The sequence below is a fragment of the uncultured Dysgonomonas sp. genome (assembly GCF_900079725.1).
Lineage (GTDB): Bacteria > Bacteroidota > Bacteroidia > Bacteroidales > Dysgonomonadaceae > Dysgonomonas.
Map to the genome: position 1 here is coordinate 461,371 of NZ_LT599032.1, position 114,432 is coordinate 575,802.

The 114,432-nt window shown below is 36.9% G+C and carries 134 protein-coding genes, 3 tRNA genes and 1 riboswitch (1 of these 138 only partly in view); of the genes, 84 read left to right on the forward strand and 53 right to left on the reverse strand.

All coding sequences use genetic code 11. From position 1 onward, the window contains the following. Positions 1-528: 528 nt before the first annotated feature. Together QZL88_RS01855 and QZL88_RS01860 are read right to left on the reverse strand one after the other, a co-directional pair. Positions 529-966, reverse strand: coding sequence for a hypothetical protein (locus tag QZL88_RS01855; RefSeq protein ID WP_296938298.1), 438 nt, complete (start codon positions 964-966; stop codon positions 529-531). Between the two features lie 229 nt (positions 967-1,195). Continuing rightward, a complete protein-coding gene (locus QZL88_RS01860; RefSeq protein ID WP_296938299.1) occupies positions 1,196-1,429 on the reverse strand; it encodes a hypothetical protein in 234 nt (77 codons plus the stop codon). A gap of 351 nt (positions 1,430-1,780) precedes the next feature. Here QZL88_RS01860 and QZL88_RS01865 point away from each other — a divergent pair, with 351 nt between their 5' ends. Beyond that, positions 1,781-2,167, forward strand: coding sequence for a group III truncated hemoglobin (locus tag QZL88_RS01865; protein WP_296938300.1), 387 nt, complete (start codon positions 1,781-1,783; stop codon positions 2,165-2,167). Between the two features lie 485 nt (positions 2,168-2,652). Here QZL88_RS01865 and QZL88_RS01870 read toward each other — a convergent pair whose 3' ends face one another. From QZL88_RS01870 to QZL88_RS01895, 6 genes are all read right to left on the reverse strand, one after another. Then, a complete protein-coding gene (locus QZL88_RS01870; RefSeq protein ID WP_296938303.1) occupies positions 2,653-3,936 on the reverse strand; it encodes a hypothetical protein in 1,284 nt (427 codons plus the stop codon). Positions 3,937-4,028: 92 nt separating this feature from the next. Beyond that, positions 4,029-4,409: a hypothetical protein gene (locus QZL88_RS01875; RefSeq protein WP_296938304.1), complete on the reverse strand. Its 381-nt coding sequence runs from the start codon at positions 4,407-4,409 to the stop codon at positions 4,029-4,031. 28 nt (positions 4,410-4,437) lie between these two features. Then, positions 4,438-5,136 carry a helix-turn-helix transcriptional regulator gene (locus QZL88_RS01880; RefSeq protein ID WP_296938305.1) on the reverse strand — a complete coding sequence of 233 codons (699 nt, stop codon included), beginning with the start codon at positions 5,134-5,136 and terminating at the stop codon, positions 4,438-4,440. A 172-nt stretch (positions 5,137-5,308) separates the two neighbouring features. Further along, positions 5,309-5,896 (reverse strand): hypothetical protein, encoded by a 588-nt coding sequence (locus QZL88_RS01885; RefSeq protein WP_296938307.1) that lies wholly within the window; start codon positions 5,894-5,896, stop codon positions 5,309-5,311. 365 nt (positions 5,897-6,261) lie between these two features. Continuing rightward, positions 6,262-6,498 carry a hypothetical protein gene (locus QZL88_RS01890; RefSeq protein WP_296938308.1) on the reverse strand — a complete coding sequence of 79 codons (237 nt, stop codon included), beginning with the start codon at positions 6,496-6,498 and terminating at the stop codon, positions 6,262-6,264. A gap of 58 nt (positions 6,499-6,556) precedes the next feature. After that, complete coding sequence (locus QZL88_RS01895; protein WP_296938309.1) at positions 6,557-6,844, reverse strand: hypothetical protein; 288 nt, start codon at positions 6,842-6,844, stop codon at positions 6,557-6,559. Between the two features lie 52 nt (positions 6,845-6,896). Here QZL88_RS01895 and QZL88_RS01900 point away from each other — a divergent pair, with 52 nt between their 5' ends. From QZL88_RS01900 to QZL88_RS02085, 38 genes are all read left to right on the forward strand, one after another. After that, a complete protein-coding gene (locus QZL88_RS01900) occupies positions 6,897-7,628 on the forward strand; it encodes a phage regulatory protein/antirepressor Ant (protein WP_296938310.1) in 732 nt (243 codons plus the stop codon). Beyond that, positions 7,625-7,849 (forward strand): hypothetical protein, encoded by a 225-nt coding sequence (locus QZL88_RS01905; protein WP_296938311.1) that lies wholly within the window; start codon positions 7,625-7,627, stop codon positions 7,847-7,849. The genes QZL88_RS01900 and QZL88_RS01905 overlap by 4 nt, the downstream gene beginning before the upstream one ends. Then, positions 7,846-8,130, forward strand: a complete 285-nt coding sequence (locus QZL88_RS01910; protein WP_296938312.1) for a helix-turn-helix domain-containing protein — start codon at positions 7,846-7,848, stop codon at positions 8,128-8,130. The genes QZL88_RS01905 and QZL88_RS01910 overlap by 4 nt, the downstream gene beginning before the upstream one ends. A gap of 1 nt (position 8,131) precedes the next feature. Next, positions 8,132-8,278, forward strand: a complete 147-nt coding sequence (locus QZL88_RS01915) for a hypothetical protein (RefSeq protein WP_296938313.1) — start codon at positions 8,132-8,134, stop codon at positions 8,276-8,278. 623 nt (positions 8,279-8,901) lie between these two features. Further along, positions 8,902-8,972, forward strand: a tRNA-Ile gene (locus QZL88_RS01920). A 36-nt stretch (positions 8,973-9,008) separates the two neighbouring features. After that, positions 9,009-9,248 carry a hypothetical protein gene (locus QZL88_RS01925; protein WP_296938315.1) on the forward strand — a complete coding sequence of 80 codons (240 nt, stop codon included), beginning with the start codon at positions 9,009-9,011 and terminating at the stop codon, positions 9,246-9,248. Between the two features lie 531 nt (positions 9,249-9,779). Beyond that, the gene (locus tag QZL88_RS01930; protein WP_296938316.1) at positions 9,780-10,604 is read left to right on the forward strand and encodes a hypothetical protein; all 825 of its coding nucleotides are present in this window, start codon (positions 9,780-9,782) and stop codon (positions 10,602-10,604) included. An 11-nt stretch (positions 10,605-10,615) separates the two neighbouring features. Beyond that, on the forward strand, positions 10,616-10,798 hold the full coding sequence (locus QZL88_RS01935) for a hypothetical protein (RefSeq protein ID WP_296938318.1): 183 nt from the start codon (positions 10,616-10,618) through the stop codon (positions 10,796-10,798). After that, a complete protein-coding gene (locus QZL88_RS01940; protein WP_296938319.1) occupies positions 10,791-11,159 on the forward strand; it encodes a hypothetical protein in 369 nt (122 codons plus the stop codon). Before QZL88_RS01935 ends, QZL88_RS01940 begins: the two co-directional genes overlap by 8 nt. Before the next feature lie 10 nt (positions 11,160-11,169). Continuing rightward, complete coding sequence (locus QZL88_RS01945) at positions 11,170-12,078, forward strand: ATP-binding protein (RefSeq protein WP_296938320.1); 909 nt, start codon at positions 11,170-11,172, stop codon at positions 12,076-12,078. After that, positions 12,050-12,748, forward strand: a complete 699-nt coding sequence (locus tag QZL88_RS01950; RefSeq protein ID WP_296938321.1) for a hypothetical protein — start codon at positions 12,050-12,052, stop codon at positions 12,746-12,748. Before QZL88_RS01945 ends, QZL88_RS01950 begins: the two co-directional genes overlap by 29 nt. Then, positions 12,741-13,034, forward strand: coding sequence for a hypothetical protein (locus QZL88_RS01955; RefSeq protein ID WP_296938322.1), 294 nt, complete (start codon positions 12,741-12,743; stop codon positions 13,032-13,034). The genes QZL88_RS01950 and QZL88_RS01955 overlap by 8 nt, the downstream gene beginning before the upstream one ends. An 11-nt stretch (positions 13,035-13,045) precedes the next feature. Then, positions 13,046-13,561 (forward strand): hypothetical protein, encoded by a 516-nt coding sequence (locus tag QZL88_RS01960; RefSeq protein WP_296938323.1) that lies wholly within the window; start codon positions 13,046-13,048, stop codon positions 13,559-13,561. A gap of 77 nt (positions 13,562-13,638) precedes the next feature. Then, positions 13,639-14,067 (forward strand): hypothetical protein, encoded by a 429-nt coding sequence (locus tag QZL88_RS01965; RefSeq protein WP_296938324.1) that lies wholly within the window; start codon positions 13,639-13,641, stop codon positions 14,065-14,067. Positions 14,068-14,071: 4 nt separating this feature from the next. Further along, the gene (locus QZL88_RS01970; RefSeq protein ID WP_296938325.1) at positions 14,072-14,821 is read left to right on the forward strand and encodes a hypothetical protein; all 750 of its coding nucleotides are present in this window, start codon (positions 14,072-14,074) and stop codon (positions 14,819-14,821) included. Between the two features lie 197 nt (positions 14,822-15,018). After that, positions 15,019-16,146 carry a DNA polymerase III subunit beta gene (gene dnaN / locus QZL88_RS01975; RefSeq protein ID WP_296938327.1) on the forward strand — a complete coding sequence of 376 codons (1,128 nt, stop codon included), beginning with the start codon at positions 15,019-15,021 and terminating at the stop codon, positions 16,144-16,146. An 11-nt stretch (positions 16,147-16,157) separates the two neighbouring features. Then, on the forward strand, positions 16,158-16,550 hold the full coding sequence (locus QZL88_RS01980) for a hypothetical protein (RefSeq protein WP_296938328.1): 393 nt from the start codon (positions 16,158-16,160) through the stop codon (positions 16,548-16,550). Continuing rightward, positions 16,550-16,735, forward strand: a complete 186-nt coding sequence (locus QZL88_RS01985) for a hypothetical protein (RefSeq protein WP_296938329.1) — start codon at positions 16,550-16,552, stop codon at positions 16,733-16,735. The genes QZL88_RS01980 and QZL88_RS01985 overlap by 1 nt, the downstream gene beginning before the upstream one ends. A gap of 1 nt (position 16,736) precedes the next feature. After that, the gene (locus QZL88_RS01990; protein ID WP_296938330.1) at positions 16,737-17,621 is read left to right on the forward strand and encodes an RNA ligase family protein; all 885 of its coding nucleotides are present in this window, start codon (positions 16,737-16,739) and stop codon (positions 17,619-17,621) included. A 33-nt stretch (positions 17,622-17,654) separates the two neighbouring features. Beyond that, complete coding sequence (locus QZL88_RS01995; RefSeq protein ID WP_296938331.1) at positions 17,655-17,972, forward strand: hypothetical protein; 318 nt, start codon at positions 17,655-17,657, stop codon at positions 17,970-17,972. A gap of 17 nt (positions 17,973-17,989) precedes the next feature. Beyond that, positions 17,990-18,277, forward strand: coding sequence for a hypothetical protein (locus QZL88_RS02000; RefSeq protein WP_296938332.1), 288 nt, complete (start codon positions 17,990-17,992; stop codon positions 18,275-18,277). A 3-nt stretch (positions 18,278-18,280) separates the two neighbouring features. After that, positions 18,281-19,015: a DUF4373 domain-containing protein gene (locus QZL88_RS02005; RefSeq protein ID WP_296938333.1), complete on the forward strand. Its 735-nt coding sequence runs from the start codon at positions 18,281-18,283 to the stop codon at positions 19,013-19,015. Then, entirely contained in the window at positions 19,012-21,072 is a 2,061-nt protein-coding gene (locus QZL88_RS02010) for a DnaB-like helicase C-terminal domain-containing protein (RefSeq protein WP_296938334.1), read from the forward strand. Before QZL88_RS02005 ends, QZL88_RS02010 begins: the two co-directional genes overlap by 4 nt. Before the next feature lie 64 nt (positions 21,073-21,136). Further along, positions 21,137-21,595 (forward strand): hypothetical protein, encoded by a 459-nt coding sequence (locus QZL88_RS02015; protein WP_296938335.1) that lies wholly within the window; start codon positions 21,137-21,139, stop codon positions 21,593-21,595. Continuing rightward, positions 21,592-21,771, forward strand: a complete 180-nt coding sequence (locus QZL88_RS02020) for a hypothetical protein (protein ID WP_296938336.1) — start codon at positions 21,592-21,594, stop codon at positions 21,769-21,771. Before QZL88_RS02015 ends, QZL88_RS02020 begins: the two co-directional genes overlap by 4 nt. 2 nt (positions 21,772-21,773) lie before the next feature. After that, on the forward strand, positions 21,774-22,052 hold the full coding sequence (locus QZL88_RS02025) for a hypothetical protein (RefSeq protein ID WP_296938337.1): 279 nt from the start codon (positions 21,774-21,776) through the stop codon (positions 22,050-22,052). 155 nt (positions 22,053-22,207) lie between these two features. After that, on the forward strand, positions 22,208-22,579 hold the full coding sequence (locus QZL88_RS02030; protein WP_296938338.1) for a hypothetical protein: 372 nt from the start codon (positions 22,208-22,210) through the stop codon (positions 22,577-22,579). A gap of 3 nt (positions 22,580-22,582) precedes the next feature. After that, positions 22,583-23,278 carry a hypothetical protein gene (locus tag QZL88_RS02035; RefSeq protein WP_296938339.1) on the forward strand — a complete coding sequence of 232 codons (696 nt, stop codon included), beginning with the start codon at positions 22,583-22,585 and terminating at the stop codon, positions 23,276-23,278. Positions 23,279-23,327: 49 nt separating this feature from the next. Further along, the gene (locus QZL88_RS02040) at positions 23,328-23,627 is read left to right on the forward strand and encodes a hypothetical protein (protein WP_296938340.1); all 300 of its coding nucleotides are present in this window, start codon (positions 23,328-23,330) and stop codon (positions 23,625-23,627) included. Continuing rightward, positions 23,624-24,034 (forward strand): YopX family protein, encoded by a 411-nt coding sequence (locus tag QZL88_RS02045; RefSeq protein WP_296938341.1) that lies wholly within the window; start codon positions 23,624-23,626, stop codon positions 24,032-24,034. The genes QZL88_RS02040 and QZL88_RS02045 overlap by 4 nt, the downstream gene beginning before the upstream one ends. 11 nt (positions 24,035-24,045) lie before the next feature. Then, on the forward strand, positions 24,046-24,300 hold the full coding sequence (locus QZL88_RS02050) for a hypothetical protein (protein WP_296938342.1): 255 nt from the start codon (positions 24,046-24,048) through the stop codon (positions 24,298-24,300). 1 nt (position 24,301) lies between these two features. Continuing rightward, positions 24,302-24,562 carry a hypothetical protein gene (locus QZL88_RS02055; RefSeq protein WP_296938343.1) on the forward strand — a complete coding sequence of 87 codons (261 nt, stop codon included), beginning with the start codon at positions 24,302-24,304 and terminating at the stop codon, positions 24,560-24,562. A 6-nt stretch (positions 24,563-24,568) separates the two neighbouring features. Next, positions 24,569-24,979, forward strand: coding sequence for a hypothetical protein (locus QZL88_RS02060; protein ID WP_296938344.1), 411 nt, complete (start codon positions 24,569-24,571; stop codon positions 24,977-24,979). 346 nt (positions 24,980-25,325) lie between these two features. Next, positions 25,326-25,787, forward strand: coding sequence for a hypothetical protein (locus QZL88_RS02065; RefSeq protein ID WP_296938346.1), 462 nt, complete (start codon positions 25,326-25,328; stop codon positions 25,785-25,787). An 11-nt stretch (positions 25,788-25,798) separates the two neighbouring features. Beyond that, positions 25,799-26,239, forward strand: coding sequence for a hypothetical protein (locus tag QZL88_RS02070; protein WP_296938347.1), 441 nt, complete (start codon positions 25,799-25,801; stop codon positions 26,237-26,239). Then, a complete protein-coding gene (locus QZL88_RS02075) occupies positions 26,236-26,514 on the forward strand; it encodes a hypothetical protein (protein ID WP_296938348.1) in 279 nt (92 codons plus the stop codon). Before QZL88_RS02070 ends, QZL88_RS02075 begins: the two co-directional genes overlap by 4 nt. 231 nt (positions 26,515-26,745) lie before the next feature. Continuing rightward, the gene (locus QZL88_RS02080) at positions 26,746-27,147 is read left to right on the forward strand and encodes a hypothetical protein (protein WP_296938349.1); all 402 of its coding nucleotides are present in this window, start codon (positions 26,746-26,748) and stop codon (positions 27,145-27,147) included. Between the two features lie 65 nt (positions 27,148-27,212). Then, on the forward strand, positions 27,213-27,362 hold the full coding sequence (locus QZL88_RS02085) for a hypothetical protein (protein WP_296938350.1): 150 nt from the start codon (positions 27,213-27,215) through the stop codon (positions 27,360-27,362). On the opposite strand, the gene QZL88_RS02090 is transcribed toward QZL88_RS02085, so the two are convergent. From QZL88_RS02090 to QZL88_RS02105, 4 genes are read right to left on the reverse strand one after another with little or no spacing between them, the layout of a single operon-like run. Further along, positions 27,359-27,769, reverse strand: coding sequence for a hypothetical protein (locus QZL88_RS02090; RefSeq protein ID WP_296938351.1), 411 nt, complete (start codon positions 27,767-27,769; stop codon positions 27,359-27,361). The two genes, QZL88_RS02085 and QZL88_RS02090, sit on opposite strands and share 4 nt — an antisense overlap. Continuing rightward, on the reverse strand, positions 27,766-28,275 hold the full coding sequence (locus QZL88_RS02095; RefSeq protein WP_296938352.1) for a glucosaminidase domain-containing protein: 510 nt from the start codon (positions 28,273-28,275) through the stop codon (positions 27,766-27,768). The genes QZL88_RS02090 and QZL88_RS02095 overlap by 4 nt, the downstream gene beginning before the upstream one ends. Then, on the reverse strand, positions 28,262-28,702 hold the full coding sequence (locus QZL88_RS02100) for a phage holin family protein (protein ID WP_296938353.1): 441 nt from the start codon (positions 28,700-28,702) through the stop codon (positions 28,262-28,264). Before QZL88_RS02100 ends, QZL88_RS02095 begins: the two co-directional genes overlap by 14 nt. A gap of 15 nt (positions 28,703-28,717) precedes the next feature. Then, the gene (locus QZL88_RS02105) at positions 28,718-28,990 is read right to left on the reverse strand and encodes a hypothetical protein (RefSeq protein ID WP_296938354.1); all 273 of its coding nucleotides are present in this window, start codon (positions 28,988-28,990) and stop codon (positions 28,718-28,720) included. A 188-nt stretch (positions 28,991-29,178) separates the two neighbouring features. On the opposite strand from QZL88_RS02105, the gene QZL88_RS02110 reads away from it, so the two are divergent. Both QZL88_RS02110 and QZL88_RS02115 read left to right on the forward strand, forming a co-directional pair. Beyond that, the gene (locus QZL88_RS02110; RefSeq protein ID WP_296938355.1) at positions 29,179-29,541 is read left to right on the forward strand and encodes a hypothetical protein; all 363 of its coding nucleotides are present in this window, start codon (positions 29,179-29,181) and stop codon (positions 29,539-29,541) included. 238 nt (positions 29,542-29,779) lie between these two features. Then, the gene (locus QZL88_RS02115; protein ID WP_296938356.1) at positions 29,780-30,130 is read left to right on the forward strand and encodes a hypothetical protein; all 351 of its coding nucleotides are present in this window, start codon (positions 29,780-29,782) and stop codon (positions 30,128-30,130) included. 20 nt (positions 30,131-30,150) lie between these two features. Here the strand turns inward: QZL88_RS02115 and QZL88_RS02120 are convergent, their stop codons facing one another. The 16 genes from QZL88_RS02120 to QZL88_RS02195 form a co-directional block, all read right to left on the reverse strand. Continuing rightward, positions 30,151-37,245 carry a hypothetical protein gene (locus QZL88_RS02120; protein WP_296938357.1) on the reverse strand — a complete coding sequence of 2,365 codons (7,095 nt, stop codon included), beginning with the start codon at positions 37,243-37,245 and terminating at the stop codon, positions 30,151-30,153. Further along, on the reverse strand, positions 37,242-37,700 hold the full coding sequence (locus QZL88_RS02125; protein WP_296938358.1) for a hypothetical protein: 459 nt from the start codon (positions 37,698-37,700) through the stop codon (positions 37,242-37,244). Before QZL88_RS02125 ends, QZL88_RS02120 begins: the two co-directional genes overlap by 4 nt. A gap of 77 nt (positions 37,701-37,777) precedes the next feature. After that, on the reverse strand, positions 37,778-38,284 hold the full coding sequence (locus QZL88_RS02130) for a hypothetical protein (protein WP_296938359.1): 507 nt from the start codon (positions 38,282-38,284) through the stop codon (positions 37,778-37,780). A 228-nt stretch (positions 38,285-38,512) separates the two neighbouring features. Further along, positions 38,513-38,764 carry a hypothetical protein gene (locus QZL88_RS02135; protein WP_296938361.1) on the reverse strand — a complete coding sequence of 84 codons (252 nt, stop codon included), beginning with the start codon at positions 38,762-38,764 and terminating at the stop codon, positions 38,513-38,515. 59 nt (positions 38,765-38,823) lie between these two features. Further along, on the reverse strand, positions 38,824-44,004 hold the full coding sequence (locus tag QZL88_RS02140) for a tape measure protein (RefSeq protein ID WP_296938362.1): 5,181 nt from the start codon (positions 44,002-44,004) through the stop codon (positions 38,824-38,826). Positions 44,005-44,008: 4 nt separating this feature from the next. Then, complete coding sequence (locus QZL88_RS02145) at positions 44,009-44,281, reverse strand: hypothetical protein (protein WP_296938363.1); 273 nt, start codon at positions 44,279-44,281, stop codon at positions 44,009-44,011. A 5-nt stretch (positions 44,282-44,286) separates the two neighbouring features. Then, positions 44,287-44,793, reverse strand: coding sequence for a hypothetical protein (locus QZL88_RS02150; protein ID WP_296938364.1), 507 nt, complete (start codon positions 44,791-44,793; stop codon positions 44,287-44,289). Between the two features lie 71 nt (positions 44,794-44,864). After that, positions 44,865-45,440 (reverse strand): hypothetical protein, encoded by a 576-nt coding sequence (locus tag QZL88_RS02155; RefSeq protein ID WP_296938365.1) that lies wholly within the window; start codon positions 45,438-45,440, stop codon positions 44,865-44,867. 4 nt (positions 45,441-45,444) lie between these two features. Further along, positions 45,445-45,840, reverse strand: a complete 396-nt coding sequence (locus QZL88_RS02160) for a hypothetical protein (protein ID WP_296938366.1) — start codon at positions 45,838-45,840, stop codon at positions 45,445-45,447. Further along, positions 45,837-46,358, reverse strand: a complete 522-nt coding sequence (locus tag QZL88_RS02165; RefSeq protein ID WP_296938367.1) for a hypothetical protein — start codon at positions 46,356-46,358, stop codon at positions 45,837-45,839. Before QZL88_RS02165 ends, QZL88_RS02160 begins: the two co-directional genes overlap by 4 nt. Next, the gene (locus QZL88_RS02170) at positions 46,351-46,701 is read right to left on the reverse strand and encodes a hypothetical protein (RefSeq protein WP_296938368.1); all 351 of its coding nucleotides are present in this window, start codon (positions 46,699-46,701) and stop codon (positions 46,351-46,353) included. The genes QZL88_RS02165 and QZL88_RS02170 overlap by 8 nt, the downstream gene beginning before the upstream one ends. Further along, the gene (locus tag QZL88_RS02175) at positions 46,685-47,239 is read right to left on the reverse strand and encodes a hypothetical protein (protein ID WP_296938370.1); all 555 of its coding nucleotides are present in this window, start codon (positions 47,237-47,239) and stop codon (positions 46,685-46,687) included. Before QZL88_RS02175 ends, QZL88_RS02170 begins: the two co-directional genes overlap by 17 nt. Positions 47,240-47,251: 12 nt before the next feature. Further along, positions 47,252-48,466: a major capsid protein gene (locus QZL88_RS02180; protein ID WP_296938372.1), complete on the reverse strand. Its 1,215-nt coding sequence runs from the start codon at positions 48,464-48,466 to the stop codon at positions 47,252-47,254. Positions 48,467-48,490: 24 nt separating this feature from the next. Further along, the gene (locus QZL88_RS02185; protein ID WP_296938373.1) at positions 48,491-49,132 is read right to left on the reverse strand and encodes a hypothetical protein; all 642 of its coding nucleotides are present in this window, start codon (positions 49,130-49,132) and stop codon (positions 48,491-48,493) included. 21 nt (positions 49,133-49,153) lie between these two features. Beyond that, positions 49,154-49,825 carry a hypothetical protein gene (locus tag QZL88_RS02190; protein WP_296938374.1) on the reverse strand — a complete coding sequence of 224 codons (672 nt, stop codon included), beginning with the start codon at positions 49,823-49,825 and terminating at the stop codon, positions 49,154-49,156. 332 nt (positions 49,826-50,157) lie between these two features. Further along, positions 50,158-50,517, reverse strand: coding sequence for a hypothetical protein (locus QZL88_RS02195; protein ID WP_296938375.1), 360 nt, complete (start codon positions 50,515-50,517; stop codon positions 50,158-50,160). Positions 50,518-50,675: 158 nt separating this feature from the next. On the opposite strand from QZL88_RS02195, the gene QZL88_RS02200 reads away from it, so the two are divergent. The 4 genes from QZL88_RS02200 to QZL88_RS02215 all read left to right on the forward strand — a co-directional run bounded on the left by QZL88_RS02200 (position 50,676) and on the right by QZL88_RS02215 (position 55,069). Further along, on the forward strand, positions 50,676-52,301 hold the full coding sequence (locus tag QZL88_RS02200) for a terminase family protein (protein WP_296938377.1): 1,626 nt from the start codon (positions 50,676-50,678) through the stop codon (positions 52,299-52,301). 22 nt (positions 52,302-52,323) lie between these two features. Next, positions 52,324-53,895, forward strand: a complete 1,572-nt coding sequence (locus QZL88_RS02205) for a phage portal protein (RefSeq protein WP_296938378.1) — start codon at positions 52,324-52,326, stop codon at positions 53,893-53,895. Positions 53,896-53,959: 64 nt separating this feature from the next. Continuing rightward, a complete protein-coding gene (locus QZL88_RS02210) occupies positions 53,960-54,793 on the forward strand; it encodes a hypothetical protein (protein WP_296938379.1) in 834 nt (277 codons plus the stop codon). 193 nt (positions 54,794-54,986) lie between these two features. Beyond that, positions 54,987-55,069 (forward strand) — tRNA-Ser (locus tag QZL88_RS02215). A 74-nt stretch (positions 55,070-55,143) separates the two neighbouring features. On the opposite strand, the gene QZL88_RS02220 is transcribed toward QZL88_RS02215, so the two are convergent. Both QZL88_RS02220 and QZL88_RS02225 read right to left on the reverse strand, forming a co-directional pair. Continuing rightward, positions 55,144-55,662, reverse strand: coding sequence for a hypothetical protein (locus QZL88_RS02220; RefSeq protein WP_296938380.1), 519 nt, complete (start codon positions 55,660-55,662; stop codon positions 55,144-55,146). Next, positions 55,659-55,841: a hypothetical protein gene (locus QZL88_RS02225; RefSeq protein WP_296938381.1), complete on the reverse strand. Its 183-nt coding sequence runs from the start codon at positions 55,839-55,841 to the stop codon at positions 55,659-55,661. The genes QZL88_RS02220 and QZL88_RS02225 overlap by 4 nt, the downstream gene beginning before the upstream one ends. Before the next feature lie 139 nt (positions 55,842-55,980). On the opposite strand from QZL88_RS02225, the gene QZL88_RS02230 reads away from it, so the two are divergent. The 10 genes from QZL88_RS02230 to QZL88_RS02275 all read left to right on the forward strand — a co-directional run bounded on the left by QZL88_RS02230 (position 55,981) and on the right by QZL88_RS02275 (position 61,990). Next, positions 55,981-56,364 (forward strand): hypothetical protein, encoded by a 384-nt coding sequence (locus QZL88_RS02230; RefSeq protein ID WP_296938382.1) that lies wholly within the window; start codon positions 55,981-55,983, stop codon positions 56,362-56,364. Next, positions 56,351-56,554 (forward strand): hypothetical protein, encoded by a 204-nt coding sequence (locus tag QZL88_RS02235; protein WP_296938383.1) that lies wholly within the window; start codon positions 56,351-56,353, stop codon positions 56,552-56,554. Before QZL88_RS02230 ends, QZL88_RS02235 begins: the two co-directional genes overlap by 14 nt. Beyond that, positions 56,551-56,826: a hypothetical protein gene (locus tag QZL88_RS02240; protein WP_296938385.1), complete on the forward strand. Its 276-nt coding sequence runs from the start codon at positions 56,551-56,553 to the stop codon at positions 56,824-56,826. Before QZL88_RS02235 ends, QZL88_RS02240 begins: the two co-directional genes overlap by 4 nt. Position 56,827: 1 nt before the next feature. Next, a complete protein-coding gene (locus QZL88_RS02245) occupies positions 56,828-57,226 on the forward strand; it encodes a nucleotide modification associated domain-containing protein (protein ID WP_296938386.1) in 399 nt (132 codons plus the stop codon). Positions 57,227-57,384: 158 nt separating this feature from the next. Continuing rightward, on the forward strand, positions 57,385-58,659 hold the full coding sequence (locus QZL88_RS02250; protein WP_296938387.1) for a hypothetical protein: 1,275 nt from the start codon (positions 57,385-57,387) through the stop codon (positions 58,657-58,659). After that, complete coding sequence (locus tag QZL88_RS02255; RefSeq protein ID WP_296938388.1) at positions 58,656-59,150, forward strand: hypothetical protein; 495 nt, start codon at positions 58,656-58,658, stop codon at positions 59,148-59,150. Before QZL88_RS02250 ends, QZL88_RS02255 begins: the two co-directional genes overlap by 4 nt. Positions 59,151-59,197: 47 nt before the next feature. Beyond that, positions 59,198-59,605, forward strand: coding sequence for a hypothetical protein (locus QZL88_RS02260; protein WP_296938389.1), 408 nt, complete (start codon positions 59,198-59,200; stop codon positions 59,603-59,605). A gap of 139 nt (positions 59,606-59,744) precedes the next feature. Further along, positions 59,745-60,314, forward strand: a complete 570-nt coding sequence (locus tag QZL88_RS02265; protein WP_296938390.1) for a hypothetical protein — start codon at positions 59,745-59,747, stop codon at positions 60,312-60,314. A 1,008-nt stretch (positions 60,315-61,322) separates the two neighbouring features. Further along, complete coding sequence (locus QZL88_RS02270) at positions 61,323-61,640, forward strand: hypothetical protein (RefSeq protein ID WP_296938391.1); 318 nt, start codon at positions 61,323-61,325, stop codon at positions 61,638-61,640. 53 nt (positions 61,641-61,693) lie between these two features. Next, on the forward strand, positions 61,694-61,990 hold the full coding sequence (locus QZL88_RS02275; RefSeq protein WP_296938392.1) for a hypothetical protein: 297 nt from the start codon (positions 61,694-61,696) through the stop codon (positions 61,988-61,990). Between the two features lie 272 nt (positions 61,991-62,262). On the opposite strand, the gene QZL88_RS02280 is transcribed toward QZL88_RS02275, so the two are convergent. After that, the gene (locus QZL88_RS02280) at positions 62,263-62,742 is read right to left on the reverse strand and encodes a replication/maintenance protein RepL (protein WP_296938394.1); all 480 of its coding nucleotides are present in this window, start codon (positions 62,740-62,742) and stop codon (positions 62,263-62,265) included. A gap of 397 nt (positions 62,743-63,139) precedes the next feature. Here QZL88_RS02280 and QZL88_RS02285 point away from each other — a divergent pair, with 397 nt between their 5' ends. From QZL88_RS02285 to QZL88_RS02315, 7 genes are all read left to right on the forward strand, one after another. After that, positions 63,140-63,358 carry a hypothetical protein gene (locus tag QZL88_RS02285; protein WP_296938395.1) on the forward strand — a complete coding sequence of 73 codons (219 nt, stop codon included), beginning with the start codon at positions 63,140-63,142 and terminating at the stop codon, positions 63,356-63,358. 267 nt (positions 63,359-63,625) lie between these two features. Continuing rightward, the gene (locus QZL88_RS02290) at positions 63,626-63,796 is read left to right on the forward strand and encodes a hypothetical protein (protein WP_296938396.1); all 171 of its coding nucleotides are present in this window, start codon (positions 63,626-63,628) and stop codon (positions 63,794-63,796) included. 154 nt (positions 63,797-63,950) lie between these two features. Continuing rightward, positions 63,951-64,145, forward strand: a complete 195-nt coding sequence (locus QZL88_RS02295) for a hypothetical protein (protein WP_296938397.1) — start codon at positions 63,951-63,953, stop codon at positions 64,143-64,145. Between the two features lie 200 nt (positions 64,146-64,345). After that, on the forward strand, positions 64,346-64,513 hold the full coding sequence (locus QZL88_RS02300; RefSeq protein ID WP_296938398.1) for a hypothetical protein: 168 nt from the start codon (positions 64,346-64,348) through the stop codon (positions 64,511-64,513). A 5-nt stretch (positions 64,514-64,518) separates the two neighbouring features. Beyond that, positions 64,519-64,752, forward strand: coding sequence for a hypothetical protein (locus QZL88_RS02305; protein ID WP_296938399.1), 234 nt, complete (start codon positions 64,519-64,521; stop codon positions 64,750-64,752). Then, entirely contained in the window at positions 64,749-65,015 is a 267-nt protein-coding gene (locus QZL88_RS02310; RefSeq protein ID WP_296938401.1) for a hypothetical protein, read from the forward strand. The genes QZL88_RS02305 and QZL88_RS02310 overlap by 4 nt, the downstream gene beginning before the upstream one ends. Beyond that, positions 65,012-65,203 carry a hypothetical protein gene (locus QZL88_RS02315; protein WP_296938402.1) on the forward strand — a complete coding sequence of 64 codons (192 nt, stop codon included), beginning with the start codon at positions 65,012-65,014 and terminating at the stop codon, positions 65,201-65,203. Before QZL88_RS02310 ends, QZL88_RS02315 begins: the two co-directional genes overlap by 4 nt. 358 nt (positions 65,204-65,561) lie before the next feature. On the opposite strand, the gene QZL88_RS02320 is transcribed toward QZL88_RS02315, so the two are convergent. Both QZL88_RS02320 and QZL88_RS02325 read right to left on the reverse strand, forming a co-directional pair. Further along, entirely contained in the window at positions 65,562-66,116 is a 555-nt protein-coding gene (locus QZL88_RS02320) for a hypothetical protein (RefSeq protein ID WP_296938403.1), read from the reverse strand. Positions 66,117-66,118: 2 nt separating this feature from the next. After that, entirely contained in the window at positions 66,119-66,391 is a 273-nt protein-coding gene (locus QZL88_RS02325; protein ID WP_296938405.1) for a hypothetical protein, read from the reverse strand. 442 nt (positions 66,392-66,833) lie between these two features. On the opposite strand from QZL88_RS02325, the gene QZL88_RS02330 reads away from it, so the two are divergent. The 6 genes from QZL88_RS02330 (at position 66,834) to QZL88_RS02355 (ending at position 70,678) form a co-directional block, all read left to right on the forward strand. Further along, entirely contained in the window at positions 66,834-67,370 is a 537-nt protein-coding gene (locus QZL88_RS02330; protein WP_296938407.1) for an antirestriction protein ArdA, read from the forward strand. Between the two features lie 85 nt (positions 67,371-67,455). Then, positions 67,456-67,884: a hypothetical protein gene (locus tag QZL88_RS02335; protein WP_296938408.1), complete on the forward strand. Its 429-nt coding sequence runs from the start codon at positions 67,456-67,458 to the stop codon at positions 67,882-67,884. Between the two features lie 532 nt (positions 67,885-68,416). Beyond that, positions 68,417-68,692, forward strand: a complete 276-nt coding sequence (locus QZL88_RS02340; protein WP_296938409.1) for a hypothetical protein — start codon at positions 68,417-68,419, stop codon at positions 68,690-68,692. Positions 68,693-68,878: 186 nt separating this feature from the next. Beyond that, a complete protein-coding gene (locus QZL88_RS02345) occupies positions 68,879-69,919 on the forward strand; it encodes a tyrosine-type recombinase/integrase (protein WP_296938410.1) in 1,041 nt (346 codons plus the stop codon). 29 nt (positions 69,920-69,948) lie between these two features. Continuing rightward, on the forward strand, positions 69,949-70,203 hold the full coding sequence (locus QZL88_RS02350; protein ID WP_296938411.1) for a hypothetical protein: 255 nt from the start codon (positions 69,949-69,951) through the stop codon (positions 70,201-70,203). 88 nt (positions 70,204-70,291) lie between these two features. Next, a complete protein-coding gene (locus tag QZL88_RS02355) occupies positions 70,292-70,678 on the forward strand; it encodes a hypothetical protein (RefSeq protein ID WP_296938412.1) in 387 nt (128 codons plus the stop codon). 665 nt (positions 70,679-71,343) lie between these two features. Here QZL88_RS02355 and QZL88_RS02360 read toward each other — a convergent pair. From QZL88_RS02360 to gldG, 6 genes are all read right to left on the reverse strand, one after another. Further along, a tRNA-Arg gene (locus tag QZL88_RS02360) sits at positions 71,344-71,417 on the reverse strand. Between the two features lie 91 nt (positions 71,418-71,508). Further along, on the reverse strand, positions 71,509-72,402 hold the full coding sequence (dapA, locus tag QZL88_RS02365) for a 4-hydroxy-tetrahydrodipicolinate synthase (protein WP_296938413.1): 894 nt from the start codon (positions 72,400-72,402) through the stop codon (positions 71,509-71,511). Positions 72,403-72,485: 83 nt separating this feature from the next. Next, positions 72,486-72,911 carry a hypothetical protein gene (locus QZL88_RS02370; protein ID WP_296938414.1) on the reverse strand — a complete coding sequence of 142 codons (426 nt, stop codon included), beginning with the start codon at positions 72,909-72,911 and terminating at the stop codon, positions 72,486-72,488. Positions 72,912-73,151: 240 nt separating this feature from the next. Then, positions 73,152-74,294: a galactokinase gene (galK, locus tag QZL88_RS02375; RefSeq protein ID WP_296938415.1), complete on the reverse strand. Its 1,143-nt coding sequence runs from the start codon at positions 74,292-74,294 to the stop codon at positions 73,152-73,154. A 40-nt stretch (positions 74,295-74,334) separates the two neighbouring features. After that, the gene (gene ligA, locus QZL88_RS02380) at positions 74,335-76,332 is read right to left on the reverse strand and encodes an NAD-dependent DNA ligase LigA (protein WP_296938416.1); all 1,998 of its coding nucleotides are present in this window, start codon (positions 76,330-76,332) and stop codon (positions 74,335-74,337) included. Between the two features lie 407 nt (positions 76,333-76,739). Then, complete coding sequence (gene gldG / locus QZL88_RS02385) at positions 76,740-79,133, reverse strand: gliding motility-associated ABC transporter substrate-binding protein GldG (protein WP_296938417.1); 2,394 nt, start codon at positions 79,131-79,133, stop codon at positions 76,740-76,742. A gap of 34 nt (positions 79,134-79,167) precedes the next feature. On the opposite strand from gldG, the gene QZL88_RS02390 reads away from it, so the two are divergent. The 3 genes from QZL88_RS02390 to QZL88_RS02400 are packed head-to-tail and all read left to right on the forward strand — an operon-like array spanning position 79,168 to position 81,322. Beyond that, on the forward strand, positions 79,168-79,983 hold the full coding sequence (locus QZL88_RS02390) for a hypothetical protein (RefSeq protein WP_296938418.1): 816 nt from the start codon (positions 79,168-79,170) through the stop codon (positions 79,981-79,983). A 56-nt stretch (positions 79,984-80,039) separates the two neighbouring features. Beyond that, positions 80,040-80,450 carry a large-conductance mechanosensitive channel protein MscL gene (gene mscL, locus QZL88_RS02395; RefSeq protein ID WP_296938419.1) on the forward strand — a complete coding sequence of 137 codons (411 nt, stop codon included), beginning with the start codon at positions 80,040-80,042 and terminating at the stop codon, positions 80,448-80,450. Between the two features lie 29 nt (positions 80,451-80,479). Beyond that, the gene (locus tag QZL88_RS02400; protein ID WP_296938421.1) at positions 80,480-81,322 is read left to right on the forward strand and encodes a M48 family metallopeptidase; all 843 of its coding nucleotides are present in this window, start codon (positions 80,480-80,482) and stop codon (positions 81,320-81,322) included. Positions 81,323-81,529: 207 nt separating this feature from the next. Here the strand turns inward: QZL88_RS02400 and QZL88_RS02405 are convergent, their stop codons facing one another. The 4 genes from QZL88_RS02405 to QZL88_RS02420 all read right to left on the reverse strand — a co-directional run bounded on the left by QZL88_RS02405 (position 81,530) and on the right by QZL88_RS02420 (position 87,680). Then, positions 81,530-82,594, reverse strand: coding sequence for a glycosyltransferase family 9 protein (locus QZL88_RS02405; protein WP_296938422.1), 1,065 nt, complete (start codon positions 82,592-82,594; stop codon positions 81,530-81,532). 310 nt (positions 82,595-82,904) lie between these two features. Further along, the gene (locus tag QZL88_RS02410) at positions 82,905-84,458 is read right to left on the reverse strand and encodes a family 43 glycosylhydrolase (RefSeq protein WP_296938423.1); all 1,554 of its coding nucleotides are present in this window, start codon (positions 84,456-84,458) and stop codon (positions 82,905-82,907) included. 72 nt (positions 84,459-84,530) lie between these two features. After that, on the reverse strand, positions 84,531-85,043 hold the full coding sequence (locus QZL88_RS02415) for a DUF2269 family protein (RefSeq protein ID WP_296938425.1): 513 nt from the start codon (positions 85,041-85,043) through the stop codon (positions 84,531-84,533). 27 nt (positions 85,044-85,070) lie between these two features. Next, on the reverse strand, positions 85,071-87,680 hold the full coding sequence (locus QZL88_RS02420; protein WP_296938426.1) for a hypothetical protein: 2,610 nt from the start codon (positions 87,678-87,680) through the stop codon (positions 85,071-85,073). Between the two features lie 454 nt (positions 87,681-88,134). On the opposite strand from QZL88_RS02420, the gene QZL88_RS02425 reads away from it, so the two are divergent. From QZL88_RS02425 to QZL88_RS02440, 4 genes are all read left to right on the forward strand, one after another. Continuing rightward, complete coding sequence (locus QZL88_RS02425) at positions 88,135-88,644, forward strand: RNA polymerase sigma factor (RefSeq protein ID WP_296938427.1); 510 nt, start codon at positions 88,135-88,137, stop codon at positions 88,642-88,644. 266 nt (positions 88,645-88,910) lie between these two features. Continuing rightward, positions 88,911-89,915, forward strand: coding sequence for a helix-turn-helix domain-containing protein (locus QZL88_RS02430; RefSeq protein WP_296938428.1), 1,005 nt, complete (start codon positions 88,911-88,913; stop codon positions 89,913-89,915). A gap of 210 nt (positions 89,916-90,125) precedes the next feature. Continuing rightward, the gene (locus QZL88_RS02435; RefSeq protein ID WP_296938429.1) at positions 90,126-90,671 is read left to right on the forward strand and encodes a hypothetical protein; all 546 of its coding nucleotides are present in this window, start codon (positions 90,126-90,128) and stop codon (positions 90,669-90,671) included. 12 nt (positions 90,672-90,683) lie between these two features. Continuing rightward, positions 90,684-91,490 carry a metal-dependent hydrolase gene (locus QZL88_RS02440; protein WP_296938430.1) on the forward strand — a complete coding sequence of 269 codons (807 nt, stop codon included), beginning with the start codon at positions 90,684-90,686 and terminating at the stop codon, positions 91,488-91,490. 252 nt (positions 91,491-91,742) lie between these two features. On the opposite strand, the gene QZL88_RS02445 is transcribed toward QZL88_RS02440, so the two are convergent. The 5 genes from QZL88_RS02445 to QZL88_RS02465 all read right to left on the reverse strand — a co-directional run bounded on the left by QZL88_RS02445 (position 91,743) and on the right by QZL88_RS02465 (position 97,331). Next, positions 91,743-92,768 carry an aminotransferase class I/II-fold pyridoxal phosphate-dependent enzyme gene (locus QZL88_RS02445; RefSeq protein WP_296938431.1) on the reverse strand — a complete coding sequence of 342 codons (1,026 nt, stop codon included), beginning with the start codon at positions 92,766-92,768 and terminating at the stop codon, positions 91,743-91,745. Between the two features lie 188 nt (positions 92,769-92,956). After that, the gene (locus QZL88_RS02450) at positions 92,957-93,910 is read right to left on the reverse strand and encodes a TIGR01777 family oxidoreductase (protein WP_296938433.1); all 954 of its coding nucleotides are present in this window, start codon (positions 93,908-93,910) and stop codon (positions 92,957-92,959) included. A gap of 119 nt (positions 93,911-94,029) precedes the next feature. Further along, positions 94,030-94,599, reverse strand: coding sequence for a hypothetical protein (locus tag QZL88_RS02455; RefSeq protein WP_296938435.1), 570 nt, complete (start codon positions 94,597-94,599; stop codon positions 94,030-94,032). Between the two features lie 213 nt (positions 94,600-94,812). Further along, positions 94,813-95,865 carry a hypothetical protein gene (locus tag QZL88_RS02460; protein ID WP_296938437.1) on the reverse strand — a complete coding sequence of 351 codons (1,053 nt, stop codon included), beginning with the start codon at positions 95,863-95,865 and terminating at the stop codon, positions 94,813-94,815. Between the two features lie 77 nt (positions 95,866-95,942). Further along, positions 95,943-97,331, reverse strand: coding sequence for a hypothetical protein (locus QZL88_RS02465; RefSeq protein ID WP_296938438.1), 1,389 nt, complete (start codon positions 97,329-97,331; stop codon positions 95,943-95,945). Between the two features lie 474 nt (positions 97,332-97,805). On the opposite strand from QZL88_RS02465, the gene QZL88_RS02470 reads away from it, so the two are divergent. Beyond that, positions 97,806-98,471, forward strand: a complete 666-nt coding sequence (locus tag QZL88_RS02470) for a DUF2461 domain-containing protein (RefSeq protein ID WP_296938439.1) — start codon at positions 97,806-97,808, stop codon at positions 98,469-98,471. 105 nt (positions 98,472-98,576) lie between these two features. Next, the gene (locus QZL88_RS02475; protein WP_296938440.1) at positions 98,577-99,839 is read left to right on the forward strand and encodes a hemolysin family protein; all 1,263 of its coding nucleotides are present in this window, start codon (positions 98,577-98,579) and stop codon (positions 99,837-99,839) included. Between the two features lie 6 nt (positions 99,840-99,845). Here the strand turns inward: QZL88_RS02475 and QZL88_RS02480 are convergent, their stop codons facing one another. The 3 genes from QZL88_RS02480 to QZL88_RS02490 form a co-directional block, all read right to left on the reverse strand. Continuing rightward, positions 99,846-101,255: a DUF3943 domain-containing protein gene (locus QZL88_RS02480; protein WP_296938441.1), complete on the reverse strand. Its 1,410-nt coding sequence runs from the start codon at positions 101,253-101,255 to the stop codon at positions 99,846-99,848. Positions 101,256-101,587: 332 nt separating this feature from the next. Next, the gene (locus QZL88_RS02485; RefSeq protein ID WP_194223425.1) at positions 101,588-101,914 is read right to left on the reverse strand and encodes a multidrug efflux SMR transporter; all 327 of its coding nucleotides are present in this window, start codon (positions 101,912-101,914) and stop codon (positions 101,588-101,590) included. Between the two features lie 75 nt (positions 101,915-101,989). Beyond that, a complete protein-coding gene (locus tag QZL88_RS02490) occupies positions 101,990-102,595 on the reverse strand; it encodes a TetR/AcrR family transcriptional regulator (RefSeq protein ID WP_296938442.1) in 606 nt (201 codons plus the stop codon). A 717-nt stretch (positions 102,596-103,312) separates the two neighbouring features. On the opposite strand from QZL88_RS02490, the gene QZL88_RS02495 reads away from it, so the two are divergent. Together QZL88_RS02495 and QZL88_RS02500 are read left to right on the forward strand one after the other, a co-directional pair. Further along, positions 103,313-105,409, forward strand: coding sequence for a S9 family peptidase (locus QZL88_RS02495; protein ID WP_296938443.1), 2,097 nt, complete (start codon positions 103,313-103,315; stop codon positions 105,407-105,409). 358 nt (positions 105,410-105,767) lie between these two features. After that, entirely contained in the window at positions 105,768-106,730 is a 963-nt protein-coding gene (locus QZL88_RS02500; RefSeq protein ID WP_296938444.1) for a helix-turn-helix domain-containing protein, read from the forward strand. 207 nt (positions 106,731-106,937) lie between these two features. Here the strand turns inward: QZL88_RS02500 and QZL88_RS02505 are convergent, their stop codons facing one another. Beyond that, complete coding sequence (locus QZL88_RS02505; RefSeq protein WP_296938445.1) at positions 106,938-108,395, reverse strand: hypothetical protein; 1,458 nt, start codon at positions 108,393-108,395, stop codon at positions 106,938-106,940. A 368-nt stretch (positions 108,396-108,763) separates the two neighbouring features. Between QZL88_RS02505 and QZL88_RS02510 the strand changes: the two genes are divergently transcribed. Then, complete coding sequence (locus QZL88_RS02510; protein WP_296938446.1) at positions 108,764-109,477, forward strand: LexA family transcriptional regulator; 714 nt, start codon at positions 108,764-108,766, stop codon at positions 109,475-109,477. Positions 109,478-109,567: 90 nt separating this feature from the next. Here the strand turns inward: QZL88_RS02510 and QZL88_RS02515 are convergent, their stop codons facing one another. After that, a complete protein-coding gene (locus QZL88_RS02515; protein ID WP_296938447.1) occupies positions 109,568-110,035 on the reverse strand; it encodes a MaoC family dehydratase in 468 nt (155 codons plus the stop codon). A 462-nt stretch (positions 110,036-110,497) separates the two neighbouring features. Beyond that, positions 110,498-110,814: riboswitch (cobalamin riboswitch) on the forward strand. A gap of 114 nt (positions 110,815-110,928) precedes the next feature. On the opposite strand from QZL88_RS02515, the gene cobI reads away from it, so the two are divergent. The 4 genes in view from cobI to QZL88_RS02535 are tightly spaced (at most 6 nt apart) and all read left to right on the forward strand, a layout consistent with a single transcriptional unit that may run on beyond the window. Then, complete coding sequence (gene cobI / locus QZL88_RS02520) at positions 110,929-111,633, forward strand: precorrin-2 C(20)-methyltransferase (protein WP_296938448.1); 705 nt, start codon at positions 110,929-110,931, stop codon at positions 111,631-111,633. A gap of 6 nt (positions 111,634-111,639) precedes the next feature. Then, positions 111,640-112,770 (forward strand): ABC transporter substrate-binding protein, encoded by a 1,131-nt coding sequence (locus QZL88_RS02525; RefSeq protein WP_296938449.1) that lies wholly within the window; start codon positions 111,640-111,642, stop codon positions 112,768-112,770. After that, on the forward strand, positions 112,770-113,804 hold the full coding sequence (locus QZL88_RS02530) for an iron ABC transporter permease (RefSeq protein WP_296938450.1): 1,035 nt from the start codon (positions 112,770-112,772) through the stop codon (positions 113,802-113,804). The genes QZL88_RS02525 and QZL88_RS02530 overlap by 1 nt, the downstream gene beginning before the upstream one ends. A gap of 4 nt (positions 113,805-113,808) precedes the next feature. Beyond that, a protein-coding gene (locus QZL88_RS02535; protein ID WP_296938451.1) for an ABC transporter ATP-binding protein crosses the window boundary here: on the forward strand, positions 113,809-114,432 show its 5' portion. 375 nt of this gene lie beyond the right edge of the window; 624 of the gene's 999 nt are visible here — the first part of the coding sequence; it begins with the start codon at positions 113,809-113,811; the stop codon falls past the right edge of the window.

Genomic DNA, 114,432 nt, shown 5'->3' on the forward strand with positions numbered 1-114,432 from the left:
AATGTATCGTACTTTTAATTTAAACGGACTCACTGATAACAATCTAATAAATAAGAATGCATAACCTCTGAGATACTTGACCTCATAATCCTTTAAATACAAAAGAGAAATTTGTATTCTAGTCACGCTTCTTTTCTTGTTTTTTATATAGATATATTTGATCATCTATTGACTTGCCTATTCTTGAATCGAAGCCTTCAGGAACATTAAATTTATCGCAGTGAATTGCACAGTAGTCGCAATTGTCTATACATTTTCTATCACAATTAGTATAATTACACCGATCTAGACCGAGCATAGATTCAAGTACTACGCACGAATTAAGTAAAATTGCAAATGTTAGTATCAAAATTATTTTCATCGGTAAATATTAAAAAACAGAAATAACAAAACATTTTAAACTGACTCTTATGCTCAAACGAAAATTAGATAAACAATTCTGCCGATAATAAGACATTTACAGCAGATGGTAAATTCATACGTTAATCCTCTTCGAATTACAAATTGGAAGAGATCAGTATGAGAGGATTATTCCCTTAACATTTCTTCCAAATAATAAGTTGAATTAGGAATACTATCTGAAAATATATTTTCTATATCATATTTTCCGATTTCGGAACCTAATTCTTTTGATTTTAATAAATAGTATAAAGCTAAACATTTAGTCTTATTATCTAAGCTATCTATTGGTGCATTTTCAGTAAGAGTTAATGTTCTAAAAACATCATAATATGCATCCGGATAATCATATTTATTAGCCATCTTTATTGCATAATAACAAAAATCCTGAAGCCTTTCTTCTGAAAAAAAATGACTCCTTACTTCACAGTATGCAAATTCATCATTTTCATTCAAAGCTTTATCTATTAAACGCTCTAATGTCTTTTTATCCTTAATCGAAGATGATGGGCTATCACAATTATAAAACAATAAACAAAGACAAAATAATATACCGATCTTTTTCATAATTATTTGTATATATCTAAAATAAAAAAAATTCCAATTAATAAGTAAGATCAGGATAATTAAACTTCTCAAATCCAATATTTCTACCTTCCTCATAGATATTAAAAACCACCATTTTTACCACCATTTGTTTGTTTTATACCCATCTCAAATCCTGACATGCTCCTCTTGTTACAGATAATCAGTTAGGAGTATAAATGATTACAAATTAAGACATTTATCGATATTTTCAGCTATAAGTCCTAATTTCCTGCATTACATAAAAAAGGTAGAAATAATAAGTCATACCTTTTATATATTCCCCATCTATCAGTATCCGCTTGAGGGTGTTGTTTTCATAAACCTTGTTGCCTGTATAATCTGTGGTCTTTACCTCTGCAGCCTGAGCGTTAAACGGGGCTGTTGCCATAACGGTAGCTGCCTGCAAACTCATATCCGTCTCGTGGATAACTTGTAGTTTCACTCCTGTGGCTGTATAGGTATATTTTGTCCTGCCCTTGACATTGGGGTTATCTATCTCTATAGACTGTGGTAAATTTAGTGAATTATATTGAGTATGGGAAAAGGTAACAAAGGTAACAGATATTATACTTTTTTCGTGTTGTTGTTTTTTGCTTCGCTGAACAAAAGGTATATAGTATGGATAAACAATCCTGCTGAAGATAAACTGATAGGATTCTTATAGCGGATTGTAAATCCTTTCAATATCAAACAAGTGATTGCAAATCCCTTGTGACGGAACTATTGATACATTGAAGTGGTACTTGGAATAAATATCTATCTTTGTTGTATCCTATTTAAAATAAAAATAACTATGATACCAACTAAAGATATAGAAAACATAGACGATATAAAGAAAATGGTTAATATGTTTTACGGTAAAGTCAGAAAAGATAACTTAATAGGCCCTATATTTAACAATGCAATCCAAGACCATTGGAACGAACATCTTGAAAAACTGTATCTTTTCTGGCAAAGTCGATTATTTGGAGATCCTGTATATGATGGCTTCCCATTTCCTCCGCATGCAAAATTACCAATAAATAAAGAACACTTTGATCGTTGGCTAACTCTTTTTACAGAAACCGTAGATAACCTTTTCATTGGATCGGTAGCAGATGAAGCGAAAAACCGAGCATATAAGATCGCTGATGTATTTCAGGATAAATTAGCATACATTCGCAACAAATCAAATAAGTAATTATTCGCTTTTTTATGAAACAATTCATACTATATTTTATACTTTCTATTACAAGCTGCTGATGCGGTTTTTTAAAGAAAAGTACGAGGTAGGTATATAAACACAAAAAAGCCAAATCTCATACTTTCGTATAAAATTCGACTCAAACATTCGATGCAAATATATTCAATAATATTTTACATACGCAAATTATTTATAGATTATTTTTTGAAATTTATTTTGAAGAGAGGCAAAAGGCTCAGTTTTGTAAGTGATTCTGTAAGTACCTGAAAGAGAAAGCGTGTAAACCATTGATTTACACGCTCATTTACTTTCTAAAAGTGACCACGGCAGGATTAGTCTTATATTATCATTAATTATCAAAAATATCCATAAGTGTTTGATTATTATTTCAATATAGATTCAACCTTGCATCTTTTTATATACTAATATGTATTGATATAAAGTAGATGTTGTGCAAATTTAGGTTTGTTGCACAACCGATTTTATTTAGACTTATATGCTTTCTTCACTTGTTCACGAAGAATATCTATGTCAATATTTCTATATCTTGAGAATGATCTTGAGTTTTCAGAGTGTCCTGTCATCTGGGCTATAAGGGCAGGGTCTTGCGTTTCCTTATAATTCGAATTTATAAATGTTCTTCTTGCGGTGTGTGTGCTTGCAACTTCGTATATTTTTTTAGTTTCAGGTTGACGTGTTATGGGGTTTATTATAACCACACTGCGGTCAATCTTTAAATATTGTAGTAAATTCTTTATTTGCTTATTATAACCATCTTTTCCATCTACATTCATAAATGGGATCAATCTATCATCAGAATCTCCATACTTATTTATAATAGATATTGCATTATCTACTAGAGGAACATATACCGTTTTAGGATTGCTATTGATTGTCTTGGAAGCAACATAAGTAAGTATATCTCCATTTACATTACTTTTCTTGAGGTGTACAAAATCATCCACTCTACAGCCTAAATAGCACTGTAAACAAAACATATCTTTTACCAAATCTAACCCTTTGTGAACTTTAGAGTTGAATATTAACTCAACTTCTTCTGGCAACAAGGGTATTGGATCACCATATACATCAGGGCTAAACTCGAAATCTTCAAACGGATGAGAGTCTAAATGTTTGTTTTTTAAAGCCCATGAATAGAATGCACTAATCATTTTCAGCTTTGAATTGAGCGTATTCTGCCCTCTTGGCTTTATGTCTTTTACATCTGTATAGTATTGAGGATATATTTTTTGTATAAGGTGTTCATTGCGAAGAAACTCCTCAAATTTTAATACAGAGGCTTTATTCGTTAACTCCATATTATTAACTAAAGTAAACCGTTCTAGCATTCTTCCAGCTACAGCCACCTGTTTTAGTCTTGATTCTGACACTTTAGACTCAGATAAATATAAATGGAATAGCTCAGATGTCGTAGGTTTTTCATCTTCTACATCTTGTTTCTTGTCTAACAAAACATTATCAATCCAATCATCTGAAAGAAGTCTGTTATCAGCTACATCTTTGTAAGCCTGTTCAATCTTCTCTTTAGCGAACTTAACCGCTGTATTTATTTCCTCCTTGTTGAATCCTTTAGGCAATATAGCTCTATTCTTTACTTCTTGTCTTGCCGCATCCCAAAACTCAGGAAGTACCTCAATATTGGTTACCCCATATCGAGTAAAATCCCGCCCATCAGACAGCCTTAGCCTGATAAATACCTTTTTAGATTTTACCGTTGTTCTTATAAATGCTTTGATTGTTGCCATTCCTTACTTTATTTTCTGCTTTTCTCCTATGAATTTATATAACAACGATCCAATAATATTCAAGAAGATCATAGTTAAAACTCAATATAATTTTATTTTTTTCTCTCTAACTTAAAGTCTGTTCCGTCTCTGGCAGTCCATTCTATATTATTGAAATTCTCGGAAAATTTAATAATAGATAAACCGCCACCATCTAATTTAAATCCGCCATATGCGTCAACAAATTCGTAGCTTCCCGCTTCAGGCATGTTATAATTAGAGGAATATGTGTTATCGCTATTAAATGTAAAATAATAAGAACTATTGTATATGCTAGTCCATCCATAATCCCTGTGATCATAATGTGTTACAATCCAAGTTCCAACTATTTTTTCTTTCAATCTGCTGAGATTTCCTTTTTCCTCCTCATTATCACTACTACACGAAGCAAATACAAACGGCAACATAAGGAAAAGTAAAAGTAATTTTTTCATATATTTAAATTTTTAATTAATATTGTTATTAGAAACTTATTTGTGATTGCGTTTTTTTGCAGACTATAAATATTTGGTAGATATCATTAAAGTATATTTTAAAATCATCATATCTAGGGTCTGGGTTAAATGATCTACATAAAACATACTCTTCTTCTGTATTTACCTCAGCTATTTGTTTCAAAACATTGCCCTCTCTGGTTGTAATAACAAACAATGCTTTTTTTATTGGCAGCTCATTTATTTTATAGTCTTGCTTTTCTTTTATTAGAACCTCATCTCCATCAGATAGTGATCGCTTAGTCCCGTCATCCATAGAGTCACCGTCTACACGAACCACAAGAAAATCTCCTTTTTCATATTCTTTTGGTACAAGCCTTGTATGTGTTTCGGGTAATTGTAAGATATCTGAACCTCCTAACCTTCCAGCACTTGCTCGCAAATCTGCGTATTCAACCATCATATAATTATCACTTGGGACTGGTGTAACATTACTTCTATCTGACTTTAGCATTGAGCCTTCACCTGTGAGTAACCAAGTCGTGTTTAAGTCGGGGTGTTTGTTAATTATTTTATTAAGAATAGCCGTCCTAATAGAGTCTCCAATTTTAGAAACATACCCTTTACTTAAACCACAATCTACTTCAAAATACCCTTCTGATATATTAATGCGATTCAAATATTGTTTCATTCTAGCCCTCACTGACGTATTTTCAGTATTGATCATATTTGTGTATATTTATCTTATTAACCAATTAAATTATATTGCATGGAATTAATATTTAATATCCTTTTTTTTATAAATCTCGAAATACTAATATTTCTTGTTCTGTATAAACCAATTTGTTGGTTTCTGAGATATTGCCTTGGGTGGAGGATATACAATGGGAACGCACTGGTTATTCATAATTTATTGATGGGGATTGCTTGTCAATTAAAGAATCCATTTGTATTTTTAACATGTCTGCTTTTTTTGATATGGATTTTATTTCCTTCTCTAAATATTCAAGTCTTTGATCGTATTCTATATCTGATTCACGGTCTTTAGGAAATAAATAGACCAACATTGAAACTATAATAGCTAACCCCGCCAATCCAATACTAATCATCTCTAATCGGTTCGCCCTAATTTCTTTAGGTGTTGGTTTGTAGCCCAAATTAAAGAAATCATCCTTGATGTGCTTCTTACCCAACTCAGATGTCACCCATGTTTTTGCTGGGTCTTTTATATATTCATCTCCTGTTTCTTCATCTTTCTCATATTCTCCTATCCAATCAAGTCCATTTTCATAAAGGTGATTTGCGACTAAATACTCCCACCCCGAATCATCTTGATAGACAGCATATAGTTCATTCCATATCTTTTCCCATCTTCTTGGTCTATCCTTCCAATATTTCAGTAAAACATAAATAGACTTTTGATTCTTATCTGTTAGACTGTTATATCTTTCTATTTCAGCATCATACAATACTCTTTTATAATACATAATCAAGGATTAACATTATTTAACTAGATAATACTGAAATTAAATCAGTAAACTTTTGTTTATGCTGAATTAAAATCAGTATCTTTGACTTATCAATTAATAAAGACAAAAGAAAAGGGTATAAAAAAGCCACCGAGTAAGAGTACTCAGTATTACATTTTCTTTCGCACAGCAAATGTACGGCTTTATACCTCTTTCTAAAAGTAATAACTGTTAATAAATTTAAATTATGAAAGAAAAAGATGACGCCACAATTGTATCAAAAGAAAGAACAACAGTTCTAGGACTCATTCCTATCATCAAGGAAACAAGAACAACCTATCTATATCAAGATAAAACAATAATTTACCGCCTATTCGGAATCACTATTTACAAGAAATTACCGACCGATCGGAGCTTAGTAAAGTCTTCAACGACTCGTAATCTACTTTAATCGGAACAAAAGAAACATCTCTAACGAGTGGTACTATTATATTCCTTTTAAAAGATATAGTTGTGGGGAAATCTTTGTTAGCCTCAGAAGAATCGGAAAAACTGGAAATATCATCAACATTGACAACAACAAACCCGAAAGATGTTTCAAGCTCAATAAACTTACTCATAACATTCAAATTTTAAATTAAACAATCAAAATAATGAATAAAGCAATAGAAAACATAACTAACCGTGATGCTCGTCTTTTGGTAGATTACCTGATTTTGCTAAGACCTCTGTCTCTAAGAGGAGAAGTTCGTTTACTACTTTATTTATTGCGGACGAAACGGACGGATTTAATACTTCCGCATCTCTCTTCTTTGTTAGATCGTTTCGGATTTTTCTTATTTCGGAAATTCTGTCCTGCACGTTTACACCATTTGAGATATCGGCAATAGCAGCCTCCATCTGATTTACTAACTCCTTTAACTCATCTGGCAACTGATCATAAATTTCTTTCTTATTAATACTCATAGCATTCAAATTTTAAAATTTCAATAAAAGTAACAAATAAATTAACAATAGTATGAACAATTTAGTATTTAATCAAAACGGAGCAGCCCTAACAAATAGTTTATTGGTTGCTGAGAAGTTCGGAAAAAGACATGACCATGTATTACGTGACATTAAAAATCTTATTGACTCAACCCAAAATTGGGGGCAGCTCTTTGTTTCAACTACTTACACCGATAATAGCGGAAAATCGAACCCTATGTACATTATGAATCGTGACGGCTTTACCCTCCTTGCAATGGGATTCACCGGAAAGAAGGCATTAGAGTTCAAATTGCAATATATAGAGGCTTTCAATAAGATGGAATCGGCGTTAATAAACAAATTCACACTACCACAATCTTTTTCAGAGGCGTTGCGCTTAGCGGCAGAACAAGCAGAGACAATCGAGAAGCAACAATTACAAATAGAAACACAAAAACCAAAGGTATTATTTGCCGATGCAGTTGAAATGTCAGACAATTCTTGTCTCATCGGTGAATTAGCTAAAATATTGAAGCAGAACGGAGTTGAAATAGGTCAAAATAGGCTGTTCGAATGGATGCGCTACAATGGGTATCTGTGTACTCGTGGCGAACTTTACAACCAACCATCACAATCAGCTATGGAATTGGGCTTATTTGAATTAATCAAACGGACTATCAACAATCCTGATGGTAGCGTCCGAACTACCTGCACGACCAAAGTGACGGGTAAAGGACAAATCTATTTTGTTGAAAAATTCCTTAGAAAGAAATCAGCATGACAAAACTAGAGCCACGCAAGGTAGATACGGTTACTGTGGATGACTTGAGGAATATTGGAATAGGACAGACAGCAGCATTCACCCTACCCAATTTCAGAAAAGTCCGATCAGCGCAAAGTGTAGCATCCTACTATGGAAAGATAAAAGAACTTGGAAAGAAGTTTAAAACACAAAGTCGAGTAGAAGATAATTTATTAATTATTAAAGCGGTAGAGTTATGAATTTTGATATACTACTAACAAATCCAGAGCTGGCAAAAAACATCAAGTTTGAGATAACAGGTGAGAATTTATTAGAATTGTCTGCAACACTAATTAATGCTAGTAAACGAAATGGCGAACAAGAGAAGAAAGAATCATATTATTCTATTTCGGAGACGTGCAGAAAACTTAATAGGACTCGTGTGACGCTTAATAAATGGCATAATGCAGGTGTATTAAAGCACAACCAAATTGGTCTATATAAGAAAAGCGATATAGATAAATTCTTAGAAAAGAAGTGACATGCCCTACCCTACCGACCCTTACGAATCTATCTGGAATGAACTATTTGAGCCCAAAGAAGAAAAGGACACTTATTTTGAAGAAGAACGAACAAAAGAAAAACATTATGAAGAAAAATATGAAAATAGGAATATATCTGATAATTAGCTTAATGCTTTTCATTATAGAATTTACTGAACTGAACCTGATTGCTTTAACCTACTACGGATTTGCTTTATTTAATTTGTATAATGCTGTTCGGTTGGCAAATAAATACAACAAATTGGTATGATACTGATTGCTTCTGTGCTATTTATAGCATATATAACCGCCTTAGTTATCTCCTGAAAAAGTGCAGCCGAATTTGATAAACACGATCCTACTTTTTAAACCATAACATTCTATATATAAGAGTATTAATCAAGCAAAATGTTGCTTGTCATGCGATAGCTATGCTCTAAAGGCTACAGATAAGATCAGCCCTGTTCGATCAGGGGTAGCCACAAACGCAAGATCTTTGACATGTTGGACGCTATATAAAACATTAGAACTGCCTAGCGTAGCAGATCTGCTATATCCTGATGAGATAAACCGGATAGGCGAAAGTTGAGGACTGACCTCTGACGGCAGACGTATAAGCGTTAACGAGACAAACGTAATGAAAAAGAATATTTAGCACCATCGAGGCACATATGAGGCTATTGGGTGTGAACAAATATAAAACAAATCATGCATATACTTGGGGTGTCAGTGATGTATATCAAACCCTGCATGATTGAAAATATAAAGGTGCTTCGTAGTTCAGCGGAAGAACATCACGGTGATAACGAGAAGGTCGGTAGTTCGAATCTACCCGAAGCCACAATGCAATAAAGCAGATAACTAAAAACAAATAATTATGTCACGTAAACATTATTCAGAGGACGAAGTGATTAGAGTATTGTCAAAGAAAAACGACATTCGGATATTAAAGGTTAACAAAGAAATACGTATTCTTTCGGATAAAATAGTCACTTCAAATGGTATCTCAACTAGAAACCCGAACAAACGATTTGATCTTGGAAACGGAAGTTGGGGGAAAATAGACTATCTGACCAAATTTCATGGATATGATATATGGAAGGTATCTAAATTCTAAATAAATAATTCTCCGAACAGTACGATTCTGTGTAATAAACTTGGGTGTTTGTCGGAGAGCAACCCCAACATAGATTGAAGATGACCGTAATTATTACTTATGTGTAGCATTTTTGGTAGGGTTATTTATACCGATGACATATTGGAAAGAATAGAGATACGACAATACGGACGGGTTTAATACACTAAACGGTAATTATTACAATGATGACTACGCTTACGCTTCTTGCGATACGAAAGATGACTGCTCGGAAAGACGGGCAGATATGATAGGATGCAGAAATGGTATCTGCTGAATAAGAGAAATCGAGGCTGGAGTAGTTTAAACCAGTCGATGGCGGCTAAGCGCACCCACAAAACCAATAAGAGGTGCCGATATGGGGGCGCAATTATGAGTTCAAATCTCATACCTATCACACGTATCTGCACTAGCAGATTTGTTTCATGATTAAAAGAGTTTCAGCGCTCTGAGTCGGGATGATTCGGGGTGCTTTTGTTTTGAACGAATTATTAAACTTTAAATAAATTGAGTATGAATTTTCAAGAATTAAAAAAAGTAGTATTAGCGGTAGCCGAAAAGAAAGCTCCCGACTGTTCCCAGACAAAAAGATTAAGTGAGTGTAACACTATCGAAGAGTTATGCGAAGTAGCAAAAGACAATCTCGATTGGGTAAGAAATAACCTTTCTATTCAAGAACTTATCCAAAAGTATGACAATCCAGAAGTATTCAATATCGGGAAGGATAATACGGGCTTGTTTAACTCTGGCGACCGTAACTCTGGCTACCGTAACTCTGGCTACCGTAACTCTGGCGACCGTAACTCTGGCGACCTTAACTCTGGCTACCGTAACTCTGGCGACCGTAACTCTGGCGACCTTAACTCTGGCGACCTTAACTCTGGCGACCTTAACTCTGGCTACCGTAACTCTGGCGACCGTAACTCTGGCGACCTTAACTCTGGCGACCTTAACTCTGGCGACCGTAACTCTGGCTACCGTAACTCTGGCGACCGTAACTCTGGCGTTTTCTGCACACGCAAACGTGAAGATACAGTTCCCATTTTCAACAAAGATAGCGGTATGACTTGGGACGAATGGTATAACCATCCTGCATATAACGCTGCTTATGGATTAATGATTACAAAGTGGGTATCATGGAATAACATGACGGACGAAGAAAAGAAAGACAATCCTAAAGCATTTGTTCCAGAAGGATATGTAAAAGTTTATACATACCATGAAGCGTGGGCGAATCTTTGGAAAACACTTTCAGACAGCACGAAAAACTCATTTAAAGAATTACCGAACTACGATCCAGACATTTTCGAGGAAGTTACAGGAATCCGATTTAATTAATACAAGAAAATATGAAAAATGAGACATCACCCACTTGCCCGATCTGCTCTGCCACAATGGAAGAGAATCGGTACAAAAAGATTACTGTTTGTTATCATTGTTTGGCTTGCGAATATGCGACAAAGAATGATTTTGACAGAATAATGAGAGAAGAAGCGATTATTAACGGAGAATTAGATAATATGTATGAATAATGAACTATTTGAAATAATAGATCCCGAAGCGGATGCGCTGAAAAATACGCCCGAAGAAGAGGCGTTAAGGTTGGCTGATTATATCTACCCGATCAAGGCCAATACATTCAGAAAGCCACCAGAGATAGTACAAGTGAAGCGGATAGCATTTAAAATAGATGCCTTGTGTGATATTGCACATTTCATAAATGAAGATTTGAAAGATGCGGACATTGTCGAGTCTGCATTGAGCTTTGGAAACGATTTTGAGACAGAAACATTCGAGTCTGACAAAATTGTAAAAGTACACTTTGATGCGGATGAATTTACACTATTCCTAAAATGGTGCGAACCGAGAGAAAAAGATTTGTTTAATCAATAAAAAAGAAAAGATGCCAATTATTAGAAAAGAAGAACAGTTACCACTAAGATCAATTGTAATGGTCATTTACGGTCAGGCAGGAGTAGGGAAAACGAGTTTAGCTAATACAGCTAAGAATCCTATACTTATTGACTGTGATAAGGGATCGGACAGAGCCGTAAATAGAACAGATACCCTTGTTGCTTCTACGTGGGATGATATTTTGAAAGATGAGTCGGAATTAGCCAATTACAAAACGGTGGTTATCGATACAGCAAAAGCAGTATTGGATGATTTCCTGAGCATCTGGGCTGTTAAACAAGATTACAGGCTGAAAACCAACAAATTAAGAATGTTCGGCGAGATTGGAGAGCAGTTCAAATCATTTGTTAACCGTTGCCGTTCACTAGATATTGATATTATTATCATATCCCATGTGAAAGAAGAAAAGGATGGCGATATTATAAAGCTATCACCCGATGTTACAGGACAATCGAAAGACCTTATTATCCGTATTGCAGACCAAATTGGGTATATCTCAATGGTAAATAACCAACGAGTAATATCTTTTGATCCTACCGATAATCGTGTTGGAAAGAATACGGCTAAAATAGAGGATGTGGTTATCCCAGATAGTACTTCGCCTGAGTTTGACAATTTTATGGATAGCTTTTCACAACGAGTTAAAGATGCTATTCAGCGATTAACGAAAGATCAGCAAGAAGCTATAGCAGTTGCTCGTGACATACAAGCTAAAATTGAGGCTGTGAAAAACGCAAAAGAGATGAACTCTCTGCTTGGAGAGGTAAATAAATTACCTATAAGCCAACAAAAAGCTATCAAGAACAACATGATAGAAAAAGGTAAGACTATCGGGGTTACTATTAACAAATTAACGAAAGTATTCGAAGATGCAACTGATAAGGGTAACCCAGCTTGAACAGTTTAGAAAGTGGATGACAGGCTGTTTCTATGTAAATGAGCAGTCTGTTATTGACTCACTTTCAGGGGACTTTAAAGGTAATAACAAGACCCGAATAGGCACAGCAGGGCATTTATTTATAGAAAAAGGTGGTGATTGCTTGTTTACTGATTATAATGATATAAACCCAATTATCCCCATAGATGATGAATATTATTCTCGTTACAGTTGGGAGCAGTTGAAAATATTGGATACTCATAGGCGAGAAACAATACCAAGTGCTTTCCACGAACAGAAGTATGGTAAAGAGTTTCAAACAAAGCACTATCCTGTATATGTCGGTGGTACTATAGATATTATACACGGAATAACGCTTAGAGATAATAAGTTCGTATTCAGTACTCCAGACTATTCGAACTATACCGAAAGTCAACAATGGAAGCTATACCTCGAGTTCATGGAGTTAGACATTTTCTACTTCGACCTATTCGAGTTTAAAGGCTACAAAGATGAAATGAAACTGAATGTATCGTCATTAGAAATGGTTCAGCACGAACCTTTAGAGTGCATCCGATACAAGAATATGGAGAAAGACAATCAACGACTCGTAGAGCAGTTTATTGATTGGATTGAGTTTAGGCAATTAAAGCATTTATTAATGGATAAAAAAGATTATTTCAATGAGTGATTTTTTAACGGGTTCTATCTGCCTTACAGATATACCAAAAGAGTTTATAACAGAAGGAAAGAATGGTAAAAAGTATGTCAACTTTGCAGTAAGTAAGCGAAAAGAGGTTAGCCAGTTTGGTGAAACTCACACTATCACCGTTTCAAAACCTAAAGACCAGCGTAAAGAAGGCGAAGGTTTAACTTTCATCGGTGGATTGAAAGAATGGAAAGGGAACGGACAACAGCAATCATCTAATACGCAACAATCAAGTTCGGGTAACGAAGATGATCAAATGCCATTCTAATTTATCTGTCTATGGAATATAAAAAGTGTTTCAAGTGTTCCGAAGTATTGCCTATGACATCATTTTATAAACATCCACAAATGCCTGATGGTCATTTAAATAAATGTAAAGATTGCGCAAAGAATGATGTTCGATTAAACTACTTAAAGAATATAGAGAACCCTGATTACGTAGACAAGGAAAGATTAAGGGGGCGCGTAAAATATGCTAAGTATAGATACAAATCAAAAAGAAGGGAGTCTGGTAGATGTGTGGCTCGTCTTTTAAAACGTAGAGGTATTGATATGAATGAAAAAGAAGCACATCATTGGAATTATAATTTTCCAAACAGTGTCTTTATTGTATCAAAGAGGATTCATTCGCTAATTCACAAAGAACTAACATATGATCCTGATAGAAAAATATTTCACGCCAATGGAATATATCTTGATACAAAAGAAAAGCATTATCAGTATATAATATCTGTTCTAACCGAAAATAATATAAAGTGTAGGATAGATTATTTCGAAACGCTTCAAACAGCGTAACACCGTTCCAACCAAACAGAATTAAATTAAGTCAAACTGAGCCTCTGCATTTTGTAGGGGCTTTTTAAATTAGAAAAATGGAAGAAAATAAAAAGATTATAGAGGTTAATGGTATAAAAATGGAAATTGACCTCAGAGAAGCCAAGGTGATAAACAACTACAAGGTTGGTGACAGCGTAAAGCTCCTTAAAAAAGATTATAGCACATATAGATCTCACCTTGCTATTATCGTAGGATTTGATGAGTTCGATAAACATCCGACCATTATTGTTGCATATCTGGATATCGAATATTCAGGCGCATCTATCAAGTTCGAGTATATAAATAGCGAAACGAAGGATTCTGAAATATGTCCAGTAAACGAATGGGATATACCATTTAGTAAGCAAGATATTTTGGATAGGATCAACACGGAGATTGAAAAGAAAAAAGAGGAAACTAGGAGCCTTGAAAGTAAACGCAAGTGCTTTATAGAAATGTTTGGTAAATACTTCGAAAACAAATAAACCTATGCAAGAAATAAAGATACCAGAACGATGCAAAGCGTCTATAGATTTTGATAAGCGAGTCGTGGTGATTGAGAGTGAAAAGTTTACACCAAAAAAAGGTGATATATGCGTAAAGCGGAATAAATGGATTTTTATTTTTAGTCATACAATTCAATTATTTTCGCCTGATGCAATTTGTTATTATGTTCTTATCTCGAAGATGGATGACTTAATCCGTTTTGATAAACATGGAATAGGTTCGCTTTCAGATAGAGAAGAAATTCGCCTTGCCACCAAATCCGAACAGCAACTATTACTCGATGCCTTAGCGAAAGAGGGTAAGAAATGGAATGCTAATACTCTACAAATCGAGAATATTGAAAACGACATTCTAGTTCCTGAGAGTATAGGGATATATAGATATAATGCTCCACATGAATATGGTGGTGGGGATAATTTATTTATCGGGTTTAATGACAATACTCAATTATTAGGTTACTGTGCTGACAGATGGGTTGCATATCCGAACATCTATAACGATAATAAAAAAGTCCAATGCAAACTAACCCCATGCAAGCGTGAAGATTTGAAAAATGGAGATACAGCTTTTATTAGCGATACATTCCGATTGGATGACAGTATGTTATCAGATAGAGGTAGATATGTTAAGATAATAGGTGACAAAGCTATTAAAATTAACAAGAAAGGCGAACCGATATATGATAATGCTTTTCATAATTATTGGTATAAGGTTGAACCTGTAAATAAATAACAATATGGTTAAAAGAATATGCTTATTTATTATACTGCTTTTTGTAATCATAATTACGCTTAATACAATTAATTACTTCCATTATAACGAAAATCCAACAATCCTTCAAATATTATCATGGCTATTTATGTGCTTCTTTTTCGGGGCTGGATTAGGTCGTTTATTTGGTGAATCCACTAATAATAAAAAAGATTAATATGCAATTTACAGTTAACTCAAAAAAACTCTTTACCAAACTGCAAGCAGCAGCACAGGTAATAAATAAAAAGAACACGCTACCTATTTTAGATTGTTTTCTATTGGGACTGCGTGGAAATATACTTAACATAGCCTCGACAGATGGTGAGGTTCGGTTAGTAACGAAAGTAGAGGTTCAGGATGCAAAAGGTGATATAAAAATTGCCGTCAATGCTCAGACCTTAGTTAGTGCATTAAAAGAGCTACCCGATCAGCCTATTACATTCGAGGTTAATAAGGATAACTTCGAGATATTCATTCACTACCATAACGGGAAGTTCAATTTTATCGGGCAAAGTGCAGATGATTATCCTATTCCAAGGCTATTAGATGAAAAGGTTAAGCAAGAACTAACTATTGATGCCGATGTTTTGCTGAACGGAATAGCAGGAACGTTGTTTGCGGTATCTGACGATGAACTAAGACCTGTAATGTGTTCAGTTTATTTCGATATTACTAAGGATGATGTAACGTTTGTAACGTCTGACGGACACCGCCTAGTTAAACTTGTAAGCAAGGTGGCGCGAGGTGTGGATAAGGCTTCGTTTGCCTTACCGACAAAGGGTGCAAATGTCATTCAAAGCTTACTCGCCAAACAAAGCGACCCCGTAAAGATTCGATTCGACTATAACAACGCTGTATTTGATCTGTCCGACTATTCCGTTACGGTTCGGTTTATTGAAGGGCGTTATCCTAATTATAACAGCGTGATTCCACATGATAATCCGAATAAGTTTACTATAAGTAAAAGTAGTCTGTCCGCTATTATCAAACGTGTATCTGTATTTGCAAGCGAGGCAAGTAGCTTAGTTAAGCTCGACATAGACAACAATGCTCTGACTATCTCAGCGCAAGATATTGACTATTCTACTGCCGCTGAAGAAAATATCGCTATTGAATATGATGGTATACCAATGCAAATAGGATTCAAATACACGTTCCTACTCGATCTGCTAAAGAATATCCATTCCGATGAAGTAGAAGTGCAGCTATCCGAACCGAGTCGAGCAGCCTTACTTATGCCGATTGGTAGCGGTTCGGGTTGGGATAGTACGTATTTATTAATGCCGATGATGTTGAATGATTAAATAGAATAGTTATGGGACAGATGAAAAAGTTTATTTACATAGGAGCTTATATTGAGTTAGGAAACTTGGCTGATGGCGATTTTGAACCATATAAAAAGTTTCAAGATTACATGAATGACAACGATAGATTTGACCACTTCTTTGAGAAATTCATATTTCCTTATCAAGGGCTTGAAGGGTACAATATCCTCGTTCCTCATTCGGGGGATTGGGGTGAGCATCAAGATGAAGACGAAGAACATATTTGGAATTTTGGAGATTTTGATGAATACAAAGAAACCGAGCTAATAATTTCATTCAAAGATGAATATACTGCAATCATAGGCGAAATAACTAATGTTGTCGGCTCTGAAAATATCCATATCCGATGTGGAATTATAGATTATTTTGACGAAAGAGCTTAATGGCAAAACGGACTAAACCGCCTCAATCCGACATGACCGATTGCTGCCGGAGATGTGCGTTTAATGAAGGTGAAGGAGTGATGGGCAATATGTTTCATTGCTCCTTTCTTAATTACTGCCACAACTCATACAAAGGTTGCGAAGCGGAACGACTCGGTAAAGGAAAATTTAAAGAGAAAAAATAAGATGGAATTTAAAAAATATCAACACATAGAGCGATTCGGAACAACAGAAGTTGAAGGAATCCAAAACGGTAAATGCTATATATTTCCAAAAATAGATGGAACTAATGCGTCCCTGTGGTGGAGCAATGGACTAAAAGCAGGGAGCCGAAATAGGGAGCTATCAATTGATAATGATAACGCCGGGTTTTATAAATGGGCTTTAGGACAAGAACATATAATACAATTTTTGAAATCTCATCAAAATGTTAGGCTGTATGGGGAATGGCTCGTGCCACATACGTTGAAAACATATAACGATAATGCTTGGATGAATTTTTATGTATTTGATGTAATGGTTGGTGATGAATATGTTGATTTTGGTAGTTATTCATCGGAACTACAGCAATACAATATAGAATACATACCCGCTATTTGCATTATTAATAACCCATCGTATGAAAGGCTTATAGGGCTACTAGAACAGAATGACTATTTGGTGAAAGATGGCAATGGTATAGGCGAAGGAATAGTTATAAAAAATTATGATTACAAGAACAAATACGGTCGTGTTGTTTGGGCTAAAATAGTCTCTAATGAATTTAAAGGTAAGCATAAAAAAGCTATGCCTAATGAGATTAAAGAGAAGAATTTAGTTGAGAAGGATATTGTAGACAAATACATAACGAGGTCATTATTAGACAAAGAACAATCCAAAATCGAAAACGAAATGAACGGTTGGAGTTCTAAGTATATACCACGTCTCATCAATGTTGTTTTTTACAATCTTATTAGAGAAGAGAGTTGGAATTTCGTAAAGGAATTTAAAAACCCTACTATTGATTTTAAGCGGCTATCATTCTTTACTACCACAAAAATAAAAGAACTAAAGCCAGATGTATTCAATTAGCTATCAACAACTCATCAAAAACAAATCACCAACATGGAACAATTAGAATTATTCAATATAGAACCGATACAGCCAGCACCGAAACGAATGAGAGAAATAGTCGTCGGAAGAAAGCGAATTAAACGCCGTGTAAGCAACGGGAATACTTTAATCGAGCAATTGCAGCCTGAGATAAGAAAAGTGCCGCTAATCGTCTGCAAACAACCTAAAACGATTAAGATGATTCCTTACAACTGGACTAAAAAGCAGAAAGAGGCATATATCAAGTCTCACTATGACGAAAATGGCAGATTCATATTCGAACCTGCTGGAGACTTTACAGTTTTTGGAGGTGCAGCAAGTAGGCAGTAAAATTTAATTTAAGTATTATGGAAGAAATAGTTTGCAAGAAATGTGGAGTTGTCAATGAATACAAAACAGAATACAGAGGAAAACATTTGACGGCGTTCTGTACTGCTTGTGGAACATATATAAAACATATTCCACATGTTGAACCTGCCATGTTCTTTAGTAAGAAATACCCCGACATGAAGATTTCGGAGTGTGAAGATCTACAATACCTCCAATGGGTACATGAGAAAATAAAACTCAGTAACCGATATAAAGAAGCGGTTGAAAGACGTATTGATGAACTTGAAGGTTATAAATATATTTAGAATATGGAAACTATGGCTAGAAAGAATAAAGTAGGACTAGATTACTTTCCTTTTGAAGTAAGTTTTTTTTCTGATTTAAAGGTTCGGCGGCTCATTAGAAAGGATGGCGGACAAGCCGTTTCCATCTATGCTTATCTTTTGTGCTTAATCTACGAAAACGGATATTACGTAAAGTGGGATGAAGATATGCCATTTATTATTCATGAATCAGTTGGAGTAGATGAATCTTATGTATCAAAGGTAGTTACAAGCTGCATAGAAGTTGATTTATTTGATGCAGAAGTTTTTGAAGTAAGCGGAATATTGACCTCGAAAGGCATTCAGGAACGATATTCTTATGTAAATAAGCAGTGTAAGAGAAAAGCGGTTGTTTCCGAATTTAAGTTAATAGATACGGAAGGAATGCAACAAAAGAAAGAAAAGGAAATAAAAGGAAAAGAAATAAACCTAGAGTTTATTGAGTCTGAGTTTGCTGAATCTTTTAATAGGTGGTTGGAGTATAAAAAAAGCATTGGTAAATACTATAAGGTTCAATGGTCTATTGAGGCAGCATATAGAAATATGAAAGATTTGGCAGAGAACTCACCTATAATCTCAACAGCAATAGTAGATCAATCTATCAAGAGAGAATGGGATGGATTATTTGAGTTAAAAGATGCGTCCTTATTGAATAGACTAAGAGCGCAATCCATTTCAAATAAACACACCAAGCCTAATCCTAACGAATCACGACAATGAATGAAGTTGAGATAAGAAAAGCCTTAGACATTCTCAAAAAAGAAAATGAGATAATAGAGGTTCGAATTATTGGCGATTATACTTATTCGGGGTATTTCAAGAATATCGACAATCTGATACAAGCTATCAAGCCTTACCAAAATGATAACATTTATTTCACTCTTAACGAGATAAAAGAAGATTGTTATAGCAGAAGCCAATCCGAAAAGATTGTAAGGTCAAATAAGCAGACAAAGACAACATCAGATACTGACATCTCAGGGCGTGACTATATTCTCATTGACATTGACCCAAAACGGGCAACAGGCGTTTCGGCAAGTGATGAAGAAGTTACTAAGGCTCGAATAGTTGGGAATAAGGTTTATGCTTTTCTCCGAGATCAAGGATTCACTAAGCCGATATGTGCGTTTTCTGGTAACGGTATTCACTTATTGTATAAGGTTAATCTTCTTAACAACGAAGAGAACCGAACGCTACTAGAACGCTTTCTGCACACCCTTGATATGTTATTCTCTGATGAGTTTGCCGATGTAGATACCACAGTGTTTAACGCGGCACGTATTACTAAGCTATACGGAACATTTAGCCGTAAGGGAGCAAATACAGAAGATAGACCACACCGAATCAGTCGTCTTATCTCTGTGCCAGATAGCCTTGAACCATTAGATCGTGCGTATATTCAGAAAGTTGTTGACCTATATCCAAAAGAGGAAGTCAAGACATGGCAGAATAATTATCAGGGTAATAATGCATTCAACTTAGATGAGTTTATTTCGAAACATGGTATCAATGTAATTCGTAAGCAACCGTTCAAAAACGGAGAGAAGCTAATCATTGATTGCTGCTTTGATTCGAATCACAAAGGCGATGGAGCTATCTTCAGGCTTAACAATGGTGCTATAGGCTTTAAATGTTTTCATAATAGCTGTTCGCATCATAATTGGGAGTCATTCCGCAATCACTTTGAACCGAACCGATTTAAAAATAACCAAATATCCTACAACAGACGACTTGATAATAAGCCTAATGTAGAGTATAAGCCGCAAATTGAGAGTGAAGATAAAGGCAAGAAGTTCCTCACGTTTCCCGAGATAAAGGATAAGGATAGAAGTCAAATAGTATCTATCCCGACAGGATTCACTCTGCTTGATGACAAGATAATCGGATTGAATAAAGGAGAACTGACTCTAGTGTCTGGCTCAAACGCATCGGGTAAGTCCTCAATGATAAAGCAGCTGTGCTTAAATGCAGCTGATAAAGGTTTTCGGATCATTGAGTACTCAGGGGAGTTAGATCCTACTCGCTCTAAGTCATGGACAGTTCAGCAAGCGGCAGGTAGGCAGTTTGTAGAAGCTACCAAGTATGCCAACTATTTCAGAGTACCACAGAATATATCTGATAAAATATCAGAGTGGCTATCTGATAAATGGAAGGTATATAACAATCTATACGGTTCAAACTTTGAGCAACTAGTCGCTGATGTCGAAGATACACTGTCTACAGAAACATGCGATATATTCATTGTAGATAACATTATGGCTCTCGACCTATCCGATATATCAAACGATAAGTACGAACGTCAGAAATTGGCTGTATTGCGCTTAAAAGAACTAGCTATTAAGTATAATATTCATATCATATTGGTAGCCCATCCGAGGAAGTCTGTTTCGTTTCTACGGAAAGATGATGTGTCAGGGAGTGCCGATCTAACTAATGCCGTAGAGAATGTTTTACTTGTTCATCGCAAGAATAACGACTTTGTAAGACGGGCTGGAGAGTTCTTTGGAGAAGATGTAGCTAGTCAATATTACAAGTATGGAAATATAATTGAAGTAGCTAAGAATAGAGATTTGGGTATATGCGATGTTCTTGTCGGGTTGTACTACGAAATTGAATCTAAACGCTTCTTAAATGACTTTACCGATAATTATTGCTACGGTTGGCAAGACTCGATTACGGAAGAAGAACCTCAATTCGGTTTTCCACAATTTGATTATGTAATGACAGAACAAGAGTTTTTTTCCGAACCAACACCATCAGATCAATTACCCTTCTAGCAGCTTTCGAGTTGCTTTTTAAATTAATACATATGAAGAACTTAAAATTTAAATTAATACAGAAATGGAACTTGAATTAAAGCATTTGGCTCCGTATTTTCCGTACGGGCTGAAAGGAATAGCCTATGTATCAAAAGATATAGCACTAGACAATGTAGATATTATAGGATGCAATCGTAGCGAACTTTATTGTAAGTATACCTCGGAAAGGTATAAGAATATGAGTGGTGCAAGAAAATGGTTTGATCTTTATGAGATCAAGCCCCTCCTTCTCCCTATGTCCTCACTCTACACAGAAATAACACATAATGGGAAGACATTTATTCCTTGGAAAGAACTTGACTGGGGAAGTTGGAATGACGAAATAGGATATATCGTTAGTGCTGAATATGGAGAGAATCCTAGAGTAGCAATTAATGTCTTAGACTTCATAGATGACTATTATAAACTTCTTGAATGGCACTTCGATGTATTCGGCTTAATCGACAAAGGACTGGCACTAGACAAAACAAAAATAAAATGAAACGATTTAAGGAAAAAATAAAAGCTATCTGGCACATCATAACCGATAGCGAGTATATCGTTTTTACTGTGACGATGAAAAATGGAAAGTACAAAAGAGGTAGTGCTGTAATTTCTGATAATATAAGTCAGACATCTATGGATTGTGCAATTGAAACATTAATAAGAAATTTATAGCTATGGAATTTAAAGAATTAAAGACAATAGAAGATTTTAGATTAGTTCAAAAAAATGATTGGGTTGCATGTGAATTTAATGAAGCCATGAGATATGATTATCCTGAAGGCCCATATAGATTGAAAGTATTCAGGGTGTATCAAAATCTTATAAATAGCAATGAACTGGTTCTACAAAAGAAAAATAATATGTATGTCAATTATGGAATGTTTGTAGAAGGCAAAAGTTATCTTAAAAAAGCAGTTTTGATTTCACTCGGAAAGGAGGCATCCAATGTGTAACGAAGATATCATTATGAGCCATGTTAGGAATAACCTAAAATCGATACAGAGCCTTGTCGAAATAGAAAATTTAGAAGTGTTCACTACACAGGAAGTTCATTTTATGATATCAGAATATTGTAAGATGAATGATGATCTATTAAAAAGCATCAGCCATGAGTAACCTAGTAACGTTCGAGCAAGCGAAGAAGCTTAAAGAGTTGGGGTTTAATGTACCAATAAGAGAGTATTACGAATCAAGCGGGTATTTAATAACTCAGAATGAAAGCAGATTTGCTTTACAAATAAAACGAAATTCCGAATTACCAACTGAATATTCCGCCCCTACCGTATCCTATGCTCTTGATTGGATAAGAGAGAAGAAAGAAATCTATTGCGGAGTATATCCATTCATGTGTGGCTACAATGGCATGGCTATCGTTCAAGATAAATACAATCCATGTACTATCGAAGTTGAGCCTCTAAGCTCTCACACTCTCGCATCCTCCGCATTGCTTACAGAAATTCTAAACCACCTAACAAAATAAAGTATGACCCAAATATTTGATGTACCCATAGGCAGAATAAGAAGAAAAAAGGGGTATCTGAAAAACAAAACATTAGTAGGTGTTCGTTTCGGACGACTTGTTGTATTATCGAAATATAAGGATAGTAAGTATTCAGGAAGCATAAGATGGACGTGTCAATGTGATTGTGGAAAAGAAATACAAATAAATACCGGCAACCTTATTTATAATAAAACAAAATCATGCGGATGCTTAGTTCTTGATTTCGCTGAAAACCTTAATAAATCGCATGGTAAATCAAAAACATCAATATTCAATATATGGGTGTCAATGAGGGCTCGCTGCTACAATACAAATGGCAGATATTATTCGGATTACGGTGGTAGAGGTATAAATGTTTGTGATAGGTGGCTTGAATCTTTTGAAAACTTCTATGAGGATATGGGAGATAGGCCAAGCTCAAAACACTCTCTTGACAGGATAGATGTTAACGGAAATTACGAACCGGCAAACTGTCGGTGGGCTACAAAATTAGAGCAGGCGAATAATACCCGAAATACTGTATTCTTAACCCACAATGGAATTACTAAACCTATCTCGGATTGGGCTAGAAGTCTAGGGTTAAACAAACAAACCATAAGAAGCCGAATAAAGCAAGGAGAAACAGATATGGATAAAATATTATCCACTAGATTAAGAAAAAATCAATTCGATTTCTAACCGCCGTACTTAACTATTTAATAGAGAAAGAAACTAAAATCTAACCCTTATGTCAAAAGAAGAAAAAGCAAAAGAATATGCAGAGGATATCAATCTTGGGCTAACAGGAATTAAGAAAGATATTGCCGTCACTAAATCGTTTGAAGATTATTTAGCAGGCTACACCGCAGCCGAGCAATACCTTTCCTCTCAATTAACAGCATACAAAGAGGCGTTGAGAGAGTTGGTAGAGGAATGTGAGTTTATGGTTATTCCTGATATAAGATCAATGAATCATTTATATAAAGAAGAAATAGATATAGATAAATTACAAGATTTATTAACCAAAGCCAAAACCTTAATAGAATGAGAAAGATAATATTTAGAGGAAAAATAAGATACGGCTCAGAATGGATTGAGGGGGTGCTGCTTACAGATAATAAAACTGTATACGATATACTTTACCCCGAAGTCCAAATTGATGGGAAGTTGAAATTCCGACATTTCGAAGTCATTCCCGAAACAGTAGGACAGTTCACAGGCTTAACCGATAAGAACGGGAAGGAGATATTCGAGGGGGATATAATACAAGATAATAACGGAATTGGCGTGATAATGTGGTTTCAAACAGCATGGGGTATTGCTTCATACGCTTATGGGTACAATGGATTGAAAAGCTATACAGCAGTAGATTCATTTTATAGTAAAGAGACTAAAGAATGGACTGTCATCGGCAATATCCACGACAACCACTCATTACTAACTAATAAAGAATAGAAGATATGAAAATGACACTACTAAACCCAGAACAATATACAGGATATGCAAAACATCCAACTCAGGATAAAACACTAAGAAAAGTGGTAAATTCAAGTATCAGGAAATGCGAACACATGTCACAGTGGTACGAGATAAGAATTGAATTTGAAGGAGGTAAGATATTTTATAGTTCATCGGGATCTATTAAAGGGTGCAAACAGATCTTTGCATTTCAATGTAAAGCTGGTTCAAAATGGAGTATCAACGAACTAAACAAGGAATAAGATGAAAGAATTAAGTATTAAAGAAATAGTAATAAAACTTGTAGGTAGTATAGATCCTATTGGAGAAACTATCACGGATACTGCCAGACTTGAAGCTCTTAAAGACTTATGCGATCTAGTCAATGATTTAGTCGCTGAGATTAACAGCGTAGTAATATGCAACAGACACTCTTATGAATCATCAAGAAAGATAGCTGCTGATTATGCTTATAAATTCTTAACTGATAATTTGCATGACATTGTTAATGACCTTAAAAGATAAATAGTTATGAGTTTCCAATATTCAGCGATAGGCGACAATACAATTGAAAACAGAGAGCATCTGGAGAAGTTGGGGTATACCATATCAATGGTTACAATGGATAAGGCTATTTATCTCAAGACTCAAGCAAACCGTAAATATTATGAGACAAACAATGACGATTGGAGCAAAGTAATTACCAATTGCATCGGAAATACCCTCTTATTCCAAGCGGTAACAGCTATTAGAGACGATAGCGATATGTATCAGTGGTTCGTGAGCGATGAAGATATATTCACTAAAGATGGAGATGATATTGTTGTATCTAAAGGAGACTTCATATTATCAAAAGAAGTTTATTTTATAGACAAGTATCATGACTATCCACGTGAGGCGCATAAAGCCACCCTGGCCGAACTTCAAGAACATTTTAAATAATTAAAGCAAAAGAGATATGAAATTTACTCGTGAAAGATGGCCGTCTTTTAACTCTTATTCTTTTCGGATATTGAGTTATGAATTTAAGCTTTTTGCAAATAAGCCTGATGGAGCCAGCTTGTGTACATTTGATAATGTCATTAAACGTAAATATGAGTTTTACATATTAAAGTGGAAAAGAAATTCCCCACACCAATAACAGATAAACGTCTATAATAGGCGAGATGGGTGATTGCGCTACCAAACCCCTCTCTACAATATATGATATATGTCTCACAGTTGCACAAATATAACATCATAGAAACATATATTGTTGATTTAATTACACTTAATTAACAGGAAACAGATGAAAGAAAAAAAAATCAAAACATACGTCATTACCCTTTCCAAAACATTTATGAAAGGTCACCCGAAAGAAGGGCAGCCCACAAACTTTAGAGAGAAGTTTTTAAACGGAGAGAAGATACATACCATTCGTGGAAATTATGAGCTTTGGGCAAAACGGATTAAAGAAGTTCAAGAGGGTAAAGCAATCCTCTCTGTACGTGATTGGAGTGAAAAAGCATACAGAAGCCCACAGGTGATAATAAAAGACCTTACAGCCAATGATAAGATAGGTTGTCAAAAACTAACCTTTGAAAATGGGAAGTTCGAGGCTCAATTTGTAGATGGTAATTATTCCTATACGGTACTTGAAACTCCCGCCAAAAATGACGGGTTGTCTTTCGATGATTTTAAAGCGTGGTTCAAAGCATATCCGTTAACTAAGCCAATGGCTATAATTCAATTTACAGGATTTAGATATTAAACTCAAATAACATGGAAGAAATAAAAGCAGGGGATATAATGCTCAACAATTGGGTACTCCACAATGGAGAGTTAAGACAAATTAGCGGTTGGCATGGTGAGTTCGTTTCATTATTTTGTAAAGGATGCGATAAGGCTCAATTTGAAACGCTCACAAAGAATATAAAGCCCATCCCCCTAACAGAAGATATACTGTTGAAGGCAGGAGGATATAAATTACCTCACATGACAGTTACCGACTCAGTATTGTTTGATATAGGTAGAGATAGAATTTTAAGCATCGGGTGTATAGAAGATTGTAATCAGATGGCATGGTTGCAACACATTGAGGGCAAGAAAGTCACTGATCTAGTATGCATACACAACTACGATTATGATGGATGGTTATACCTACATACTCTCCAGAACCTATTCAAATCACTAACAGGAAACGATTTAAAGATAGAGGTATGAAAGATAGCGAAACAAAGAAATTGCTAAATAATGCAATTAAGGCAAGAACCAAATACGAATCCTGTGTTGGTAAAATTTCAGCCTATGCGAAAATATATATCGAATTTCCGTATGACGATACTGTATCTTGTGAATATCAACCCTCAGATGGTTATGTAATAGTATTAGATGCCGGAAGTCTCAATCCCTATAATATGCCTCTTGAAAGCTTTTTTAGTATAGCCAAAGAAAATGGCATTGTTACAATTGATGATTTTGATAAATATAGCATTTAAATAGATTAACCAATGAAATATATATTATATCCTTTTGCCATGATTGGCATGTTAATGTTCGTTGTGCTTATTTATGCACCGGTAAGGTTTATCTGGAATTTAATATGGCATTTCAAAGTATTATCATTTAGGCAAGTATTTACATTAAATGATGGGATACAAGAAGAATACCTATTCGATTGTAGTTTCAAAGAATTTGTGAAACAAGTATTTATTTATAAAAGCTAGCCCATGACAGACATTAATAAACTTATAGAGAAAGAAGCGGAACGACACATAAGCCAGTTTAATACTTTCGAGTACAAAGAATATGACGATTTAATATCGTGGGGTTATGAAGGCACAAGAGTCTCTAACGATGCAAATCAATTAAGAGATAGAGCTTTTAGGAATGGATGTAAGGAAGGCGCATCCTTCATCCTCTCCCTATTCAAGTGGAGAAAGGTAGAAGAGGAACTGCCTCCTAGTTATGAAAATGTTATATTTAAAGTAAATGTATTTGCAAAAACATATCAATCCGAAATGGCATCAATAGGATCTATATCCGTTACTGGAGATTATAATCTACAAATTGATCTACAAAAACCAGATATTATTGAATATGAAGTCACCGAATGGAAGCCGATAGAGTAACCTTGAGGTAAATAAAAAAACAACAAAAAACGGTTGATATTTAAAAATAGTAAAACAAACAAATAATGAGATTATTTACAACACCAAAAGAGGTTGCATCCTTCATGCAGAACGCGGAGGGAGAGGTAACTATAAAAGGAAATGATGTCTATTTTAATAAGGAGAAGATTGGCGAGTTTCATTTTCCTAAAGTAAACAAAAAAGGAGGCTCTTAAATGAACCTCCTTATAATGTATATAGCTAATATTATCAACAAACACGAAGCTACACCAATTGAAACTCCGCCAAAATCCATTTTTACTTTTTCCCACTTTGACAGTTGTTTCTCAACAGGATAAGGCACTGAAATGGAGTCAGTACTAAAAACGGAGTCTCGGACTATTTTAATCTTATCCAAGTGTTTATATTTCTCTTTTATCATGAATACCGTGTCGCCTTTCATATATCTATTATAGAAAATAGAATCATACTTAATAACCGAATCTATTTTTAGCCTATCCATATATTCTATCTTAACAGTTTCTACGGGAACATACTGAATAGACCGACATCCGAACATAAACCATGCAGCGATGCAAAGTAATACGATTAGTATTACATGTCTTGTTATTGACTTTTTCATTTTGGTTCGTACTTAAGCACGGTATTTATTATCTGTTTTAATATGGTAGAATAGTTCGAGGCAGTAGCATACCCAGCTTTATGAATTTCTTCAACAAACTTAAATGGATCACGCTTCACTTCTAAGGCTTTTTTGTATCTGGAATTTCTATAGAAGAAGTCGGCGTAATCCGCGAATGCCTTTTCAGGTGATTCGTATTTCATAAACCAATCATCTACATCGTACAAGTAGTTACCGTTAGGTAGCAAATTAACACTATATACTTTCGTAAAAAGATACTTCAAATTGGGACTTCCTAGTTCCTCTTTAGTCCGTAACAATTGTTTTTTTTCTTTTGGTGTATCTTTTGTTGCCTTAATGCCAGCAAAATTATTGCCTTTTATCGACCTTCCCCAGCCTGTTTCAAGAGCATACTGAGCGATTATTGCAGCCCAATGTATTCCTTTTGAGTCCTCTACCTTTTTTGCATAAGGATAGTTTATTGCTACAAATTCACTTGGTTTCATTATCTTTTTCTTTTCGTGTTAAGTATTCATGTACTGCTTTCGCTATATCATCCTTACTTGCAAGTATTGCAGTTACGTCTTTTGCTCCATTCATTAATCGTCTGCGTTCTTTATCTGAAGCTCTCTCGAAAACAGATTTTCCTTCTATGGCAAGAACGAAAATACAGAACAGAATAGATACGTATGGAACGGATACAAATTCTAATCCGAAGGCTGCAATATCCATCATAGAACCGAAAGCCATTAAGGAATAATATAATATAATCTTATTAGCACTTCTTTTGAGCCCATCTGATGTTATAAGATAGTTCAATGACTTAGCTTTGTATAATCCCATGATAAGGTCTATGAATACCGCGATCAGTTCAAAAATCCATAACGCCAATACAAGGTCTGCTTTGGGAAGATTTGTTAATATAAAGTCCATTATTGAGTATGTATTTTATTCAACTCCCTTTTCCACCTCCTTTACGATTTCGGCGAACTGTGAAATGTGTGTCAGGTAGTCCTCAGTATCACGGATAAAAGCATTTACCTGACCATTTTCTTTCCGGATATTCCCGACCTCGTTAACAACTCCATCTATTTCCTTCCTTATAGAGCAAGATATAAGAGTTGAACTATCATTAATTATATTGTTTATAACATAATACTCGTAATCCCCATCTTTTAAGGTTGATTCGTTTGTCACAGTAGTACTTTTAAGTTGTAGCATTGTTTATTGGTGTTTGTTGTAAATAAAAAAATCCGATACGAAGTGAATCATATCGGACTGGCATGTGTCTCTTTATACTATTATAAATATAGTGAATTTATGCGTGTTGTGCAATTGGATATATCTACATTGTAGTACTGTTTTTCTATTTAGTTTTATTAGTTTTGTGAAAAGTTAAAATAATAAATATGAATAATATTTCTACTCAGGAAAAGGATGCAGTTTTATTTGAGATAGTTCGGGTTCATCCCAATAATTGTTTTATTGATGATGACAATAAAAACTATATAGCTAAAAAATTTTTATTACCTGATAGACATATAACTGTTGAATGTGAGTATGATCAGGACAACTTAATTGCATATAAAGCAACAGTTCAGGGTATTAATTTCATTTCAAAAGGCGGGTATGTAAAGGTAGAAAAAGACAGTAAGCCTTTATCTTTTTTTGAAAAAATAAAAAAGAATGCGAATAAAATAGCAATCGAGGTAATTATTGCTGTTGTTGTTGGCTTGATACTGTATTATATCTTCGGAATCAAAAGCTCCTAGTTTTTTTAATTCCTGTATTAATTTATAAATCTGGAATGTGTGGTACACAACTCGAATAATTGCTATTATAAGAACAGCATAAAGAAGTATTATTATAAATGAGTACATATCTTATATGTTTTATACATTCAATATACCACATTACACCAATTCAGGCAAGTGGCAAAATATAAAAAAACACTTCCTATATATATTATCATAAATATTACTAAATTTGCTAAATATAAAAAATACAATTATGAAAAAACTATTATTAATAATGCTATGTATGCCTCTGTTTTTGGCATGTGATAATGATGATGTTACTATCCCTATACTTAATAATACCAGATGGGAAAATATGGAAAATGGCGTCCATTTTTCACTTGAATTTCATGAGTCAGAAAGTATATTAATTGTATTTGATGTTGATAATGCAAAATATACTTCAACCCAATATAGCTATACATATGAATACCCAAATATCACGATGAATACCCAAATTCCCAATGGAGATATAATTATATCTGTTTTGAGTTCCGATAACAAGACAATGACCTTGAAAAGCCTATCTACATCCAAAATAATAGCTATATTGGCCCAAAGATAAGTAAAGTGAAGCATCAATATTCAAGACGGCCATGCGACACTATCAGCTATAGTTCCATTTCGGTTGTATATTATACGTCTTACACCGCTTGGCGTCAAAGCTAATTCAGTTGATAACCACTTGACATTCCCTTCCCTCTCATACATTCTTAAAGACATATTGGATTGCCACATAGTCCAAGAGTCCGAAGGTCTTGAATCCGTATTATAGGAAATAACACCCATCACATCATTTTCGCTGGTGTAAAGACGAATCGACCGATTGGCTGCATTTATAACAATTTTATTACCATTAGCATCTATACTCGTCACAACTCCTTCTATTGATGCTCCTTTTGCTGACATCTTGCCATCTGTGCCAACCAAAAAGTTACCGCTCCCCACATTCAACGCCTGTGTTTGTATGGCATTGGCTATCAACAAACTGTCTACCTTAAACTGATCGCCAAAAGCAGTAATACCATCCGCATTAATGGTTATTCCAGATTTTACTTCATCAAGTGTTGTTTTGCTGTCGGCTATTGCTTTGGCTTTAGCCGAAATAGCATTAAGCAATGTTTGTCTTGCATTATAATAATTGTTCCAGTTTGCTCGATATGTAGTACCAACGATAGTAGTATCAGTTCCAATGTTGGCATCAGACAGCCAAGACGGTATTCCGCTACTCCATGTAGTGCCATTATTTAAATACGTAGCCAGATTTTGAAAAGCTGAATTATAGGCGGTATTCTCTGTTGTGATACTATATGTTGTAGCCTGATCGTTCAAACCTGCCTTTTCTGCCGAAATATCATTCCAACGGGAACGCTCTCCTGATTTCTCAGAGGCAGATAATATATTATCGGATGCTATATTGGCTATAGCTGTATTGGCGGCAGATGCAGATGTGGCCGCATTATCTGCTGCGGTCTGTGCTGCGGCTGCATCGTTTATAGCCGTATTTGCTGTACCCTGAGCTGTATCCGCAATAGTTTTAGCTTTTGTGGATATTGCATTTAATAAATCAGTACGTGAATCATAATAGGCTTTAAATGTGCTTCTAAAGGTAGTACCTACTATATCCGATGTAGTATTCAGGTTGCTAAGCAGTGGCGTAATATAACTGCTCAATGCATTATATGCCGTGGTATAAGCCGTGGTTGATACAGAGAAACTGTTTGCCTGAGTTATATTCTTTGAATACTCGCTTACAATAGCATCCCATTCTTTCTTTGTATTTTGTTTTTCGGCAGGATCGAATTTGTTATCATTAGCTATATCAGCCAACAAACTATTAGCGGTATTTGCGGCGGTCTGGGCGTTTGTAGCGGCAGTGGCGGCGTTAGTGGCGGCGTTTTGTGCCGCTAAAATACCACTCTGAGTATCATCTGAAGCTGGTGAATACTTTGTAGGGCTACTACTGTTCTCAATTTTTATATTCTTAAATGTTGTAGAAGATGTTGTCCCATTACTTCTTAATCCAAGTCTGAAATATCCATTATTAAGCATTATATGAGTGCCTGAGAGTCGCTTAAATACTCCAGAACCTGTAGGTTCTGTATTCTCATTACTCCACTCTGTATATACACGCACATTGCTCAAATTCATCTCTTGAATTAATAGAACCTGATTTATTGTATCCGAATCTTCAAAACTAACATCACAACCAAAAGACACAACATCCCCCGCATTAAATGGAATATCTGCTATATTGTTATTGTTATTACTAATAGGTACTACTCGTGAAGCCGCCGAATTTAAGACTAGATTACTATTATCATATCTTACAGCAGAAACCGCCAGTTGTATTTGTGTCGGAGTCTGATCTATTAATGACCTGAGCGTTTCTCCCGTACCGAGGCTATCAATACCTGTTTTAGTTACAAGTGATGTTATGGAGTCATTAGTTTGTGTTACATATGATCCCGATATGTTCACATTAATCTGAACCCAAGTTGTGCCATTCCATCTATATTCTAACCGACATACATTTTTTGTAGAATCGGCATTTACGTTACCATTTATATCGGTAAGAGTTGTTTTCTGCCATATATCCCCTATCGTAAATCCTCCGCTTGGAGCTGTAGGTTGCGCATCTTGATAGTGTGTTCGGTTCTTGCTGTTAGCAGATATCTGGGCGTTGCCTGCTGCTGTGTTAGCAGCATCGATATTAGCTTGTACATCTTCGGGTGCGGGTGACCAGTCTGTTGGTATATTTCCATTCTCAAGTTTAAATTCCCAGAAATTATGATTTACACTTCCTTTGTTGGAATCAATGCGAATCCAGTAATTGCCATCTACCGGGACGGTGAACGTGATAAAGTTTTTATCTGATGTTCCCCAGTATTGACCCGCAACTACCTGTTTGTCCTTCATTATCCACATTTGAACAGTATCCGTCCCTTGAACGCTACCCCATATACCGTCAGATTTTGCGCTAAGGGTGTATGTTTCACCTGCGCTTAGTATTGCACTCAAAGTTGTCCAAGCGGTTACCTCACTTGTTTCAGAACCAGAACCACCTACAGATTGTATCGCTTTGGAATTAAATAGAATGTTTCTTCCACCTATATTAATATTATCGACTTTAGTGACGACAGATGATATCTGCCCTGCCTGCTGTGTAATGCTGCTTTCTGTATCGCTTACTCTTTGCCCCAATACATTGAAATCAGTCTGGCTTACCTTTGCCGAAATCTGTGTATTCAACACTTGCATCTGAGCGTTATACTCTGAATAGGCTACTTTATTCAATAGTCCTGCATTGGCAGTGTCTGCACTAGATTGTGCTGCATCCGCAAGTTGCTTCGCTTTTTTAGCTATGGCATTTAACAATGCCGTCCTTGCATCATAGTAGGCTTTCCAATTCGCACGGAATGTACTTCCGTTTATAGTTGTAGTAACTGATAAATTGGCGTCTGCAATCCAAGACGGTACTCCGGTACTCCATGCCGTTCCATTATTCAGGTAATTTGCTAATGCTTGGAATGCACTGTTATACGCTGTTTTTTCGGTAGTTATTCCAAATGTGTCTGCTTGTGTATTATTTACTGATAATTCGGTAGCAATAACATTCCATTCCTGTCGGGCTTGGCTTTTTTCATTCGGAGTAAATTTATTATCGCTAGAGATATCCGATATTAGTGAGTTTGCTGTGGATGCACTGGCAGATGCTAAGTCGGCAGTGGTTTGTGCATTATTAGCGGCAGTTTGTGCCGCATTAGCATTGCTTATTGCTGTATTAGCATCAATTTGGGCTTGATCTGCTAGTGATTTAGCTTTTCCAGAAATAGCATTAAGTAAATCGGTACGCGCATCGTAATATGACTTAAATGTATTTCTGAAAGTTGTACCCATAATATCAGATGTTGTGTTCAGGTCTGATAATAATGGGGTAATATATGTGTTAAGTGCGTTATAAGCAGATTGGTATACCGAAAAAGACACTCCGAATGATGTAGCCTGAGAAACGTTCTTTGTATATTCTGATTTTATCGCATCCCACTCCTTTTGAGTATCCTGTTTTTCGGAGGCGACCAACTTATTATCACTTGCTATATCTGATAGCAAGCTATTGGCAGCTACAGCTTTGTCATCAGCGGTTTTCGCATCCAATTTAGCCTGATCTGCCACTGTTTTTGCAGCATCTGCCGCCTGTTGAGCTAACTGTGCATTATTATTCGCATTATTAGCATCTGTCTGAGCCTGATCAGCAATAGTCTTGGCTTTATCTGTTACCAGTTTTAACAAGACTATCTTAGAGTCATAGTAGTCCTTAAATGTACTCCTGAATGTGGTAGCTACAATTGTGCTGTTAGTAGTCATACTGGACAACAACGGAGTTATATAACTACTTAGAGCGTTGTACTTAGCTGTGTAATCAGACGATGAAACGCTATATGTTGTAGCTTGAGCTACAACGGTAGGATACTCACCCTGTATTATCTGCCATTCCTTTAATACATCCTGCTTCTCAGATGGTATTAATAGATTATCATTAGCAATATCAGCTAACAGGCTATTCGCTGTATTGGCGGAAGTCTGAGCATTACTTGCAGCGGTAGAGGCATTGGTTGCGGCTGTCTGTGCAGCATCGATATTAGCTTGTACATCTTCGGGTGCGGGTGACCAATCTGTAGCTTTATTTCCCTCTTCATATTTAACATTCGCTATATAAAAGTATGAGTCAGTATAAGACCTAATATAAAATGAGTTATAAACTCCGGATCTCCGCACTCCTGAAATTGCATATTTTTGCCACTCTGTAGTAACGTCAAAATCTGTTCCTATTTGAGATAAGCCCTCCTGTGCTACTCTAATACGTGATGCTGTATCTGCCTTTATCCAAACTGTGGCAATAAAATTATTACCAGATGTACGGGCATTTACAGGATATGTATGTATTCCGCCTATTGATGTCCCCGGTGTTTTTAGGACTTTAGCCACATTCCCGAACGTAGTATCTATGTCTAAACTTGATGAAGCTTGATATAGTCCCCAGCTAGATGCGACTCCTGACTTAAAGTTTGAATTTAGTATCAGATTCCGACCTCCTATCTGAATTGAATTTACTTTATTCGTTGCATCAGTTGCAGCGGTGGAGATAGCCGTATTTTTAGCATTATCTATTGCTGTAGTTACATTTGTGCCGGATGACTGAATAACAAAGTCACCTGTAAACTTATTACCAGATGGAGATATAACTGTTACTTCTTTCCCGGTAAGGTTATATGAGTTTATTCCGGCATATTGTTTTATACTCGGTGCATCAGAACCATAAGCAGATAACATGATAGCTGATTGTCTGGATGTATTTGTCCTGTTTCCGAATTGAATAATCTCGTCATTAATGGCAGGGATACCGGAACCGTCTTTGTCTGTCTTGGATATATTAATATAATCTGTTCCTACACTAGTAACCCGTGCCCAGTAATACTTAATATTCGCTCCATTGAACTTCCGGCAAATAACCTGATCATCGACTGCAAATTGATTTGATATTGTTCCGTCAGCTGTATCGAATGTACATTTCCAATACGCACCTCCGTCTGTTACCCCATTGCAATACATACTTGCCAGTGATAAAAGAATCTGACCGCCCACACTTTTTATCTCGGCAATGGTAAGCGTATTGACGATCATTTCACGCCTTACCATCAGGTTGTCAAATTCAGCGTATGATTGACCGTTGGCTGCTAGCCATGCTCTAAATCCTGAACCGAACTGACCCGATGTAAATGTTTCATTGCCGAACTGATCAGAGAACACATTGCCTTTAGAAATAATATCCTCGTTAACTAGTAAATCCTTTACGATGGATACATTTTGCATGAAATTCATATTTCCATTGGCTGTATCATCATATAGCTTACTTAAATAATACCGTGTGCCTATGGATGCAATCAAAGATTTAACTTGATCTATACTTACACCAGTTACATTCTGTTGCAGAGAACTGATAGCGTTCTGCATCTTTTGAATAGTGGTCGATATCCTCTCATTGCTCAGTGATATCTCATACGTAGGTACGGGCTTAGAACTTAGGTCATAGGTTATCTTTAGATTCTGGATTATAACTGATGCATCTATGTCTAAATCGGTGTCTGTAAAATTAAAGATATCACCTTCTTTTATAGCATCTCCTATCTCAGGATGACGAGCCATAAATATTTCATCGATCTTTGGGGTATAGGTGTATTTTGTTTCATCGTTTTGTGACAGGTACTCCCATGCTGCCGACAATAATCGTTGTGATGCTGCTTTTATATACACATCGGGCATAGAAATACCAAGTAGTACAAATTTATCACCTGAGTCTATATGATATTGTGAGTTAGGATATGCCATATCTACGGAGTCATCTGTAAATCTGTTACAAATAACTTTGAACCGGGTATATCCTAGTGATGTATCTTTGGTTATACCATCTTCCAGTACATCAAATGTACGACCGACACACATCCCAGATCTCATGTTTATTTGCATGGTATCGGTTGTCGCATAAACATAATTACCGGAACTGTCTTTCTCAGACAAATCGAACCCTAAATCTTTCAGATATATTGTAAACTGTCCGTCTATTGATTCTGGATTTTCGGGAATTTCCCCATTGTCCGTTGGGTTATTAGCACCTAATACTTCATCTATATTTCCATTGTCGCCGCTAGGTAATGATACGATTATTCCGGCATCAGCAAGCTGCTCTGATGTCATCCCTTCCAGTGATGGATATATTTCCGTATTATCGTCTGACCCGTCAAAATATACATGGCCATATCTTACACCATATTCAGCAATATTGTCGGATTCTAAATACACCCGTTTGGGATCGTTCTGAACTACAGGAAAGTCAGGTAGCATTAGATTGGGAATATAAGCACTCTCACTTATATATGGCTGGTCGCTTTCGTCTTTCAGCTTGTTATAGTACCTGTTTGGCAAGTTACGTGTACTACCGTATGCCCTTAATCGGGTTATAATCTTTGCATCCTGATTGGTGTTTTGCTGTATATCGTACAATCCGTTTCCTTTTCCGTAACCAAATACAGCACCTACAGCATAACCAGATGTGCCAATTGTAATAGTCCTGTTTCGAATTATAAAATTTGCAGCGAACTCTGAGCTTACCAATGCCAATGCTTCCCATACCGATAATCCTGACACTGTTATATTTCTGTCTGGTGTAACCAATTCAGGTAATACAACTACATTCCAAGCCTTATCACCCGTAAACTCCGCATTCAGGTTAGCTTGTATTCTGTCTGCTAAATCTTTTACCGATCCGGCATAAAAAGAAAAGTCAGGTTTGCTTGTGTAATGTATGTTGTTATCAGGAAGAACGATATCAATAAAGTCAACTCTGGTCAGCTCATCAGCGAGTGAGTTAAATTTTATATTATCATATACAAATGCATCCCCATAACTATTGGCACTGGCTTGTTTTTCTTTTGCCGGGATGTAGTTCAGTTCAAACCGTTCACCCCTGAAAATACAATAATCACCTATCTCAAAATTGATTGGAGAAGGAGATGTTATTGTGGCAGAGACAAAACATTCGCCAAGAAACTGACCATTATAAGTAAACTTTTTAATTTCTGCTTTGGTGGTTAAGTCGTCTTTTGAGTATAGTGTTATCATGTAGTTTTAGTTAATATTATATCGGTTACAGGATCATTAACCTTTAGTGTTACCTTGAATAGTATTAGGTCTTTACTTCCTTCTTTTCTGTAAAACATATCAGTATCCATGTCGACATACCTGACATTCGTCCTGCCTATCTTTGTGAATGTGTCGTATAGCTTAAATACGCCTCCGTTTACCAGATAATCTTTGAATGATTTTATCTGTACGTTTGCTGTTTCATATGCACCGATATAGACAAACTCGCAATCTATCTCATATGCCTTGTATGTGGGTGTATCAGGATAAAATTCATCGTCACCCTGAGAGTCTACCCAAGTACGAGATGTAACATTCTGTAGCTCAGATGACAGTTTAAACGGCACACTCTTAACCCATATATTCCATTCTTTAGAATCTCTAACTGGGGCGTTATCGGTAAGTTTTTGAATAAGAAACGGTTTGTATATCATAGCTGTATTTATATAAAAAGCCCGACTCGGATTTCTCCAAATCGGGCTGATTGCCTCTGTGTAGTTTTATTTCAATGTTATAGGTCTTTAAATGTTTTCTCTCGTATTAAAACATCCCCACCAGTGTATATTTTTCCATTAAATCCGTCTGTATATTTATAAACGAATACCCGTCCGTCACTCTGATTATCGACTGTTACTTTTGCGTTATTAAACACACGAATAAAAGACTTTGCGCTATCTTTTATCGTAATATGAACCTCACTGTCATGCCTCACATAAATGTCCCTAGAAACATATCCAGACAGCGTTATGTCACCTGTTGTTTTACCCAACAATATAGCAACATCAGGATTCTCTATAGATATCTTAGAATCCGTAAATATTCCGTGATTTTTGGCTACATCACCAAAGTTTGCCTTAATATATTCGGTTGAAGGATAGTCGTTTTTTATGCAAAAATCTTGACCTGTAACAAACATCTCACACATACTATCCAAGTCTGGATCTTGCCATCCGTCAGTCCACTCCTTACACAGATTAAGTTTAATGGCTTTTTGTTTTAAATCTTCGGATATGTTCATTGTGTTTTAGATTGTTTTGTGTAGTTTTGTTAAAATTTAAAACTTCAAGTATTATGAGTTTAATTGATTTATCTAGTAATTCCCATACATCTTTATTGATTGACCCAATTTTTATTAGAAAAGTGGAGAGAAAAGGGAACAAAACAATAGTCACTGTAGATGATGTTATCAATAAAGGTGAATACATTGAGTATCACATTGACCTACCCATTGAAACAGTAAAGTCTCTTATTCACAAAGCTGAGTAAAAGTTTCAACCGAAATTTGTGGCATAATGCCTGTAATTATCCAGTGATACTGTTCTTGAAATGTGCCAGATTGAAAATTACGGCTGCAAAGCATATATACCTTTTTTTTTAATTCAAGTTCCTCTATTGATTTTGAATTAATCAGCCATTTATATGTTTCGTACATTTCATGGTGGTTATGTGTCATACACCAAAGTCTTAACTCTTGTTTTTCGTTTTCTGATAAAGTCATTTTATCTTGTTTTATTTTAAATATACAAAAAACATAGGGGCTGAACAAGCCCCTACTATTTATGTATTAATTGAAGTACCGCTACCCGGAGTTGTGGCATTCCTTAGTATGGAATTTGTTTCCCGTACTGTATCTGCAATCTCCCTTGTATTATTAGCTGTAGCCAATGTATTTACCTGTATCTTAATCAACTCGGCTAACTGCAAAGCGAAAGTATTTGAATTTACCTGTGCCAATTGAACTAGCTGTAATAGAAAGACACGTTGTGCTGCAACATCTGCCCGTATAGCATTCAAATAGGATGCGACAAGGTTTCCGGTATCTTCCGTTAAGGACTGGATACCTTTAGATAACGTATCTTTTTCTGAAACATCCCCTAAATCTATTCCGACATCCTTGGCTGCCTGATTAAGAATATCCCATATATTTTTAGCATCACCTATAGAACCTTTTAAGGCTGCAAGTTGGGCTGTAAGTCCTGCTGCATCAGAGGTTGAAAACTCACCATCAGTAAATATGCCGTTTGTGCCAAACAGATACTCTCTGAGACTATTCATTGATTGTTGCAAAACATTCATGGAAATCATCTCTTTTATTACATTTCGCATCACATCAGCAACGGTATCGTCAAATGCTTTGGCTGCATCTTCCCCGGCAGAAAAAGCATCAACTAAGGCAGATGCTAATTGATCTGATACATCCTTAAGGTTAAAATCGTATAGTTCCTCAAATAAATCCTCGTAGAAAAACTTTATTTTATCCTGAGCCTCTTTAATTTGTCCTTCTAGGTCTAATACTACATTCCAGTCCGTTTTCTTCTTGTCGATTTCAGCCTGTCGTTGCTTTTCCAGTTCGGATAACTGCTTCTGCTGATTATCCAATTGCTCTTTAGCCTGATTAGCGGTAAGGCTACCAAGTTGCCTTGTAATGGTACGCCCTAAATCTTCATAAGCCTGTTGCAGTTGTTTAACCCTGAATATCGATTCTTCAATGGTCTTATTAAGTTTCTTGTCATGCCACGCATTCAAGGCTGTTAATCCGCTTGTAACTATCCCTACGGCATTAGATAATGCCCCAGCAGCATCGCCACTTTTGGCTGAGTCCCACGATGCTTTAGCTTTTGCATTCACCTCGCTCATAACACTCATTAGACCTTTTATATCACCCCAAGTACCCTTGTCCGTATCAATGCCTCTGGACTCCGCTAGTTCGGCAAACTGGTCTACTAATTGCTGGGTAGCTCGTACCGATTGGTCTATGGCAACAACAATTTTATCCACGGCTCCAATAGCCCCCTGAGCCACCCCTGCAAAGTTTTGCATATTTTGAGCTGACTTCATTACACCATCAGCACCCTGCATGTTACTTGTAGCCAAAGCCTGCGATCTCTGATCACCTACTTTTAGAGCCTCATTGTAATCTTCTTGATACCGTTTTCTATCTATTAGTGCTGACTGATAATCCGAACTTGCCTTTTCATCCATAGCACCGAATAAGCCCTCAATGCCACCAGACTGTAGTTTACCTAAGTAATCAATTCCTTTTTGAGACTTTTTGAGTTCATCGTTAATCTTTTTTATTCCCTCATAGTAATCCTGAGTGCTGATAACTCCTTTATCGAGTTGTTCCTTTAGGTTTGTTTTAATTAGATTACCTATCTGGATTGCTTTGTCTTGTGTCAGGCTGTATATAGATGTGAAGAATTTCTGATAATCAGGTGTCAGTTTTAGAAGTTCGCTACTTAGACTCGACCTGAGTCTGTCGGCTAATCCCTTATTTCCATTTTCTTCGGCTATCTTAATCTTCTCATCGTATTCGTATTGCAATGCTAATCTTTTGTCCTGATAGCTTGCAAATTCCTTTAACGATTCAGCGTATATACCTTGTCGTCTCGATACCTCGTCTTTCTCTGCTGCTTCAATTTGATTAAATATGCTTGATGTTTGTTTATTAACCAACAACTTTAGCTTATTACTATCATCTAATTTTATAAAGTCAGAAAACGAAACACCACTGGACTTCTTAAATGCGTCCTTTAGTACATCTATATACTCTTTAACCGGATTGTTTGCTCCAAAAGCAAGTTTAGCTGCCTGTCCTTTGTCCCCAGTAATTCCAAGTATCCTTTTGTAAAAGTCAAAATCAGTCTTGTAATTGGAAAGGTACTTTTCTATTCTGTCTATTTCATATTGTGCCTTTTCTGTTATTTGCTCTATCTGTATCTGACCTAATTCCTTGTTCCATGTAACACGGACATTCTTGGCGGCTGTAGTATTTCTATTCTCTACCTTTTTAAGCTGCTCACTTAAATAGTCAATATAACCCTGATCAGATAGGTCTATGTTACCAATAGATGAATATTCAGAGATACCACGAATTTTATTTATGGCTTCATCCCTAGACATCACCTTTATCAGCTTTTCGTATTCAGATTTTGCTGCTTTTACAATTTCAACTTGGCGTTTTAAGTCCTCGGTAAACTTATCTTTCTTCTCTCCTTTATCCTTTGGTTCATACAGGTCTTTTAATGTTTTACCTAATGATTTAGCGGCTGCATCTAAGTTTGTTACATCTTTTTGATCGGCAATATAGCTATCGGCTAATTGCTTAATAACTGGGGATATTTCTGCTGGAGAAGGAAATGCATTTTTATCAAAGTCGAAGCCAAACTTTATCAATATAGGCTTTGTTTTATCTATTCTTGTCTTTAGCTCTTTATACTTTTTTTCCATCTCTTCTGTGACAGAATTTATATTAGTATCTGTCTGTATGGTAATCGTATTACCTAGCTTTGACTGCAATAAATTCTGCCATTCCGATAACTGAGACTCATCATTTTCTTTCCCATCCCACTCTATACCCAACTTGAGTAATATTTGTTTCTGACTGGCTAAACCAAGATCGTCCCAAGATTTGATAATAGATCTTATAGTGTTTTCATTTTCCTTTATATCGAGATTGTTAACCTTTAGGTATCCTTTCAGGTTCTGAACAAAAGTATTTATATCCGCATCAGCTTCTGATGTTGCTTTATTTAGATTTTGATAACTATTTATCCAAGAATTAAAAGAACCTTCGTCTATCATATTGGATAAATCGAATAGGGCTATTCTCTCGTTTCCGGATGAATTAAATGCCAACTTTCTTATTTGAATTATTTTGTCAGTTACGTTTGATGAACTAGATACAATGGCATTTAGTGAGTCTAACGTACTGCTCTGTAGATCAGACATAGTTCCCGTAACATCTTTGCCTTCACTATTCCATCTGGATAAAGCTTCCTCTATCTTAGAATACCCTAAAACTAGTTTACTTGAATACAAATCAGCTTTATTTTGTGCTTCATTCAGCTCTTTAAGGGTTTCCAGTAAATTACTTGTAAATAAACCACTACCTTCGTTTGCTGCATATGTTGCAAACTTTCTTATGTTTATAGAATTATTATATTTTTCTTGTGCTATAGTTAATAAATCAAGGTTATCGGCTTGGTTCTTTATTTCTCTGGCTACCGTTGGTTCAATTTCAGAAAGCTTGTTAAGTATCTTAACTCTCTCTTTAGAAGCATTACTATTACTATCTGTGCTTTTAGCTAGCTCCTTTAAACGGTCTAAGTGAGTATTTACACTTTTACTCTCTTCATTAATTGCATGTATTGTCTTAAATAGCTGCTCTTCGAGTTCCTGTTGATGTGAAACATATGAAGCTATTAAACCTATAGCAACAGTTATTCCGGTAAGTGCCAATGCTGCTGGATTAAATGACAAAGCTGACTTTAGACCATTTAACTTCCTAGTCAATAATTCAGTCTGAGCGGCTGTTACAGCTTGTGTTTTTGATAGACTTATATTTTGTGCTGCATATGAACGCATTAGAATTATAGCCTCTCGCTTTACAGCCAAGTTTGTCTTTTCTATAACACTTACAGCTATCAACGTAGCCCTATAAACACCATAAGCTGCAACAATGGTTTTTATGATATTAAGATAATCTCTCCAATTATCCATTATGCCTACAAGAGCATCAACGGCACCCTTAAGGGTTTCACTATTTGCCGATCCGATGCTATCCAACATAATATCATAAGCATCTCTTAGATTGGATATCTTACCTGCCAATGAGGTTGCTTGTATCTCCTGCATCTGATAAAACTTGCCGCCTTCCGATGTAAGGTCAGTAAATATGTCTTTTATCATAGCAAATGGAACTTCCCTGTTAGATATCTTATCAAACACGTCTCCGGCAGAAACTACACGCCCCTCTAGCTCCCCAAATTTCTTAGCTAATTCATCTACCAATGGGATACCAGCCTCTGTAAATTGCCGCAGCTCCTGACCTCTAAGCACTGACGCAGACCTAACCTGACCATATGCAAGTATTATTCGATTCATGTCAACACCAAGACCAGCAGAAATATCAGCCAAGCGAGTCATTGTATCGAATATCTCATTTGTAGGTATCGAGAAAGCAGACAGCTGTTTTGCGTAATCAGTCAACTCCTTAAAGTTGAATGGAGAATATACAGCAAGGTCTTTTATCTGATTAAATATCTTATTGGCAGATGCACTATCTTGCATTATGGCTCGTAATGATAATCTCTGCTTTTCAAACTCACCACTTACCATCGCAAGTTCTTTTACAAACGCCCCTGCTTGATATATGGAAAAGTAGATACCCATAGCACTAGACAGTTGTTGCAATATATTTTTTTGGCTGAACATGGTCTTATTGGTCAGTCCATATGCAACTGCCAAGTCTTTTTGTCCCTGAACTCCAATGAGGGCGTTCCTTTTTTGCAATCCAGCAAGCCTTTCTTCATCATATATGGCTTTTCTCCTTGCCTCTTCTTGCTTTACTAGTGTATTAGCTTTTATATTCTCCGATTTAGCTACCGCAATTGCTGTATTAGCCAACTCTGTATTCCTTTTCTGGTCTATAAGTAACCCTGACTTTTTTGCATTTGTAGCTTTCTCTATTGCCTCTGTTGCTTTGTTTTCGGCGGCAACTGTATTATGAACGGATTGTGTTACTTTATTCTGAGACACAGCTAACTTATCGGCGGCTATCTGGGCTTTTTGTATGTCGGTAGATAACGGACTTCCTCCTACATTCAGTTTTATATTTTTAAATATCTGTTCTATTGAAACTGCCTCTTTTTTAGCCTGTTCCAACTTCTTCATTAGTTCTTTATTATCCCCGTCTATGCCAAAATTTAAGAATCCTATTGTAGTCCCTTTTGCCATCGTATTATGTGTTAGGTATGTTTGTGGTTAGGTCAGAAAGATTTATTTTCTTCCATTCTCTGTTTTTACGCCTTTCAAGTGACTCCTTCAAAGCCTCTTCGTTTTTCTTTATAGCTTCGTAGTCAACCTGATTACTATTTGCCTTAGCCTTTTTTTTATCTTTTTCTATGTATTCTACACGTGGAAGGTCTAGCGACATTATTTCTATTTTCGCAATAGATAGTTTGAAGCGATATACATATTCAGGAATGGTTATTAAGCCAAACAGTAAGATCAAAGGTTTTAAAGCCCATCCATGTTTTTCTCCAAAGGCAGATTTAACGCCGAGGAAAGTTCTGCTTGGAATTGGTCGGCTTCCTCCTTCGTCAGTGTCGGATTGGTTATCTTCATGTGAGACACCAATGTTAAACCGAGATATAACTTTACTTGCGGAACTTTTTTTTTTGCTTTTTCAATGATTGGTAATAGTTGATCAAAGGAATATCCTTTTATATAGTAGAAATATCTCCACACTAACCAATGAAAGAAGAATATACTAACCCCATTTAGAATAATGTAAGATGCCGCCTTCGACAATATTTTGGCTCGTCCTTTCACATTTTTATCTGTTTCGGTATTTGTAGCCTCAATTCCAGAGTTTAATTCCAATAGAGACAACTTCTCTGTGGTGAATGGACGTATCCATCCAACCTTATATCTATCTTTTGTTCGGGGTATCTCTATTACATCCTTACCATTAGAATTTATTGATAGTAATTCTTTTTGAGCTTGTGTATCAGGTTTGTTCATATAAATAAAAATTAAAGGGGATAGGGTAATTCGACCCGATCCCCTTTGTGGTTTTGTAAAGTGTGTTTGTGTTAAGCTTTTTTCAGAACTACAAATGAACCGACACCATCTGTACGAGGTTTAAGAACAGTTCCTGTAAAGTTCAGTGTAAACAGGTTAGTTTGAACGCTGTCATGATTCATAGCCACTGTCATACGAACGTGAGTGAATACCAATGCGGTTTTCTTAGATTGGGATTCTACTAGCATTGTCACATTTACTTCTTTCGGTTCGTGGTAATATGCTTTTGCTTCCGTGTATTTAGTCACACCATCATCACTAGTTATTCCAGTAGTTAATGTTGGCTGAACGGATGCTGCCGGATAGAAGTAATCAAATAACTCAATTGCAGAAGATGGTATTGAACCTGAGATGTTAAATTCACCCGTCTCTATGGCTGTATCAATCGTTTCGTCATATTGATCTATTTTTATATCCGTTCTTGTTGGTTCTGCCTGAGCAATAGCAAAGGTATCTTTTGAAGTAAACAGTTTATCTGCATCAGCAAATGTAGTATCAGAAAGGGTGTCTGTTTGAGTTACAACCTTAATACACGCTTGACCTTTTTCTAGGTCGTTTAATATTGCACGGGTTAATGTTGCCGCCATAGTATTAAATAGTTTTGATTATTGTGTTTATGTTTATTGCTTGTACATGAAAACCCTCATTATCATTACCTAGTGGTATGATTGTCGGGTATATGTCAAATAAGTATGTATCGTTTTGTATCGGAAAGATGTTGCATAGCTTAGTATACATCAGCGAGAATTTGGTCGAGTTTTTTAACCCATTTGCATCGTTCTTTACAAACATTTCAATTCGGGAAGTACATCTGCCATAAGCAGCTAGATCGGTAAGTGATGTTGGTACTGATACCACAACAAAGTCGGTCATGCCCTTTGCAATACTTGGTCTTTGACCTTTATATACCTTTGTTGATACCCCACCAGCAAGAACCACATCAGCTAATGTTTCTTCAATTTTCTGTATGTCGTAGTTTAGATTCATTTGATAGGTTTAAAACTGCTTATAAATACACTTTTCGAGTATTCAAATCCTTCAGTTAGCACATTAAGGTCACGGACATTTTCTAGGTAAGCTGAGTATTCTGTTCCTGTGGTGAATATGATAGAATATCTACCTTTCGGCTTGTATGTTTGTAGAAACAATGATGCGCTGTTTACGCCATAGTCGCCATCTGTATCTATATTCGCCTGAAAGTATGCTCTATTATTACCATCATAATCCACAAAGTCACGGACTATCTCATCTTTCTTTAGCTTTCTTCTGATTGCAGGTTTACCATCAAAATAATTCAGCAATTGAAGGATACCATTCAGATATATACCATAAGAATAAGAGGTCAGCGTATTCCCTGTTAGGTTTCTAAATTCAGCTTGTTCAGGTAAAACTCTATTCACCATCGCATCGCCAAACTGTTCCAGATTAGTTAACACAACTCGGTTAACCTCTTTCTCAATATTAGACATACAAGCCTCGAATTGTTGTGAGATATTTTTAGCCATTGCCGCCTGATTCGAACCAAATGTTAGTACCGAAGTTGAATGTTTTATGATCCTCTATAAGTCCTACAATGACTTCCCCCGTGTAACTATGAGTAAATCGCACAGTATCACGCTTTTCTAAACGGAAAGAGGTTCTAGGTAGGGCTAGTTTATAGTCAGAGTTAAGTACTTTAGCATTTACATCAACTCCTCTTACCATGTCTCTAAGTCCACATTCAGATTCGAATACTTTGTTTAGTATCTCATCCCCATTCTCGTCTTTGATTGATTCTCCATATTGGTCATATTCTACTCTGAGAATTTCGACTTTATGCGGAAAACGTGGGTTATCTATAGAATCCATTCCAACTAAATACTCTTATATTAGCACTAGATTTTCTGCTGTCATTGTACTTGATGTAAATATCATTGGCCATCTGCTCGTAACGTTTTTTATCGGTAGCGGTCAGTGTTTTACTAGCTTCTGTTTGAGACCAACCTCCATCAGACTGTTTTGCCCCTGTATAACTTGAGGGGTTTGTTGAAGCCCACATCAACAGGTCAGCATAAAGCAGGTCTAGTTGTTTTTGAGTTAGGTCATTTATATCAGAGTTAAAGTCCACATTACGATAAATAAGCATTGAAGTTAGAGCCGCATTTGTTACATCAAATCCGACAAGTCCCTTTAAGTAGTTTTCAATCGGAATATAAAAGACGGAATACACAACTAAATCACTACCATCATATTCGAATGTATATGGGTTGTCTGAATATTCATTATCTCCTATCTCGAAGTATTTAAATAGCCATGATTCTTCGGGTGTGGCTGTTAAGGTAGCGGAGTTTACCTCCACTACCTTTTCAACCGTACCTTTACCTTTTATATTGATTGTTAGTGCCATTTATGTTTATTATTATGGTTGTATTGTTGCTACATCCATGTACAAGAAGAAATCTATATTTCGAGGTACAGGGATGCCAGTAGACTCAGCTACAAAGTGCATTGCCTTACGCATAGAATAAGTCTCTTGTTGTACTCCGATACGACCTCCATCAGCCAAATACATAGGATTGACATTTGTGGCAAAAATAGTTGTAGGTGATTGCCATTGAAGTTCTCCGACTGTACCTATAGGACGCAACAATACAGTCCCGTCATTGAAACCTTGACGTAAAGACTTTGTCCTCTTTTGTGTCTTTGTATCAAGGGTCTGAACCACTCCATTCCAATCTTCAATAGAAATTCTAGGCAAACGAAGTTCTGTTTCCAGGTAGGAGTTTATTTGACTTTCAGTTACATTTATCTTCAAAAGATTGTCAGTAGCCGCTAAGTAGCCGCTTCGCCAAAGAGCTACAGCCTCTATAACTTTCGGATGAGAAACAAAGGTGTTAAAGGTATCTTCACTCATGCGGAAGACAGGGATAGCAGGATTTCCAAGTTCATTCTTGTAAGTCCAATACATATCTTGCAAGTCTCCAATTGGATTCGCATCTGGATCAGACCAAGATTTCTTTACTCCTTTTGGACTTTTCGGATTGCCAAAATACCCTGAAAGGCGTCTATTTTTATCAGATTGTCCTTCTAAGAAGTTAAATTGTAAACCTATAACACCACCATTGTTATTATCTTTCGAGGTAATATACTTACCTGTACTTTCGATCTGTAAAGCGGTGTAGCTCCGTTGCATATGAATACCAGCGATAAGATCTGTGGAATCCTTAAGGAAAGATGAATACATCTTAGCCCATTCAGGAATACCTTGTTGACGAATTATCTTTTGCCCGTCTCGAAAACTCTTTTCATTGAAGTTCACTCCCAGACGCATACGTGGCATATCTTTTGACTGAACTTTAAAGCCGTCATTGGCAATCAATTGTCCTTCGGAATCAAAAGAAACATAGTTAGCCATTACTGGACGAGTACTTATTCCTGTGAACTGCACATACTCGCCACTTTCATTTTCTTCTCCGGCAGGGAACAGCTCAGACCATTTTGCATTTGGAAAAGTATTCTCATTAAACTCATCTCTGAAAAAAGCAGATACATCGGCATAGCCAGCCTGCATTACTGCACCTGTCAGAAATTGGTAAAACTGAGATTCATTTGTTAATTGTGGTAAAAAAGCCATTATTAGTTTGTGTTTAGGTTAAACTTATTCTTCTGGAAACCAAGCAAATTCAACTCTTGCTTTTTCCACTATGTAATCTTTTATAGCGTCAGGCAAAGCAGGTATTGTATTCTCATACAAATATTTCTCACCACGAGGAATGCCGACAGTATTTTGATCACCGCCTACCGTATCATCTTTAGTGAAGTTATTTGGTATGGCATACATACCCACGGCTGCACCAGCACCAGCAGCTTCAACTAAATAATCAGTATCAGAAACAGTATCAATATCAGCAGTTACGACAGTTATTTTATACTCACTATCCGTACTTTCATCGACAGATGTAATCGTTACTCCTAAACCTGTACCATTGATATCAGAAGGTGCTACCATCAAATTCATTCCGGCATAGAGCTGTGGAGTACGTGCTGTTCTTAACAGTGTGATAATGGAGTTTGTACCACTCGCCGTTACATCTGTTACTTTAAAACATTTTAGAATCTTCGCCTCAAACGTTCTATGGTTATACTCAACTGGCGATCCACTTGCTAATACTTCATCCTTGCGGAGATTATTCAGCAACATTCCACCACTAACCACATCTTTAGGTATTTCAACCCATACAGGAATACCACCGCCTACCTGATCAGAGGCAGATATGTATCCGTTCCATAATTGTGCCATTTGTGTTTTTGTGTATTAAGTTTATACTCTCATTCTTTTTCTTTCTTCCGCCATAAGTTCTTTTCTTCGCTTTACATCAGGGCTTACAGATATAGGAGCAGAAGAATTATGCGCACCGAAAGCAGGATTATACCCTTCGCCATACACATCCGATAATGTCTCATTGTATAACTCTTTGGCTTTTTTAACCACACTATCAAGTGGCTCATCAGCATCGACTTTCAGCAAGCCGAATGTGATTTTGAGAATCTTTTCATTATCAGCACCATCTTTTTGAATTGCTGATTTTGCATCAGAAAGCGTTTTGTCAAGTTTTGCCGTTTTAGCCTCATTGGATTTTTCCTGTTCGATCTTATCAACCTTACCCAGCAAAGACTTAGCCCATTCTGGCATATCGTCTGGTTGTGGTTCGGCTTTAGTTTCAACTGGCTTCGGCGGCTGTGGATTGACTGGTGTTTCAGGTTTATAAGTCTTTTTGAACTCATTGACCCTACCTGCAACATCGTAATTCAATTGACCGTTCAAAGATTTTAGTGAAGTGGCGTGTTTAGCCAGATAATCTGAAATCTTATCTTCCTCAATTGGGAGGAACGGAACTACTGAATTGTCGATGTAATCATTCCACGTTCTTTCGGATAGGCTGTTTTCTCCAACTAATCCTTTTAATTCATCAGAAAGTTTTTCTTTCTCCATTTTAGTTTTATAAAAGTTTGTGTTAATAAAAAAAAAGCCCGACATGCGGACTGTTTTATCAGTTACGCAAATCGGACTTTATAGTCTCTAAATAATAAATATTACTATTCTATATTTCTACCTTCTCAATACTACCACAACGCCTACATTTTATTTCTGCAATAGAACCTTTAGATTCGATAACCTCTAAGAGTTTTTGTCCGCAATGGGGGCACTTTATCCAGTTCTTTTCAGTGTAGGAGTAAACTATCTCAGCTTTCCCCGTTGATGTAGTATTAAATCTGTTTCTCATTCGTTATTTTCACTTATCATAAATATAAGCAAATATATTTTCACTCGCAAGTGGCATTTTTTATTATACCCAATTCCATTAATTCAGAATAATCGGTCGTTATATTTTCTTTTAATAATTCCCATCCAAATAACTTTATGCCATAGTAAGCGTCAGAATAATCATACTCATCATCAAACATCTCACCTTTGATTGAGATAATTTTGTTTTTGAAATCAACACCGTAATCGGTTTCATAATCTCCCCATCCATTAAATAAGTGATCACTTTGTGTGATTTTTGGTTCGCTCTTTATCCATTCATATACTTGCTCATCGTTTTCTGCCAATAAAAGACATTTAATACCAACCTCAGTATCTTTTGGGGCTGTGTGTGAAAATAAAATCTTGTATAGATTCATATCTTAATAGTTTGATTTACAATAAATATAAGTATTAATTATTAGTAATACAAGCCATTGTGAATTACGCTAATTTTAGCTATATTTATAGATAACACAAACTTAATTAGAGGCACAATAGCCCAATGTATCGAAAGGTATGTTGGGCTTTTTTGTTTATGGCAGATAAAGCAGAAATAAAAGATACTTCATGTTTCGATCCTGTATTCCTTGATTTAGGCATAGAGGTTTATACGTATGAGTATATCGAAAAGCTAAGAAAAGAAGAAAACTCAAATAACATCATTGCTCAGAAAGGTAGTCAAGAGGTTTTTTTATCATGTGACGCAGATATTTGCATATTTGGAGGAAAACGGGGAGGGTCAAAAACGTACTCACTTCTCTTAGAAGCTCTCAATGATGTGAAAAATCCATATTTCTATGCCTCGCTTCTTCGTAAGGAAAAAGAGGATTCAAGAAAGACTGGTGGTATCATAGATGTGTCCGATCAGGTATATGGTCAATTTGGAACATATAACCGAGCGCAACAAGATATGACTTGGAACTTCCACACAGGAGGTAAGTTAAAATTTGACTACTATTCAGACTCATTTGAGGATTTCAAAAAGCGTTTTCAGGGACTTGCTATGTCAATGATTGGTGTAGACGAGATAACTCACATGGCTTATGAGTACTTCAAATATCTGCTGACATCTAACCGTAACGCACACAATATAAAGAACCGTTTTCGTGGAACATGTAACCCTGACCCAGATTCGTGGGTAGCTACATTCATTGATTGGTGGATTGGAGAAGATGGTACACCGATCCCTGAGCGTAATGGAGTGGTGCGGTATTGCTTTATGTATGGCGAAACGGTTGCGGAAATATATTGGGGTGATTCTAAACAAGAAGTTTACGAGCAAGCTAAGGACAGAATAGACCGATTGTGGCGCAAAGAGTATGAGCAATTCGGCACAAAAGAAGATATGTTTATCAAGTCGGTCACATTTATTGAGGGTAAACTTGAGGAGAACATAAAGTTGATGAAGTCCGACCCAAACTACCTTGCCAATCTTGCAAACCAAAGCGAGGAACAGGTTGCTCGTGACCTAGATGGAAACTGGAAATTCAAGACTGCTGGAGTAGGTTTAATCACGTATGAAGATATGGATAGGATGTTTCACAATGCCTATCAGAATCAGGGATTACGGTGCATTACCTGTGACGTAGCCTTTGATGGTGGCGATAAGTGTGTCATGTGGTATTGGGAGGGGTTTCATGCTAAAGACATTCGAGTTATAGGTGTGGATTCAAAAAAGACTGTCGATTACGCTAAAGAGTTTATGCAGCTTCACAATGTACTTGAAGAAAATTTCTGTTATGACCTGAATGGGTTAGGGCAAATATTTAAAGGATTCTTCCCGAAAGCCAGACCATTCAATAATAAAGAAATGCCGACAAATGGTGATAGGACGATGTTTGAGAATCTTAAGGCTGAGTGTGCCTATTTATGTGTTCAGAGGATTAAGGCAGCAGGATATAGCATAGAGGCTTTTCTGCAAGGACGAAAATTCTCAGGTAAAAATTATAAAAGCGTAACCCTTCAAAATATACTTCTTACTGAGCGTAAAGCTATGGCTCAGGATGACAAAGACACAGATAAAAACTGGAAACTTATTTCTAAACCTGAAATGAAAAAACTGATCGGGAGGTCGCCAGACTTTTTCGAATCTTTTTTTATGCGTGAATATTTCGAAATAGCTAAAAAGAAAGTTGCTCGCACAGGGCTTTGGATGCTTTAACACAAACTAATACTACAAATATATGCCAATTACAGTAGATCAAATAGCAGGAACACGGGAGAGATTCTTTCGGATGTTGCCTAACAGGGGATTTGCAAATATAAATTCATTTAGAATAGAAGTATTCCAATCTGAGTTCATATCTGAATTAGATCCCAACGGACATAAGATAAATGACCCGTCATATTATGAAAATCCTATAAAGAAAAAGCCATTAGTAGATGAGCAAGGTAATGCAACAGGGAAATTTCAATACATAGAGACACAATTACAACGTGTAGCTATTCCAATGCAAAAAGTCATTCTTGAGAAGCACCTGACTCACCTTTGCGGAGAAGAACTTAAATTCACACTGAATAAACTAAATCCTACCGAAGCTGAATCGAATGAATTTATCGAGTTAAAGCAAGGGTGGAAAAACAAGAATATGGAGACAGGAAAGTACGAGTTCTGTCACTCCGTAAAATCTACTGGCGATGGGGCTTTTTGTGCCGTCCTAAACAATAGAGAACTGTCGTATAGGGTGTTTTCAGTTGCCAAAGGAGACACATTGAATCCTATTCGGGATTTTAGTGGTAATCTCAGAATATTTGGGCGACAATTTGCGGCTTATGACTACGATCGTAACGAGTATGTTCCATATATGGAGGTATGGGATGATAAAAACTATACGCTTCTGTCTTATGATACGGATGTTAATGGAAATTACCTTGTTTGGGACTCTGAGACGTTTTTACCAAGAGCTGCACGAGAAAATGAAGTAGATGGGTGGAAAGTTGTAAAGAATCCTACGCCTCATGGTTTTAAGAAGATACCGATTGTCTATCTAAAAGATGACAATGGTGCTTGTTGGTCAACTGTTCAAGACTTGATTGACAAACTAGAAATGGCTTTATCTCAGCTATACGAGAATAATAAACACTATGCTTTTCGTATCATGGTTGTCAAGGGGGGACTTGAAATACAAGGCGATTTAAACGGAAATGCCAATGTAATAGCATTTGAGGACACAAATGGCGATGCAAGTGTTATAGAAGGTGCAGATGCTTCAAGTTCATTCAAACTGCAATTAGAGCAGACATTGAAATATATTCTTATGGGTAGCTTTACAGTATTACCTCCCGAAAATCCGAGTGGAGATTTACCCGGTGTTACAATCAAGATTATGTACTCTCCTGCAATAGAACAAGGACTTAATGATATAAACTTTTACAATAAATCAATAGACCGCATATTTGAATTATTCAAAGAGGGATATGGTATTGAAAGAAGAAAAACAATTCAATATAATGGTTTAGATGTACGTGCAGACATGAGAGTGTATATTCATCAAAACGAAAGTGAAAATACAAATAACATGGTACTCTTAGGTCAGGCTGGAATTGTTTCCAAAGAAACACTTCGTGAACAAACGCCTTATGCTGCTCCAGACGAAAACGTGCGAATGGAACGTCAGGAAGATCACGAATTAGACTTACAGCGTAAAGAATTGATGAATGATGTCAGTACTACTCAAACTACAACTTCTGAATCTGAAAATGACGGCATGAACGAAACAAATTTGGAACGAGAATTAGTAGCACAAGGTAGCTAACAAACAGATATAGAATAGCCGCTTATCACTTGCTTGGTAGGCGGCTTTTGCTTATATTTAATCAATGACCGAATCACAAAAAATATCCGAAGCTAAGAAATATATATCGCAAGTAGTCGATCAGATGATACTCGCCGATTCCGATTTGAGACGCATAATCAAACGTGATATTGGCGAACTTATTGACGAGTGTTTAGCCTATTCAAACTTAGGTAAAGCGTTTCAGTTCAGTGCCAATCCACAACTAGAAAAAGCAGTCAACGACATATTGGATAAGCTCAGAACAGACCTATTCAATATAATATATATCCGTGCAGAGAATGTAGATAAAATAGCACATAAGAAAGAGGACAAGAATAGAGATAATAATTCTTTACTACTTGCTTTTCTAACAGCCGAAATAGCTAATAAAACGCTCGAAATGCGTATAGCTGATTATGTAAGTCAAATGCGTAGTGAAGTAGAAGCGTTTGTAGCGGCTGGAATATTTAAAGGACTTAATAAAGATCAGATACTTAATGCTTATTTAGCCAATATTCAAAAACCATATTTATCACCAATATTATTAGAAGCATTCCGGGAAGGTGGATTTAAAGCGGAACGTATAGTTTCAAAGGGTATCACTTTCGGAACGGGTAAATATGTAGCAGCCTTTAACAATCTGAAACGCTTAGAACAAGATACGATATTTAGAGCATATTCTCATATTGAGCATTCTATTTGGTCTCTTGACAATAGCTATATTGGCTGGATGACCTACAGAAATAGTGGGTATGATTGCCCTAATTATTGCCAACCTCAGGTCGGAGTGTTTCATCCTAAAACTGAGTTCTTCTGGGGGTGGCATAGTGGATGTGTTTGCTTATGTATTCCTATCTACAAAAACGACATTGTGTAAGTCAAATCAGAGTGGTATATTTATATATGGAAAGTGAAACATCAAGGTTTTGTAGCTCCCTGCTAAGGATGCTGTTCTGGTAAAACGGGATGGGTTTCGAATACTCCGCTTTCCGCACTGTAGTAAAACAAACTGATACGTACAGTTGCTCCACAACGTTTACTCTGAGAGAGGTTTTATTTGTGGTTTGCTTGGAATAATGGCAGAACGGTTATTGCAGCAGTCTTGAAAACTGTCGTCTTTCGGGGCATGTGGGTTCGAATCCTACTTATTCCGCTTTCATATCTTTGTTATAAGATTTTCAAGTTTGACTAATTCAGTCTGAGTCGTGAGATTCGGACTGTTTTGTTTTATATCTTGTGGCATGCATAATGAGCCATCAACAGTGAATCGACCAATCCTTCATCAAAATTCTTAGCTCTATCTGATTTCCTCAAATCTTCATTCGGATATAAGTAGACTGCTGCTTTTAGCGATGTAGCCTTTGTATCTGTTATGCTTCGGTCTTTTTCTGACTTCTTTTCCTTTAATACTTTTTCCACTCCACTCCAAGAAAATGCTTGCCATTCCTTTGGAGTAACCAATGTGAACGGTATTTTGTTTGCTATCAATAAGCCTATCCACACACCTTTATTCTCCATTAGACTAGCATTAGCAGCAGCAGATACCCCACCCAAAGAATGAACGTCCTCTAATAATACCATAACATCGTCTTTGCCAACATAGGCAGAAATCAGTTCGTTCATGCTCGGTATATCATACTCATTGCCGATAAGAGGTGTTGGTACTTTCTTCGTAACTACGCCATCTGTAATTTCGACTAATGCACCTTTCTTACCGGGATCTATTCCTACTCGTATTTTGCTCATTTATTAATGCTTATATCCACATAAACAGACCACATTTTCATAGGATCTTTCTTTGGAAATTTATCTTCATATCTAACAAAACGAATGTCCTCAACTTTTACGCCAGTTTCCTTTTGGAAACATTCCACCGACTCAACAATAGTTCTTATTAGAGCTTCTTTTCTTTGTTCTACAGTCATAATAATATTTGTTTATACACCTCAATTTACTCACAAAAACTCACTTTCGCAACCCACTATTTTTACTTATATTTATTTGAAAGATAATTATATAGATATAATAATTTCAAGTAATAATTAACCAATCAAATTATACAAAATGGGTAATAAACCGAGTAAATTAAAAAAGTCCGATAAGAGGATAGGTAACTTCATTGTATCTAGGTACGGAAATGAGTTACAGTACATCAAAATAAGTGCATCCGCAGGACATTGGAGCGAGACGTTTCGTAGCGACAATCAATTTTATAAACTATTAGATGATCTATTAAAGGTTACCGATGAGCATTCAGACAAATACCTACATTCTCTAATAATTACGCACATGATTGTCTGCAACGGTTTAAAGGACTGGAAATTTATGGAGGATGTATTTGAAGCACATAAGAGCATGATGGAACGCCTTAAACCGATTGACGAAGTTTCGGAAGAAGAAAATAAAAAGATTATTAACGAAGAAAAAGAAAAACATGAAAGCAAGTGAGGCAAAGAATATAATGTTAAATGAAGGATTTGATTATTTAATTGATGAAATAAAGGATGCGGCAAAAAGAGGAAAAGTTCAAATAAGCATGTATGACATGCCTATTGAATACAATAATAAATTAACAGAATTAGGTTATAAAATTATTCAGCAACCTACACATATAACAATTAGTTGGAATAAAATATGAAACTAGAAACTAAATACAACATAGGTGACTTCGTTTGGGTAATAAATGGAAGAACAGGTCAGATAGTTCAACGTGAAGTAATGGGTATAAGGTTACAATTTATTAATAGTGAGCAGAAAAATAGCTATTCATTCGTTAAAGATAGATTTAATCCAAACAGCGGATATCACGACTTTTTAGGTTATGATCCAGTAACCGAGCAAGAAAAATACTTCTGGTTATACGAAGATATTTGCTACGGATCAAAACAAGAATTAATTAACAGTTTGTAATATGGAGAATAAATTTGAATCAATTTGTAACGAATTAGTCGCTTTGCAGAAAGCTAAAAATGCAGATTACGGAGATTCTTTCAGTCAGTCTGTAAAAGAATTTGGACTAACAGCAGCACTTATACCTATAACAAACAAAGTAAACCGATTAAAACAACTTATTAATTCTGATTCAGCACAAGTAAAAGATGAATCAATTGATGACACATTGAAAGATCTCGCTTGCTATGCCATAATGACGCTGTCGGAGATGGAAAATAATCATATAACCGTAGGTAATATATTGTCCGACGACACATCTTTTGAAGCAAAATATAAAGATGTAAACATAACAGAACAAAAGGTAAAATATTTTAAGATCAATAATAACATAGAAAAAGTATACTATAGTGGTGATTAGGATGACTCAAAATTAGATTATTATATAGAGCGTGCAAAGATAAAAGCTAAATATGATCATCTAAGGCGGAAAGCACGACTTCAAGGGGCTTCACCCATATATATTACAGCACTCAATATTAAAGAATCTGGTGAAATACTTAATATCATTAAATAAACATGCCATATCAAAATTTAGACGAACTTAAATCAGAAATAGTAACGCTATGGGAGAGTGGAAAGTATTCGAGTATAGCAGACCTGACTAGACATATCATAGCTGAACATGGTGACTTCGGACGGGAACAGGATAGTTTAAGACGGAGCGTGAGTAAGATAATTCAAGACTCAGAGCCTGACAAAGAGCTGCTTGTTGAGAATGTAAGACTCGCTAAAGATAAACAACGCTTACAAGATGTTCAGAGGATTGAAAGAAAGGCATTTCGGGAAGATGTGAGGGTGGAGAATGCTGTGGCTCAATTTGGAAAAGAGTTAGCCAATCAAAACAAACTTCACGCAAAAAAACTGATTGAAAATATCAATATTAAGCCTTTAGAATACAGTGCCGATAAACATGGTGTAGGCGTAATACAAATAACAGACGTTCATGCAAATGAGCTTATAGATTTGCCACACAATCAGTATAATTGGACTGTACTGTCTAAGCGGATGAAAAAACTGATTAATGAATCATTGAGATATTTTGCTTTCCGTAATGTTGAGAAGGTCATAATGGTCTATACTGGCGACCTCTGTAATTCCGACCGCCGATTGGATGAATTGCTAAATCAAAGCACGAACAGAGCAAAAGCAGCTAACCTATTGGCTCATATCATAACCCAATCTATACTTGAGGTACGTAATGCCGGATATGAGGTTGGCATTGTCTCGGTACTAGGCAACGAGAGTAGAGTAAAACAGGAAATGACATTCTCAAACGAGGCTTTTTCGGATAACTATGATTATACGATCATGGCGCAAGTCAAACAAGTATTAGAATTTGCCAATATTCAAGGAATAATGTTTCATTCTATTGATAAGATGGAGAACGTTATAGACTTCGGAGAGCAAAAATGGCTCGTAATGCACGATATGCCACAGTCTACATCGAAACAAGAAAAAACTCAATCTATTATCGGTAAATACGCACTAAGCGGTAAGCCTGTGGACTTTGTTATATCAGGTCACATTCATGCACATAGAGGAACGGATATATCATGTCGGTCAGGGTCTATGAGTGGATCGAACACGTTTAACGAGCATGCTTTAGGTCTTATTGGTCGTGCATCTGGAGTATGTTATGTTGTAGATGGTAAAGAGCGATACTATCAGTATATAGACCTTCAATATGCAGATAACGAAGGGTACGGAATAGTAAAAGAATTAGAAGCGTACAACATAAAATCTGAGTTGAAAACTAGACAACAAACAGCTATATTTCAGGTAGTAATATGAGAACCGAAACAGTAAGGGATATAATAGAGTTGTTTGACAGTGCCGACATAATGATGGCTTATCACGATATTCTTTGCGGTGATCTGATTGCAGAAGGTTGTTCGAGAGTTGTCTATGAATGTGATTATGATAAATCATGTGTTGTAAAAATACATAAGAATGTATACCGTTTGCCATCAGATAACATTCTCGAATGGGAGTTATGGGAAATGGTAAAGGGCATGACTAACGATGTTCCTAAGTGGTTTGCTCCCTGTGTCAGAATATCCGAGAACGGACGTATCCTTATTCAAAAGAAAACAACACCTCTGACTGATAAGCAGTGGAACTCATTAGATCAAATACCCACATACCTTTCAGATGTAAAAAAATCGAACTTTGGAACATATAAAGGTCATATTTGCATGCACGATTACGCTTTCACTCTGTATCGGTTAGGAATTAGTAACAAGATGCGTAAAATATCAAAAGAAAATAGAACAAGATTATAAACTACGAACACGAACTATCAGATACAATTCAATTTAAAAAGTAAAAAATGGAAATAGAATTAGAAGAATACGAATTACCTAAAGGTAAAATGATGCATGATGTGACCGCTTATACCAAAGTCGGCTTATTCCGTGTAAATGATGGTGTGGCTACATTTATTGTCTCGGTAGTGAAAGTCGGTGATCCTCCATTTAGTATGCCGATGCCTTTGGAATTAGTAACAAGCCATATTAGACATAAATCTGCAAAAGAAACTGAAAGCGATATAGCGGCTAAAATAGTGAAACGACTAGAGGATATAAGCGCAAAATTTGACACTATCACCGAAACGAAAGAAATAGAATCAATTCCTCAAATTTACCATGAAGAAAAGATAGATGGATCAACTTTATTAAAAGCTATCGCATTAGCTCAAAACCCTGATTTGGCAGCAAAACTATTAAATAACGAATAACAACTTCCCAACCTTAACACACAGGAAGCGAAGAGGAAAGGAATGTAGGGGTATCCCGACCCTCTTTTCCATTCTCGCATACCAGCGTTTGGTCTAAAATAAACATTTTGGGTACAAATCACTTTTAACTAAAACAAATATGCAAGAAATAGAAAGATTTAAAAAAGAAGCATTAAACAGGAATCTTTGTGGTGAATTTCATCGCTTATGGGATAAGATGGAAACTAGGGAAGATTTTTTACAGTTTTCTTTAAATCCGAAAAGTATATCATATGTCGCTCTATCAACGTGGGAAGGCTGGGGATTATCTACAGAATATATTAAAAAGGAATTTTCCAAACATATTAATAGAGCTAACAAATTCACCAACAAAGCTTTTTTGTATTGCAGGGCGGAAGGGCAACACATTATAGATTGCACTGAAAATAATATCATGGATACAACTGGTGTCTTTATTATTCAAAAAACTAAGTGTCCTATAATTCACGTAAATAACAATAGCGATATTGATGTTGAGTGCAAAGGTATGAATATTGTTAAAATATACATATACGATACATCTAAAGTGAATATAAAGATTGATAATTCGTGTAAAGTATTTGTCATGTCCTTATCAGAAGAATCGTTTATTGAGTGTAATGTGCCCGAACTGATGAAGATAAGACACGGAGATGTAAGGCATTATGCTTATGGAGAAGGAAACTATTAAAAACATATAACACATTTGGAAGATAAACAGACACTTATACCACAAACTAACCGAGCCAGTCAGAAATGATTGGCTTTGTTGTTTTTTAGAAGCAAAATAGAAGCAAGCAGTAAGCAAAAGACAAGCTAAAAACAACCTAATGTAAATGATAATGTATAATGGTAATGTAAATGAAGAATGAATAATCTAAAGATTATATATTTTGTCGATGTTATTTATTCGGAAGAAATGGACTTAAATACGGAAGAAATAGGCATTGTTTCCGAATTTAGTACACAAAGAAAAGTAAAGTAAATAAAAGAAAAGTAAATAACCTTAAAGGTTAGTCGTTACACTCACATGAAAGAAATAACCTAACTAAGCTGATATACTCTAATACTCCGTAAGGCTGTCCGGTTAACTAATAAAAAAAACAATTTATGGCGTTTTGCGTCGATTTTAACCGCATCGACCTTATCCGATGTACACCGAACAGGACAAAGTGCCTCAAATCGGCTAAAAAGTGCCAAATACGATATGTTTTTAGAATCCCCATGTTAAACAAAACTTAAAACACCTCTAATTTACTATCTATGGATTGATTTAAGGAACTTTTACACTAAATGTGAATACTTATTCACCCGATAAAAGATAATCGAAATTAGATAGGTTAAAATCGTTATTTTATTTCATGCTATTCTGAGGGAGTAAATGAGGGTACAAGTGATGGTACTACTGAGGGAACAAATTATCGGCAGTAAATCAGTCATCCTACCGTAATTTTGAACCAATTCACAAAGAAAGGTCTTTCTCTCTCATACTCTCTCTATCTAAAGAAATAACCTATACTAATACTATTACTATTACCTAGAGGGGATACAAGGAGGATATATCCCCCATTGATCCCCCTTAGAAAGTATTTGTGGATGCGATGTTTGAAAATTGGAATAAAACAACTCTACATGAACCGTCACTTGCACATCAGGCGAAAGTTGGGTATATTTAGGTAAATGATTAAATGAAAAGATTATGATTAAGCCTTATCGATTAAAACATATACCAACAGGCGTATATTATCAACCTCATAAACATAGAGGAAGCAATGTTTCACTAAAAGGCAAGGTGTATCTAAATGGAACACATGGATTAAGTTCGGCATGGACTTACGCAAAACGATATCCAGATAGTGCCAATAATCAAACATTCAGTATTTTCGTGGAGAAAGACAGTCGGATATACAAAATGCTTGAGGATAAGTTCACATGGCATGAATGTAAGTATTTACGAGCTCAGTTAAAAGCTGAGACAAATGTTTGGGATTGGCAAATAGAAGAGCTAAGTGTCTAAATACACCCACTTAGTTGAATAAAAGCAGAATAATTGTGTAAAAATAGATAGTTATGACATTGAAAGAAAAATACGACTCAGCTTGTAATAAATATGCAAAGCAATTTGCTAAAAAACAAGGATTATATTTTGATTATTGGATAGGACATGACGATCAGATAGGATCACTTGCGTCATTTAGTGATACATATTACTTCACTATGGAAAATATAAAGTTGGATATGGATCAAGATATACCGAAAGGCGAGGCTTTAAAGTGGCATGAGGATAGTGTAAATCTTCACTATACATGTCAAGGAGATATGAACTATTTTAGCTACCTTATGGGGAGAGGGCTATTGAAGAAATGAGCAGATCGTATCGGAAAGCAATATTTAAAGATAAACGCAAGAATTATAAAATATCTCAGTTTGCAAATCGGATAATCAGGAGAGTACAGAAATATTTTGTCCGAAATATTGCGAATTTATCCGACATAGAAGATTACAATATTCCTAATCACCACGAGATATTCAATGACTATGATTATTGCGATTATCGCTTTACACCCGAGTATGACTATAAAGGAAAAAATAAAACAAGAGATGTCTTAATTAGTCAAAAAAAATGGAGAAGAAAGTAGTTAAGGTCGTATCAGTTCGTTATAAAGCTCTATTCTATTTCCGTTGAATATTAGTAATGGGTTTATCATATAAACTTTAGGTTGAGAGGATTCTGCTATGAAGCCTTTTCCTTTTAGTTCACGTATAGCTCGATAGATATTGTTATTGTCCTTATACCCTGTAAAGTCCATGCACTTCCTCATAGTGAAGTCAATCGTATCGGTACTATCCATCTCGGATATGATATAAAACATAACTTTTAATGCCGGAGTACTCAACTCTAACATCTTATGCCATCCTTCTCGATATACTTTTGTAAACCTTTTCTTATCATACAGTTTCGGCGGCGTAACAAAACCAATAACTCCAGTATGGACTTCTCCATCCAAATTATATACCTCGTTGCTGCCTTTGTTTGGAATGATTTTCTGTCTTGAACTAGGTTTAAATGTATCTTCTGTAAAGAATGGGTTTTTATCTTTTACCTTTCTAGGCTTCATATAGATAAATATAAGGCTAATTTAACCACAAAACAAGGCTACTTTAGCATTATTATGAAAAGTTAGTAGTAAGTATATCAATGAAATATGAGTAATTGCTATTTCTTAATATAATAAGAGGACGAAGTCGGATGACTTCGGACATAGTAAAATAAAAATAACCGCACAGATTGTACTTCTCCATGCGGTTCTTATTTCCCATAATAATAGCTAGTACTAATAAGGGCGACTTTTTTAGTCCTATTATTATCGCAAGGCTCAAAACTTAATCGAGTAACCCGAGCCTCGAAACGGAATGTAAAATACATCCGAGAGATACTGCAATATACAACCAATTTACCTCTTTCACAAGCCACTCATTTTTAGTATATTTAGATATAAACAAATTATATTAATTATGACAATCAAAGAATTACAACAAGCAAAAGTTGAATTGGATAAGGATTTGACGAAATCAGTCAACGACATTATTAACAACTTCTATAAAACGAATGGAATTATACCTAGTGGAATAACTGCTTCGATAGAATTAATTGAAGTGAAGATAGATACTGAGGCTAAACCTATTTCATCACACATTGACATTACAGTTAAAAGTAAATTTAATTTAGCATAACCATGAACATCACGCTAGATCAACTCAAAGAAATAGCTAAGGCTGGGTATGCCACAAGTTGTGTATATAACAAATTAATAGATGAATGCTCAATAAAATGGGATGACACTATAAGTATACTTCTATACCCAAAAGATATGATTGAAATATTACATGTTGAAATGAATAAGTCATCATATGTATGCTTGAATGCTGATGGAGATAATTTCAACCACTTAGCCGCCATACTCAAAATGGAAGAACTCGGACTAATAGAAAAACAGAGATATGAAGAAACTGAAAATAACAAACTGTTCTGATAAGCTAATGTGGTATCGAGATAAAGTAGGGCAAACAGTACCGTTCCTGTTCAAAATAAGCGAAGGGTATATGTCTCGTGAAGATGCAGGGTTTACAAATATAGTATTAGAAAAGGATGCTGAAATAATTGAAGAATGAAAGCATTCCTAAATAGATTGTTCCATATGCATCAGTATGTATGGATTGAATCAAAATATATTGATACTGAATACGAAGGACAGCCGATGAAATACCACTTATTAATACAAGTATGCTCTATCTGTGGTAAAGTTAAAATAAATAAAACGAGATTATGAAAAACAAATGGACTGATAACGAGAAAAGCATTCTATTAGGATATACTCAATCTTCTGATGAAGAAACTGTCGAAGATACGTTAGAATATATTAGACATATGATGTATTTCGAAGGTAATCATCCTGAACTAAAAGAAAGGAGCATCGGAGCGATTAAGAATATGTATTACAAAGTTACAAATGGGATATAAAAATACTATTGGTACTGTGGAGACATTCTTGATTATAACGAATTATGTAAGGCAACGTTAGCTGATACAGGAGAAAGACCATACCTCCCATATATAGATAAATATTGGAAAGCCTCAATGAAAGACGTATTTATATACAACACTAAACTTTATCTGTATAATTTGAAATACAGAATTAAACAAATATTTACTTTAAGCCGATGAAAGTATACAGAATTAAACACAAGCCGAGTGGGTTGTATATATATAACTCACAAAATGAATACTATAACAAAAACGGTCAGGTATATTTCCGTAAATGCTTCAACTTTGATAAATACGCATCAGACCCCGACTACGAAATACTTTACGATGAAATAAAAGATTAGAAAAGATGGAAGTAACTATAACAAATGGTGCAATTGTATTCGTTATATGCTGCTCGCTTGTAGGAGGTATATTGTTAGAACGATATACATCAAAGAGAACCAAGTATATAGAAATACTCGAAAGCCATATACAGAGGCAAGATAGTCTCATAAATCAGCTTAGAACTGACAAAGACAGACTGCGGATAACACGTGCTGAATTTGACGAAGCAGTGAAACTACTAAACGAGAAGAAATGAAAAAGAAACTAACCCTAAAGATAAACGCAACCATCCTGAAAGATAGAACCGAAATGGCTTCAATTATCAATACAAATGATATGGGTTCGGAAGGTAAAATAGTGCAAATCCGAATGACCGAGGATGGAACAGGATTAAACCTATCATACGGAAATAGGTGGCTAATACTTAGAGATGGTGAGATAACTGAATGTAAAGTCTATATGAAAGAGATAGATGGTAAGAAACAAGAATGTATTAACCCACCAATAAGGCAGATATGAGCCAAACAGACATAAGTAGCGAAATCGGAGAACTAAAGGACACAGTAGATAATCTTCGTGGTGCATTAGAGATACCTATGCCACCTCAGTTTCATGTAACACAAATGAAGAGTCAATTAGAGGAAATATCTGAGAAGCTAAAAGGAATTTACATCGAAATGACAGACGAAAACCCGTGGAGCGAATAGAGCCGATTCAAGACAGTCTACTGATAAAACCTAGCAATCCCTTATAGACAAACAGAAAATAGCACAGAAGTTATGCGAATGAGTATAGAAAGGTATAGTAATGACTCAAGGAGAGTATAATTTTAAGTATAGAAAATTGAGGGGTATTTAGCCCCTCTTTTTAGTTAAAATAGATCCAAAAAATCCAAAAAAAAATTCTGAAAACCCAAAACTTGGAGGTGGATACATACGCCAACTCCGAAAAATCGACTTACCCCGTGCGCCCTACCTACCTTTTGTTATTCAGACCATTACACACGCTTCGAAGTCCACCAAACTATATGTATAAGTTGTAACGTATTGATAAACAGTAAACTAATTATTTAGTAGAGCTATTTGTCATTTTGGCAGACTTATAAAGCTGACATTGAGAGCATTTAAGAGGTAAATAGTATTTAATTTGCGTTTCTTCGTCTTTATCCTCTGTTTTATTCCATTGCCGGAAAGTCATTTGTGTTTGTGCTAAATCTCGCACCGTTTTAGAATCACCTGCTTTGTCAGCAGCAATTAGATGTTTATTGATAATTTTTTCATATTCTTCTTTCGTGATGTTTACATTCTTAATCCCCTCGTCATCCTTTCCACTTATTATAACATTCCGTTTTGTAGCGGTTAAAAAGGCTTGAACCGGATCGGATGTAAACCAGCGCCTTGCTTGAACGTAAATAGATGTTTCCTTTGCATCTGATTGGTTCGGTCTTGATAGTTTGTAGGCGGTTTGTAATTTATCTTTTTCGTTAAGATCGGATAATATGTAAGCAGACAGACAAAACTTTTCAAGCCCTGATAATTTTGATATTAAGATTATTTCCTGCTCTCTGGTCTTATCTAATGGTATAGCGTTGTTTGCTTGGTTTGGTGCTTTCTTTGCCATGCTTATTTGGTTTGCATCATCATATTAAATTTACACTCTAATTTTTGTCTTTGAGTTGCAATGTATATGTTGTAATCTTTAATAACTCGTGATATTACTAGGGCTGTTTTTATTTCATTTATATCGAAGTTATTGTTGTTAAATGTATCTAGTATTATTAATATACTTTCGATTGGGTTATCTGAATTGTCTACATAATCATATATGTAGTTAAGCCTATCAAGTATATCGTTATTAAATGGATAGTTTTTTGTGAATGTGTTCTTGTTTTTCATATTCAGATGTTAAATATTTCGCTCCTTATTTCGGTGTGTCTCGTATTAGCTTACTGTATCCGATTTAAGCTAACTACTATCATTTACATACCGGTTCGTATTTATGAATATACATCTTTAAATTGAGTGTTACAATGTGGTTGTTTTGTGTGTAGTTGATTGGGTTGAATTGGTATATTTTATTACGCTTAAATATTGCATTAATTATCTGATTTACTGTAAATTAATTACTATTTTTCTTGCATATTATATATAAATGTAGTATCTTTAAGTATTGAAATAAGAGATAAACGGAGGTTTATGATCTTAGAAAAGTAAAGTAATTAACAAAAAAGAAACGGTGGTCGTCTTGCCAAAGCCTCCACCGTTCCAACCAGTTCAAATTAAAAAATTCAAACAAATACGGGAAAATTAAATCCCTGCCGTATTCAGGGTAAAGATAATGACTACAAATAATATTACCAATTTATCAGACGCAAAAGTTTACGTAGGTACATATAGAAAATATAACGAAGGTTCAATTTTCGGCAAATGGCTTGATCTTTCCGACTATTCAGATAAAGACGAATTTTTGCAAGCTTGTGCAGAACTACACGCAGACGAAACAGACCCCGAGTTTATGTTTCAAGACTTTGAAAATATTCCCGATTGTTTTATATCAGAATCATATATAAGTGAAAACTTATTCGAATTAATTAGCCGAATAGACGAAATAGATAATATTGAAGCGTTCGAAACTTACCTAAATTGGAAAGGTTGCGATATAGAAAACGACGATTTTGATGCTCTTAAATCTGACTTCGAAGATGCTTTTTGCGGAGAGTATGATAGTGAGGAAGCATATGCCGAACAGTTAGTGGATGACTGCTATAATTTAGAGGGTATTGCAGCAACTTATTTCGATTATGACCGATTTGCTCGTGATTTATTTATGACCGACAATTATTACGATAATGGTTTCGTGTTCTATAATCGTTAATGTTCATTGACACTGAACGATATAAATAACTGAACAGGGGCGAAACTTACTGCCCAATCAATTTTAACCCCACAACAATAAAGATATGAAAGCGAACGAATTAACAATAGGACAAAAATACATTTGGAGAAGAAACAGCGAAGTAAGTCACGAAGTTATTTATTTAGGCACTTACGAAATGAGTAGTTGTGTAGTATATGACTTTGAATATAAGGCTAATGGTGAAACCAAAGTGACTGTATTATGTGAGGCTCACGTCGAAAGATGTATTCAAGTATTACCGACTAACACAAACAATTTAACTCAATACATAGCGGAGTTTAAAAACAACCCATGTATTGCAACCTATTCTAATTTATATAATTGTGGCATTTACATGTATATGTTAGTTTCAAATGCTTGGCAACGTGTGACTACTTATAAATCTGATTTTTCGGATATTGAAGTAGGTGGAGGATTATACAATAGTCCCAATATAGCGGATATTTCAGGTGTTTGGGTATTAAGAAAATAGCCTACAGCCGTCCAAAGTCGGTACTAAAATTGTGATGGGTGCGAGTCGGTCGGCTCGTATTAAACAAACTGATAAAGGTTATGATAAAGCTTAAATATTTCAGTCAGCTAACACCAAAGCAAAAAGATAAAGCTAGTAGGCTATATTTATATGCTAGACTTAATTTGTTAGGAATTGATTCGGGACTAAGAAATTCTATTTTGTCGGGTATTGATTTTAATAAGATAATTAAGATAAAGGAAGAGATACACGATCAAAAGATGTTTTATCTTGAAAAAACAGACTGTTATATTCCTTTACGGTTTAATGAATTAATAAATAACTAACTAAAAATAATCGTTATGATAAAAGTACTTATTTCAAAGAATAGAGTCGTTTCTCACTATGTGTCATACAAAATAGGTCGGAAACCATTTTTTTTATTACCAACGATAACAGTATTGAATGGATGGAGTAATGAAGTAAAATATATTAATATCTGTCTATTCTTGTTTACAAAAGAATTAAGGACAATTATATATCTATCGAAGCAATGAACAACATAACATACACCGAAGCAATAACCCATGTCAAGAAATATAAAGACTTCTATTGTCTTAAGGCTATAGCCGAACGAATAAATATGAACCCTTGCTATTTTAGGAATATTATAAACGAACGATACAGGCAAAAGGATTTACCAGTAAAGTATAGATCTGATTTTATTCTGGTTGTTTCGGAGTTATGCAGCGTTAGGCAGATCGAACAGAAGCAACAAGTATTAATTAATGGTTATGATTATACCGATGACTATGACGAACCATTTTAGTCGGATAGCTTATCGAATGGTCAAGCGAACAACTCAACCGTTAAATAGGTCGAACGGGTCTAGCGATATTGCAGCCGAACGATTTATCCTTTGAACGATTATCAATTTATAACTTGAACGATTTTTAACATGGAAAATATAGCATATCAATTACCAAGCCGAACGAATGTTGATGTTGCTCTATTGATGCAGCAGAATCAAATGCTACAGGCTGAAATAAAGCGACTGAAGGAAGAATTGCGTGTAAGTGGAGCAACTATATACCAGCAACGTAGAACAATCTCAGAACAAGCTAAAAACATCCGAGAGCTTAATAAAAAGACTATAAGACTGCTTGAAAAGGATAAGATTGTATTGAATAAGGATAAGGTTACTTTTATGCAAGCGTTTGGTATGAAATGCACCGAGAAATCTATTCTGACCTATTTAGAGCAGTTCTTAGCCACTCAACCTACATGGGATAACCTCAATACGGATAACCTGCAACGGTTCAGTATGTGGCTCCGAAAGAGTGCTAAAAATAAACGTGGTGAGTTGTTTAATGACAGCACGGTCTGTACCTATATTGCACGGTTAAAAGTCGTTATTAAGTACGGTTATCAGAATAGTAACGATGCTTCAACCGCTATCAAATCGGCTCGCCCAGCTAAGAAGAAAAAGATTTGGCTACGTCCTTCTGATTTGCGTAAGTTGGTCGAGTATGTACCTTTGAGTGATGAAGAAGCAAAAGTTAAACAAACCGCTTTAATATGTGCCATCACAGGTTGCCGTGTGTCTGATACATTAGAAATCAAACAAGGCAATATTGACGGAAACACGCTACATTATACGCCAATTAAGACAAAGAATCAGCAATGTTACGTAAAGTTGTCTGATGAAGCCGTAGGGTTTCTTAAATCGCTTATATCGGATAGTCCAGAACAAGACTATTCGGATAGTAATGTTGTGCTAAAAACTATTTTCCGAAATTTGGGTATGACAAATAAAGTGGAGATAGGCACACCCAATAAACCTGAGTTGGTTGAGTTCTGTGATGCTATACATTTCCATTCATTTCGGCACAGTTTCGCAACAATTCGTTATCGTTATTCTGATTGGACTGAGCGTGAGATAGCAGATGCAATGGGGCATAGTAGCTTCAATCAGACATTCGAGTCTTACATCTGTGATAAATCAACCGTGACTACTAGTGAAAAAGAGGCAAATCAAGACAGTTTATTCGTTTAATTTTTGTATATTTAAAGAAAGAAAAGATTATGAAACTAATATTAAATCCCAAGGACTTTGAACGCATACCTGAAATTTCTTGTTATAATAACAACTATTACAAACATAAAGAAACCGAAATTATAATATATGAACATTGCGATGAGTTATATCAAGTGAACACATATACCGATGTTACCGATTCTAAAAATGAGTATTTTTTAGGGTGTGCCGGATGCCATGATGGAAGTTCTTTAGATGGTGATAGACCTGTAGAAGTTGAATTTAAAATACAATATACATGAACAGCCTCATCAAATCGTTTCTCTCAGGAGGATGGAAAGCCCTAGTGGTAATAGTTATTTTAATAATGATAATTAAGGGTTGTGTGGTATGAAATGGTATGATCAGCGAATGAGAACTCTTGAGAACATGATGGATTACCAAGCCCGAATTTATTACGGAGCAGAACTAACACCAGAACAGAAAAAACAGCGGGTTGAAGCTCAAAAGAGGGCTGAAAATTTAAGAGAGCTATTGTTCGGTTCTGTCCAAGAGGAAATGACAAAACATTTTGAGTTAATAAATGATAGAATACAAAAGAGTATTAAAGTCGGCGGTAGTGCGGTTTTTATTTATCCATATACAAATCATGTAATAAACACGGCTCATACTATGGAAGAATATTTCAGATTGGCTTCTGATAATGGCAATGCAATAATTGTTTATAATAGACCAGACGGAACATTTATACCAAATAATGAACCCATAAGAGAGTAAGTACTTTCCAGAATAAAAATATTTAACTATATTTATATAAACCATTCAACTCGAAGATAAGCAAGAGGAAAGTAAATTTAGTTTAGCTAACGTCATTCCTGATTGAAATAGCATCGTGGACGGACGACTCTAAAGCTGATTCAGCAGTTTGATGCTTATTGTAGAGATATCTCTCGTCTCTAAGACGTATGTTTAGGCTTGGTAGAACACTTACCATTAAAAAAATAGTATAAACAAGCGGTATTCCCCTGAAAATAGGATTGAATGGTTTCTTTTAAAACAAAGAAGGGTACGAGCGACATCGCACCCTATAACCATTAGCCTCTACGAACTCGTACAGTTGTACGAACAGTAGTTCTAATACGGATTGTAATTCTACGTGCCATATAATTATGAATTATAGTCGCAGACAACACTGACCCTGTCTGCATGAGCCTCTTTCAATCTCTCATGCTTTCAGTGGTTGGTAAAATTATAAATGCAAAAGTATAAAAATGGAAATATATAGTATGATATTATAAATATGTTATTCAACACAAAAGGAAGCCTAATCAGCCTCCTTTTTTTGTGGTTGTGCAAAATAGGTGTTGTGCAAATGTTGTGCAAGTAAAAAATAAAAAGAGCCGTAAATTGTTGTTTTACAGCTCTTTATTAAATCAAATAAGTGACCACGGCAGGATTCAAACCTGCAACCTTCTGATCCGTAGTCAGATGCTCTATTCAGTTGAGCTACGTAGCCATTGGTTAATTGCGATGCAAAGGTAAAATAGTTTTATATATTCTCCAAATCTGCAACAGTATTTTTTACAAAAAAATTATCGAAACCTTGATCAGCACTTGATATTCAGCTCTATAAGAACATTTCTTATTTGCTCATATGTGGTAATACGAGTAGGCACAAGAGGCAAGCGCAGTTTATTTTCAATATATCCCATCATATTCAGCATACATTTCACTCCTGCCGGATTACCATCCACAAAAAGCAGATTGAATAATTCGTTGAAGCTATGATGTATTGTAAGGGCACTATTATAATCACCCTCAAGAGCAAGGCGCGTCATCCGGCTAAACTCTTTAGGAAATGCATTTCCTATAACAGAAATAACTCCTATAGCACCTAAGGTTATCAAAGGAAAGGTAACCCCGTCATCTCCCGATATAACGTCGAAGTTCTCGGGTTTACGCTTGATGATTTCGTCCATCTGGCTCATATTACCCGAAGCCTCTTTCACGGCAACTATATTCGGAAAATCATTGGCTATACGCAATGTCGTATCGGCAGTCATATTCACCCCCGTTCGACCCGGTACATTATATGATATAACAGGTAGGGGCGAAGCTTCTGCTATTGCCTTATAATGCTGATAAATACCTTCCTGAGAAGGCTTATTATAGTATGGCACAACGGAAAGAATACCATCGAGACCTGTATAGTTGTTCTTCTTTAGTTTCTCAACAATAGCACGCGTATTATTACCACCTTCACCCAGAATAACAGGAATATGGCCATTCACACGGCTCACTACCAGTTCTACAATCTGTTTCTTTTCATCTTCGGTCAGTGTAGGGGTTTCGGCTGTAGTTCCCAGCACCACAAGATAATCAGTACCATTTTGCAGTTGGTAATCGACAAGGCGAAGCAGTGCATCGTAATCCACACTTTCATCGTCTTTAAAAGGAGTTATCAATGCAACTCCCATTCCTCTGAGATTTATTCTAGGCATAAAAATAGTTCAAGACATTTGTCTTTTCTTCCAAAAAGACTTTCTGCATTTTGTTTGTGCAAAATTAAGAATTAATTTACACCTCAGCATACATTGTTCAGGTAAAATTTAACCTGTTCATATGTTTCAAGTAAATTTGTATCTTCCTCTTTAAGGATAATAAGGTCATAAACTTTAAAATCCTGCTCCCTGATACCAATGCAAAATTCTGCTGAATTATTTGCCAGCAAAAATAGCAATGTCTTATCATTCTTTGTTGTTAAATCAAACAATGTATCATACGACAGTTTCTCAAATTCATCAATCACAATAGAAGACAACCCCATCCATTTGGAAATATCTTTTTGAGCAATAAGCCTCACTTCAGATGGATATGCCTGATTTCCTCCATCTTTACCCGATTGGACCGTCCACAAAATAACCTCTTTACCCTTCTCTCTTAAATCCTGACTGATTTGAACGACTTCATTCCAATCTTCACGGGTAAATAATATGAGTATCTTTTTCATATCGTCCAGTTTATGAAAGATATGTGTACGTTTGTTGCTCTCAAGGGCAGCATGTATCTTCTTTTTAACCTTAAAACCAAACATATGATTAAATATATGGTGAAATATTATCTTAGTTATTGGTATAGTGTTTGTGTATGTGTGCTGTGTATCAAATTCCCCCGTTTAATATAAACGAGGGAACTATTAATATTAGTATCAATGGGCTTATATTTAGTTTCCTAAAATCCGGCCTGATTATTAAAGTTTTCTTGCGCCGTCTTTGATTACGACATCATATACTTTAGGCTTGATTTTGAACTTTTGCTCATAAGCTTCGCTCGCACGCTTGATAAAGCTATCGTGCAACTCATTCTTCACAAGGTTGATAGTACAGCCTCCAAAACCACCTCCCATCACACGTGAGCCTGTTACACCACATTGGCGTGCTACATCGTTCAGGAAGTCTAGTTCTTCGCAACTTACTTCGTATTTACGGCTCAATCCGATATGAGTTTCATACATCTTCTTACCTACAGTTTCGTAATCGCCTTTTTTCAGTGCTTCACAAGCATCCTGCAAACGTTGTATTTCTTCAATTACGAATTCAGCACGCATATAATCCTCTGCGCTGACTTCATTTGCCACTTCTTTCAGCATATCCAGTGTCGCATCGCGAAGCAATTCTACTTCGGGATGATATTTACGGATGTAAGAAGCTGCATTTTCGCACGATTCACGACGCTTGTTATAAGCCGAAGATGCCAATTCGTGAGCCACACAAGTATTAAGCAATACAAGACGGTATCCTACCGGATTGAATGGAACATATTCGTATTCCAGGGAACGACAATCGAGACGGATAAGCGACCCTTCTTTACCAAAACATGAAGCAAACTGATCCATAATTCCGCATTTCACACCTACATAGTTATGCTCAGTAGCCTGACCTATCAATGCAAGTTCGAAACGGTCGAAACCAAGGTTATACATATCGTTGATTGCAAAACCAAAGCAGCTTTCCAAAGCAGCAGAAGAAGACATACCTGCACCCAGAGGTACATCGCCTGCGAACACACAGTCGAAACCTTCAACTTTCTTTCCACGCTTGATCATTTCATTACATACTCCGAATATGTATTTACCCCACTGTTTGATTGGAATATCATCCAGTCCGAATTCGTCCATTTCGGACAAGTCCATAGCGTATGCCCTGATGCGATCCGGTGTACCATTCGGTTTAATCACGCAATACATAGCTTTATCTATTGCTCCGGGTAATACGAAACCACCATTGTAGTCTGTATGTTCTCCGATAAGATTGATACGTCCGGGCGATGTATATGTTACACCATCAGTCCCGTAAAGAGATTTAAATTTTTCTTGGATTGGTTTCAATTCCATGGTTGTTTTTTTTATTTAGGTTTATAAAAAATAAGTTTCTTTATTTTATCATTTCCAGAAATACTTCTTCGCTTATAACAGGTACTCCCAGGCTTTCAGCTTTTTCCAGTTTAGCCGGGCCCATATTATCACCGCCGAGTATGTAATTTGTTTTTGAAGAAATAGAACCACTGTTCTTTCCTCCGTTTTGTTCTATCATGGCTTTGTATTCATCCCGTGAATGTTTTTCGAAGGTGCCGCTGATAACAATCGACAAGCCTTTCAACTTCTCTGTTCGCTGAGAAACGATATCCTCACTAAGTTCAAATTGTATGCCAAACTCTCTCAGTTTATTTACCACTTCCACATTGCTTATTTCGCCGAAATACCTGACAATGCTTTGCGCTATCCTGTCACCTATTTCGTCCACTTGCACCAGTTCTTCTGCCGAGGCTGCCATAAGCGCATCTATATTAGGAAATGCAAGTGCCAGCTTTTTAGCCACAGTTTCTCCTACATAACGGATACCCAAAGCATAAAGAACACGGGCATAAGGTACCGAAACGGATGCATGAATACTATCTACAAGGTTTCTTGCACTTTTTTCGGCCCAGCGTTCAAGACGGGATACATCCTGCCATTTCAACGTGTACAGGTCTGCAATATTATGTATAAGACGTGCATTGTACAAATGCTCTACAGTTTCCGATCCTCCGGCTATATTCATCGCCTTGCGGGTAAGGAAATGCTCTATACGGCCTTTTATCTGAGGCGGGCATGATATGTCATTGGGGCAGTAATAAATTGCCTCTCCATCATCTTTCACTAAAGGAGTACCACATTCAGGACAGTTTTTAGTAAACTCTACCTTTTCATCGAAGATTCCTCTTTTGGTAGTATCTACCCCGGTTATTTTAGGTATGATTTCACCGCCTTTTTCAACATACACCTGATCGTTGATATGTAAATCGAGCAGATTTATATAGTCTTCATTGTAGAGAGAAGCACGCTTGACTGTGGTTCCGGACAGTTTCACAGGCTTCAGATTGGCTACAGGAGTTACAGCCCCCGTCCTACCCACCTGATAAGAGACAGATTCCAAGGTGGTCACCGCCTTTTCGGCCTGAAACTTGAATGCTATTGCCCAACGCGGAAATTTTGAGGTATAGCCTAAATTTCGTTGCTGCGCCAGCGAATTCACTTTCAATACGATCCCGTCGGTAGCTACAGGCAGATTTTTGCGCTCTATATCCCAGTAATGTATATAAGCAAATATCTCGTCCAGCGTCTTACATTTTTTTGTTGCATCTGATATTTTAAAACCCCATTCTTTTGCTTTCATCAGGTTTTCGTAATGTCCATCAGTCGGCAAATTCTCTCCCAGCATATAATAAAGGTAAGAATCGAGCTTCCGCGCAGCTACAATTTTGGGATCTTGTTGCTTGAGCGTACCCGAGCCTGCGTTACGCGGATTGGCAAAAAGCGCCTCTTCCTGCTCTGCCCTTTCTTTATTCAAGTCTTCGAATACAGACCATGGCATCAGTATCTCGCCGCGTATTTCAAATTCGACAGGGTAATCATTACCATGCAAACGCAATGGAATACTGCGAATCGTACGCACATTAGCCGTTACGTCATCTCCCTGTACGCCGTCGCCACGGGTTATCGCCTGTGTCAGTTCGCCGTTTACATATGTCAGGGATATGGATGTTCCGTCATATTTGAGCTCGCAAACTATTTCAAACTCATCATTCAGCCCTTTTTGCACACGGTTGTAAAAATCTGTCACTTCGGCTTCGGTATAAGTATTCCCAAGTGAAAGCATAGGATATCTGTGTATCACCTGTCTGAATGATTTATTGATATCGCTACCTACACGCTGAGTCGGGGAATTAGCATCGAAATACTCCGGATGCAGGGTTTCCAACTCAGATAATTCCTTTAATTTTTTATCAAATTCGAAATCAGATATTGTAGGTGAAGACAGTACGTAATAGTCGTAATTATGTTTATTCAGCTCTTCCCTGAGAGCATCTATCTGCTGTTTTATATGGTCCATTATTAATGCTAAAAGTGTATATACAAATATAGAAAGAAATAGGTTTACCAAACAAATAATTAGTTATTTTTCAGATTTGGCAGATATATGTTAGCAATAAACGGTTGTCAGTTAGCAATAAACAGTGGATGCGCATTTTCACTCCGGAAATTTTCAGCCCTTAACTTGGAACTATTTTCTAAAAACCTGACAAACTTGACACATTTCGCACTTTTTTTCATCTGTCAGTTTTTCTCCGTTTTACGATATCTCTATAACTTCTCCGCTAATATAAAAACTTGACAAACCTGACACTTTTTGTTATTTTTTAGTTTATCGCTTTCCATTCAATATTTCAATAAATTAGCGGCCTACCACCATACTATATATAGATAAATTTATTCTATTTTAATCAACTATAAAATAGCTTATTTTTCATACTTCCTTTTCCTGTAGATACAAATACCTCCCATAAGAAAAACCATAAACAAGACAGGAAACCCCATATTCAGCACCATATAGTTATCCCTGCTCTCAAAGGCTTCTTTCTTATTTAACAGATAAAGCCGCTGCTGCTTTGTCCGTAATGCCATCAATCCGTCCTCATCTGTCAGCCAGTTAACGGCATTTACGATAAAATCACGGTTACCGTATTGCTGTTGCGACACACGGTCATATCCCATTGGCAATACCCGGGAGTTTTGTCCCTGACCCTGTACTTCGTTACTGATAATATCGGAAGATGAAACAATTATCATTTTTGTATGTGTACTTTGGCCTGTACTTTTATTTACACCATGTACACTATCGGGTACCAAACGGTTCGTAAATGCCGAAGGAAACACACCTTCGAGACTTATCGCCACAGGCACAAACGGCTGATTGAAATAATTCGGCTTATCCTGTATACGCTCCACATCAAAATCAATTATTTCAGGAACCTCTAGTAAATGAGCATTTGCCGAACTTGTCAACAATATATCCTTCTTTATGGCAGGCGAATTATTCACCACATCTATGGAACTGGCGAAGCCTGCTTTTACATCTCTTATATTTTTAGTTACAGGATGGTTTGGAGAAGGAATCAGCAGGGGTTGAAAAAAACTGGGCAAGAGCGTCCCGGCCTGTGTCTTTTCATCGGCAATCAGATATGTGGATACGCACTGCCTGTCCTGTACCAGATCGGGGTTTATACGCACCCCGTAGGTAAATAACAGGTCATCAAGATTTACATCATTTTTCATTGTAGCCGATTGTCCTGTCAGGGCCAAATCCTTATGCGAATAGTACACGCCGTCTATCAGCCACAATACCTTCCCTCCATTCATTATATACTGGTCCATAATATACTTTTCGGCCTCGGTATATTTTGATAGCGGGCCGGCAATAATAATCGCGGCAAAGTCGTCCAATATTCCTATATTATCACCTATTTCGCCGCGATTGACAGAATAATATTTGGACAATAATTCTTCGGCATCGTATATGTATGTCCTGGGTAGTTCATTATGACCCTCTATAAAAGCTATGTTCTTAACATTCTCCTGATTCAACAGACGCATGGCATCAATAAATTCAAATTCCAGACTTTCAATAGATGCATTCAGGTTTTCTTCAGCCGTATTACCGGCTACATTTTTGAGAAGGGAAACCACCAATGTATCTCTCCCGTTTGTAAGTTGCGCATAGGGATAAATCATCTTTCGGCTAGCCTTCCCCTCACGGTCTACTTCGTTCAGCATGATACCGGTCATTCCGTTTGAAGCAAAGGATTCAAATGTTTCATCCAATGATCTGCCGCTTTCATACGGATTTATATATCTGATATCTATATTACCATCCGCATGGCGGTTAAAATCAGAAAGCAAATCTGTTGTAGCATCTTTCAATCGCTGAAAGCCATAATTTAAGTCGCCTGTCAGGTAAACATTCACCTTTAAAGGATTCTTTCCCCCCACCCGCTCCAGTATATCTTTGGTATAATCGTTCAATGTGTAACGTTTATCAAGCGTAAAGTCAACCCTGAAATTTGGGATAAAAAGAAACGCTATATTTAGAATCAGCATCGTCGATATCAAAGAAATCAGTATTCGCTGCTTATTCTGTTTCAGATACAAGATAGACAATAGTATAAATATAATCAGATAGTTTGCCACTATCAGCAGATCCCTTGTTTCTATTACTCCACGCTGCATCAGTTTATAATGTTCCGATAATCCTAAAGAAGCAACCAAAGCCAGTATTTTCCCTGAAAGGAAGAAGCCCGATAGCAGATCGAATCCATAAAAAGAAAATAAACAGAGAGAAACGGATACAATAAGCGCAACTACCTGATTCTTTGTGGTCACAGATCCCAATAATCCGATGGCAATAAATACCAAAGCTATTAATATCAGAGAAATATATGATGCCGCGATACTGGCTAAATCGATATTTCCTACCGGGTTCGACAATCGATACAATGAATAGACATAAATCAGAGTAGGCAGAAGGGTAACCAGCACAAAGACAAAAGTAGCCAGGAACTTACTAAAGTAAATTGTAGAAGCCTTTACCGGCCTGGCTTTCAGTATATCAAGAGTTTTAGTTTTCCTTTCTTCTGAAAACAAACGCATTGTCAGAGCAGGAATCAATATAGCAAATAAGACAGGTGCCAAGCCGAAGAAGTGGCTCATGTCCGCATATCCGCCATCGATAAAATTGTAGCTACCAGGAAATGCCCAATGCATTGCCCCTGTTATTAAGAGAAAAGCCAAAGCAAAAAAAGCGCCCGCAGGGGAGCAAAAAACAGACTTAAGTTCTCTTAATACTAAAGCTTTCATATATCTTTGTAAGAATACATTCTTTTACTTATCTATGACTAAACGGGGGATAAAGATAGTTATTTTATTTGTTCTGATAATCACTATTCTCATTGGCGGATGGCAGATGTACCAGAGATTGAAGTATAATAAGCAATCTTTCGATACAGACCTGTACAGTTATGTGTCACCTCAGGCTACGGAAGTAATAAATATAAACAGAGGATATAATTTCGAAAAGTTGTTTCTGTACGAACCGTGTCTGCCCCGGTTAATACAAACCCTAGGCGATAATATCCATTACCCGGTCATAATATCAAAGTATGCCAATGGAAAAATCCTGTTGGCGATGAAGACCAGCCATGAGCAGGAATACACAATAAGGGAACATATCGATAAACAGATATCACTGCCCTTCCCTCCTAAAATAGTAAAATATAAAGATGCTGAAATATATATACATGCACTAGCAAATAGTCAATTCCTTGTATATTCTTTTTATAAAGGGCTATTCTTTGTAAGCCATCATTACAGGCCTGTTGAAAACATTCTGGACTCTGATCCCGAAAACACATTCTTCTCCGGAGAAAAGTATAAAGAGATCATAGAAAAAGTAAGGCTTAGTGCACCTGTCAGCATGTATATTAAAGTGCATAACGATATGCTGGCTATAGAATACAATATACATAACGACACCATACAGATGGAAGGATACATCCTCAATCAGAATGAAAGTGATACCATTGGCCCTAACCGGGAGGTGATTCCTTTTATGATGGATCTGCCCGATAGTATATGTATAGAAGACTATACAATATCGAATGAAAATAAACCGGCGGCCGTTAAAATTAAATTAAACAAAATATATTAAGTTTGTGTTTTAATTTTAATTGTAGTATTTAACAAACTAAAACATATAAAAAGAATATGGCGGTTTTAAAAGAATTGAAGAATTTCATGATGCGCGGCAACGTGGTGGATATGGCTGTCGGTGTTATTGTCGGTGGAGCATTTGGTAAAATAGTATCATCTCTGGTGAGTGACATCATAATGCCTCCTATAGGAATTATCTTAGGAGGAGTCAATTTTACGGATTTGAAATTCGTGCTTAAAGATGCCGTTGGCGATGTTCCGGCTGTAAGCATCAACTATGGTACTTTTGCCCAGACTATCTTAGACTTTGTGATTATTGCAACAGCTATTTTCTTTGCCATCAAAGGTATAAATGCTTTACAGACCAAAAAAGCGGAAGAACCGGCAGCACCTCCTGCTCCGACAAAAGAAGAAACCCTGTTGACTGAAATAAGGGATTTATTGAAAGAGCAGAATAATAAATGATTATAACCTATCAAACTAAACAAACTATTATGGTAAAGAAATGTCTTATATTAGTTCTTGGCTATACGTTGCTCTTTACGGGATGCGGAAGTGTTCCTGTAACAGGACGTAAACAGCTGAATCTGGTTTCGAACAGCGAAGTGCTGACTCTTAGCCTGCAACAATACGGAGAATTTATAAAATCGGCTCCTATATCTACGGATAAAACGAATACTGCCATGGTGCAAAAAGTAGGCCGGAATATAGCTAATGCCGTAGAGACTTATCTCAAAAACAATGGTTATGCCGATCAGGTAAAAGATTACTCATGGGAGTTTAATCTGGTAAAAAGCACTGATGTAAATGCATTCTGTATGCCCGGCGGAAAAATCGTAGTATACGAGGGTATATTACCTTACACTCAGAATGAAACCGGATTGGCCGTCGTATTAGGACATGAGGTTGCACATGCCGTTGCAAAGCATGCTAACGAACGTATGAGCAACCAGATGGCTACGCAATATGGCACTGCGGCTGTCGGAGCTGCCCTTGGCGGAACATCTGCCGTTACGCAACAAGTAGCAGCTGCAGCCTTAGGATTAGGGGCGCAGTATGGAATCCTGTTACCATACTCGCGTAAGCAAGAACTTGAAGCTGACCAACTGGGGCTTATATTCATGGCTATGGCCGGATACGACCCTAGCGCCGCATCTGCATTCTGGCAACGTATGGCCCAGAACGGAAGCAGTACGCCGGAATTTATGAGTACCCACCCTTCCGATGATACCCGTATCAAACAGATACAAAAAGACCTTCCTGAAGCTTTGAAATATTATAAAGGAGGTACAAGCAAAACAGGCTCGGCTAAAACATCGAACAAATGGAGTTTTTGATAATATACTTCTGATAAAAACAAAAGGAGGCTATCCCAAAAGTATTTTTTCAGATCATTTTGTCATGTTGAACGGAGTGAAACATCTCGTATCCGGAGGGTCGAGATTCTTCGTTACACTCAGAATGACAAAGAGGGTAACACTTTAATAGTGTAATATTACTTTTGGGACAGCCTCTTTCGTTTTTAATCCGATAAGGAAAGTAACCTATTTCTTCATTCCAAGTATTTTATCTGTGGCAGCAACTATGTCATCAATATCCATAATATTTGTATCTATAGCCACACTTCCATCATTATAGGGCTTATACTTCTCTATATTTGTAACAGAAAACAATCCAACAACAGGAGTTTGCGCTGCGCTTGCCAAATGCATAATACCACTATCTGCACCGATAAATACTGCTGTATTATTAATAAGAGCGGTCATCTCACGAATATCCCGACTATAGTATGATGGAGCGTGAAAGTCTATTTGTGAAACATTCTCGATAGGTAAAACTTCCAGAATATTGTATTTTTCTCCATATTCAGCTTTAAGTCTATCATAAGCATTGAGCCACCAATCTTTTGAATAACATTTATCACCTGTAGCGAAAGTGTAAATAGCTATTGTCTCTCTGGCTTTATCTACCAAACTATCTAATATTTCTTTGCCTGTAGTAATTTCGGCGGAACTCAATCTTATGTCTAAGACCGGCATGGGTTTTTCTATATCCACATCTTTAAATCCTAACTGTATAAGATTGCGCCGAAAATTATATACCGGAAACTTCGCCATATGTTCGTAATCTTCATACTTTGCCCGAAGATCTTCTTCTACATCATTGAAGAATTTAAACCTGGCATTTGAAAACTGTGTAGACAACCTCCCCGACGAGGAATTCTTATCTACATTAATTACGATGTCATAGCTATACCTTTCTAAAGAAAACCAGACTTTAATGTATTTAAATAATTCCTTGAAAGGCTTTTTGGGCAATCTGATTATCCGCTCGATACATTCATAGTTCTCGAACAAAATAAAAGAAATGTTTCCCCTTACAAACAGATCAATCTTACAATTTGGAAATGTATTGGAGATTTCCTGTACCAAAGGAGTTATCAACAATTGATTTCCTAACCGGCTGTTTGGTCTTGAGATTAAAACTCTTCTAATATCTGAACTAGATATACCATGGGCATCCCTATTAAGCGCAGAACGACCTATATTTTTGGTCAATCCACGCATGATGGCCCGTCTTTTGCCATTTACAACGCTTTTAAAGCTCATATGTTATTTTACTCAAACTCTCTGGCAGCAAATATATGAATAAACACTGCAATGTAAATCACATTTTATCAGAAAAAAAATCGATGTAAATAATATTTTATACTGAGTATTTTACAGAGAAGATACACTGCCGATTTAAAAAGATATACCCTCGAATATTGCTATGCAATTACCATCATCAGATATTTATAAAAATTGGGGCTAAACCTTTTAAGCTCGCCCCAACCTGTTGATAAAATGATCAATAAAATTAATTGTATATCTCTATGCCTACAAACTATAATGTGTCTAATAAAATTTAAATAATTACTTAATATTTATTTTCCACATTAAAGTATCCGAATACAGCCTTATTATCCGTCCCATTATTTTCGGTAAGCAGGCCGATACGCAATCCGCGACCCCATTGTGGGAGCCCTGTTATATCTACCCGTTGATCACCGGATGGAAAGATATGCCACTCAGTTTCGTCCACCGACCAATAGAAACGGTATAGTCTGGCATTTATGGCTTCAGCTTTTAACATTACAGATTGATAATCGCCGAATGGGGCTGAATACAATTCTGTTTTTTGCCCTTTCTCCAGTTTGAACAGCTTTACGTCTTTACCTTCAACGCCCCATGCATAGAGATTTTCAAATCCACCATATATAGTCAGTCCTTTAAAGTTGGAACCTGCAGCATTTACCATCGTAGTCATAGTATAATTACCTGTCTGGACATTTATTCCCCGAAAGACAAGGCCTACCTTGTTATTTGCTAAGATCAGTGAGCCGTCAGCCTTCTCTGTCAACGGTTTGGATAAATACATATCCCATTGCCAATATTTATCTTTTCCATCATCTGCAACAGTAAAGTCGTCATAAAAATCTATATTCCTCTCTTGCACAGTCCCTTTGAATGGAACCGGAGCCTGGGCTGTCGGAGTATCGCCATATCTGAAATAAGGCCATCCTGTTGCATCATTCCACACAAGCTCGTCTAAAAGGGCCTGGCGGCCTACATATTCGAAATCGTAAGCATTGTATGCGTGATAGAGGTAAAAATATCTGTTATCGGGAGTCTGCACAAGTGTACCATGCCCCGAGCACCGCCAGTCTTTACCGCCCTGCAGTATCGCGTTAGGCTCATATTGCTCCCATTCCCCCCTGAGGCTTTTTGCACGGGCAACATGTACCCGGTAATCGCAACGATTGTCACAGCATCCACCGATGGAATAGAAATGGTAATAGTAACCGTTACGTTTCACAATACATTGCCCTTCATCGCCACGCCCGATCCAGCCTTTAGTATGATCGGTGAGTGTAAAATGTTCTCCTTTAAGAGACAAACCATCAGCCGACAACTCCGATGCCAGTATTTCTATCGGACGATCTTCGAGCCCGTAAGCCTTCCATGTGATATAAAGCTTACCGTCATCATCTTTGAATATATAGGCATCTATCGCTTCCTTCCCCCATTCTATAAGCGGGCCATGGTCGGTAAATCCTTTTGTAATATCTTTAGTGGTAGCTACACCTATGCACGATATGTTGTCACTCTTCTTACGGGCAGTGTAATAGACAAAATATGTACCATTATTGTAATACAGTTCCGGAGCCCAGCAGTCACCTTTAATCCATGCCGGATGCTCATTAAACACAGCGCCTATACGCTCCCAATTTACAAGATCTTTGGAATGAAATGAGGGATAACCGGGTGCAAACTCGGAAGTTGTCCCTGCCGCATAGTAATTGTCACCTACACGGATTACCGTAGGATCCGGCAAGTCACCTGCAATCACCGGGTTACGGTATGTCTGCTCTATATTTTGGGCAAAAAGAGAGACCGAAATAAAGAATAATAAAAAGGTCAATTTGTACATAAATCGTTATATTAGATAAGTGTTCATTCAAATAAGGATGTTTATTTCTAGTTGTCCGGACGCACAAGAAACCTATTTCTTACCTGTTCGGTCAACCATCTTCTTCCAAGGTTTCAATACAGATATTATAATAAAACTAAGCAATATCGTTGTTTGTACTGTTCCCCAGATACGCGTCATTTGCAGATTATGGAAATAGTCGACGCTGGAGAGTATATCCTGCCCTAAAGTCTGTGCCAACTCCACATTTCCGTTTATCCAAGGGCCTAATACAAATGTACCGAATAACACCTGAACAATCGTCAATACCCACTTCACTGTCAGCCAGCGGTGTTTGAAGAATCCCCATTTCGTCCATATACCATAAACGACACCTATCAGTATATTTCCCATCGCACCGGGAATAATCAGGTAATCGTCTATTATTTGCAGCATACGCGAAAACGTATACAGTTCATCACCCGTTTCGGGCTTACTTGTCAAAGCCAGTATCGACATAGCCAATGCTCCGCCAATCCACATAATAGCAAGAAAAAGATGCAGTATTTTCAGGTACTTTACACCTTTGGGCCCTAGTGTTTTCATGGTTACTGTTTTATTTACCCAAAGATATCAAAATCCCATTCCTAAACCAAACATAAAACGGAAATCATCTCCCGAACCAAACCATGAATATTTAGTGGTTATTTTATTGATTATGGTTACCCACGCACCCCCACCATAAGAGGCATGCCATTTTTTTGAAGATTCGTGCGGATACCACACCCGGCCAAAATCGAATCCTGCAAATAAACCATATTTAAGGGGAGTAAACGGATTCTTTATTTTTCCCATATCTATGCGTAAATCTGAATACTGATAGTAAGATTGTCTGCCGATAAACCGACTATCACGATACCCACGCAATTCGGTAGAAGCCGATTGATAAAACTCATACTTATCATTAAAAATGACTTTACCTTTCAGATTCGTAGCCCAGGTAATCCTGTCGGTAAGCTTAACATTGAGTGCCAGATCGAGTTCTGTATAAGGGAAATTGCGTTCCGGATGAAGAATATTCATCTTCCATCCGGCAGTAAATGACCCGGTAAAAGTAGGAACAATATTGGAAATCTTCTTATCTAATTCATACGACACACTCAAATCTGCAAAGTAACGGGTATCGAATATGGAATAATCATTATTGTAGTATTCATTGATATACCTGCCGTCGACTTCTTTTACTTTAAATATTTCGAATGCGGTTGATAATATGAGCTGATGATCTTTCGCCAGCGTATAATGAAAGGATGGAGACAACGAATATTGCCCCACCTTCACTCGATTATATACTTTCTTTTCATCTTTAAATCCATCTGTATTGTTCCCAAATCCAAAGAAGTTGGAGAAGTTTGTCGGAGAACCGACAAAGGCGTCTAAATAAATACTTTTGCGATCGTCGTACATCGGGAAAATACCTTTATACATAAATCCTTTCAGATAGTTATAACCTATACGGTGCTGATACGAAAAAGGGGAGCGTTTCAGTCCGTAACGGGTATATGTTACAAAACTACCTAAGCTCAGCCCCCAGTCAGAGTCATATACTCCCCACGGACTGAACGAAACACTATTGTAGCGCGTCTTTTCATAATCATAATCATGTATCTTATCATTGTCCGTGATGATCACCTTCGCATCCTTAACAGAGTCTAATCCCTGTTTTTGAGAATTATATCCAAGTATTTTTATTTTACTCTCAGATTGCATACTATACCTGTTATCTCCTTTTCCTCCCAAGACATACAATGGTATCTTATTTCTTTTATTCCCCTTCACTTCGAAGCTGTCATCTCCATTCAAGCCGTACAACCATATTTCCCTTGAGTTTCTTTTCGTGTATCTGTGCCTGAACACAAGTTTATCAGTATTTCTGTTATATATGTCGACCTGTATACTGTCTCGATGAAATTTATCTATTATAAACTTATCATTATTATTCGTACCGGTTATTACAGGATTGAACTGCAATTCTTTATAATATTCCATTGCAATCTCATCGAGTTTATCCCTTCGTTTCTTTAATTTCTGCTTGATCTTATTTATTTCCTCGCATTGTATTTCTTTAGGTAATCGGGCAAAAGCATAATCTACTACACTGTCAGTCAATAAGTTTTTCAGATATTGCGACTGCCGGAGCCAGTCTTTCTGTTCACTTTGGGCAGTCAGAGCCACATCAAGCGTAAAACCCAATTTATTGAACTTTTTCAGATTGCTGATATGATCTTTATAGTCAGATATAAAACCGAGAGAAAGTACACTCAACATTTGACCTGTCAGCAAGCCATCCACTTTCATAAAAGCATGGCTACGATCTATAACAATAGGTTTATACACAATCTTATCATCCGCTACACTTCTCTGCCAGTTCCAGTTCTCAGGTGTCTTGTTCCAGTCTCCGATCAGCATATCAAATAAACGTTCACGGATATAAAGATCCTGATCAACAACATGAGACTTATCATCTTGCAATTTTTTCAGCAGATCACCTGTGCTAATGATATCTTTTCTTGTGGCAAGATCAGGGACATTCATTATACTTACAAGCTTATCCTGAATTTCCGTACCATCTACAATAGTATCAGACGTAGCATTACGGGCAATATAATAAAGGCGTGGATTATTTGAATTCAAATCCAAAACTTTAGCCATATAGTCGGAAGCTATAAATGTATATGGATTTACAATAGTATATGCATCTCCTATAAAACTATCGAGATACGTATCCTTAAAATCATCTTTATTATACATTTCCTGGAAGAACTCGGATTGAAGAAAGCTGGACGATCCGCTCAAAGGCTTCACCAGATAGTTTCGACCATTTTTATCAACCATATAAAGCCCATGAAATTCCGGGGCCTGACCCGTCACTTCGAGGGTTCCGAAGAGGGAATTCAGGGTAGAAGAACCCACCGAAACAGGAATCGTATATAACTCTCTGTAATGTTTTCCCCATACAAAGTCATAAACGCAGTTCCGGTTTTTCTTCTGCTGTGAATAAATGGATTTCCGTATTGTATCGCCCGAATATAAGGGAATTGTATCATTATTAGCCCCTCCCGTCTGTGCCGACAAGATTGCAGGCAAAAATAACTGAGATATCGAAAAGATAAATAATAATATAGCTATATATTCTTTGTTGTGTTTCGACAAATTATTCACGATTAAGTATTTCTTATACATATTAAATAACCAAAGTTACTATTAATAGAGACTAACACCCTAGATGCTACGGCAAAAAAAATTGAAACAACGATTCTAATTAAAATTAAACTTTCTAATAAAGCTGGATCAACTTATCTTTAAGCTACTATTAAATAAAACGCATTAAAAGAACAAAAATTATCAATCACTTGTTCTGCCATTTTAAGTTAATACATTATATCTTCACGAAAAATGATTAAAAACAAGAAAACTGTATGTTAATTAACATAATTGATATACTTATATATAAATCAAATGTTAATATAGTTATCCATTGATTTATTTATTGATTACTAGCAATTTATTTATATCAATATTTAACATTTGATCGATATTTTTTAGTTGTCTATGCAATCAGTTACAAAAAAACATATATCTTTGCAGTGTCAAAAACGAAAAAAAATTATAAAACATTTACAAAAACAGAAGAGTAATGGAAACTAGCAAACAGACACTGGAACACAACTTGGTACAGATGCAAAGCAACATGTTAAACTACGCATTAACCCTGACAACCAACCGTGATGACGCTAAAGATCTTACTCAAGAAACTACACTGAAAGCCTTGAGTAATATAGACAAGTATTACGATAATGTCAATTTCAAAGGATGGGTTTTTACTATAATGCACAATCTGTTCATAAACAATTACCGCCGCGTAGTACGCACACAAACGGTTTTAGACAACTCTGACAGCCTGTACCAATTAAATATGCCGCAGGAATCAGGCTTCGATTCCCCTGAAGGCTCTTTCACATACCATGAAATAATGAATGTCCTGGACACTTTCAATGACGATTACAAAACGCCGTTTTCTATGTATTTTACAGGATTCAAGTATGATGAAATAGCCAAATCATTAAACTTGCCGCTAGGTACAGTAAAAAGCCGGATATTTTTTGCACGAAAAAGGCTGCAGGAGATTCTGAAAGATTATAAATAATTTAGTAAGTAAGCAAATAAGTAAGTATTAGTTAAGTCTTGAAGCCTTCCGGATACCCCCGGAAGGTTTTTTTCATATTTACGAAGCAACAACATATACCTTTTTATGCAAACAGTACACAACAGATAGAATCACTTTTTGAAACACCTTCTCCGTCAAGGACTTTTTCTGACAGTTTTAAACCCTAATACAAATAATTTTCGTAAATTTATAGCCAGTTAAAGATACTAAGTATTAATCGGTCTGGGCAAAAGACAATTGATTATATGAAAAATGATTTTAACAAAAAAATCGTATCTGTATTTAACTCATACTTCCCTCAAGCAAAAGAACTTGCGCACTATTTAATGGACATCCTCGATTTGAGCCGCGAATCAGTTTACCGCCGGCTCAGAAGCGAAGTACCTTTCTCGTTTGAGGAAATTTGTATAGTTGCGCAGGATTTGGACTTATCGATAGATAAGCTTATCGGATTAAAAAATACAGATACGGCGCACTTTGATCTGAAGATGCACCAATGGGTAAAACCGGAAGACGTTTTTTTGGAAATTCTACAAGATAATATAGAAATCATGTGGAAGCTTCAAAAGGTCGACACATTCAGAATGTATTTTGTATTGAACAGACTTCCATTTTGTTTTACGCTAACACAGAAAATCCTATCAAAATTCTACTATTATAAGTGGTGTGTAAATGTACTGAAAGGTGATGTAGATTGTAATTTCAGTAACTTTACCGTTCCGGACATAGTATATGAAAAGCACCAGCAATATATAATGAATGACAACTTACTGACCGGTGAGATGATCATGATATTAGATGAGAATATATTTCTTTATATGATAAAGGAAATCGACTATTTCCGGAGGCGCGGTTTACTCAACAACAACGATCTGATGGATTTACAACAAGGATTATCACAGGTTGTAGACAGGATGGAACTTATGGTACGGACAGGCACCGGCAGCAGTGGTGCAAAAATACGTATCTACTTATCTGCTATAGACATAGAACCTAGTTATTTATATGCTGAATACGGAGACAAGGTTTCCGTCAGTTTTTGGTCTCCACAAGCAGAACTGGCAACTACCCACAATCCGGTGTTTTGTGCACAAAAAAAGGAGTGGATCGAATCCCTTACCAGATACACAACCCTCATCTCTCAGTGTAATGAAATGGAACAAACGTCTTTTTTTAGCACGCAGCGTTCTCTTATCAATGCCATGGGGGCAGGAATACCTACAATAAAACAAGAGGTATTGTATAGATAATTTTATATATAAGTCAGATGATGCCACTTTACTTTCATTTAAGAATGTGGACTCAGGCTCCCGCTTCGTGATTACGGAAGAGAAAGTTTAAAGTAAATTATGGAATCGGGTCATATCGTACTCTATATATAAGCTTATATTCAAATTACAATGTACACTGATAGAACATTTATCGTATATTTGAAATATTATCATACAAACTCATTGCCAATGCAAAAAAGAGAAACCGACATAGTATACTATTCGAACAAAAGACAGGACTATATTTTCGGTACTATCTTTTTATTCATTACATGTGCCTTTATTATCTTTTCATTTCTTTTCATTTCTGACGGAATCAAAGCAGTCCGCATCGAGTCGGCAAAAGACAGTACAATTGGTTCTATAGCAGGATTTGTGCTTATTTCCTTATTATTTGTAACAATAACAATGTTGTTTGGGATAAGAGCTTATGCCAACCTTTTCAAGAAAATAGAAATAGCCCGTCTTGCGGACGATGGCCTGTTTTTCTCCGAAATGAAGGGACAGATGCAAATTCACAAAAACTATGTCGCATATGCTAATATAGGCAGGGCATACATAAAAAAAAATAAATTAACAGGCTCGACGGTTATCATAGAGAGTAACGATGAAATACCCGTACCACTGGGCTATATAAACACTTTCTTATCGCTGGCAAACAAAGAAGCTCTTATAGAAAGTATAAATGAGCGCGTAAATACAACATCAGCATCAGCGCTAACTCAACCCGAATAACGCCCCCACCCTATGGACATACTTACCCACGCCCTGTCAGGAACAGCCGTAGCAACCTGTGCTTCAACCTTCGTTAAGACGACACCCTTAAGAAAAGCAAAAATAATACTGGCCGGTACTCTTGGCGGAATGCTTCCCGATATAGATGCCATCAGCATGTGGTCGCGTTTCGATACTACATTGGGTGAATTCTTCGGGCTCTCTGACACTGGCAAAGTTGTCTATAGCAGTAAATTCTGGTATTCGCATCATGCATTCTTTCACTCGTTGCCGGCCAGTATCGTTCTAGGGATACTACTTATCGTTAGCATTTATCTTATACAGAAATCATTAAAGAATAAAGATCTACATTTTACCGGTTTTATGAAAGACCATTCGATCTACTTCATAACCTTCGTTCTGGGTTTCTGGGCGCATCTGGCAGGAGATCTGCCTACTCCCGCTTCGGCTTGGGGAGGAATAGCGCTCTGCTGGCCGGGAGAAAACTATACCGGGGGATATGGGAAGATATGGTGGTGGAATAATTATGATATATTTCTGCTAATTACATGCTGTATTATCATTAATCTTATTATCTCCGTATTCAAAATCCTGAAGAATAAATCAAAGATAATTACCTCTACAGTCATATCTCTTACTTTCATCTTTATACTTATACAGATAAATAGCCGGCAATATGATTATGCCTATACAAAAAGTACAACAGCAATTTATGCCGAAATGGAACAAAACTCAAAAAAAGAGCAGGAACGTATATTGGGGAAACACCTGTATAAATTGATGGATAAATTTGATCGCAGATTGAAAATTCACTTTTAAATTCTCCTATTTAAAAGGTCGGATAATGTTAACAGAAATTAAAAACAAGAACAGCCCCACCAAACGGACATCTGATTTACAGCACAATAATAGCACCTCAATATTTTAACACTGTTAATTCGAAATATACAGCGAACATTTTACCCTTATAATGGTTTTATGTTTGTGTAGTTTTGTAAAGTTTGTGTTAAAGTTGGGAAAGTCAGCGATGTGATGTTGCGGACTTTTTCGTTTTATATAAGTAAGGATGATCTAATCCTTTTTTTTCAGTTTTTCTACAAATTCATCTACTATAGTCTCCGGGGTAGCCCATGAGGTAATAAATCTTACAGCTGTTTGCTTTTCGTCCACAATACTCCATACCAGGCACCCATAATTATCCTGCATATACTTTAGTAATTCGTTTGGTAATATCGGAAAAATCTGGTTCGTATCCGAATCAATAAGTAGAGAAAATCCTTTTGCTTTGAATGCAGCGGCCATTTTTGCCGCCATACGATTGGCATGGTCTGCCAGATTAAAGATCAAGTTATCCCGCAACAGCTGATCGAACTGTATTCCCATTGCCCGGCCTTTTGCAGTAAGTGCCCCCCGCTGCTTAAGATGGAATTTGAAATCTTTCTTCAATTCAGGATTTGTTATCACAACAGCCTCGCCAAGTAATGCTCCGCATTTAGTACCTCCAATATAAAACACATCGGTCAGTGCTGCTATATCTGCCAAAGCCATATCGTTAGAGGGGGCGGTCAAAGCCATCGGCAATCTGGCCCCGTCCATAAACAAGATAAGATCGTTAGCCTTACAAAACACATATAAATCAGTTAGTTCTTGTTTTGTATATACTGTCCCCAGCTCTGTAGAATTTGATATATATACGACCCTCGTACGCACCACATGATGCCCTCTTATTTTATTCAGAAACGGCTCTATATCTGCAGGGCATAATTTCCCGTTACTTGTGTGAGCTGCTTCAACCTTGTGTCCGGTAGCTTCTATAGCTCCGGCTTCATTTACATAAATATGCCCTGTGCTGGCAGCTACTACCGATTCGAAAGGGCGAAGGATAGAGCCTAATACGGTAAGGTTAGCTAAAGTCCCTCCCGAAATCATATGCACATCAGCATTACTATCGGTTAATTCCCTGATCATTCTTTCAGCATTGCGGCTATATTCATCGTCGCCATATCCAGGTTGCTGAGAATAATTACTTTTTGTCAAAGCCTCTAATATAGAGGGATGGCATCCTTCTGCATAATCGTTTGCAAAACTGTATATCATCTTTATTTGTAGTTATTAAGGTCACAGACCAATTCATTGATTCATTAAGTTAAATCCAATGACTAGTCAGAGATTCTAAGACTATCATTAAATATTTACTTTTACTTAATTGCCTACAAATGTAATATCTTAACAGGAAAAAAAGGAATGTAAGGTATGAAATAAATTATATATCCAATAAATGGCAATTAACCATTTGTGCTCTTTTGAGAACCGGACCCGACAAGTTGCTTTTTATACTTTCTTCCTTTCAGCAATGCGCTCAATGCCTCATCCAAATGTTCGAAAATAAAACGATAATGCAGATCGGTAAGATGCTGGGGAATTGCCCGCTGACCATCTACAACCATCGTGGCAGCCTCACTCATTACAAGTTTCATCATAAATGCAGGCATGCGAAATATACGAGGTCTATAGAGGGTAGCTGATAATATATTAGAAAAACGCTTATTTGTCACCGGATTGGGAGCTGTAAGGTTGAATATACCCTGAGCTTCGGGCATATCCATCAGGTAGATAATGGCATTCACCATATCCTGTATATGTATCCATGATATATACTGACTACCTTTGCCAAGTGTACATCCCAAGCCCAAGCGAAAAGGCAAGGTAAGAATAGCCAACATCCCACCCTCCTTTGATAGAACGACCCCCGTACGCGATATGCAGACCCTCGTCTTGTTGCTTTGAGCTGCCAATGCCAATTCTTCCCATTTTTTGCACAATTGATGAGTAAATTCATCGTTAAACCCTGACTTCTCAGTCAAAATATTATTATCCTGCGCACCATAATACCCGATAGCCGAACCGGATATAAATACTTTAGGAGGTATGTCACTGGCTTTTATCAACTCTGTGAGCCGACGGGTTATATTCCAGCGGCTATTGCACAAACGCTCTTTCTGCTTTTTAGTCCAGCGTTTCCCGATAATAGGCTCTCCCGCCAGATTTATGACAGCATCGTACCCATCAAGAGACTTCATAGCTTGCAATGAAGTACAGAATTTTGCCTGTTTTTCGAGCTTCTTCTCAGCCTTAAGCGGATTACGGCTCAGAACCATAACATCATGGCCTTGCCTAATGAGTGTCTTAACCAAAGCTGTACCAATCAGCCCTGTGCCTCCGGTAATAAAAATATGCATAGCTGTCTTTTTTTGAGCAATGAGTTACTTATCTACTATAAAACAGCAATATACATCTTAATGTTTACCTGAGTCCGTTAATGTTTTCTTTTTTATTACGGCTTTTGATTATGAACTTTCTATTTTCCATAAATGTAGTCTTTCAGCTCATTCAGTTCATAGGCAATCTGATCTTCCCATTCTTTTTGCTTAACCGGATCGCTTGCCGAATTGGTTTCCTGAGTATATTTACTTCTGCGATCGAGAAATTCCGACATCACTTTCCAGTTCAGCTCATCAGCAACCTTAGTTCCCGAGATCAACAATTTTCGATTTTCTTTTAGCGCTTTTCGGAGTTCACGAGCATACACTTCACTCAAATCGAAAAGCGTTTGCTGGTAAAGTAAATATTGTTGTACATTACCGGTAGTATCGATCTGCGAAGTCGATTTAACCATATAATTACGAACATTTTTATTGAAATTCTTACTGACAAAGTTAAAACGGCTCACATCATAGTCGATGGCGAAATCTGCCGAAGTGGCTCCGCTTTCCAGATTCTTTGTTTTGATACCAAAATCATCAACAATCAGCTTTTGTCTGTCATTCCAATATATTCTGTCGTCATCCTTTTTTTGAGAATAAGCAGCTGCAAAAACGAGAAGAAAAAAAGTCAGGATAAGTAGTCTTTTAGATTTTAAAAGTTCCATAGCGGTATCATTTTATCGTTTAACAGATAAATGTATGGAAAATGCCAATATAGCAAGGCTAAAGGTCCATTATAATTATATTGAATAACAAAATAAAACTTATTTTTGCATACATTAAACTTGAGAAATTCTCTCTTGCACCGCAAAATCCTTTTTATATTAATTATATGCCTTTATTTACTTATCGGAAAAAGCATTGCTGTATACACCCTTTTATTCTGCAGGCATAGGCGGCATCAATTTACAGCATCGGGCAAGTATCTGCAACCCATTCATCTGAAAAAGTGTCTGATTTTTCACCCTCATAGAAAAATCCCTGCATAAAATAAAAGAAAGTGTAAGCAGAGGAAACAATCCTGTATTATTCATTGACGAACCATTAGATAGCCAACCCGGACTTTGTCCCGGTATTGTCCAACCCCTCATACTGAAAAGATAATCTACAATCCAGGGTCTTTCTATATCAGCCCGCGTAAATTTCAGACTTATATCTACCTGTTCATTATCCTCACTCATGCAAGTAAAGGATGTATCAGCCCAATTGGATGCAACATCGGCGGGTGAGGCAAAATGAAGTGGCAATATATTTGATGGGCAATAGGTAAGCATCGGATTATCTACACTGCTCTTTTCCAGTCTGGCCACCAAAGAGTTTGCATATAACAAGACCCGTTCTACAGGCAAGGCAGTACCACCGCCCGATGTATATAACTTCAATTTTCCTCTTTTTACCAAGTCTTCATTCTCAGTTTCTATCTGTTCTATTTGTTTTGTGCCTACGATACCGGATATGGTCAGCGATTTAATCTTTTCCTTAGCCCTTTCCACCGATTTAATACGCTCCGAATCGTCCGGTTTCATTTCCGGCAACTGTTTTTTTATTTCTTCAAACTCTTCATCAGATAATATCCCATCTGCACTTCCATTACTTACCGCCGTTTTTGTACTACGCACAGGCTGAGCAGGCAAGATCAAATTACGATAAACGCTTTCTACCGTGTTGTTGGATGGAAAATAATTATCACTCCACATCGGAATAGGATCTACCAGTGACGAAATATTTTCTATAGCCATTTGGCTTCCATCCGGATTATTTACCGACCAGGGATTAGCATACTGCGATTCTTCCAGAGCATCGGGAGGCCATGAGAATAAATATTTGAGCTGATCGCCTGCCGTACCCATAAATGACTGGGTTATAAATCCGTCGATGAGCAGAGCCCTCAGGGCCCGCTGTACGTTAGAGTCTTTTATGATTGGATTCATTTATGTATTTATATCGTTAAGGTAAAAAGAGGTCGCAGAGGATGTAATCCGATCCCCTGCCCCCCTTATTCAGTCATTTATTGTGGTGGACATTCCGGCACAATAGTACTTAGCCATCCTATAATTTGCAAACCCTCATTTTTGAGCGTTTTTCCGTCAAAAGAGGATGCAAATTTCTTATCGCTACTACCATGCTCGTATCCTCCGCTGATAGCGAATGGGCCCCATCCAAAAGAAGCCTGCGTCTTCAGTTTACTTGTTATCAGTTCTGAATCCTCTTTCGAGAAATCAGCTTTTATCGACAAGTCCCTTACAGCAATAAAACTGGTTGGTAGCATAGGGAAAGGTGTGTTGAGTGGTTGATTTCTTGTTCCACTGGATAGTTCTCCTTTTTTATACGCATTCCCAAGCGACCATCCTTTGATAGAATACAACAAGTGATTGTACCACGGACGATTGATCTGTACACGGGTAAACTTAAATGACACTGTCAGATTTGTTGTCTGTTTACTCATCGATACATGTGAGTCTTCTTTATCGAAACTACCGCCTACATGCCACAATCCCCAACTAGCATTACCACCTGCACTGATCTTAGAAAAATCGGAATGTTCACTGGTCTTCAGAGTTTTAGAATCCAGAGTTACTGATGTCCATGTACTGGCGGCACTCGGAGCAAACCAGTTAGCAGGTATCGCATAAGCCGGATAGTATACACTATTCGGGTCAGATATATTTCCTCTCTGATATTTATCATATTGCAATTGCGCATTATTAAATACCTGACCGACCTGATTGTTTATATACTGAGCTTCAACTGCCAGCATATCTTCTACCCTGGCTTTTTGGGCATTAGTCCAGTCCTGATAAGCAGAGTCCGCCTTCGATATATACCTTGGACCTAATAAGCTCCATTGTTTTTGATCTGCCGGTTTACTCATATCAAGGGCAAAATAAGCAGCGATCAAACTGGTTAATGCATCATTATATGCATCCATCTTACGCTTATAGTTAGTATAAACCGGAGAGTCTACCTTTACGGTGATAGGTTTTCCCTCACCGTCAAAGTCCGTACCGTCTGCATGCAAAAAGTTATAAGCTTCTTCATATCTCTTTTTTGCATACTCGTCAATAGGTGGTGGTGTTACGTTTGCCTTAACAGTCAACGGATAGATACCCTTCGACAGAGTGTGCCCGTTTTCTGCAGTAATAGGATTAATACTAAACAAGCGGTCTACCAATTGCGAAAAATTTTGTACAGATTTTTCACTTCCATTAGGATTTGCCGGCGATTGAGGATTGGCAAAAGATTCGAGGTCAATAGCCTGTCCAGGCCAGTTTAGCGACAAGTATATGTTCTGATTCTGGCTAGTTCCCTGTAGCTTGAGGTCTGCAGGTGGATCAGCATAGGCACTAAATAACGTGTCATAAATAGACTGTAGCATCATTTTATCGATGTCTGCCATAGTAGTAATGTTTTTAGATTAGTACTCTAGTAACTATATGGAATGCATTCATATATTTCATATTTGAAATGGGATTTTCCTTCCCCCAATATTATTAAATATAATAATTCAATATTATCTTCCGAAAACTCTCAATATGATTTGTTAAAGCTATTTCTAAATACTGTCTAAATCTCAATAGATTTAATAAGAAGGCAAATTGGGCATTGTTTGTTAATATTATAACATCACCTTTTAATAAAAGTTCATTATTTAAATAATTATTTTAAGTTAATTTTTAAAATATTGCATAAATAGCCCGTAAATAGCTGTTAAAATCACAAAAAAAATCTGATGAATTATATGTTAACAAGGATTTCTGTTTTTCTAAAATTTTCTATCGTTCATAATATCTGCTGTAGAAAAAATAAGTATCTTCACATTGTGAAAAAATGACAACAATTCGACAAACTAAAAAACGAAAACAATATAAACATGCTAAAAAAGGATACACTGGATTTCCTCGCCGCACTAAAGGAAAACAACTATCGCGAATGGTTTACCGAAAACAAGAAATGGTATGACCGGGCACGTGCCGACTATGAAAAACTGGTAGGACAGACAATACAGGCAATAGCCACATTCGACCCTGAAATAGGATTGCTGGAGCCGAAAAAATGTATCTTCCGCATCTATAGGGATGTACGTTTTTCTACCGATAAGTCTCCTTACAAAACCCATTTCGGGGCAGTATTCCGTCCTCGCACACTGGATAAATCGTCAGGCTATTACTTGCATATCGACCCGGAGGAAAGTTTTATTTCGTGCGGGCATTATATGCTGATGCCGGACCAATTGAAGAAAGTAAGACGGGGTATATATGACGACTTCGAACTGTTTCAGGAAATACTCAACGAAAAGCGCTTCAAAAAGGAGATCGGAGATCTTTACCGCGATGAAGACGCTTTGCAACGTGTACCCAATGGATTTGATAAGAACCACCCAGCAACAGAATATCTGAAATTGAAGCATTTTTATGCATATAAGCCAATCCCTACAGATAAACTGCTGAGCGATGAACTTGTACCATACATCAAAGATATGTATAAGCTGATGCAGCCATTAAGCGAGTTTCTGAATGATCTGATAATGGAGGATTAACCAATAATCCTCCCTCCCCTCCCTTCAATTAACAAATATTCCTTTTTCTTAATTTGGAAAAAATAGCGATAGCCAATATCTTTACGGTATCAATAAAGAATATATATGGAAATCGCAATAATCGTTGCATTAATACTATTGAATGGTATTTTCTCAATGTCGGAAATAGCAGTTGTGTCTGCCCGTAAGTCCAGTTTGAACAATGAAGCCAAACGAGGTAACAAATCTGCCCAGTCTGCTGTAAATCTGGCTAATAATCCTGACCGATTCTTATCTACTGTACAGGTTGGGATTACATTAATCGGAATTCTGACCGGTCTTTATTCGGGAGATGTACTAGCTGATGATTTTGCCAAAGTGCTAAATAATACAGGCATCCCTCAACAGTATGTACTGACTGTTTCAAAGGTGAGCATTGTTATTGTGGTTACCTATTTTACGATTGTTTTCGGTGAGTTGGTACCGAAGAGGATCGGCTTAAGTGCCGCCGAAAAGATAGCCAAATTTATAGCCCTCCCCATGCACTATCTCTCCATTATCGCATCTCCTTTTGTATGGATTCTCTCCAAAAGTACCTCTCTGATTTTTAACCTTTTGGGAATTAAAAACACTGACACAAAGGTGACAGAAGAAGAGATAAAGTCAATGATACAGGAAGGAACCGAAGGGGGCGAAGTTCAGGAGGTAGAACAGGATATAGTGGAACGTGTCTTCACATTGGGCGACAGGGATCTGGAATCTATTATGACCTACCGGGGCGAAATAGTATGGATAGATACCGATATGACCAATCAGGAAATAATCGGGATTATACAGAATAATCCATTCGACAAATATCCTGTAGGCAATAAGGATCTGGATCATGTGGAAGGCATTGTGCACCTGAAAGATATGTTTGGAAAAATAGAAGATCCGGATTTTGATATTATGCAGGTAGTACGTCCCGTCCATTATTTTTACGAAAACATGGAAGTCTACAGCGCTTTGGAAGAAATGAAGATGAAGCATGTACAATACGCCCTTGTTTGTGACGAATTCGGTATTGTACGCGGTATCGTTACTCTCAAAGATATTCTGGAAGCATTGGTAGGAACAATCCTCGACCCGCATGAAGAACCCGACATAGTGCAGCGACAGGATGGCAGCTGCCTTGTAGACGGACAATGCTCATTCTATGATTTCCTTACTTATTTCAAAAAAGGCGATTTATATTCTAAATATGAATACAATACACTTAGCGGACTGATACTAGACTTATTGGAGCATATACCTAGAACAGGCGAATTATTGACATGGAAAGGATTCTCTTTCGAGATAGTAGATATGGATGGTGCACGTATCGACAAAGTGTTGGTGAAAAGACCATAGCATCTGCTAAAATTTATATGTGAGCATCAAACGACCCTCTGCTGTGGAAGAAAATACATTATCGAAATATTTATAATTCGTATCACGCGCGTAACTATAGCCAATACCTGTCAGATAAAAACGGTCTTTCAGCTTCAAATCCATCCGCAGACAGACCACATTCAACACTGCTTGCGAATGGTCACCTTGGGCATTCAGTGTTTTTTCGTTCACTGTTTCCCAATTTATATCCCGTGGATAGCCTTTCCACGTGAACATGCGGTATCCGTCGTCGGTGAGCGAAACACTGAATATATCCTTGTACGCAATACTGGCTCCCAATTTCCAACTAAAGCCACTAGCCAGATTATAATTACGGTCGTCAAGTATATAATGGTCGCTAAGAGTACCACCCAATATAATGGCATTGAAATGAGCAAAGGAGTCGAACACCCAGTTTGAAAACCGTTTGCTCTTATGTATCAGCCCTACCCCGAACGAAGCCGGTGCAGATATCTTGTAAGGTATACGCGACGATACATCGGATATCGTATCGGAATCATAATAGTCGAAATGCTGATATACTCCAATACTGAGAAAATCCTTCGAATTATCGATAAGTTCCGCAGAATACAATCTTCCGGTAATATTCAGCTGGCTTAGCATAGGCTGTGAGCCTTGTCCGTTAATATTGGCTTTGAAAGTAAAATAATCGTATGGTTTATTTGTTTCAGCTTCGAACCTGTCGCCATATTCCACGTTAATATTTGTAGCAAAACCAAGCCCTTTATCTATCACGGGGTCTTCAAATTCCAAGGCCCTCACCCCCATGGATACTTCGACGCTTACATCAGGTACTCCAAACTGTTTGCCCGAAGTAGATCTTTTCCGCCAGGCATCTCCCGACATGATACGTGTAAGGCCACGCATAGGTGATATGAGAAATGCTGCAGCTTCGAGTCCGAAACGGGAAGAACCTGTACGCCTGTCGTCGAGAATAAGATCGGAAGTACGGTAAAATACTTCGCCTATAGCCATACCACCTATAGGTGTAGCTATTATATCATTGGTAGAGGGAAATTCATTTTCCATAAACATTTCCCACATAGCACTCCCGGCTAAAGCCAAGCCTCCCGATTCCCAATAAGTAAGGCCGTTGGCCCGTCCTGCATTGAAGTGAAGATTGCCATGATAAGGGTGTGCAAACATATTTGTTTCCAGATTATCATTGTCCCAGATGAAGCCTTTCTTAAAATTTCGCCTTACAGACTTCATACTGATATAAGCATAATCACCTTTCTTCACATATCTGTCAAATGCCCATAATCCAACATTGAAACCCACAGTGATTCCCCCGGCACGATACCAGTTCTTTTTCGAATAATATGCAATATCGAGCGAATCGGCAAGTTTCGGTTTAGCAGTCTGGTGCCGCATAGTGATCTGCGAATACCCGCTCAAAGAAATAAAGAAAAATAATATGAGGAAAAAACGGCAATTCTGCATTATTATATATCAAGTTAATCTTTAGTGTGTAAGATATGATTTCTACAAAAATAAAAGAAAACAGAAATAAAGAGGTATTATATAAAAAAAGACAGGGTTCTCCACTGTCTTTTTAATATAATTTCACACAATACAGATATTTAAAGGTGCAAAATAAATAATTGAAAACGCCATATACCAGAACATTCCCTACTCTATATTCAGAGTAAAAATCTGCATATACATCTTAGCATCGTTCCGAGATTCATTGCATATCTATATTATCAATGTGATACTGCTTTTAAACCAACTACCGATGCTATCAAAGTAACAATAAAAAATATCCGCATCAGATTGGCTGGCTCTTTAAACACAATTATTCCCAAAAGTACAGTCCCGGCAGCGCCTATACCTGTAAATATGGCATATGCAGTACCCATCGGTATCGTTTGAGTAGCCTTTACCAACAACCCCATTCCTAATACCAAACACACTCCGAATGCGATATACCAATATGTAGATTGCGGAGCAGCTACGATTTTTGCTTTTGATATACAAAAAGTAAAACCTACTTCGAAAACACTTGCCAATAATAAATAAACCCAGCTCATACAAAATCTATTTTAAAAAATATTTGAAAAACATTGAACACTCGTTCAATATAATTATAAAAAAATATATACTCTTTATTTTAACAATGCAATATAATGGCTTAAAGCATTCTCCAGATTACGGATCACACTTTGTCCGTCTGATGAAAAAATACTTTGAAACCATATACCATCCGTAAGTGTAAACAACTGGTTTGCTGAAACATTTACGTCTATATCTACACGTATTTCATCTCTGTTGATGCTATTCTTCAATGCATATTCCCAACCCGTACGCTCTTTTTCGGTTGTTGCCCTGTAATTATTTCTGAAAATGGCATCCCGCTGCATTACCTGATAAAACAAAAAGTGATAATTTAGCATTGAAACTTCTTTTACACTTCCGGTTTCCTCTACTATTCCGGATATAATATTACTGATATGGCGGAAGCGATCGCACATAAAATCAACAAATTCAGCCACTCCGTAATCCTTAGCCTTACGGATATCAAAATCAAATATCTGAATAAAAAATTTCTCCGTCACCTGTATAAACAGCTCTTCCTTATTCTTGAAATAATGATAGAGAAGCCCTCTCGACAAACCGGTAGCCACCTGAATATCGGTTATGGAAGTAGCATCAAAACCCTTTAACAACAAGAGTCCAAACGTTTTTTTCAATATAAGTTCCTCTGTATTCATATATTTTTATTGAACAATCGTTCAATAAAAATATAACATTTAAAATGAATGGCCAAACTTTAATTATAATATTTATCATCGAAGGAAAATTTTATCTATGTATATAGCTTTTAGCCGTTGGCTGATAGCTGATAGTTCTTTGAATTGAAAATCAGCAGAGCCAAATTTTAATTAGCAGATTTGCAAATTAGCATATTAGCAAATGTGTGATAAATGTTACATGTGCTTAAGTATTAAGTTGAAAGTTATATGAGAGCAGACAAGATACAAGTTGTTAACTGTTTACTGTAAATAGTGTTCTTTGTGTAAATCTTTGTGCCCCTTGTGGTAAAGAGATTTAACCATTAAGCACACGAAGGGAATCATAAAGGGCACAAGGGATAAAAAACTGTAACCTTTGTTACCTTTTAACAGTTACAAGTTACTTCGCCCTGCGGGCAGTTACGAGTTACAAGTTGGTTTACTGATGACTGTTTACTGATCTGTTACCTTTGTTATTTTTAACTATACACAGTTAATGAATAAAAATAAACAAGATAAGAATAATGAAAAATGTGTCAGAAGTGTCAGGTTTTAACACTATATAGTTAATTAATGCAAAAACACAACAGATAACTACAGTTATCAATTTTCGGGGGTTACCCTAGGTCTGTAATCTTATAAGTTGTGTGTATTACAAAAAACAAATATCTTTACATATAAAATTAATTAAACTATATGAATAAATCAATTATGGCATTATTACTCGGCGCATCTGCTGTTTCGTGTGGCGGTAACTTTTCCGCAAAAATAGAGAACACGGAAAAAGATGCCCCGCTCATCGGCAAAGCCACCGTAAAAGTTGAAAATGGTATTATGACCCCCGAAGTCCTCTACAGCTTCGGACGTGTATCCGATGTACAAGTTTCACCTGATAAATCAAAAGTACTTTACGGAGTCACTTATGTAAGTATCGAGCAAAACAAGACTAACCGGGAGTTATTTACGATGAATATCGATGGCTCGGACAAAAAGCAAATAACCCAAACTGCCAAAAGCGAGAACAATGCCGTATGGATAAAAGGAGGCTCTAAAATAGCATTCCTTAGCAGCGAGAGTGGTTCTTCACAGATATGGGAAATGAATCCGGATGGAACCGAACGCATGCAGATCAGCGAAATAGAAGGGGGCATAAATGGTTTTTCTTATTCTCCGGATGAAAAGAAGATACTATATATTAAGAACATAAAGTTCGGGGAGCGCACAGCCGATAAATACCCAGATCTGCCTAAGGCGTCAGGACGTATTATAGATGACCTGATGTATAAACACTGGTCGGAATGGGTGGAAGAAATCCCTCATAGCTTTGTTGCCGATTATGATGGCACAAAAATAACAGAAGGCATAGATATCCTAGGTGATGAACCTTACGAATGCCCAATGCTTCCATTCGGAGGTACGGAGCAATTGGCATGGAGTCCCGATAGTAAATCGATAGCATATACATGCCGCAAGAAAAAAGGGATGGAATATGCTTTGTCTACGAATTCCGATATATACCTATATAATATAGATACAAAAGAGACTAAAAATCTTACAGAAGGTATGATGGGATACGACATCAATCCTGTTTTCTCTCCTGACGGCAAATATATTGCCTGGCAAAGCATGGAGCGCGACGGGTACGAGTCTGACAAGAACCGGATGTTTGTACTGAATCTGGCTACTAATGAGAAAATCTATGTAACCGAAAAGTTTGATTACAATACTGATTATCTGGCATGGAACGATAACGAAAGTATCTATTTTGTATCATGCGTGGAAGCCAAGACTCACATATTCAAAGCATTTGTGCACACTAAAGAAATAAACCGGGTAACAAAAGGTGACTACGATTATGAATCTTTTGGTATAGCCGGAGATAAACTGATTGCGACACGTCATTCATTATCAGCACCCAATGAAATATATTCTGTTAATACAACTAACGGTGAAGCTACCGAATTGAGTTTCGAAAATAAAGAAATACTGGGACAGCTAAAAATGGGTAAAGTAGAAGAGCGTTGGATAGCCACTACTGATGGAAAGAAAATGCTGACATGGATCGTATATCCGCCAAACTTCGACCCTAATAAGAAATATCCTGCCCTTCTATATTGTCAGGGTGGCCCTCAGAGTACAGTAAGTCAGTTTTGGTCGTACCGTTGGAATTTACAGATGATGGCTGCAAACGGATACATTATTGTAGCACCCAACCGCAGAGGACTTCCGGGCTTTGGACAGGAATGGCTGGAGCAAATCAGCAAAGATTATGGCGGACAGAACATGAAGGATTACCTTTCGGCTATAGATGCAATGGCTAAAGAGCCTTTTGTGAATGCCGACAAACTTGGATGTACAGGAGCAAGCTATGGCGGATTCTCCGTATACTGGCTGGCAGGTAACCACAATAAACGATTCAAAGCATTCCTTGCACATGCCGGTATCTTCAATGTGGAAGCACAATATCTTGAGACAGAAGAGATGTGGTTTGCTAACTGGGATCTGGGTGGTTCTTTCTGGGACAGAAGCAATTCTATCGCACAACGTTCATATGCCAACTCTCCGCACAAATTTGTAGAGAAATGGGATACTCCGATAATGATCACGCATGGGGAACTGGATTACCGCATACTGGCATCTCAGGGCATGATGGCATTCAATGCAGCCAAACTGAGAGGCATTCCTGCTCGCATGCTTATTTATCCGAACGAAAACCATTGGATAGCACAGCCTCAAAACGGGATATTGTTCCAAAGAGAGTTCTTCCGTTGGTTCGACACTTATCTGAAATAGAAGATCAAGATTCCTTATATGCAAAAGCTTATCTGATAGATTATCTGATAAGCTTTTGTATTTTAGATGGACGCAGATTTAGACTACAATATAAAGGATATAGATATAAAAGCGCCCTTCATTCATTTTCTGTATTAAATAAAATCTATATTATTTTCAAAATATATCTTATTATTTATATATTATTCTCTTGTTTTTACTAAATTTGTAGCCGAGACTTACACTAAGAATAGAGATGGAAAAATAGATATATTTATAGTGCGGTTGGCCGATTTCGAGTCAATAAGGGTATTTTTTGTGAAGAATTCAGACAAAAAGGATACCATACTTCCTAAATGTTATACCATATTTCCACAAGATGAAAATTGTAAAGAATGATGTTATATATTTGCACCCGATATTGAGGAGAGACAAGACTGAGATGGAAGACAAGACAAAAATGTACGGAGAAAAAAAAGCTCTGTCAAAGGACAAGAAAAACTCTGTATATTCTTTTGGGTATGACTTTAATATTTGTATGGGAGAGAGCGCTCTTCCCGTTACATATACCCAGACATATCTTCCCATAGGAATCTTAGGACTCTGTACTGAAGGATCCGCTATAATAGATGTATATATGCACGAACATCATTTGTCGAAAGGAGAATTAATGGTAATTCTTCCGGGGCAGATAGTTTCGTTGAAAAGTAAAAGTCCTGATTTTTCAATCAATTATTTTACAGTATCACATTTGTTAATAAACGATGTTCTTAGTGGAGTCGCACGCCTTTCTCCTTTATTCTTTATACATATGAGAAGGAAGTATCACTATAAGCTATCTAAAGATGAAGTATATCGGTTTTCGCAATACTACAATCTTATATATAGTTGGGTGAAACCAGCCGACAATTTATTCCAGAGGGAATACATTGTCAATCTGCTGAGGCTTTTCTATCTTGATCTTTATAATAATTATAGGAACAATCTACTATCTAAAAATGCCATTCGGGATATTGATAGCCGGAAAGAAAAAATTACATATGATTTCTTCCTTCTGATAATGCAATATTTCAGAGAAAATAGAGAGATTGCTTTCTATGCAGAGAAACTCCATATAACGCCTAAATATCTGACCACGGTGGTAAAAGATGTGAGTGGCAGGCCGGCAAAGGACTGGATTGTAGAATATAGCATTATGGAGATAAAGTCACTATTAAAAAATCCGGCATTGAATATACAGGAGATAACCGTGAAGACCAACTTTTCTAATCAGACTTCTTTGAGTCGATTTTTCAAGAAGCATACAGGTCTGTCTCCTACACAATACAGGATGGATAAATAAGAATAAACGATATAATAAATATATATGTAGTTTTGTAAAGTTTGTGTTAAGGTTGGGTCCTGTGAGTCGAGAGATTCGCGGGACTCATTATTTTTAGCCCAGAACTCTATCTAAAAACAGAAAGGCACATGCTCACGCATATGCCATCCCAACCTTAAGACAAATTAAAAAAACTACACAGAGTAGATAAATCTTATTTATATTGAACTATTCTTTTATACAACGCACCGAACTACCCTTGGCCCTATTATCCGTTGCATCTACCTGAATGTAATAGGATTTGAAAAACAACCTATACACAGTACTATAGAAAGCTGTAGCAGACCAGTTATACCCTTCCAGCCCAACCATTGTCAGATTACCTGTCGCCGGATCACGATACCCTGCTGCAGGATAATAACCTGCCACAGTCCATTCTTCTCCTTTACCTTTATCAAAAGCAGGCCCACCGCCACCTAAACCATTCCATGGACAAGCACTTCCCGACCCACTGCGTGGCACACGCCATCCTTTTGGGCAAGGATCGTAGGTACCCTTTGTATTATCTGTATTACTCCACAAATAGTTATTGGTTGTACCCGAATTACTATACCAATCCTGATTGCCCTCTGTACTATAATAAAATGTGTACGGATTAATAATAGAAGTCGGCATATTAAGGCTATTATTCACCTTGTTCTTCCCTATAGCCACATTGCCACCAGACACAGTATAGAGTACAATTTCTAAATTATCATCTACAGCCGAAGAGCCAGGAAAAGGATCTTTTCTTCCCCATTGATAAAGCATGCCTAATGAACCTATATTACCTGGTGTCGTATTTATCGCGCCTAGATTACGATCCATAAAGATTGTATTGTTATAGACTTTCTCCCCTGCCAATACTTCCGGATCATAATTTGTCACCCATATATGCCAACTCCAACGTATCACATTATTTATTTTCACTGCAACAACAGCATTCCCTTGCAGATTATTACTATTGGTTGTAACCCTCAGCATTGAAGCCGTACCTTTATCTCCTGATGCAAGAGTAACTTCCTTTATCAGATCTTTTTTATCTTCCCATAATAATTCCACACTAACGGCTCCCTGCAACCCTACCTCATTCAGATTCAACAATTGATTCCAAACAGCATAAGCCTTTATAACGGGGATATCAATTGTTTTATTGAAGCCAACAATAAATGAATTCGACAACTTCAAACCAGCAGGGTCTGTCATACTGGATGGAGCATTCGGTTCAACGGGAATACTCCCCGAGTTATCTCTGGTAGGCACACTATCCGAAGTTGCTCTCAACACCCCCCACTGCTCTCCGTCCCATAGATACAAGCCTGGAACAAAGGGCGTTGTTTTAGTCATATTATAGACCAGCAACCCCACATTCTTCGCTTTTTCACTTGCATATCCAGCTTCTGCGGGGTTAACAAAAGGCTCCAAAGTTTTCAGATTTACCAATGCCACCCGAGGCAAGATAAAACCGCCGGTTTTACAGGTTATATTATTAGCATCAGGCTCCTGTTCTTTCAGCTGTAATAGTCCGGCTTTAGCAGGCGCCTCCCCCAATCCTATTGTAACCTGTGCCTGAATGTCTATTGTATGAAGTGCTAATGTAACAAACCCTAACAAAGTAAATCTGATTGTTCTCGTGCAAGTTTTCATATGTGAGTAAAATTATTTTCGTTTGCATCATTATGTATGTAGTTCTTCCATATAGAAATATTCCTAGTCATGGGGTAACCCCGTAAAATACAAGCTATTATTTTGCATAGTAACCAAGAAGCGCATTTGTATATTTTGTGATTTCCTATTAAAATTTCCGCAAAATTAAAGAAATATTTCTCAATTAAAAACAAATAATATGAAATAATTCTACATTAACCATTTTTTGCTATATCTTTATTTTAGTGGCAAAAAATTAACTTTTTTGGTATTTCAAGAATTAAAGTTATTTTTGTTAGAAATCTTACAAACTATATTGCAATTATACCTCAATAGGTATAGTTATAATTCATTATCGATTACACACAATGAACAAAAACTTAACTCAAAAGGACAGGATTATACAGTTTATAGACAAACAGGGGATTAGCAAAAATAAATTTTATAATCAGACTGGTGTCTCTAACGGTACTCTGGACAAGAAAAGCGGTATAACAGGCGATACAATAGCAAAAATATATGCTGCATATCCTGAAATAAATCTAGAATGGCTTATTTCGGGTGAAGGTGAAATGATAAAATCATCCATATTCTGGCTATACGACAACTTACAGTCGGTACGGGAACAGTATGCTGCTGTAATGAATATAGACCCGTCGACTGTCTCTGACAAAAATCTGCTCAAAGCAGAATCCCCTTTGGAGTTTATACCAATATTCTCCTATAAGGGTTCGCACAAATGCCATGGGTATCTATCCATACCCAACTTAAGCTCATGTGACGGTGCCGGATTTGTGAAGACAGACAGCATGTATCCATTGATCAAACCCGGGGATATCGTATGCTACAAAACTGCGAATCACACCAACGATATATATTGGGGTGAAATGTATATCGTATATCTTACCATCGATGGAGAAGAGTTTCTCACAATTAAAAACCTGGATAAATCAGATATGGGTGATGACTATATAAGGCTTAGCGGATACAACCAGAAGTATCACCCAAAAGATGTACCCACAAAAAGTATACAGTGGAAAGCGATAGTAAAAGCCTGTATCAATTACAATTCGATGATATAATACAGAAAAGCGGCCTATCGCGCTATCGAATAAAAAGGGATACCTTAATAATTAAAGTATCCCTCCATTATATTATCCGTAATATTTCTCTTAACTATTGAAGTGATATAGAAATATGACTGTTTCTTCCAATGCATTCTTCGGGCAGTCTTTTATTTCCAGAATAACCTTCAATTCGGCTTTGGCTATTCCTCTCAGGTTAACAAGCGAGGCCAAAGTAACCCGTAAACGTACTTCACTGTCGACAATTACCGCCTGATTAAACTTCAACTTTTCGATACCGTAATTTATCAGCATCTTTATATTGTTTACCTCTATTATCTGATCCCAAAGATAGGGCAAGATAGATACCATGAGGTAACCATGTGCAATTGTACTTTTGAAAGGACTCTCTACCTTAGCTCTTTCTTCATTTACATGGATCCATTGATAGTCAAGTGTAGCTTCTGCAAATTTGTTGATGCGGTCTTGAGATATTTTCAGCCAATCAGAAGTCCCCAGTTCCTTTCCTACATACTGCTCAAAATCGGCATAGGAATTAATAATAAGTTTTGCCATAATAGTTAATTAACAAATACAGTATAAAAATATTGATATTAAACGATATTACCAAATAAACATAATAAGGAATATAAATTTAACTATATTTTTTCGCGATTTAATAATTTCCTCTACTATAACACACTTTCGATGCAGCATGTAATCTAAAATTTAACAAGAAACGCATTAATTCCTTTATCAAAAAACTTGACAAACTTGACAACTTTTACACATTTTTTATCTGTCAGCTTTTTCGTTCATTTCAACTTTGTATCCAACTTAAAACTTGACAAAGTTGACATATTTTCATATTTTCCACCTGTCAGTTTTTACTCTTATTGTAAGACTCTCCTGAGGAATAACGTCGGCTTCTAATATTTCAAAGAACGCTTGTTTCATTTTATTGAATACATCAATCATTTACTTATAGATAAAGTTATTTGACTTACATTATATAAATCTTTATAAATTTAATTCCATATCTTTGCACTAAATTTTGGTGTTACAAATCCGCATTACCGGATGAGTAATTAAAAGGGAATCAGGTGTAAATCCTGAACAGACCCGCTGCTGTAAGCTCTTTTCAGTGAGCAGTTAACAGTCATCAGTTAACAATTTTGCTGAAAAAAGTCTTTGAACAATACCAAACACCACTGTTTCACAGTAATCAGTGATACAGTAATCAGTTAACAGTTTTTTTGACTGTTTACTGATAACTGCTAACTGTTTACTGAAAATGGGAAGGCCGTTCAAGGATGGAGCAAGTCAGAAAACCTGCCAAAGCGTTATTAGTTGAAAGCTCGAGGTTTAGGCTTAAAATACTGCTTACAGACAACATTTGTACCTGTTCGTCTATTTTTCCTATACTAAAAGCATCTTATTTTTTAACTCCAATAAAATGGATTGTATAGATGTTTGATTCTGTTATGTTCGTATCTCTCGGTCCCGGAGACCCGGAACTGATAACCTTGAAAGGTTTGAAAACACTGCAAGAAGCAGATTTAATATTTTGTCCGTCAACCGCCCTTCCCGGAGGAAAAAGGTCCTCAAGGGCAAAGGATGTCTTATTGCAATTGGGCGTCGATGAATCAAAGCTGAACACATTCAATGTACCGATGAACAAAGACCGTTCACTGGCCATTGAAAGCTACAAGGCTGTGGCGAAAGAAATATCGGATAAGTATAAATCCGGACATAAAATAGCTGTTACAGCCGAAGGAGATGCCGGATTCTACTCTACCATTTACTACATAAGCGAATATCTTACACAGGAGAATATACCGGTCAGCCGTATCGCGGGCGTGCCTGCATTTATAGCCTGTGGCACTCTGGCCAATATTCACATTGTGAAACAAGAGGAAGAACTCGAAGTTATTCCGGGTACCATAACATTAGACAGCCTGAAAGAAAAGATCAAAAGAGAGAAAACCGTTGTACTAATGAAAACTTCGCAGTGCGAACAGGTAATAAAGGAAGCATTAGAAAATATTCAGGACGTCACTTTCCACTATTTTGAGAATGTTGGGATTTTAGGCAAGGAGTTCTATACTCCTAATAGAGAAGAAATACTCAATCGTAAATTTCCTTACTTTTCACTAATTATAATCCGCAAATAGACCAATATGAAAATCCTTGTCCATTCAATAATCCTGCTTGCTTTTGGCTGCTTCATTGCATGCAACCCGAATAAGAAAGACAGCAACAATATCTTCGGCTCGCACGATACTTTAAATATCAAATATGCAAAAGGCTTTACCGTGTCCGAACATGGAAATTACAAGCTGGTGGATATACACGATCCTTCCGGGGAAAGCGATACCAAATATCAATATGCTTTATTGAAAAGAGGGGAAAATAAAACCGGCATACCTGCCGGATACCAGATTATAGAAGTCCCCGTAAGAAGCGTGGTATGTATGACCACCCTGCAAATTTCCAATTTTATCAAATTAGACGCTGTGGACAAAATAGCAGGGATAACCAGCACCCGTTTCCTGTTCAATCCTCAGCTAAACGAACAATTAAAAACCGGAAAAACAAGCAAAATCGGTATCGAAGGCGAGTTTGACAACGAAGTGGTTATGGCTCTCGATCCCGATATTATCCTTGTTTCGCCCTTCAAGCGTGGAGGTTATGATGCTATCCGCAATCTGGATATTCCTCTGATCAGCTTTTTAGGCTATAAAGAATCGTCTCCTCTGGGGCAAGCCGAATGGATAAAATTTACGGGTCTATTATTGGGCATGGAAGAGCAGGCCGGTAAACAATTCGATGAAATAGAAGAAAAATATAACCAGTTGAAATCACTTGCCGCCTCGGTGGCGCATAAGCCATCAGTACTCAGTGGGGAACTGCATTCGGGCAATTGGTATGTCGTAGGAGGAAACAGTTATCTGGCGCAACTCTTCCGCGATGCGGGAGCATCCTATTTTATGAAAAACGATGATGAATCGGGAGGATTTTATGTAGATTTCGAAACTGTATATTCTCAGGGCGCAAATGCCGAATACTGGCGTATGGTAAACAGCCACAACGGAATGTTCAGCTATGAAGCACTGAAACAAAGCGACGCACGTTACGCCGACTTCAAAGCATACAAAGATAAAAAGCTTATCTATTGCAATCTCAGGGAAAAGCCCTTCTATGAAAATACGCCTGTAGAACCGGAAGTTGTACTGGCCGACCTGATAAAGATATTCCACCCCGAGTTGTTACCCGAACACACACCTGTATATTATGAACTATTGAAATAATGAAACGTCATATACTTTTACTCGCACTTATTTTTGCATCTATCCTGTTGTTTTTCACACTCAATCTTGTATTGGGAACTATCTCCATACCCGTAGGTTCTATCTGGAATATATTATCCGGAACAGGAGATGAACCGCTGATATGGCAGAATATAATCTGGAAATCCCGTTTTCCCCAGACACTCACAGCCTTGGTTGCGGGAGCAGGTTTATCTATAAGCGGGTTACAGATGCAGACCGTATTCCGTAATCCCTTGGCGGGTCCCTCCGAATTGGGTATCAGTTCGGGAGCAAGCCTCGGTGTAGCTTTCATTATCCTTCTGTCGGGAAGCATTGCCGGAACGGCGTTGAGTACTTTAGGCTTTTTCGGGGAAGTGGCTGTATCTGTGGCGGCTATTGCCGGGGCAATGACTGTAATGGCAATCATAATAGCCATTTCGCAACGGGTAAGGGGAAATGTCATACTCCTTATCATCGGAGTCATGATAGGCTATATAGCGACCGCCATTATCGGCGTCCTTAAATTTTTCAGCAACGATGAAGATGTCAGGGCATATGTAATATGGGGACTGGGCAGTTTCGCGAAAGTATCGGGTAATCAGGTCTATACTTTCGTCTTTATAATGGCCGTACTTATTCCGCTTTCATTCCTGCTTATCAAGACTCTGAACCTTATGCTGCTCGGCGATGGCTATGCCCGTAATTTAGGGCTGAATATAAAACGTGCCCGCCTGTATGTAATCTGCTGTTCATGTGTCATCACGGCTATCATCACGGCTTATTGTGGGCCTATTGTCTTTTTGGGGCTGGCCGTACCCCATCTGTGCCGTACTATATTTGTCTCGTCCGACCACCGGATACTGATGCCTGCCGTCACACTCACCGGGGCATCCCTTGCCCTACTATGCAACCTGATAGCACGCATGCCGGGTTTTGAAGGGGCATTACCCATCAACTCGGTGACGGCACTCATAGGTGCGCCGATAGTTATATCGGTATTATTCGGAAAACGTAAGAATGAGATAACGGAATAGGAAAATGAAACAAAAGACAATCGACATACAGCATCTTTCGATAGGATATTCTTCAAAAGAGAATAGCATCACTGTCGCCGAAAATATAACATCATCCATCTTCAGTGGGGAACTTACCTGCTTGCTCGGAGCCAACGGGATAGGCAAGTCTACCTTGCTGCGGACACTTTCGGCTTTCCAGCCCAAATTGTCGGGCAGTATCTATATACGCGGAAAGGAAATAAAAGAATATAGCGAAAAGGAATTTGCTACCCTCGCCAGTGTAGTCCTGACCGAAAAGTTCGATATAAAAAACATGAGCGCCCGCGAACTTATCGGCTTGGGACGCAGCCCATATACAGGATTCTGGGGACAACTGAATAAAGAAGATAAAGAGATCGTAGATAAGGCCATCGCGATGGTGAAAATAGAAAATCTGGCGCACAGGATGGTACATACACTAAGTGACGGGGAACGGCAGAAAGTGATGATCGCAAAAGCGCTGGCGCAGGAAACACCGATAATCCTTCTGGATGAGCCTACTGCTTTTCTCGATTTTCCGAGTAAAGTAGAGATCATGCAATTGCTGCACCAACTATCCCGCAAGACGAATAAGACTATTTTCCTTTCCACTCACGATCTGGAACTG

Coding starts and splice junctions, on each gene's coding strand:
- QZL88_RS02250 (WP_296938387.1), top strand. CDS start 57,385: ATGCCATATCAAAATTTAGACGAACTTAAATCAGAAATAGTAACGCTA.
- QZL88_RS02460 (WP_296938437.1), bottom strand. CDS start 95,865: ATGAATCCAATCATAAAAGACTCTAACGTACAGCGGGCCCTGAGGGCT.
- QZL88_RS02150 (WP_296938364.1), bottom strand. CDS start 44,793: ATGAACAAACCTGATACACAAGCTCAAAAAGAATTACTATCAATAAAT.
- QZL88_RS02490 (WP_296938442.1), bottom strand. CDS start 102,595: ATGAATACAGAGGAACTTATATTGAAAAAAACGTTTGGACTCTTGTTG.
- QZL88_RS01935 (WP_296938318.1), top strand. CDS start 10,616: ATGAAAAATGAGACATCACCCACTTGCCCGATCTGCTCTGCCACAATG.
- ligA (WP_296938416.1), bottom strand. CDS start 76,332: ATGGACCATATAAAACAGCAGATAGATGCTCTCAGGGAAGAGCTGAAT.
- QZL88_RS02345 (WP_296938410.1), top strand. CDS start 68,879: ATGCAGCAGAATCAAATGCTACAGGCTGAAATAAAGCGACTGAAGGAA.
- QZL88_RS02055 (WP_296938343.1), top strand. CDS start 24,302: ATGAAAGAATTAAGTATTAAAGAAATAGTAATAAAACTTGTAGGTAGT.
- QZL88_RS02315 (WP_296938402.1), top strand. CDS start 65,012: ATGAGCCAAACAGACATAAGTAGCGAAATCGGAGAACTAAAGGACACA.
- QZL88_RS02515 (WP_296938447.1), bottom strand. CDS start 110,035: ATGGCAAAACTTATTATTAATTCCTATGCCGATTTTGAGCAGTATGTA.
- QZL88_RS02130 (WP_296938359.1), bottom strand. CDS start 38,284: ATGAACATATCCGAAGATTTAAAACAAAAAGCCATTAAACTTAATCTG.
- QZL88_RS01895 (WP_296938309.1), bottom strand. CDS start 6,844: ATGAGTATTAATAAGAAAGAAATTTATGATCAGTTGCCAGATGAGTTA.
- QZL88_RS02445 (WP_296938431.1), bottom strand. CDS start 92,768: ATGATATACAGTTTTGCAAACGATTATGCAGAAGGATGCCATCCCTCT.
- QZL88_RS02135 (WP_296938361.1), bottom strand. CDS start 38,764: ATGACTTTATCAGAAAACGAAAAACAAGAGTTAAGACTTTGGTGTATG.
- QZL88_RS02020 (WP_296938336.1), top strand. CDS start 21,592: ATGAAACGATTTAAGGAAAAAATAAAAGCTATCTGGCACATCATAACC.
- QZL88_RS02175 (WP_296938370.1), bottom strand. CDS start 47,239: ATGGCACTAACAATCAATATAAAAGGTAAAGGTACGGTTGAAAAGGTA.
- QZL88_RS02390 (WP_296938418.1), top strand. CDS start 79,168: ATGACTAAACGGGGGATAAAGATAGTTATTTTATTTGTTCTGATAATC.
- QZL88_RS02080 (WP_296938349.1), top strand. CDS start 26,746: ATGACAGACATTAATAAACTTATAGAGAAAGAAGCGGAACGACACATA.
- QZL88_RS02320 (WP_296938403.1), bottom strand. CDS start 66,116: ATGGCAAAGAAAGCACCAAACCAAGCAAACAACGCTATACCATTAGAT.
- mscL (WP_296938419.1), top strand. CDS start 80,040: ATGGCGGTTTTAAAAGAATTGAAGAATTTCATGATGCGCGGCAACGTG.
- QZL88_RS02455 (WP_296938435.1), bottom strand. CDS start 94,599: ATGGAACTTTTAAAATCTAAAAGACTACTTATCCTGACTTTTTTTCTT.
- gldG (WP_296938417.1), bottom strand. CDS start 79,133: ATGAAAGCTTTAGTATTAAGAGAACTTAAGTCTGTTTTTTGCTCCCCT.
- QZL88_RS02155 (WP_296938365.1), bottom strand. CDS start 45,440: ATGGCGGCAACATTAACCCGTGCAATATTAAACGACCTAGAAAAAGGT.
- QZL88_RS02035 (WP_296938339.1), top strand. CDS start 22,583: ATGACCCAAATATTTGATGTACCCATAGGCAGAATAAGAAGAAAAAAG.
- QZL88_RS02245 (WP_296938386.1), top strand. CDS start 56,828: ATGGAGAATAAATTTGAATCAATTTGTAACGAATTAGTCGCTTTGCAG.
- QZL88_RS02185 (WP_296938373.1), bottom strand. CDS start 49,132: ATGGCACAATTATGGAACGGATACATATCTGCCTCTGATCAGGTAGGC.
- QZL88_RS01990 (WP_296938330.1), top strand. CDS start 16,737: ATGGAATTTAAAAAATATCAACACATAGAGCGATTCGGAACAACAGAA.
- QZL88_RS01875 (WP_296938304.1), bottom strand. CDS start 4,409: ATGAAAAAATTACTTTTACTTTTCCTTATGTTGCCGTTTGTATTTGCT.
- QZL88_RS02335 (WP_296938408.1), top strand. CDS start 67,456: ATGAAAGCGAACGAATTAACAATAGGACAAAAATACATTTGGAGAAGA.
- QZL88_RS02260 (WP_296938389.1), top strand. CDS start 59,198: ATGGAAATAGAATTAGAAGAATACGAATTACCTAAAGGTAAAATGATG.
- QZL88_RS02205 (WP_296938378.1), top strand. CDS start 52,324: ATGCCAATTACAGTAGATCAAATAGCAGGAACACGGGAGAGATTCTTT.
- QZL88_RS01945 (WP_296938320.1), top strand. CDS start 11,170: ATGCCAATTATTAGAAAAGAAGAACAGTTACCACTAAGATCAATTGTA.
- QZL88_RS02295 (WP_296938397.1), top strand. CDS start 63,951: ATGAAAAACAAATGGACTGATAACGAGAAAAGCATTCTATTAGGATAT.
- QZL88_RS02485 (WP_194223425.1), bottom strand. CDS start 101,914: ATGAGCTGGGTTTATTTATTATTGGCAAGTGTTTTCGAAGTAGGTTTT.
- QZL88_RS02235 (WP_296938383.1), top strand. CDS start 56,351: ATGAAAGCAAGTGAGGCAAAGAATATAATGTTAAATGAAGGATTTGAT.
- QZL88_RS02255 (WP_296938388.1), top strand. CDS start 58,656: ATGAGAACCGAAACAGTAAGGGATATAATAGAGTTGTTTGACAGTGCC.
- QZL88_RS01910 (WP_296938312.1), top strand. CDS start 7,846: ATGAATTTTGATATACTACTAACAAATCCAGAGCTGGCAAAAAACATC.
- QZL88_RS02525 (WP_296938449.1), top strand. CDS start 111,640: ATGAAAATCCTTGTCCATTCAATAATCCTGCTTGCTTTTGGCTGCTTC.
- QZL88_RS02170 (WP_296938368.1), bottom strand. CDS start 46,701: ATGGATTCTATAGATAACCCACGTTTTCCGCATAAAGTCGAAATTCTC.
- QZL88_RS01995 (WP_296938331.1), top strand. CDS start 17,655: ATGGAACAATTAGAATTATTCAATATAGAACCGATACAGCCAGCACCG.
- QZL88_RS02435 (WP_296938429.1), top strand. CDS start 90,126: ATGCAAAAAAGAGAAACCGACATAGTATACTATTCGAACAAAAGACAG.
- QZL88_RS01970 (WP_296938325.1), top strand. CDS start 14,072: ATGCAAGAAATAAAGATACCAGAACGATGCAAAGCGTCTATAGATTTT.
- QZL88_RS02050 (WP_296938342.1), top strand. CDS start 24,046: ATGACACTACTAAACCCAGAACAATATACAGGATATGCAAAACATCCA.
- QZL88_RS02230 (WP_296938382.1), top strand. CDS start 55,981: ATGGGTAATAAACCGAGTAAATTAAAAAAGTCCGATAAGAGGATAGGT.
- QZL88_RS01955 (WP_296938322.1), top strand. CDS start 12,741: ATGAGTGATTTTTTAACGGGTTCTATCTGCCTTACAGATATACCAAAA.
- QZL88_RS02305 (WP_296938399.1), top strand. CDS start 64,519: ATGGAAGTAACTATAACAAATGGTGCAATTGTATTCGTTATATGCTGC.
- QZL88_RS01980 (WP_296938328.1), top strand. CDS start 16,158: ATGGGACAGATGAAAAAGTTTATTTACATAGGAGCTTATATTGAGTTA.
- QZL88_RS02495 (WP_296938443.1), top strand. CDS start 103,313: ATGAATAAATCAATTATGGCATTATTACTCGGCGCATCTGCTGTTTCG.
- QZL88_RS01965 (WP_296938324.1), top strand. CDS start 13,639: ATGGAAGAAAATAAAAAGATTATAGAGGTTAATGGTATAAAAATGGAA.
- QZL88_RS02510 (WP_296938446.1), top strand. CDS start 108,764: ATGAACAAAAACTTAACTCAAAAGGACAGGATTATACAGTTTATAGAC.
- QZL88_RS02430 (WP_296938428.1), top strand. CDS start 88,911: ATGAAAAATGATTTTAACAAAAAAATCGTATCTGTATTTAACTCATAC.
- QZL88_RS02330 (WP_296938407.1), top strand. CDS start 66,834: ATGACTACAAATAATATTACCAATTTATCAGACGCAAAAGTTTACGTA.
- QZL88_RS02225 (WP_296938381.1), bottom strand. CDS start 55,841: ATGACTGTAGAACAAAGAAAAGAAGCTCTAATAAGAACTATTGTTGAG.
- QZL88_RS01950 (WP_296938321.1), top strand. CDS start 12,050: ATGCAACTGATAAGGGTAACCCAGCTTGAACAGTTTAGAAAGTGGATG.
- QZL88_RS02085 (WP_296938350.1), top strand. CDS start 27,213: ATGAGATTATTTACAACACCAAAAGAGGTTGCATCCTTCATGCAGAAC.
- QZL88_RS02530 (WP_296938450.1), top strand. CDS start 112,770: ATGAAACGTCATATACTTTTACTCGCACTTATTTTTGCATCTATCCTG.
- QZL88_RS01930 (WP_296938316.1), top strand. CDS start 9,780: ATGAATTTTCAAGAATTAAAAAAAGTAGTATTAGCGGTAGCCGAAAAG.
- QZL88_RS02480 (WP_296938441.1), bottom strand. CDS start 101,255: ATGCGGCACCAGACTGCTAAACCGAAACTTGCCGATTCGCTCGATATT.
- dapA (WP_296938413.1), bottom strand. CDS start 72,402: ATGCCTAGAATAAATCTCAGAGGAATGGGAGTTGCATTGATAACTCCT.
- QZL88_RS02500 (WP_296938444.1), top strand. CDS start 105,768: ATGAAAATTGTAAAGAATGATGTTATATATTTGCACCCGATATTGAGG.
- QZL88_RS02400 (WP_296938421.1), top strand. CDS start 80,480: ATGGTAAAGAAATGTCTTATATTAGTTCTTGGCTATACGTTGCTCTTT.
- QZL88_RS02105 (WP_296938354.1), bottom strand. CDS start 28,990: ATGCTACAACTTAAAAGTACTACTGTGACAAACGAATCAACCTTAAAA.
- QZL88_RS01905 (WP_296938311.1), top strand. CDS start 7,625: ATGACAAAACTAGAGCCACGCAAGGTAGATACGGTTACTGTGGATGAC.
- QZL88_RS01960 (WP_296938323.1), top strand. CDS start 13,046: ATGGAATATAAAAAGTGTTTCAAGTGTTCCGAAGTATTGCCTATGACA.
- QZL88_RS02045 (WP_296938341.1), top strand. CDS start 23,624: ATGAGAAAGATAATATTTAGAGGAAAAATAAGATACGGCTCAGAATGG.
- QZL88_RS01870 (WP_296938303.1), bottom strand. CDS start 3,936: ATGGCAACAATCAAAGCATTTATAAGAACAACGGTAAAATCTAAAAAG.
- QZL88_RS02090 (WP_296938351.1), bottom strand. CDS start 27,769: ATGAAAAAGTCAATAACAAGACATGTAATACTAATCGTATTACTTTGC.
- galK (WP_296938415.1), bottom strand. CDS start 74,294: ATGGAATTGAAACCAATCCAAGAAAAATTTAAATCTCTTTACGGGACT.
- QZL88_RS02285 (WP_296938395.1), top strand. CDS start 63,140: ATGACAATCAAAGAATTACAACAAGCAAAAGTTGAATTGGATAAGGAT.
- QZL88_RS02120 (WP_296938357.1), bottom strand. CDS start 37,245: ATGATAACACTATACTCAAAAGACGACTTAACCACCAAAGCAGAAATT.
- QZL88_RS02405 (WP_296938422.1), bottom strand. CDS start 82,594: ATGAGCTTTAAAAGCGTTGTAAATGGCAAAAGACGGGCCATCATGCGT.
- QZL88_RS02220 (WP_296938380.1), bottom strand. CDS start 55,662: ATGAGCAAAATACGAGTAGGAATAGATCCCGGTAAGAAAGGTGCATTA.
- QZL88_RS02290 (WP_296938396.1), top strand. CDS start 63,626: ATGAAGAAACTGAAAATAACAAACTGTTCTGATAAGCTAATGTGGTAT.
- QZL88_RS01880 (WP_296938305.1), bottom strand. CDS start 5,136: ATGATCAATACTGAAAATACGTCAGTGAGGGCTAGAATGAAACAATAT.
- QZL88_RS02030 (WP_296938338.1), top strand. CDS start 22,208: ATGAGTAACCTAGTAACGTTCGAGCAAGCGAAGAAGCTTAAAGAGTTG.
- QZL88_RS02160 (WP_296938366.1), bottom strand. CDS start 45,840: ATGAATCTAAACTACGACATACAGAAAATTGAAGAAACATTAGCTGAT.
- QZL88_RS02300 (WP_296938398.1), top strand. CDS start 64,346: ATGAAAGTATACAGAATTAAACACAAGCCGAGTGGGTTGTATATATAT.
- QZL88_RS01865 (WP_296938300.1), top strand. CDS start 1,781: ATGATACCAACTAAAGATATAGAAAACATAGACGATATAAAGAAAATG.
- QZL88_RS02140 (WP_296938362.1), bottom strand. CDS start 44,004: ATGGCAAAAGGGACTACAATAGGATTCTTAAATTTTGGCATAGACGGG.
- QZL88_RS02425 (WP_296938427.1), top strand. CDS start 88,135: ATGGAAACTAGCAAACAGACACTGGAACACAACTTGGTACAGATGCAA.
- QZL88_RS02265 (WP_296938390.1), top strand. CDS start 59,745: ATGCAAGAAATAGAAAGATTTAAAAAAGAAGCATTAAACAGGAATCTT.
- QZL88_RS02370 (WP_296938414.1), bottom strand. CDS start 72,911: ATGAAAAAGATACTCATATTATTTACCCGTGAAGATTGGAATGAAGTC.
- QZL88_RS02025 (WP_296938337.1), top strand. CDS start 21,774: ATGGAATTTAAAGAATTAAAGACAATAGAAGATTTTAGATTAGTTCAA.
- QZL88_RS02065 (WP_296938346.1), top strand. CDS start 25,326: ATGAAAGAAAAAAAAATCAAAACATACGTCATTACCCTTTCCAAAACA.
- QZL88_RS02415 (WP_296938425.1), bottom strand. CDS start 85,043: ATGAAAACACTAGGGCCCAAAGGTGTAAAGTACCTGAAAATACTGCAT.
- QZL88_RS01915 (WP_296938313.1), top strand. CDS start 8,132: ATGCCCTACCCTACCGACCCTTACGAATCTATCTGGAATGAACTATTT.
- QZL88_RS02200 (WP_296938377.1), top strand. CDS start 50,676: ATGGCAGATAAAGCAGAAATAAAAGATACTTCATGTTTCGATCCTGTA.
- QZL88_RS01925 (WP_296938315.1), top strand. CDS start 9,009: ATGTCACGTAAACATTATTCAGAGGACGAAGTGATTAGAGTATTGTCA.
- QZL88_RS02110 (WP_296938355.1), top strand. CDS start 29,179: ATGAATAATATTTCTACTCAGGAAAAGGATGCAGTTTTATTTGAGATA.
- QZL88_RS02280 (WP_296938394.1), bottom strand. CDS start 62,742: ATGAAGCCTAGAAAGGTAAAAGATAAAAACCCATTCTTTACAGAAGAT.
- QZL88_RS02040 (WP_296938340.1), top strand. CDS start 23,328: ATGTCAAAAGAAGAAAAAGCAAAAGAATATGCAGAGGATATCAATCTT.
- QZL88_RS02340 (WP_296938409.1), top strand. CDS start 68,417: ATGAACAACATAACATACACCGAAGCAATAACCCATGTCAAGAAATAT.
- QZL88_RS02075 (WP_296938348.1), top strand. CDS start 26,236: ATGAAAGATAGCGAAACAAAGAAATTGCTAAATAATGCAATTAAGGCA.
- QZL88_RS02325 (WP_296938405.1), bottom strand. CDS start 66,391: ATGAAAAACAAGAACACATTCACAAAAAACTATCCATTTAATAACGAT.
- QZL88_RS02350 (WP_296938411.1), top strand. CDS start 69,949: ATGAAACTAATATTAAATCCCAAGGACTTTGAACGCATACCTGAAATT.
- QZL88_RS02270 (WP_296938391.1), top strand. CDS start 61,323: ATGATTAAGCCTTATCGATTAAAACATATACCAACAGGCGTATATTAT.
- QZL88_RS01940 (WP_296938319.1), top strand. CDS start 10,791: ATGAATAATGAACTATTTGAAATAATAGATCCCGAAGCGGATGCGCTG.
- QZL88_RS02475 (WP_296938440.1), top strand. CDS start 98,577: ATGGAAATCGCAATAATCGTTGCATTAATACTATTGAATGGTATTTTC.
- QZL88_RS02005 (WP_296938333.1), top strand. CDS start 18,281: ATGGAAACTATGGCTAGAAAGAATAAAGTAGGACTAGATTACTTTCCT.
- QZL88_RS02505 (WP_296938445.1), bottom strand. CDS start 108,395: ATGAAAACTTGCACGAGAACAATCAGATTTACTTTGTTAGGGTTTGTT.
- QZL88_RS02010 (WP_296938334.1), top strand. CDS start 19,012: ATGAATGAAGTTGAGATAAGAAAAGCCTTAGACATTCTCAAAAAAGAA.
- QZL88_RS02100 (WP_296938353.1), bottom strand. CDS start 28,702: ATGGACTTTATATTAACAAATCTTCCCAAAGCAGACCTTGTATTGGCG.
- QZL88_RS02070 (WP_296938347.1), top strand. CDS start 25,799: ATGGAAGAAATAAAAGCAGGGGATATAATGCTCAACAATTGGGTACTC.
- QZL88_RS01900 (WP_296938310.1), top strand. CDS start 6,897: ATGAACAATTTAGTATTTAATCAAAACGGAGCAGCCCTAACAAATAGT.
- QZL88_RS02420 (WP_296938426.1), bottom strand. CDS start 87,680: ATGTATAAGAAATACTTAATCGTGAATAATTTGTCGAAACACAACAAA.
- QZL88_RS02310 (WP_296938401.1), top strand. CDS start 64,749: ATGAAAAAGAAACTAACCCTAAAGATAAACGCAACCATCCTGAAAGAT.
- QZL88_RS02015 (WP_296938335.1), top strand. CDS start 21,137: ATGGAACTTGAATTAAAGCATTTGGCTCCGTATTTTCCGTACGGGCTG.
- QZL88_RS02125 (WP_296938358.1), bottom strand. CDS start 37,700: ATGATATACAAACCGTTTCTTATTCAAAAACTTACCGATAACGCCCCA.
- QZL88_RS02240 (WP_296938385.1), top strand. CDS start 56,551: ATGAAACTAGAAACTAAATACAACATAGGTGACTTCGTTTGGGTAATA.
- QZL88_RS02410 (WP_296938423.1), bottom strand. CDS start 84,458: ATGTACAAATTGACCTTTTTATTATTCTTTATTTCGGTCTCTCTTTTT.
- QZL88_RS02470 (WP_296938439.1), top strand. CDS start 97,806: ATGCTAAAAAAGGATACACTGGATTTCCTCGCCGCACTAAAGGAAAAC.
- QZL88_RS02275 (WP_296938392.1), top strand. CDS start 61,694: ATGACATTGAAAGAAAAATACGACTCAGCTTGTAATAAATATGCAAAG.
- QZL88_RS02190 (WP_296938374.1), bottom strand. CDS start 49,825: ATGGAGAAAGAAAAACTTTCTGATGAATTAAAAGGATTAGTTGGAGAA.
- QZL88_RS02180 (WP_296938372.1), bottom strand. CDS start 48,466: ATGGCTTTTTTACCACAATTAACAAATGAATCTCAGTTTTACCAATTT.
- QZL88_RS02440 (WP_296938430.1), top strand. CDS start 90,684: ATGGACATACTTACCCACGCCCTGTCAGGAACAGCCGTAGCAACCTGT.
- dnaN (WP_296938327.1), top strand. CDS start 15,019: ATGCAATTTACAGTTAACTCAAAAAAACTCTTTACCAAACTGCAAGCA.
- QZL88_RS02000 (WP_296938332.1), top strand. CDS start 17,990: ATGGAAGAAATAGTTTGCAAGAAATGTGGAGTTGTCAATGAATACAAA.
- QZL88_RS02115 (WP_296938356.1), top strand. CDS start 29,780: ATGAAAAAACTATTATTAATAATGCTATGTATGCCTCTGTTTTTGGCA.
- cobI (WP_296938448.1), top strand. CDS start 110,929: ATGTTTGATTCTGTTATGTTCGTATCTCTCGGTCCCGGAGACCCGGAA.
- QZL88_RS02060 (WP_296938344.1), top strand. CDS start 24,569: ATGAGTTTCCAATATTCAGCGATAGGCGACAATACAATTGAAAACAGA.
- QZL88_RS02450 (WP_296938433.1), bottom strand. CDS start 93,910: ATGCATATTTTTATTACCGGAGGCACAGGGCTGATTGGTACAGCTTTG.
- QZL88_RS01985 (WP_296938329.1), top strand. CDS start 16,550: ATGGCAAAACGGACTAAACCGCCTCAATCCGACATGACCGATTGCTGC.
- QZL88_RS02095 (WP_296938352.1), bottom strand. CDS start 28,275: ATGAAACCAAGTGAATTTGTAGCAATAAACTATCCTTATGCAAAAAAG.
- QZL88_RS01885 (WP_296938307.1), bottom strand. CDS start 5,896: ATGTATTATAAAAGAGTATTGTATGATGCTGAAATAGAAAGATATAAC.
- QZL88_RS02165 (WP_296938367.1), bottom strand. CDS start 46,358: ATGGCTAAAAATATCTCACAACAATTCGAGGCTTGTATGTCTAATATT.
- QZL88_RS02210 (WP_296938379.1), top strand. CDS start 53,960: ATGACCGAATCACAAAAAATATCCGAAGCTAAGAAATATATATCGCAA.
- QZL88_RS02195 (WP_296938375.1), bottom strand. CDS start 50,517: ATGAATCTATACAAGATTTTATTTTCACACACAGCCCCAAAAGATACT.
- QZL88_RS02465 (WP_296938438.1), bottom strand. CDS start 97,331: ATGGCAGACATCGATAAAATGATGCTACAGTCTATTTATGACACGTTA.
- QZL88_RS01855 (WP_296938298.1), bottom strand. CDS start 966: ATGAAAAAGATCGGTATATTATTTTGTCTTTGTTTATTGTTTTATAAT.
- QZL88_RS02355 (WP_296938412.1), top strand. CDS start 70,292: ATGAAATGGTATGATCAGCGAATGAGAACTCTTGAGAACATGATGGAT.
- QZL88_RS01890 (WP_296938308.1), bottom strand. CDS start 6,498: ATGAGTAAGTTTATTGAGCTTGAAACATCTTTCGGGTTTGTTGTTGTC.